Here is a 114,629-nt window from a genome sequence, read left to right as displayed (position 1 = left end):
CCGCGCCCCCGTCGGCTACTCCCGCAACGAAACCCTGTTCCACATGGTCCGCCGCTTCGCCTACCGCGAAATGCGGCACCACTGGGGCGACGCCGAGGGCTACCGCGCCGCTGTCGCCAAACACGTCGCGATCCTCAACGCCGACTTCCCGATCCCCCTCGGCGGGAACGAACTCGGCCACATCGCCGGATCGATCTCGGACTGGACGATCAACTACTCCCGCATGTGGAACGACGGCCCAGCCGCCTACGACGCAGCCTTCTCCGCCATCCAAGCCGCACGCGGACGCAAAGGATCAGGACGCAACGGAGGACTCGCACGCGGGATGGCTCTAACGACTGAGCGTGAGCAGCGTCTTGCGCTCCTGAAGGAGGTGTTTTGATGCCTGCGTTGGAGCGATGCCGCAGGGCGACGCGGAAGACAGCTCAAGAGCTCGCTGAAGAAGCTGGCTTCTCGCGGCGGACCGTTGTGCGTCTGATCGCTGAGCCGCGCGCTAATTACGAGCAAAGAGCTAGAAAGCGTCGAGCGACTGTTGTAGAGCTACGCCTTCAAGGGCTTACTTACCGCGAGATCGCTGACAGCACCGGTGACAGCATCGGTGCCGTCGGGCGTCTGCTAGCAGACGCCCGACGGCACGGCGAGTGGACCGCTGCTGCGCCCCACCACGACAGTCACGCAGAGTGAGATTTCGGGGGATGTCCCGAAACGACCCCCAATCCGTCACAACCCGTCACACCCGTAACAGCAATGCTAACTGTGCAGGTCAGGCGTCGATTTTGGCTGTGACGGATTGAGGGGGTGTGACGGATCAATCCGTCACACCCCCTCAACGAGCCCGGCGCTCACACGGGCCGAAGCTCGCCCTGAGCGCCACCTGAACAGCGGTTATGCCCCGGACCGGACCTCGTCTCCTTGTTCAGCACTGTCGGTGACGAGGTCCGGCGTGTAGCGCCGCCAGGCATCGGTGAACGCTTCGCGGTGGTAGGGGTGCCGGTAAGGATCGTGTCATCAGCCGCAAACGAGCGCTGGGGGCTTGACCCTGAATCTCTGGTCGCGGCGGTGTCCGGGGGGTGGGAGTAGCGTCCGTGCGTGGCGCGTGAGCTGGGTCAGGACGAACTGATCGATCGGTGGACGCTGGTCGAGGCCGAGCTGGCGATGGTGGCCGGCAAGCGTGGCGCGACGCGGCTCGGGTTCGCGGTGTTGCTGCGCTTTTACACCGAGCACGGCCGGTTTCCCCGCAGCCGGAGCGAGATCCCCGACGCCGCTGTGGACTACGTGGCCCGGCAGGTCGGTGTGCCGGTGACCGAGCTGGCGTTCTACGACTGGTCCGGCCGCACGATCGAGTTCCATCGCAGCCAGATTCGCCGGACACTGGGGTTCCGGGAGTGCAGCGTCGCCGACGCCGACAAGCTCACCGAGTGGCTGGTCACCACCGTCACCCAGACCGAGCGCGGCGCTGAACGTGTCCGTGACCAGCTGCTGGACCGGTGCCGGGAGGAACGTATCGAGCCGCCCACCGGCGGCCGCGTCGACCGGATCGTGCGCTCGGCGCTGCACCGCGGCGAGGAGCTGCTGTTCGCACGGGTGGCGATCCGCTTATCCGAGGCGGTGCGCGTTCGGCTGTTCGCCTTGGTCGCGGCCGGTGCCGATGACGACGGCCAACCCGGCGGGGACGGTGACGGGCCGGCGGTGCTGGCCTCGATCCGGTCCGATCCGGGCAACGTCAGCCTGAACACGATGTTGACCGAGATCGCCAAGCTGGAAGCGGTACGGGCGGTCGGCCTGTCAGCCGGCGTGTTCGCCGACATCGCCCCGAAGGTGGTCGCCGCCTGGCGGGCGCGGGCGGCGGTCGAGGCGCCCAGCCACCTGCGCGGACACGCGCCTGAGGTGACGCTGGCCCTGCTGGCGGCGTTGTTGCACTGCCGGGAACGGGAGATCACCGACACGCTGGTCGAGCTGCTGATCTCCACCGTGCACCGGATCAACGCCCGCGCCGAGGTCCGGGTGACCAAGGAGCTGATCAAGGAGTTCAAGCGGGTCACCGGCAAGGAGAACTTGCTGTTCCGGGTCGCCGAGGCGACCGTGAACGCCGGCGACCAGCTCGTGCGCGACACCGTGTTCCCGGTCGCGCCGCAGGCCGTGCTGGCCGACCTGATCGCGGAGTTCAAGTCCTCCGGGCCGACCTACCAGCGCACCGTGAAGGCCACGCTGAAGGGCTCCTACACCAACCACTACCGGACTGGGCTGATCAAGCTGCTGGACGTGCTGGAGTTCCGCAGCAACAACACCACCCACCGGCCGGTGCTCGACGCGCTGGAGCTGATCACCCGCTACGCCAGCGCCGGGAACCTGCACTACTACCCGGCCGGCGAGCACATCCCGGTCCATCGCGGCCTGAGCGAGGACTGGGAGGCGCTGGTTTACAAGGACGACAAGCGCCGCCGGCAACGGGTCGTGCGCATGGTCTACGAGGTGTGCACCTTCCAGGCGCTACGCGAGCAGTTGCGGTGCAAGGAAATCTGGGTCGTCGGCGCGGACACCTGGCGCAACCCGGCCGAAGACCTTCCGACCGATTTCGAGGACCATCGCGTCGAGCACTACCAGGCGCTGCGCAAGCCGCTGGACCCCAGCCAGTTCATCGCCGACCTGCAAGCCGAGATGCGCGCCGAGCTGGAGGCCCTGCACACCGCCCTGCCGGGCTGCGATTGGTTGTCGATTAGCGACCGCGCGGCTGGCGCGGTCAAGCTGGCCCCGCTGGAGGCCTCGCCGGAGCCGCGCAACCTGCGCCGGCTCAAGCAGGCTGTGCAGGCCCGGTGGGGCACGGTGCCGCTGATCGACATGCTCAAGGAGGCGGTGCTGCGCACCGGCTGCCTGTCGGCGGTGACCTCGGTCGCCGACCGCGGCACCTTGCCCGAGCACGTGCTGGCCGAGCGGTTGCTGCTGGCTATCTACGGGTACGGCACCAACACCGGCATCCGTGCGGTCGCCGGCGGCGAGCACGGGCATTCCGAGGACGAGATTCGCTACGCCCGGCGCCGCTACCTGAGCACCGAGGCCGCGCGGCAGATCGCGATCGAGATCGCCAACGCCACCTTCGCCGCCCGCCAGCAGACACTGTGGGGCGACGGATCCACGGGGCCAGCGACTCGACTCACTTCGGCGCGTTCGACCAGAACATCTTCACCGAGTGGCACTCCCGCTACGGCGGCCGAGGGGTGCTGATCTACTGGCACGTCGAGCGCGGCTCCGTGGTGATCCACTCGCAGCGGCTGAACTGCTCGGCCTCCGAGGTGCACGCGATGGTCGACGGCGCGATCCGGCATGGCACCGACATGCAGGTCGAGGCCAATTACGTGGACACGCATGGTCAGTCCGAGATCGGGTTCGGCATCACGAAGCTGCTCGGGTTCGACCTGCTGCCGAGGATCAAGCGGATCAACAAGGTCAAGCTGTACCGCCCGGCTGCTGGCGAGCCAGACGCCTGGCCGGGTCTGGCACCGGCGATGACCCGCCCGGTCCGGTGGGACCGCATCGCTGAGCAGTACGACCAGATGCTCAAGTACGCCACCGCGATCCGCGTGGGCACCGCCTCGACCGAGGCGATCCTGCGGCGATTCATGAAGGCCAACGCAGCGCACCCGACCTACCAGGCGATGATCGAGCTGGGCCGGGCGCAAAAGACCATCTTCTTGGCCCGTTACCTGCACAGCCGGGCACTCCAGCGAGAGATCCACGAGGGCCTGAACGTGGTCGAGTCGTGGAATCGGGCCAACGCGGTCATCTTCTACGGCAAGGGCGGGGACCTGGCCACCAACCGGCGCGACGAGCAGGAGATGAGCGTGCTGTGCCTGCGGATCTTGCAGGCCGCCCTGGTGTACGTGAACACCCTGATGATCCAGGACCTGCTCGCTGGCTCCGAGTGGGACGACGCGCTCACCGCTGAGGATCGGCGCGGGCTGACGCCGCTGTTCTGGGCGCACGTGCTGCCCTACGGCGAGGTGCGGCTGAACATGGACGCCCGTCTTCGCCTGGCCGCCGCCGCCTCCAGCGGCTGACTGGCCGGTCTCGAAACCAAGGTTCCGCGACAGCGTGCAGGCGAGTTCGGACATCGACATCACCCCAGGTCACGCTGTCTCACAATCTAACGTCGAAACACCGCCTCGAAACACGGCCACATGGTAAACTTATGAGACAGTTGCGGGAGGAAACGAGACGATCATGACCGGCGAGTCCGCCATTACCGACCCGCGGATCGCCGCCGCCCTGGATGCCGACCGGGACCAGGCCAGGACGGTGACGTGATGGAACTGGGCTACGCCCGCGTCTCGACCACACACCAGGACCTCGAACGACAGCTCGACGCCCTGGGCCACCACGGCATACCCGACGAGCGGATCTACACCGACAAGAAGACCGGCGCCACCATCGACCGGCCCGGCTTCACCGAGCTGCGCCGCTACGCCCGCTCCGGCGACACGATCATCGCGACCAACCTCGACCGACTCGGCCGCAATCTGCGCGAATGCCTCAACGTCGTGCACGAGCTGCGCGAGCAGGGCATCGGGATCAAGACCCTGAAGGACCCGATCCCGATCGACACCACCGACGACTCGCCGATGGCCGAACTCGCCGTCGCGCTACTGGCGCTGTTCGCACACATGGAACGAGTGTTCATGCGCGAACGCGCCGCCCACGCCCGCGAGGCCACCGCAGCCACGGGCAAACTGCCCGGCCGACCCCGCAAACTCGACCCCAACCAGCTCGCCGCGGCCCAGGCCGCCCTCGACACCGGCCAGACCGCCGACCAGATCGCAGCCGCGTTCGGCGTCAGCCGCGCCACCCTCTACCGCAACCTCACCGAAAATAAACCCGCTGACCAGCAATGATCGACTCGTTTGCGGCTGGTGACAACTCCCTTACCGGCGCCCCTCGTTGTTCGAACTCGAAAATCTCGGCGCGATCGACTTCGAGATCGCCCGCACCCCGAGAACCAGCATCGCCTGCTACACCGTCCACGAAGCCCCGTATCCCGGCTACACCGGCCCGGTCGACGTCGACGACTTCTACGACCGCAACCCGGACCTGCACCCATGAACACGCCCACACCCACCGCCCAGGCCCGCACCCAGGCCGCAGCACTGCTCGGCGTCCCACCCGACGCCCCAGCAAAGCTGCTGCGGACGGCGTGGCGCGACGCGGTCCGCCACGCCCACCCCGACCAGGGCGGCGACACCGAACACTTCATCGCCGTCAACGCCGCCTACGAACTCCTCACCACACCACCCACACCGACACCGCCCCGGACGACACCGCCCACGCCGCCACCGAGCACACCGGGCCCGCCCGCGCCGCGCACCGACATCACGGGCGTCTCCGTCGGCGGGCTCCTGATCCTGCGGGTCGCCGGTCTGCTGGTCACCGCTGGTGTCCTCACCGCCGGTGTCGCCATGATCGCCGCACCGGTCGCGGCCGCCCTGGTCACGCTGCTGGCTGTGGCCGCAGTCGCCCACCACGCCTACCTCGCCACCCAGACTCACCGCACCGAGACTCACCGCCCGGGCTGAACCCAGCAGCTCGTCGCAGGCCGCGGTGGGGTCGTGGAGCGGGCGCCGACCAGACCGCGCTTTGCTCCGACCGCGAAACAGGAACTCCGGCGCCCGCCACCAGCGACGATAGTCCTCAACCGGTCGTCGTGTGTGCCTGACGAGGTCACCGAACACCCGACAACGGAGGTGACTACGGCCCGTCTCGACGGCTCGTTCTTCCTCGATACAAGGCCGCCCGAGTGGTGGGCAGAACCTGTCAAAGGGGCGACGGAGTCGATCGCGCAGCGACGCCGTAGGCGCCCTTGGCAGGTTCTGCCCTGCATTCGACACTCGGGCCGCTTCGAGGGAGGGCAGCAAGACCGCCGCCCGCCCCCGGGAGCGTGCTCTGAGCGTTGACGCTCAGGGGACGTCGTTCGGCCAGACCTTCGGGCAGCTGACGCCCGCGTAGGACGTCGCGTCCTGCTGGCCCTGCTGCTCAACCTGCTGCTTGGCCTGCTGGTCCTGAAGCTTGGACTCCTTGGTGTGGTTCACACACCAGTCCTTCACCCAGCTCCAGTCCTTGTTGACCCGCCACGGATCGTCAGCCATGTCGTCACTGTGCTTACCGCCGAACTCGGTCTGGCTCCAGCCCCGGTTGTTCGCAGCCTGGTAGTCCTGCACCGCGACCGGCCCCGCAGCAGGAGTGTCGGCGAGAGCGGTACCGGCGAGACCGACCAGCGGCGCAGCAGCCAGCGCGGCGACCGCGAGACCGCCACCGAGACAACGACCAACCTTCATCAGATGAACCATGCCCTTCCTTCGAGTCCCCACACACCTGACAGTGACTGTGCGTAGGCGACGTCACCCTAACCGGGGTGTGGTGGTGAACCTGCGCGCCGCGAAACGATCGGCGTGTCACACGACGCCGCGACGGCGCCGGCGGCGGCGGGCCAGTAACGCATCAACCGACCAGGGACCGGGACCGGACGCGGCGAGCAGCAACGCGCCGGCGGCGATGACCCCGACCAGTTCCCAACCGCCGTCATCGACGAACACCGTGTTCGGGGAATGGACCAGCACCACCGCCCCGACCATGTTCACCACGACCACCAGCCCAGCAACAGTGGTCGCGGTCCCGGTGAGCAACGCCGCCCCGCCGACCAGTTCGACACTCATCGCGATCGCCGCAGCAGCGGCAGGCGCCGGGATGCCCATCGTGGTGAAGGAGGCGACGATGTCGCCGAACCCGGTGGCCTTCTGCGCTCCGTGGGCGATCAGGACTGTGCCCAGCAGCAGCCGCGCGATCATCAGCGCGACCGTGGAGAACGGGGCAGGCAGCGGCGCCATCACAACCTCTGCTTCATCCGGTCTGTTCGCGGTCGGGGCAGGTCGGGTCGGTGCATTCTCGCCAGCCGAGGAACTCCCCGGGTGCCAGCCACGCCGGGGTCGCGGTGGCGGTGTAGAGGTTCTCGACCTGGGCGATGCTCATGTCCAGGTCGTAGCAGACCGTCGGATCGGCAGCGAGACGCAGAAACGCGGTCTTCGCGATCCGGGCGGCGAACCCGATCGCGGTCTGCGGGGACCGAGCGAACACGACCGTCACCAACCCGACACCGAAACCGGGGACGAGGTCAGCTTTCGTCCCGACCAGCTTCCCGTCGTGCTCGCGCTGCTGGCGGCGCATCGCGGTCCGTAACGGCGCCGCGATCACTGTCCCGATCTGCGGCGACACCTCAAGAAGTTGCAGAACGCAATGAAAAGTCTTCGCCACCAGCACGCCCCCCGCAGGTCCAGGTCCAGGTCCAGGTCCAGGTCCAGGATAGTCCGATTCATGCCGCGCTAGTCGATCTTGCGGGTGCTGGTCTGGAGGTTGTCGGCACCGACGACCCTGCTGGCAAGGTGCTCGACCTCGGCGGCGGTGAACCGGTCAGGCAACGCGATCGGGAGCAGCCGGAAACCGTCGCGGATGGTGTTGAGCGCGGTCGCGAGCCCGGCGACGTGGTTCCGGGCGACGACGTCGATCTCCACGCTGAGCAGGTCACGGTCATGGCCGTGGCGAGCCGGATTCAGGATGACCGCCGCGACCGCGCGGGACAACACACCGCGCCGCAGCAGCCCGATGAAGTGCTCACCGAGGACCTCCGCCGCACCGGGCAAGTCTTTCCCCGGTAGATCGAAATCCTGACGACAGATGACCAACACCGCGTTCACATTCACGCCCACCGGCCTCATCGTCCTCACCGCACCGCCCGCCGCGGCTCCCAGCACGGCACCTCCTCCAGGCTCCGCACCGCCCACCGCAGCTCCGGACCCAACGCCTCCGGATCCCGCGCCCGCCCACGACGCTCCCGCGTCCGCACCACGTACTCCTCGATCACATCACGGACCCGCTCCAGAATCCGCGGCGCGCACCAATACACCACACCCATACAACCCAACTCCCGAGCCCGAGCCTCCACATCCGACAACAACCCAGCCACCATATCCCCGCTCCCGTCCTGCGGACGGGGCTCCAGATAACGCGACCGGGTTTTCGCGGTCAACTCCACCTCCGTCAAAATCCGCCGCCCATCCGGACGAACCTCAACACCATCCGGAACATGCCGAACACGCTCACCCCTCCGACGCCAACCCACCTGATGCTGCAACGTCCGCTCCGACACCCACCGACCCACATCCAAACCCACCCGATGAAAACGCACCGCCGCCACCGCACGCACATGACCTGTCACCGGCGGCGTCGGCCGCCACCCCGGCGTATCCCACCCCAAACACTCCCGCGCCTGCCCCTGCCCCAACCAAAACCACGTCGCCCCCGCATCCACCTTCCCCGAACGCACCCACCCCGCCCGCTTCCACCGCAACATCACCGACTGCACCGACTGCGCCGACACCCCCAACACACTCCCCAACAAATCCTCCGGCAACCCATACTGATGCGCCATCACCTCCATCAACACCGCATCCCGCTCAGTCTGCCGAACACCACCAACATCCCGACGCTTCGCACGCACCCGACCCCCCACTTCACCCAACACAATAGCCGCCTTTCATCCATCACGTGCCGCCAACAGCGCCACTCGACGCCAAGGCGATAGCGAGGCGGAAAACACCACCCACCGCAAAAAGATCAGCACCCAACCCGACCACCCCGATAAACCGAGGGTTTGACTGCGCCGATGCGCAGCGAGGCGAACAACCCACCTACGAGCAGATACACCCAAAGCAGCTCAGCCACCCACCCCCGCCACAGTCTGTTGACCTTGACCTTGCTTTTCAAAGGCATTGAACTTCGTACTCTGCCCTCTGGGTCACTCCGTGACCCGGCTGGGTGCCGCTGGGCCCGCCGGACACCTCGACCGGCCGTCCGCGAAGCAGGCTGGTTGAGGTGTCCGGCGGGCCCAGCGGCACCCAGCCCACAAAACCGCAGGTCACACCACACAAACCGGCTTCACCGCCCCCCGGAGATGATCTATGCCAATCCGAGGGAATCCGAGCAGATAATAAGCCAATCCGAGGGTACCCCGACAGGGGCGCCGAGCACGGACCGCCGCTCGGAGGCAGGGCACACCCCACCAGCGGCCCGACCAGAAAACCCGTCCCCGACCGTTACGACAAGAAAACGTCGCACTCAGTGACACGAACAGCTTTCACCAATTCCGGTCGAGACGACAATGGCGGACACAGAGCCAGGACACTCGTCTCGAAACACACGTCGGTGGGGCCGAAAAATCCCCCCGGCCCCACCGACACAGCAGACCATCAGAACAAACGGGCTGCGCCGGACTCGAAGGAACCTCCCTTCCAACCCAGCGCAGTTCACAACACACCCCCAGAACATACGATGGAGGCGCTCAGCGCATCACCAGTGCCGCATCAAAGCCCCGACACTGAACGGCAACTCCAGACCATGTTCGGTCAGTAACCGCTTCACGTCGGCCTACGTGAGCGGGGCCCCGTCCTTCACCGCACAGAACGCCATCTTCTCGGCGTCGGCCATGAACGCCGGATGCGCCGCGCACCAGTCCTTGACTTTCCGCTTCGCGGCGTCCCGTTGCTTATTTTTCTCCGGCGGCACAGACTTGTAGGAATGCGCGCGATACGCGTTCTGCGCAGACTTGTAGCCGTAACCCTGTGCGTCATCGATAATCTCGCCAGTGGTGACATCGACAACGACATACCGAAGATCACGGCCCCGCGACAACGCCGTACTGATGACCACTTTCACCCCGGCAGCACTGCCGTTCTCAACAGTCACCGACGGGCCAAACCGGCGAAACGGCTGTAATGCAACTGGTGCGCCACCGCAACCGTACGCGTCGGACCACCGCGATTCTTCGCCAGAATCAAATCCGCCTCACCCGCCCGCGGGTCCTCATGATCGTAGGCATCCGGACGGTGCAACAAGACCACGACATCGGCGTCCTGCTCCAACGCGCCGGACTCCCGCAGGTCCGACAACATCGGCCTCTTATCGACACGCTGCTCCGGCCCACGATTCAGCTGAGACAACGCGATCACCGGAACATCGAAATCTTTCGCCAGCACCTTCAACTGCCGAGAGAAATCGCTCACCTCGACCTGCCGGTTCTCCGTCCGCGCACCCGACGACATCAGCTGCAGATAGTCCACCACGATCAAGTCCAGACCGTGCCGGGCCTGCAACCGGCGCGCCTTCGCCCGGATCTGAGCGACCGTCGTCGTCGCGGTGTCATCAATGAACAACGCACCACCGCCGATGACCCGCGCCGCCGCCGCGGTGATCCGCTCATAGGCAAGCGCATCAAGCGCGTGCGGAGTCCGCAAATCCGACACCCGCACCCGCGCCTCCGCAGCGATGATCTTGTCGCGGAGCTCGGACTCCGACATCTCCAACGAGAAGATCACGCTGGTCCTGCCGTGGCGCACCGACGCCGACCGCACCATGTCCAGAGCCAGAGTCGACTTCCCCAACCCGGGCCGCGCAGCGATCACGATCAACTGCCCGGGCTTCCAGCCGCCGGTGACCTCATCCAGATCATCCAAACCGCTGGGCAGACCGGGCTCACCGAAACCGGACTGCACGCCGTCGAGCCCCGCCAGCCACGCGGCATGACCGGTCCCGAACCCGACACACCCAGCAGACTCATCACCCGCAGCCGACACACCCTCCAGCGTAGAACGCGCACGGTCGATGACCTCGCCGATCTCACCGCACCCCACGCCGATATGACCAAGTTGCGTGATCCGGATCCCGGACTCGATCAGACGGCGCAACATCGCCTTCTCCACCACGATCTCGGCGTAATAGGCCGCGTTCGCCGCGACCGGCACCGCCGCGATCAACGTGTGCAGATACGCCGCACCACCGACCCGACCCAACTCACCCCGCCGGTCCAACTCCGCCGCGACCGCGACCGGATCAGACGGCTCACCACCACCGTCAAGATCACAGACCACCTGGAACACCGTCGCGTGCAACGGCCGATAGAAATCCCGGACCGTGACCGACCCCGCCACGTCCCCGACCACCTCGGGCGAGAGCATCATCGCCCCGAGCACCGCCTGCTCCGCCCCCAGGTCATGCGGCGGCAACGGATCAGCCCCCGGCGGCGGGACAGGCATCGCGGCGCTCACGCGCCCACCGACGACGAGCTCTGACCCGTGCGGCAGGCCGGGCACGGCACACACCGACCATCGTCCCCGGTGACCGTCCGCATCCCGACACCATCACCGTCCCGCGCCTCACACGTCCCACACGCCGCCGACGACAGCACCGAAGACGGCACCGAAGGCTCGGCCGGGACACTCCCGGACCCCTCCGCAGCACCAGCCGGCGCCGACTGATCCTGCACAGCCCGTTCCGGGCGCTGAGAACGCCGCTGAGCGCCGCCCCGCGGGGCGGGAGGGTCCAGGAGCGGGAGCGGGGTCTCCGACAGCGGCTCGGCCGCCAGAGCCCTCCGGCGGCGGGCCAAGTGACGTGTGAAGGCGTTCACGACATAGGCGACCGGGGCGCCCTTCGCCTCCGACAACGCCGCCTGCCCGATCACCGCCGCCTCGGCCCACGACAAGCCATGACCCGTCACCGCCTCGGTCACCGCAGCCTGAACCTGATCAGCGTCCGCCGGGGACAACCGCCACTCCGACCGGCCCCGAGCCTGCGCCCACGCCGCCCACGGCAACCGCCGAACCAGCTCCCGGGCCTCGACCGCAACCGGTTCCTCGACCAGCACAGCAACCGACGCGGCAGCGGCGCGGGCCGGAGCGGGCGGCGAAGCCGACCCGCGCGCAGGCGCGCTCGATCCTTCGATATCTCTCTCTTCGAGAGAGATCGAAGATCTCTCGATCTGAAGTACCCCCCTGGCGGGGGGCAGGGCCTGACCAGCACAAACACCCCCATCCCCCCCAGCGGGGGGCAGGGCCGAGCACCCACCCCCCTCCACGGGGGGAAGGGTCTGACCAGCAGAAATACCCCCATCCCCCCCAGCGGGGGGAAGGCCACCTGTCCCATCCCCCCCAGCGGGGGTGTGGGGCTGACCAGCGGGAACAGCGAACAGGGTGCGGCGCCGGATCGAGACCGAGCGCGACCTCCCGGACCGCCGCCCACCCCGGCTGGGGGCCTGTTCGGCGGCGTCGAGGTCAGCGCTGATCCAGCGGTCCAGCTCCGCCAGCGACCGCGGGCCCCGGTAGTGCTCGGGCGCCGAGGGGAACACCACGAACTCGTTCTCGATCGCCCGCCCAGCGCCGTCCCGACGGGCCTGACGACGCCCCGTCGACGCGTTCACCCCACCGTCCATCACCCGCAGGAAACCGATCCGCTGCAGATAATCGGTGATCCACTTCGCCTTCTCCGGGCGCTCATAGCCACACAGCAACGCGAGCCGGGTCGGCGACAGCTTCACCATCAGATCGCCATGCACCCGCACCGCCGCCGCCATCAACACCGCCACCGCCGTACTCACGCTGTTCGCCGCAGCCACCGGCGGCGGATCGAACAACAAGCACGCCGTCACCCAGAACGGGACCGCACCCACCGTCGGGCTCTCCCCCACCGACACCCCGAACGAAGCATCGACAGCCGAACCATCACAAGACACAGAAGACACCGGCAGGACCCCGTCCGCAGACGGTCCCTGGTCGAAGTAGCCGGACATGACCTACACTTCCCCTATCTCAGCCTTCACGGCTGTTGTTGTTGAACGACTAGCGGCCCTTAACCTGTCCAGGGGGGGGGCCGTTCGTCGTATTCGGGACTACCCGAAACCCGGGCCGATGCACCCGCTAGGGATCACCACGCTCCGCGGTGCGTGGGCGGTGCGTGAAAATGCTGCGACCGAGCGCCCGACGGACGGTCATCCGGGCCGCACCGGAACGCTCGACCAGCGACTGCTCAGACCCCGGCGTGGCGATCAACGCCCCCGTCACTCCCGCCATCCGCAACCGCTCAGCCCGCTTAGCCCGATGCCACCGCCCCGAAATCGCCTCCAGGGTCTTGACACCCAGCGCCACCTGCACCGCAGCAGTCCGAGCCTCAGCGCGCTCCTCCATCTCGTCCCGATCCGCATACCGAGACTCGATCGCATCGAACGCCGCCGCGATCCGTTCAGACTGCGCCTCGGTGACATCCCCAACGGCAGCACCGAGCCACTCAGCAACATCCGACCGCACCGCACTGCCCTCCACGACCCGCACTCCACCAAACACCCCAACCGTACTGCGATAGACTAGCTTGGCAAGTCAACTGGCTCCGACACGCCGGGCAGATCACGCGCAGGCCTGCTGCAGCGCCTCCGCGCGCGCCGCGGTGATCGTGAGTTGGTAGCGGGTGGCGACCCGGGCGAAGTCGTGGGCGTAGGCACACGCGTCGACCTGCGGCATCCAGTGCTCGGGCCCGTGGTCGGACTTTGCTCGGTTGACCGCCGCGGTGGTGGCGCGCAGGTTGTCCGGATCGTTCGCGAACGCGTCCCGCTGCTGGTCGGTCCAGGCGTGCGCACCGGAGCGGTGCGCCAGCGCGAGAGGGATGACGTGGTCGACGTCGAGGTCGCGGGCCGGGCCGGTGACAGTCTGGCCGGTGTAGGGATCGCGCAGCGTCCCGGCGGTCACGTCACAGCCGCGGGCCACGGTGGTGTCGGTCAGGTCGCGGGCCAACACGACGTCGCGGACGTCGCAGCCCGGTCCAACCGCCGGGGCCCACCCGGGCCCGAACGCCTCGCGGCGGTAGTCACGGCCGTGCCGATCCGGGGCGATCCGGAGCGAAGACAGGTCGACCGGGCCGGACGCGGTCACCATCTCCGGTGCTGTTGTGGATGTCGTCGTCGACGGCCCGGTGTCGGCAGCGGCGGTGCCGGGCTCTTCCCGGAAGGCCCAGATCTCGACCAGCACGAACACCGCCGCCGCGAGCACCGCGAACAACACCGTCCAGATCCGGGTCACCGTCGGGATCCTTCCGTACCGCCCGTCACGTTCGACACGGGATAGGCGGAATGTCCGGCTACGGGCGCGGCGGCGTGGCCCGGCGGTCACGATCGGTCCCGGGCGGCCTGGTAACGGCCCCGCGCGACCCGGGTGACTCGCCCGCACCCGATCAACACGTCCAGGGCGTCGTGCACGGCGGCCTTCGACGCAGACGCAGCGTCGACGAGTTTCCCGGTCGTAGCCGTCCCGGCCTTGATGAGGGCGAGGACTTCGGCCTGGACCGGGGACAACACGATCTTCGTCCGCGCCGGGGCGGCGGCGCCCGCGGTGTCTGTGCTGCTGGTGGCGCGGTGGCCCCACGGGGCGCGCAGCGCCGCAGCCCGGGCCACCGGCCCCGACTCGACGGCGTCGTCGTCGGGGAAGTGGTGGGTGGCGTCGAAACCGCCGACCTGCCACCGCCCGTTCACCGCCGGGCCGAGGACCGAGGAGACCGCCTCGACCTCGAACGGGTGCAGCTCCGGTTGGGTGCAGAACCGGTCGAACGCTGTTGCTGCGGTCAACGGCGGCGGGGGCCCACTCGCCGCGACCAGCTCACGGACGTCGTCATCGGACGGGAGCCAGTCCCAGCGGACCGGCGCCGCCCGATACGACATCACCGCCATTCCTGGTTCCGGCTCCGACGTGGTCTCGCCCTCGGCGTTGACCTTCAACGGCAACTGCTGCGGATCGAACAACAGACCGGGCACCAGCGCCGACGACGACTCCGAGTTCGTCCGGAACGCGATCACCTGCGACGCGAACGCCTGACGACAGTGCTCAGAACCCCACTCGGTCTGGTTCTGGGACTGGTTCAACGCCACCGGCCACACTCCGAGGGAACGGACGGTGTTGACGACCTTCGTCCACCGCTTGGACAGCTTCGTGTCGTGCGCGACGAACGAGTACTCGTCATGCAGAAACATCCATCCCGGAACCTCCGGGCACGGCTGGAGCAGCCGGGAGCGGCGCTGCGCGGCGATCTGGGCCCGAGCGGCGATCAACGCTTCCACCAGCGGCGCCATCGCCATCACGTTCGCCTCGCCGATGATCGCGACCCGCGCCCGGGTCGCCAACTCATCGGAGCTGTTGCCTTTCGGATCGGCATAGAGCAGGTTCAACACACCCGCCGGGCTCGGGGGTGGTCGCGGTCGCGCGCTCGCGCGCGGCCTCCCCCGTGACGGTTCCCTGACGGTTCCAGGCGACCGGCGGTGAGACCCCCGTGGGGTCGCACGGTGAGACGGGGGGGGTGTCACTGTGAGACGGGGGGGTGAGCTGCGGAAACACCGGTTCGGGCAGGTCAGTGGCAGACCCGTCGAGACCGGTTACAGAAGGCTCGGAGAGACCGCCCGCGACGGCCGGATCAGCCGCCCCGGCGGACACCCCGACGGCCATGTCGGTGCCCGCGGAGACGACCACGCCGGCGACTGCTGCTGCTGCGGGGGCGGTGGCGTGGGCGGCGGGGGCGATGCCGAACAGCTCTTCGAGTTCCTCCATCTCGACCTGGGCCTGGAGCCGGGCCCGGTCCCGAGCCTGGAGTACGTCGAGCTGGATCCAGTAGCCGTTCGACGACCAGGCCCCGTTCTTCCGGCGCCGCCGGCTTCGCCGGAGCACGCCCTCGCGTTCCAGATCGTTGAGCGCCCGGAACACCGTCGCCCGCGACAACCCGGTCTTACGCGCCACCGTCATCGCTGCGGGGTAGCACAATCCGGTGTCCTTGGCGTTGTCAGCGATCGCGAGCAACACCGCCCGCCGCGACGCCCCCGCCAGATCAGACCGGAACACCGCATCCATCACCTTGATGCTCACCGGACACCCCCGGCCAGGACGAGAGCGGCCAGGTCAACGGCAACAAGCGGGGCGACCACCACCGGCGGCGAGTACAGCTGGTCGAGGTCGAGGTCGAGGTCGAGGTCGAGGTCGTGGGGGTGCTCGACGGTCCTGTGGGACATGACTACAGTGCTCCCTTGCGCGGAAACGTGCTCGGAGGCTGCGGCGCCCACAACTTTGCGAGGATGGGGCGCCGCAGTCCTTTCTTCTGTGCAGACCGTAGCCGAGCCGGTGCTCATCGACACCGCCCGCACCACCTATCCCAGGATCGTGCCGCTCCACCGGGCCTACGCCGCCCGCACCGGCGCCGCGACCGCCTCGCCGCCGGTGCTCTCGTCCGCGGCGCTGTCACCCGAATCGATGGCATCCGTGGCCTGCCGTCCTGCGGCGGTGGGTCTTCGTCCTGGTCGTGGTTACGGTGCTCGGGTGGGGCCGCCGTGTGGTGAGGCCCAGCGTGGCCGCGAGTGCGATCGCGCAGGCGGTGGTGCTCATGGCGTCGCTCCTGCCGCAGTAGCCGCAGGTGCCGGTGGGCCCGCCGGCGCGGGCGTGTGAACGCGGCGGATGTGGGTGACCTGGTCGGCCCACTCCGAGAGCGGCTGCAGGACGACGCCTCGGGTGGTGTCGTAGGCGTTGACGATCAGGCCGTGGCCGACATACATGCCGTTGTGCCGAGGATTCTCACTCGTGCCGAGTGAGCCGGGGATGAACACCAGGTCCCCGGGCGCGATGTCCTGGAGGCGGACCGGTGTCCCGGCGTGTTTCTGGCTGACCGTCCCGGCGGGGAGCGCGACTCCGCCTCAGAGCGTGTTTGGAAATTCTAGTGGGTTGAGGGTGTCGTGTGTTTCTGCTGGCGGGTGGCGGGGTATCCACGGGCGATGCGGCGGGTGATGGTGTTGATCGCGGCCCAGCGGATCATGGCTTCGGATGTGGTGGGGTGGCGTTCGTAGTCTCGGGCCAGGCGTCGGTGTGCGGTGAGCCAGGCCAGGGTCCGTTCGACCACCCACCTTCGTGACACCCTCATGATCACGCCAGGCCTGTGGCCGCACCCACCCCACCCCGCACGTCACCGCAGCTCAGGGCCCACCCATCACGACTTTGCCGGGGCCCTGCAACCCTCACCGCCCGCTGATCACCTACAAGATCACGTGACGACTTTGCCGGGGCCCTGCTGGCGGAACGCCAGGGTGCAATTTTCCACATGGACACCCGTGAGAAGTTCATTCTCTCCTTGTGCGTAGTGTCGAGTTTGCGACTCGAGGAGAGAGGACGCCGACCTCAGGTACGGCTCTCTTTTTCAATGGTCCGACTGTAATCAAACAAAATTGAGGGGGAGCTGCATGGCTAACGCGATGCGCGAGAAGGATCTGCTCGATGGCTACACCGCGTATACCACTGCGGAGGAGCTGGATCTCTACGATGGTGAGGCGACGCCAGCTGCCACCTCGCCGCTGGTGCCGATCCTGATCCGCGCGACCGTGATTGCGACGCGGTCCTCGCAGCAGTGTGCTGCTGGTGTGGCGTCTGCCGGTGGTGGAGTCGTGAGGACAATCAAGAAGGTCTGCTGACTCATCTGATTTTCTTCGTTCGTGGTGGCCAAGGTTAACTCTCGCGACCACTGACCTTGGCCACCACGAACGGTGCTTCCATATGATCAGCGAAAGAAGGGTTCCCGTGGGTCAGCTAAGGTCGACCGCTGTGGACGATTCTCCGTCTTTCGAGCGGCTTCTCCTGGTTGGGACAGGAGCGCTGAGTGTCAGCTTTCTTCCCTACTGGGTAGGTTGGGTCGATGAGGCACTTCCGAACGTTTCGCTTAAACTCGCACTAACTCGGGCTGCGACTAAGTTCGTTTCGACGCATGCCCTGGCCGCCCTTTCGGGTACGGAAATCGTCGTAGACGAATGGCCAGTGAACCCGGTGGAGGTAGCTCCTCACGTGGCCCTTGCTCGGTGGGCTGATGTGGTCGCAGTGTGTCCAGCCACTCTGGACTTCGTATCTCGGTTCGCACTTGGGCTGGCTGATTCTCCAGTTCTCCTGGCATTGCAGACAACGCAGGCGACCATCGGCGTATCTCCGGCCTTGCCCCCGAACGCGTTAGCGAACCCGATGACCGTAAGCCATCTACAGATGCTGCAAACGCGCCCCAACGTTGTCGTAACACCCATGGAATCCGCAATCAGCGCGACTACGGGGGAGCCATCAGAGACAGGCCAAGCACCGCTGTCTGACTTAATCAAGTTGATTGAATGGGAACGGCAGCAGGCTAATAAATGGACGTCATGAACGGCGGGTCGACGCTTATCGAAAGCTACGGAACCGGCCTTCGCTGCACCGAAATCCACGCACTCTCCGATACCTGTTTCCAATGGTCCCATAGGGGCGGCCCAGATAGCGGCGACGTCCTCACCGTACCGTCCGCCGCGATACGGAACATCGTCGCAACAAGTAATTCTGCAGCGCGATGGCTGATGGCGTTAGACGGTGGAGACCGATTAATCTACCGAGCGACTAGTCCGCTATCTTTGGCCGCGTTACTGGACCACGATGGTGATCGAGTCCAGCAACTCGCGGCTGAGAGTCTCACCGCAGCAGGACATGCATTGCGCGATCTGCACAACTACTTGGCGCCAGAGAACTTCCACGGATCGTCCGGATTACGTCGCACCAGTCGGTGGCTGGCCAAAGAACGCATGAGCACGTCGCATTTCGACAATTTGGTCAGATCCAGGTGGGGAAGCTTTCGCTTGGCCCGCTTGCAGTCGTGGCTTGAGCAAACGGAGCTGGCCACGCATTCCGTGCTCCTACATGGCTTCGCTTCGCTGGGTGTACTGCTACCCCCGATCCTGACGACGACCACCGAGTTTCTGATCGGGGCGGATATCGCCGCCGGACGCCCGGAGGTCGACCTTGGCTGGTTGCTAGGTGAGCTAGCCGAAGTAGCACGCACGACGTGTCGAGAGATCGTCGACTTTGACGAGCTGTCCCGGCTGCTTCTACAGGGATACGGGCCCGGATACAACGAAATTGCGTTGGGGCGGATCGCGGTCCTCCGAATGGTCACCCACCTCCATGACTATGCCACCTACGTGGAATGGAACGCTGATTGCGTCCGTCACGCTGACTTTTTGGTGGATCTTATCGACGACGAAGGCCGCTCAACGTTACCGGGGAGGACGATGTGACCGGGTTGTGGGGACAGTTTGAACCCGCTAGCCTCGGCGAAAATCCTGCGGTGAACCGGGTTCTGACCCGACTTGGGCTAGGCGAACTCACATCTGAGGCAGTGACGACTTTCGGCGGCCGTAATGAAAACTGGGCGGGAAAAACAACCACCGGCGTACGGGTGTTCGTGAAGGCAATGTCGCCACAGGTCGGTGAGAACGCTGCCGCGATGGATAGATCTGTGAAGTTCGAACGAGCTGCCCGCTCCAACCGTACATCAGCGCTGTCTGTGCCAGAGATACTGGGATACGATCGGGAAGCTGGCATGCTGGTGTTTCGCTTGCTCGATGAACCCCAGTCGGGGGTTGAACTCGCACTTGAAAATCGCTTTGGAAGCGATCTTTGCCGGCGTGCCGGAGAATCGCTTAGCGTAGTGCATGAGTTATCGGTGGCAGGGCTCGATAACAGTGCATTTTGGCTCCCGCCGATGGACTGGCTAGAGGGTATGCGTTGGCCAGCTGTCCAGCAGCAGAGCGCGGCTCAGCTGGCAGCATGGCGATTACTGCAGGATGACGGTGAGGTCGTTGACGCACTCCGTGCTTTGCGCGCAGCGGAACATAGCATTCAATCTACCCCTGTGCATGGAGATGTGAGAATCGATCAGTTCGTCGTATCCAGAGGGCGGCTCTATCTTTGCGACTGGGAGAATTTCCGACTCGGAGACCCTGCACGGGATATAGGTGCCTTCCTCGGTGAGTGTCTCTACTACTCCACTTATTCTCTGTTCACTCCACTGGAGAAGCGAACAGGAACAAAACTCGCTGAAATGAACATTGCCCACGACGATATCATCGATCGCGGGCGAGAGTCTCTTCATCGCACTATTCCGAAGATCGTATCCTTTTGGGAAGGGTACGTCAAGGCAAGCAAGCCGGACTCCGATTTCGTTCCGCGAGCGCTGTCCTTCGCAGGTTGGCATTTGTTCGACCGGCTGATCGCCAGTGCAGAAGCACATATTCAGCTTAGTCCGGTTGCGAAGGCCGCGGCAGGCCTGGGGCGCACAGTCCTACTGGATCCGGTTGGGGCAGCCCGGCTGATGGGTCTGGTGACGCAGTGACGCTTCATCCGAAGATTATCGAAGCACTTTCTAGCGTCTCAGTCAAACCGAACACGCTGACTGCCCAAGTTGGAGATCGAAATCTCGCTGGGGACAGCCTTCGAGACCTCCGTGGTCAGCTCGCTTTGGCGCTATACGACCATCTTCATGCTGGTGTAGAAACCAACCGCGATGCTGGCGGTGCGTCGCGGAAGGGTGCTGCAAGAGATTTTGAGTTCGAATCACAGCTGACCCGTGCTGTCCCACACGTATACGCGCCAATACCGGGAGTTCTGCTTGGCATCGATCAGGATGAGGTTTTCGTCCGGACTGCCGAGATCACTCTTCGAGTACCACAGGAGAAACTCTCCAGAGCCGTCGCCGCTGACGACGTGGGTGACTCTGTCGAATTGCGACTCGACGCCGTACGTCCCGTCGTATCTCCCGGATTCTTCTATGTCGTCGGCGCGCATGCTAGACCTGATCTGTACAGCGAGACCCGCAGGATATTCGTGCATTTGACCGATGCCAAGAGCGCCGTCCAGGCTTGGCAATTTGCATTAAGCGCGCTGGAAGGGCGCTGCGCTGATTACCACGCCAAAATCCTCTCCATCTCCAGTGAATATCCGCGTCGCGATGCCTTGGTTATCTATCTTAACGGAGACGACGAAGGTGACGTACGCGCGCTCACAAGAGCGTTGACCGATTGTCCGGCGATCGGAACCTCTACTTCGGTCTTTGCAGATGAACTTGCACCTGGGATCGCCACTGCGTGGGAGCCGCAAGACCCACGGCCAGGACAAGCAGGGTTGAGCTTCGGTCAGCACCGCTGCCTGGCGTTGGCCCGAGCTCTACTCGCACACGCAAATGGCCCCGGCTGTGAATCTCCTGCGGCCGCGATCGCCGAGCAGTTTCGGCTGGCTAACATCGACCCCTACCGTCCCGACCGCAACCTCGACTGCCGTGAGGATGCCTAACGTGATCTCGGCACCAGAAACATCCGTGCATCGATTCGTTTTGGGCAACGGCTTGAGAGTAATTGTTGAGCCCGATAAACGAAACAGACTGGTATCGGTCGCACTTACTGTCGGTGTCGGCTCCCGTACTGACTCGGCTAGCACTCGGGGTATGGCGCACCTCGTAGAGCATTTAATGTTTCCCCGCTGCAAAGAGTCCAGCGGTCGTGGGCACCTGCGTAACGTGGAAAGTTCGGGCGGGATCTGTGACGGCGTGACACACCGAGATCACACGAGCTACTACAGCGTAATCGGATCGGATCAGCTCGAATCTCTTCTATTCTGGGAAGCAGGCCGCCTGGCCAGTTTCGCAGTCGACCAGGATATGCTAGATAGCGAACTTGCCATCGTGGGGGAAGAAATCCGGATCGCCAACGTTGCATCACACGGAGGCTACCCGTGGACCACAGCCGCTTCAGCGCTCTTCGGCAAAGAAAACCACGCTGGTGGTGACCACGGTATTATCGAACACCTCGATCGCATCACCCCTGCTGCTGCCGAAGCGTTCCACCGGCGCTGGTACACACCGAATAATCTGGTTCTCTCCATCGTCGGTGACGTTACCGCAGCTCGGGTTGAAAGTGCTGTCAATGCGGCATTTGGCGCATTAAGCGGGCCAGCCCGCGACGAGCCGCGCCGCAATAAAGTAATTATTGCCGCCTCCTCCCACGTCCGGCACCACGCGCCGCGCTTTGCCGGAACCGGTGTTGCGATCGGACTCGCGACCCCAGATGTCCGAACTGTCCCCCACGCCTACGTCGCGCACGCCGTGCTGACCGAGGTGCTCAACTCGTCTAGAATACCCCGATTAAAAATCAAAGAACCGCGCTTACGCTCAGCTTGCGTCTACTTCGGATTTCATGGAGAGTGGTTTAATACCTCTGTGTCGGATCTCCAGGTAACTCAGATAGTGCATGAGCCAGGCTGGCTCGACGCGGAAACTGCGTTCGATAATGAACTTGCTGTGCTGTCAACAGATGGACCAAGACCAGGCGAGCTCACCCGTGCGGTGAACGCCTTGCTGCTGGCTCATCATCGTCAGCTCGATTCGCTTGCAACTCGCGCTGTCGCACACGGTCGTTTCGAGCTGCTCTTCCCCTATCTCAGTGGGCATGCTGCTGTTCCCCAGTTGCTTGCCGCAGTCTCCGATTCTAATCTCAGCACTGCGGCAACATCGATGCTGGTCCAGCCCCGCGTCGTGGTAAAACTGAACGGAGAGTAGTGATGAAAACGTTATCAAGAGCGCTATGTCAGACGCTGCCGAATGGACTGCGGGTTGTTGCTGTGCCTGACCCATCCGCACTTATAGCTGAAATCCGACTCGCCCTACCTTTTGCGCGGACCCGCGCGGATCTCACGGCGCCGATGGACCTACTCGCAGCCTGCGTATTGCGTGGTACCAAGTCACGGGACCGGCATGCGGTGCTCCGGCAGGCTGGCGATCTCGGCGCAGAGCTGGCCAGCTCCCGCGACTCGGAATCGCTCCTGTTGTCTGCCAGTGTGTTGAATGCGGGATTCGCGGGGACCCTTGAGCTGCTTGCCGATGTGGTGACCCGTCCTGCCTACCAGAATTCTGAAGTCGACGCGGCAGCCGAAACTACCGCATTTACCGCCGCTGGCTGGGGATCCCACATGCAGCTGCGGCGAACGTTACTTCGTCATCGATTTGGTTGTCACCCGCTCTCCGCGGACCCAGCCACGCCGGCTGAATTATTTGCCGTAACTCCGGATGACCTACATCTTCTGCATACGAAAGCGATTGTCCCCGTTGGGGCGGTCCTGCTAGTACTCAGCTCAACCGAACCTACCGAAGTTCTGGATCGGCTAGCCGAGCTATTCAGTTCGTGGCAGGGCTCAGCGTCTAGCTTGAGGTTGCCTGAGTTGGATGCGTCAACTATCGATGATAGTCACGTCTGGCTTGCTGCCGAACCCAATGCGTCGGCATTGGTGGCGACCATCGGTCCGGGACTCCCTGTGTCACATCCTGAGCACCCGGCATTGCAGCTGACGAATTTGATACTTGGTGGTACCGGGTCTTCGCGGTTGTCGACGCGTATCCGTCAGAAACTGGGTTTGGCTTACTCTGTCGGATCCAGCCTTGAAGATCCCGGAGCAGGCGCCTGGTCCAGTGTCACCGTCGCTACCGCGCTCGGCAATGGACCCCGGGTCCTCCGTGAAGTGGCCTCTTGCATGGAGGATCTGGCGGACCAAGGTCCTACCCAGCAAGAAGTCGAGGCCGCCCGCCAGTTCGCGACGGGATTTGCCACGATCGGCTTGTCTACGAGGGCCGAAATGGCCAGCGCGGCAACCGGATTCATCCTCCGCGGACTCCCGCCGGACTGGCTCTGTAGCTACTTCGACCGCGTCGAATCGATCACGGTGGCCGAGGTCGCCGCGGCTGCACGTCACTGGGCGCCTGGTTCGCACTCTTTCGGGGTCTGCGACGTCCGCGAAAATCCTGCAGCGGTGGAGGAACAATGAACCGACCGTTGCGAGCACTGCTGCGCAACGCAAAGTCGCACAAGCGGCCCATGACGCTTGTCTTCGCGTTGACATTGGTAGGCAGCGCGATCGGACTGGCTCAGCCGCTGGTGGTGCAGAGTGTCATCAACGGTCTCACTCTCGATGAGAGCATCGGCGCTGAGATCCTGGTACTGATCAGCTTACTGGTGGCGTCTACGCTGCTCACCGCATGGCAGACCTGGCTGGGTGGTCGCACGGCCGAGCACGTGGTGCTGGACATTCGCCGGGGCCTCATCGGCAGACTGATCCGACTGCGCATCTTAGAGTTGGATCGACTGGAACCCGGTTCACTCACCACCTGTGTCACTTCTGATAGTACTGTCGTACAGCACGCGGCCACGACTGGAGTGATCGAGCTGCTAGATGGCGGGATCCACCTTGCCGTCAGCATCGCGCTGATGGCTATGTTGAGTTTACCGTTGTTCGGCGTCACTGCAGCTGTACTACTCCTCGCCGGTATTGGAATGGGGATTGTTGTCCCTCGAATTCGCCGCTCCGTTGCTGCGATGCAGGAGTCAGTAGGTAACATCGGGGCCGCGCTCGACCGATCCCTCGGAGCCGCGCGCACGGTGAAAGCAAACGGAGCAGAAGCCAAGGAGATTGATCGAGCAGACAAGGCTGCCTGCGAAGCGCACCGTGCAGGTCTTGTCGGCGCGCGGCACCAAAGCATCATCGCAGTCCTGTCCAGCTTGGCTCTCCAGATGTCATTCCTTGCAGTGATCGGTGTCGGAGGAATGCTTACCGCAGCTGGACAGCTCGATATCGCCACACTGATCGCATTCCTGCTCTATCTCTTTAATCTTGGTGCGCCGATTATATCTCTCGTTACTGGGGTCATCGCGCTACACCAAGGCTTGGGTGCGATGCAGCGCATCGATCAGATCAATCAGATGCCTGTCGAGGACGATGTCGACCATCGGTCTCGGGCGTCGTTGACCACCACAGTTCCCAGCGTCACGGTAGACGGCATCACGTTCGCCTACCCAGGCCGGGAACCGGCACTCGACGGCGCCACCTTTGTTGCCAAGGCAGGAGAAACGACCGCAATCGTCGGACTATCCGGTGCGGGCAAGAGTACCATTTTTTCCCTGCTGCAACGATTCTACGACCTCGGGCAAGGCCAAATCCTCCTCGGCGCCGAGGATATCAACGCGCTCAGTCGAGCCGAAGTGCGCCAACGGATCGCTTATGTGGAACAAGACGCCCCAATGTTGGCCGGAACGATCGGCGAAAATCTTCTGTATGCGGCGGCGGCGGTCAGCCCCGCCGCTATCGACGATGTTCTCCAGCAGGTCGGACTCGACGAGCTTGTCAACCAGTTACCAAAAGGCCTCGACACCACCGTCGGCGCTAGAGGCATTACTCTATCCGGGGGGGAACGACAACGATTAGCCGTCGCTCGTGCATTGCTGCGACGCCCCCAAGTTCTGTTGCTCGACGAGGTTTCTGCTCACCTCGACGCGCGCAGCGAATTAGCCATGCGCGGCACCATCGAGGCTGCTGCGAGGAGGTGCACCGTCCTGATCGTTGCACATAGAATTTCTACCGTCAGCTCTGCAAACCAACTCGTTGTCCTAGAACAAGGCAAAGTTAGGGCTACCGGCACACACGCCGAACTCCTCGCCACCGACGCTCTCTACCGCGAACTAGTGGAAAATCAACTGCTAACCCCTGAAGTCGATCAGACAGAGGATGCATCATGTCCATCACCCACACTCGCACCATCGACGACGAGCTCTTCGGTCACCTCAAAATTCACACGAATGGAGAATCCGGTTTAGTTGAGATTTCGGGACCTGAAGTCCCTACAGTGACTATTTGGCGACAGCCAGGAGCGGAGATTAACCGGTTCGTCCCCATCGGATCCCGCCGGGCGGAAGATCTCGATATATCCGTTGGTGGAGCATCCGCGACGATCAGACCAGGGGCAGGGAAATTAACGCGGGGCTCTTACCGAGTCTGCGTGAACACCGCAGACGGCAAATACTTGTTCAAACCCAACTCAATTGACACCAGCCAACTGTGGCGAGATGAAACTAAGCTCGCCGACTTCTCGATGGACAACAAAGGCGACTTCATCGTCTCCTGGCTCCAAACACGCGAACAAGTACTAGAGGCCGACGCTGCAATCGGCTATTCGCTATCGGTCGCGTTCCGTACCGGCGCTCAGGGGATCTGGTCGATGCTCCTATATGGCCTGGAGGCCATCCCTGACTGAGTGCTTTCATCTCGTTACTACCTACATGGGTACTATATCATGAATTGCGTCGCCGGTTTAGCGTAAAAATCCTTGGAGGGCCTCCGACTCTTGTCGGAGTTCAGGACGAATGCACTATCTCGCCGGCTACTATTCATTCATTTTCTTAATAGTTATCGTGGTGGTTTCTTTGCCTGAGTTGGATGCGATACTTCTGGCGGCCTCGCCGTTTCTGACCTATATGGCCTGTGCGCTTGTGGTCGGGATTGAAAGCATCGGAGTTCCGTTGCCGGGAGAGCTCGTGCTGATTACCGCGACTTTGCTTGCAGCTCGCCCGGGGTCGGAGCTTGACCCGGTAATGATTGCGATGTCTGCGGCGGGCGGTGCGATCGTGGGTGATTCCATCGGTTACACCATTGGTCGTCGCTACGGGTACAGGCTATTAAATCGGCTTGGTCACCGATTCCCCCGTCACCTCGGTCCTTCGCAGGTTGCTACTGCCCAGCGGCTTTTCCACCGATATGGTGCGTGGGCGGTCCTCGGAGGCCGGTTCGTCGCACTTCTACGAATCCTTGCAGGTCCGTTGGCTGGGGCTATGCACATGCGCTATCCAGTTTTCTTTGCGGCAAATGCTACTGGTGGCGCTCTATGGGCGTCAGCGACTAGCGCGGCGGTCTACACGCTGGGGGTCGTCGCGGAGACCTGGCTAACCCGATTCGCCTGGGGTGGGCTGCTGCTTGCCCTGATCGGAGGCTGGTCGATGTCACGAATCCTCCGCCGACGATTTTCTTTCGGCGCAGATGAGAACGCCGCCAGTAAAACGGCAGACACTTGAGCTGTATCCAACATTGTCACATGATTTTCGATCAAATCGCTCTCGGCTTACTCTGGCGAGGCGGTTGAAAGGACGAAAATCTGAGCTGTAGCAGAGAGCTCAACTGCGCCAAAGCCAGCCGGCCTCTCGAGCGCGCTGGATAGCTTCGATCCGATTTCGGACGTTGAGCTTGCGCAGGATTTGCGTCATATGATTGCGAGTAGTGCCGACAGCCATATGCAGCTCACGACTTATATCTTCGGCAGTTTTGCCGATAGCGACACGCTGGAGCACGGCCTGCTCACGTTCAGTCAGAGGTGTTTGTCCATTTTCCAGCGCATCAGCGAGCAGACTGGGTGAGATCACCAGATCGCCGACATCAACCCGCCGAATCGCATCGATCAGCGTATCGACTGAAACCCCCTTTTTCAGGAATGCTCGCACGCCAGCATCAAGTGCTTCTCGCACAATTCCTGGTCGGTCCATCGCACTAAGTACGAGCACTCGAACATCAGCGGTGACAGCCCCGATCTGTCGCGCCAGCATGAGGCCATCGACACCGGGTAGATCAATATCTAGCACCACGATATCCGGTGAGGACTCCTCAATCAGTCCGAGCACCCGATCACCGTGCTCCGTTGCGCCGACGATCTCGATATCGTCCTCTGCTGATAGTAGTGTCGTCAGCGCGTCGCGCAGCACCAGCATGTCCTCAGCTACAAGTATGCGGATCATGTTTACCTCCGACTGGCACTTCTACTACGAGTCGAAAACGTCCATCCTGCGTGACCTCAAAATGCAAATTTCCGCCAACTTGTTCGACTCGATTGGTGAGCCCGGCGAGGCCCCCACCTGCCTCACCGCTTCTCCGTACGCCGTCATTCTCAATAGCCATTCGAAATGTGTCATTATATGTATCGATTTCGAAAAGGCATTCCTGCGCAGAGCTGTGCTTGAGGACGTTAGTGATCCCTTCCCGTAGCACCCAGCCTCCAATTTGTCCGATTCTCTTGTTGGGGATGCCAGCTATACTTACCCGACACCGAATTCCGCAGGACTCCAACAAAGCCGTCCCCGCAGCCAGTTCCTCGTCGAATACAGGTTGCCAATTGCCTCGTGCTACATGGCGAATATCGTCGAGTGCGCGCTCGGTAATGTGCTGTATCTCGCGGATTTCAACAGCAGCTCTCTCGGGGGAATTCATCATTAGTCGAGCTGCGAGTTCTGCACGCAGGCCAACCGTGGTGAGCCCCTGCCCGAGCGTGTCATGGAGATCCTGGGCCACACGTACGCGCTCTTGGACAACGGCAAGTCCAGCCAGCAGTTTTCGACTCCGCTGCAACGCCATTGCCATCTCGCCCATCTGAATAGTCGCTCTGATCGATACGCCGACCAAGAGAGTGAGCAAGAAGGGCCCAAGTACAATCTGCCACGGCGTTGTCAAGCTGGTACTCACGCCTCCGGCGGCGGCCCCCCCCCCGAACACCGGGAGTGCCCAAGGGTCGGGCAAGACGACCAGTACCGTGCAACTGAAGATCAAAATTAGGATAGTGATGATGGCCCCGACGGGCGCCGTCCACGACCCCAATGAAGTGACAGCGCATTGCGTTGCCAATGTCGGCGCAGCCCATCGGCGCGGCAATAATCCACTCCGGAGCCGGTACAACGTCGTGCAGATCAAGATTGCCAGCGGCGCTGTTAGCCACAACAGCATATGCTCAATCTCTGGTAGGTACTCTGCGAAATCCGGCGACACATGCTGAAGCGAGAGTCTCCAGGCAAGCAAGCTCAGCGGAAAACCGACCTCGATAGTGAGAACGAACATGCTGACCTGTTTGATTAGCTTCAACGCTCCATGCCCCCTGCTGCACCTGTCTTGCGGAATCGGCTAACGAGTCCATTTCGATCAGTTTTGCGTTGATCAGAAGCTTGAGCATCAGGGGTCAGTGCCGCGCGAAGGAGTAGCTGCTGGTAACCGGCTCCTCCCCTAAAAAAATCTTTGCTGAGTTCCCTTCCCTCGAAGTGTGCGGGTTCCCTCGTGGGTTCAACCAATCGTTGCAACATCGAATCAGTTCATGACGGCATCAAAGACGACGACACCCATTGTTTTCGGCGCCGATGTCCTCCAGACTCGCCCCACTCCGCGCCAGCCATTCATCGGACCGGACCAGCATGAACGACGCTGACTAAATGATCACCACATAACTACCCTGCCCCTGGCGACAGGCTCTTAATGACACCCATCATCCGCGCCACTACCATCGACGCCTACCGCCGCCCCGACGGCCACCAACTCCAACACGACGTTACTGTCATCGCCTCCGGGCGCATCCCGATCACCCAAGACGGATGCCTCACACCCGAGGAGGCTTATTCAGGGACGCTCAACAAACTGCTGCGTTGAGACGCTGACCTGGGGAAGCACGTTGCTTCATGATCATCCTGAATAAGCCTCGAGGAACCTGGAGTCGTCGTCGGCATCGGTGTCTCCGACACCGCAGCCGGCGAAGCCCCGGCATGCTCAGGCCCGCCACCAGAGCCACACCCACCGACGGCCAGCAGCACCACCGCCGCAACCCCCGCCACCACCGCCGACGCCCAGCTAGGCCGTGCACCTACCCTCGACCACGACTTCGGACGCTGCGTCCCCGGGCACTCCCGCTGCGTTGCTCTCATCACCCGGCATCCCTATCGCATCCCGCAACGGACAGGCTCGCCCCACCGACCACGATCACCCGGCAGAACCGGAACCTGTCCCCGAACCGGGCTGTGTGAACGGGTCTGTCCCAGGAACGGTGTTTCCGGCCTGACGCGCCGGGCTGGGGTCCGGCGGGATGGGCACTGTGAGTGATGACATCGGACCTTGTGAGTCCAGGTGGATACGAGTCCGGGTCGGGGCGTGAGCTGACGGCCGAGCAGGCTGCTGCGGCGGCGATGGTGGCCGACGCGCGAGCCCGGGGGTTGGCGTTGACCGGCCCGGACGGGCTGTTGAAGCTGTTCACCAAGAACGTGTTGGAAGCAGGGGGCTTATTCACAAGGGAGTAATTCTGTTGATCTGCGGAAGCCGTCACCGGCGATTTTGTCTCGATACCGGCACGGCGGTGTGTCGCGCTTGAAGTGCAACAGCCCTTGCCGGTTTGTTCGGTGTTCCCAGGCATCGAACGAGGATCGGCGAAGAGCTGTTGCGATTCAAAGCTATGACAGGGTTGGACGATAGACAACTCACCGATCTGGTGGTGAGAGTACACGCCCGATGCGGCGGCAAGTTCGTTTCTGCAGGTAGGCCTGTTGCGTTGGGCTTGTTCCGGTCAGTGGCCATGGTGGTGACGCTGATGCGCAAGAACGTGACCCAGGACTTCGCGGGCGCGATCTTCGGGGTCAGCCAGTCCACGGTCAGTCGCCGCTGGGACCTGCTGCGCCCGGTGATCGGCGAGGTCCTCGCCGACGTCGTGCCCGACCCGCGGGAGGTCCTCGGAGGCGGAACAGTGCTGGTCGATGGCACCGTGTGCCCGACGTGGGACTGGAACGCAGTGTCCGACCTGTTCTCGGTCAAGGCCGGCTACTCGGGCATGAACCTGCAGATCGCCGCCACCCTCGACGGAGTCCTCGTCGCGGTCGGCGAAGTCCCGATTCACGGCGCCCGCCACGACGCACATGCCTACGCCGCATCCGGGCTGGCGGAGCGTCTGCGCGATCTCCCGTCCGTCGCCGACCTCGGCTACATCGGCGTCGAGGGCATCAACACGGTCCCGCACAAGCGATCCCCCGGTATCGACCTCGACCCCAGCCAAGTCGAGTTCAACACCGCCCTCGGCAGAATCCGCGCAGCCGTCGAACACGCCATCGCGCACCTCAAAACATGGCGCATGCTCAGCGAAGAAGGTGGCCGATACCGCTACCCCATCAGCAAATACGAAAGCACAGTTGCGGCAATCGTAGGCCTCTACTTCTTTGCGGCTTATGAATAAGCCTCCAGCGTTGAACGAGGAGATGACCGAACACCTCGGACACGCGAAGAACCAGGCGGGCCCGGAGCGGGAGACGACGAACGTTCGGAACGGGTCACGAACGAAGACGGTGACCTCCGATGCGGTCGGCGAGATCGAGATCGAGGTTCCCCGGGATCGGGAGTCCACGTTCACCCCGCAGATCGTGAAGAAACGACAGCGCCGCTTGACGAACGTGGACGAGATCGTGCTCTCCTTGTATGCGAAAGGGATGACCACGGGGGAGATCTCCGCACACTTCGCCGACATCTACGGGGCGTCGGTGTCCCGGGAGACCGTCTCGCGGATCACCGACACGGTCCTCACTGAGATGAACGACTGGACCGGCCGGCCGTTGGATGCGGTGTATGCGGCGGTGTTCATCGACGCCATTCACGTGAAGGTTCGAGACGGGCAGGTCGCGAACCGACCGGTCTACGCCGCGATCGGGGTCGGCCTGGACGGGGGCAAGGACGTCCTCGGTCTGTGGATGGGCGCTGGTGGTGAGGGCGCCAAGTTCTGGATGAGCGTGTTGATCGATCTGAAGAACCGCGGAGTCCGTGACGTGTTCTTCCTCGTCTGCGACGGCCTCACAGGACTCCCCGAGGTCGTGTCCAACGTGTGGCCACACACCATCGTGCAGACTTGTGTCGTCCACCTGATCCGGAACACGTTCCGGCTCGTATCCCGGACTGACTGGGACACGGTGAAACGTGACATCACAGCGATCTACACCGCCCCGAACGCGGACACCGCCGCCGCCGCGCTGGACGCCCTCGAGGAGAGATGGGGCCGTAAGAGGTCGTTTCAGAACGAGGTCGGTGTGTCTGTTGTGGACGTCGGTCGAGCTGGGGCAAGCTCTCGGCGTGGTAGTTGCTGATCTTGTTCCGGACTCGTTGTGGGTGCGGGTGGAGCCGTTGCTGCCGGTCCGGCCGCCGCGGCGGTTCCGGTTCCCGGGTCGGCGGCCGGTGGAAGACCGGGTCGCGTTGGTCGGGATCGTGTACGTGCTCAAGACCGGGATCGCGTGGCGGGATCTCCCGACTGCGGCGTTCGGGGTGTCGGGGGTGACGTGCTGGCGTAGGTTGCGGGACTGGACCGAGGCCGGGGTGTGGCCAGGGCCCCGGCAAAGTCGCTAGATGATCTTGTAGGTGGTCAGTGGTCGATGGGGGTCGCGGGCGTGGTGGCGGAGTGCTGCGGCGATGTTGCTGACGCCGTGCAGGCGTAGCGCGGTGATCGCGAGGTTCCGCAACGCCGACATGACCTGCGGGGCGTGACCGGTGTGGGCGGTGGCGCGGTCTTCGTCGAAGCAGACATCACGGACCCAGTGCAGGCGATTCTCGATCGACCAGTGCCCACGGATCCAGCGGGCGAGCAGTCCTGGATCGGCGTCGGTGCTGGTCAGGCTGGTGATCGCGTAGGCGGTCTCGGTTCTCCACTTCCCGCCAGGCCGCAGTGGGCGACGCCGGCGCACCAGCTTGATCGCCTGGGATGCGTGGGGGAAGAACTCTGCGCCCAGGTCGGGACAGGGGTGCAGGCTGACCACGCTGATCGTGCGGGTCTCGACGCGGCCGTGCCCACGCCCGCGTTGACGATCAGCGACGCCGATCTGGGTCCAGGGCAGCGCCCGTACCCGTGCCAGCAGCGTGGGCTGGTTCGCTTTGATCGTCATCAGGTAGTGCCCGCCGCGGCAGGGCCCCGGCAAAGTCGCTAGATGATCTTGTAGGTGGTCAGTGGTCGATGGGGGTCGCGGGCGTGGTGGCGGAGTGCTGCGGCGATGTTGCTGACGCCGTGCAGGCGTAGCGCGGTGATCGCGAGGTTCCGCAACGCCGACATGACCTGCGGGGCGTGACCGGTGTGGGCGGTGGCGCGGTCTTCGTCGAAGCAGACATCACGGACCCAGTGCAGGCGATTCTCGATCGACCAGTGCCCACGGATCCAGCGGGCGAGCAGTCCTGGATCGGCGTCGGTGCTGGTCAGGCTGGTGATCGCGTAGGCGGTCTCGGTTCTCCACTTCCCGCCAGGCCGCAGTGGGCGACGCCGGCGCACCAGCTTGATCGCCTGGGATGCGTGGGGGAAGAACTCTGCGCCCAGGTCGGGACAGGGGTGCAGGCTGACCACGCTGATCGTGCGGGTCTCGACGCGGCCGTGCCCACGCCCGCGTTGACGATCAGCGACGCCGATCTGGGTCCAGGGCAGCGCCCGTACCCGTGCCAGCAGCGTGGGCTGGTTCGCTTTGATCGTCATCAGGTAGTGCCCGCCGCGGCGGTGTAGGTAGTCGGCGTGGGCTCGCTGGGTGTGCAGAGCGTCCGCGGTGACCAGTACATCGTCGAGGTCGAGGGGGTCGAGCAGCGCGGTGAACGCGGTGATCTCGCTGCCCTTCTCTGCGACCTGAACCTGGCCGAGCACGCCACCGCTGGTCTGGTCGAGCACCGACACCAGATGCGGGAGCCAGACCCTGCCGTCGGCGGCACGGACGCGGGCGCCGCGCAGGGTCTTGCCGTCCAAGGCCAGCACGCGGCGCTGTTCTCGCCGGGGTGTGCCCTCCGGGGCCGGCTGGGCGCTGAGCTGGGGCAACACCCAGGACTGCAACGCCGCCTCCAGCGCCGAGGCGTCGACCCGTTGCAGGACCCGGCGGATGGTCGACTCGTGCGGAGCGACCGCGCCCACCCCGAGCACGTCCAGCACGGCGCGGCCGACGTCATGGGCGTACTCGGCGATCGCGGTGAACGACCGGGCCCCCGCCAACACCGCGCACGCCCCCAGTAGCAACACCGCGAGGACACCGTGGCGGACACCGCGTGGTTTCCGCGGGTCCGGCACTCGCGACAGGGCCTCCACCAGCGACAACCCCGCCGCCTCACCGACCGGCGCGGCTCTCCCCGCGTCAGGACCGACCTCCAGGCCTTCCAGAGCAGCAACGATCGGAGACACTGAGCCTTTCCCAACCTGTTTGTGCTGGTCAGGGGTGTGAGGTGCGTGGCTTGTCGTGAGATGGGTGGGGCTCCTGGTAGACGGATAGCTGTCGCGCCACCGCCTACCGAGGAGCCCCGCGTGTTGTCCTACCCATCCGGGATGTCGATGTCCACTCGCACGGTTCGTGTCCTGGCCGGGCTGCTGCGCGGACATCGTCGCCGGATCGGGACCCGGTGGCGGCTCCTGACCCCGGCCCGCCAGGCCCTGCTCGTGCTCGCGCACCTACGTAAGGGCGAGACCTACACCGACCTGGCCAGCGGATTCAGAGTCGGGAAGTCCACGGTGTCCCGGTATGTCGCCGAGGCGATCGGGCTGCTCGCTGCGCTCGCGCCGACCCTGGAGCAGGCCATCACGGTCGCGGCCGGGAAGGCGTTCGTGATCCTGGACGGGACGCTGCTGCGTATCGACCGGGTCGGCATGGGCTCGGGCTATGACCGGGCGTTCTATAGCGGGAAGCACAAGTGTCACGGGCTGAATGTGCAGGTCATCGCCGACCCCGCGGGTCGGCTGGTGTGGATCTCCCCGCCGCTACCGGGGGCACGGCACGACATGGGCGCTGCCCGGATCCACGGGATCATCGACGCGGTCAACACCACCGGGGTGCGGGCGGTCGCTGACACCGCCTACCAGGGCGGCGGTCCCGCGATCACCGTCCCGCACCGACGCCGACGCCGCGATCTCGACACCGGCCGGTACCGGCCCCTGTCAGCGAATCAGAAGGCCGTCAACGCCGCTCACGCCCGACGGCGGGCACCGGGTGAGCGGGTCAACGCCGAGCTGAAGAACTGGAAGATCCTCCGCAAGATCCGCTCCAGCCCCTCCCAGGCTGCTCAGCTCGTCGCAGCGATCCAGACCCTCATGATCACCACCGCCTGACCAGCACAAACAGGTTGGGAAAGGCTCACTGACACTGCGGACACAGGCTTCCTGACGTGAGCAAGGATTCGACACCCTCATGATCACGCCAAGCCTGTGTCCGCACCCACCCCCACCCCCCACATCACCGCAGCTCAGGACCCACCCATCACGACTTTGCCGGGGCCCTGTTCAGGGGTGCGGTGTGATCGCGCTGTCCGGCTTCTTTCTGTAGTGTTTATCCGTGTTCGGGTCGCTCTGATTCCGGGGTGACTGCCGCGTTGTGTGTCTGGATGTGAGGTCAGGGTTATGGCTCAGGTGACTCGGGTGGAGCTGCTGGATGACCTGGAGGGGGGTCCGGCGGATGAGACGGTGCGGTTCGGGGTGGACGGCAAGTCGTATGTGATTGATCTGAAGTCGGAGAACGTGGAGTTGTTCCGGGCGGCGGTCGCGGATTTCGTGGCGGCGGCGCGGCGGGACACCACCGGTGGCGTGCGGGTAGCGCGACGTGCGGCGTCAACGGATGAGATGAAGGCCCGGAACCAGGCCATCCGGGAGTGGGCCCGGGAGAACGGGTACGCGGTCGCGGATCGGGGCCGGATCTCAGTGGAGATCACGCACGCCTACGAGCAGAACCACTGAGATTCGAGTTGGTGTGGTGAAGGAGCGCTCGATGTCTGTGCTGGCGGGTACCGGCGGCGACGATGCGGTCCTGGACATCCTTGATGGTGTCGAGGACGGGGTTGATGGTGATGATCGGCGTGTCGGTTTCGGTGATGATGAGTACGACTTTTTCGTCGTGGGTGGATGAGGCGGGGTGACCGAGCAGATGACGGCGTTCCCGGAATTCGCAGCGGCGGCTGGGGCGTCAGCAGCAGGTCCGGGGTCGGGTGCGGTGCGGTCGATCCAGGGTGAACAAGCCGACCGGGCGCCGGGGGCCCGGCCGCGGGCCTCGGATGATGATGTCGACGCCTACGTCGACGGTGTGTCGGATGAGGTCCTGGCCTGTCGGGAACGGGGCCGGCACCTGTTCCCCACGATCCGGCAGGCCGGTATCCACTTCACCGGCGTCGATGAGACCGGGCTGTTGCTGCGCAGGTTGCGGTGTGGGTGTTGCCGGTTGGCGGTGAAGGTGGAGAAGTGGGAAGGCGCCCAGGTGGGGGGCCGGACCCGGTTCCGCCGGGTCGCCTCGACGCTGGACTATCGGGTCGGCGCTGACGGGGAGCAGTATTTGGCGCCGTCCGGGTCGGGGTTCATGACACCCCGTCAGGTCGGGGACGCGATCGCGTCGAAGGCGCTGTCCGGGGCGACGCTCGCGGCCCTGCAACGCGCCGCCGCCGAAGCCTCGGACGAGGAATGACAACCCACACGACCCACACGGCCGGGCGGGTCGGGTCGGTCGGATACCGGCGTGTGGTGGGTGTGCGGTAGTGGGTGTTCGCACGGTCCGGTTCTGCGACATCACCGGTGTCGAGTCCGATGATGTTGTTCACCACGAGCTGCAGATCGACCAGATGCGGATAGAGATCGACCTTCTCGACACCGAGTACGAACGACTCCTGGACGTGTTACGGCCCTTTATCGACGCCGGCCGGGTCGAAGCCTCTATCCCTACCGCCCCTACCGTTCCTGCTGTGTCCGCTTCTGTGTCCATTGCTTCTGCCCCTGTTCCCGCGGTTGGGGTCGGGGTTGATTCTTCTGCTCGGGGTCTTGGCGGGTCGGGGGAATCCGTGGTTGGTGACACGGCGCCGGAGGGTGAGTCTCGGGAGCTGCTGGCTGATGTGGCGGTGGTGATGGCGGGCCGCCGGCGGGTGTTGTCCCGGGAAGTGGTCTTGTCGTTACAGCAGTTAGCCCCGGGGGTGTACGGGGCGTGGTCGCAGTCTCGGCTTTCCCGGGAGTTACCGGCGAGCGCTAAACCGTATGGTGATTTCGGCGGCATGTATGTTTCACTACAGAAAGTAATCGCTGCGCGTAACGCGGCCCGCCGGACCGCTAAAAAGAAACCTACTAAGAAGGAAATAACGGGTGTGGGTGTGTCGTCTGCAGGTGGGGGATTGTTCTGATTCGTCGCTGAGGCCCGTTGAGTTTCTGCCGTTGACGACTTTTCCTGAGATAGCGGGGTGGATCGATGACGGGCGGCGGGAGCGACCCGAGCTACATGTATTCGACTGGGTGGTCCGGCAGTAGTGCGGATCATGATCCGGTTGTCGCGGCGCGCGCGGCAGGCGTGGTGGTGTCGTTCGCCCGGGACGGTGATGATGCGCGGTTGTTGTTGGAGATGCTGGATCTTGTCGAGGGCGCATCCCGTTTGATGGACTCTTTTCGGAGTGGAGAAGAGTAGCCGCTGCGCGGCTTGTTCCGAGGATTATTCAGTGTCTGTGTGAGAAGGAGGAGCGTTGTGGACATGAACGAGGTGTCTGAGGACAGTCGCACCGTGGCGATCATCGCTCATCTCTCGGCGCCGTTCGCCACGCTGGTCAGCGCCGGGTCGCTGAGCTTGTTGGGTCCGTTGCTGATCTGGCTGGTCAAAAAGGACGACCCGTTCGTGCGGAGGGCGTCCGCGGCGGCGTTCAACTTCAACCTGCTGATCTGGATATTTTTCCTCATCGGCTGGCTGCTGGTCTTCACGATCGTCGGGATTATCGTCGCGATCCCGTTGATGGTGGGCCTGTTCGCGGTGTCCCTGTGGTGCCACATCAAGGGCGCGATACGGGCGTCGAACAACCAGGCCTATGACTACCCGTTCGGGCTGCGGGTGCTGTCCTGACCGTTCCCGGGCGCGAGGTAGCCGGCGGTGGTGATCGGGATCGTGTCGGAGGCGACGACGGTGACGTCGCGGTGGAGTTGGTCGCCGTCGGGGCGCTGGTAGGCGTCGAGGGTGCTGGCGCGGATGACCGGCAGGTGCCGGTAGAGCAGCAGCACCTCACCGCGGGGCAGGGTGCGGATCGCCGCGGGTGGGTAGACGGGGCGGTGTTCGGTGGTGCGGGTCCCGCCGTGGCCGGTGGGGAGGAGCCCGCCGGTGTGGTGGGTGTGTCGGTGTTCGATGCGGTCACCGATGACGGTGGATAGCCAGGTCAGGGTGTCGTGGTCTTTGATGCCGCCCCAGACGGCGACCACGGTGGAGTTGTCGAGCAGGTCGCGGGCGTGGTTGCCGTAGACGGTCTCGAGCTGGGCGCGGGACTGGGCGGCCCAGTGGATGACCACGCCGCGGCCGGCGGAGTCGGCGAGCATCGTCGGTAGCCCCGGCACGGGTGTCGCGGCGGGCAGTTCGTCGAGGACGACGGTCGCGGGCGGATCCAGCCGCCGTGTCGGTTGGGTCAGGGCGAGGGTGCGGGCGGTGGTGATCCATTCGTCGACGATGGTGGTGAGGATCGGGACTGCGGCGACGTCGTTCTCTTCGGCGATCAGATACAGCGCCCCGCCTGCGGTGATGAAGGATTCGATGTCGTAGGAGGTGTTGGGGTCGATGCCGCACAAGGTTTGGATGCGTGGGTCGGAGAACGGTTCCAGGGCGCGGCGTACCGACATCCAGACCGCGTCGGCGGTTTCGGCGACCATCCCGAGTTCGGCGGCCAGGGCGGCGCCGAGCTGCTGGAACCGGTCGTGGCTGGTGAGGATCGTGACTGCTTCACGTGCGGTGGTGCGGTCGGTGGCCCAGCGCGCGAGCAGTCCCAGCCCGCCGACACCGTCGCTGCTGCCGCTGGTTCCGGAGCTGCTGCTGGTGGGGGCGTGGGCGGCGGCGAGGAAGTAGGCGCCGACGACGCCGCTCCGGACTCATGCTCGCGAGCTGGGCCGCAGCCGGTGTCGCCCTGCCCGCCGGAACAGTCAGCCAGAAACACGCCGGGACACCGGTCCGCATCGCCGACATCGCGCCCGGCGACCTGGAGGCTTATTCAGGCTCCGTCAGGTAAGTGCGTAGAAGATGAGTCCGATGACTGCCGAGATCGTCGTTTTAAATGTGGCGTAGGGTCGGCGGTAGTCTGTGTGGAGAACTTTCCACGACTTGATATGGGCGATGACTCGCTCGATGGTGGCGCGTGTGCGGTTGAGGCTCTTGTTGAATGTTTTCTGCCAGTCGAGAAGTTCCCGGCCGGGTTGTTTTTTGAACGGGGTGAGCATGCCGCGCCCGATGTAGCCTTTATCGCCGATCGGTGGGTATGTGGCGAGGTGGTCGAGGGCGCCGGATTGGTCGAGGCAATGTAGGTCGTGTCGGGAGCCTGGGGTCGGGTCGGAGATCCACGACAGCTGCCCTTCCAGGGTGGCTGCGACCTGGACGACGACGCCGGTGGTGCGATGCTTGCCCGACCACAGACCTGGTACGGCGGTCCATGACCAGCAGGGCAGCAGGGTTCCGTCGATGATGTACTGCCGATCGGCACGAAGCTCCTCCGCAGTCGGAACTACACTCCGCAGCGCCTGCGCCAGCAACGGTGTCACCCCCGCGATCGCTCGACTGACCGTCGACTGCGACACCCCGTAGGTTTCCGCCAACTCCCACTGCACACGATTCCCGCGCAGATACGCCAACGTGATCACCACCGACCAGAACAATCCCAGAATCGGCGGCCAAGGCCGTCGCAGGCCAGTCGCGTTCCGCTGATCCTGCTCATGCACCAGAGCGGCAAGATCCTGAATCTCATCACGCCGAAAGCCAGTGGTATAGTACATACTGCGACAGCCCATTCATCTCGGATTGATTCGACAAACCAATCTTCGCGATGGACGGGCTGTCGCCCAACCCGACACGCCGGGCTAGATCGTTATTTCACGGGCCCTGAATAAGCCTCCTGGTGTTCATCCCCGGCTCACTCGGCACGAGTGAGAATCCTCGGCACAACGGCATGTATGTCGGCCACGGCCTGATCGTCAACGCCTACGACACCACCCGAGGCGTCGTCCTACAACCACTCACCGAATGGGAAAGTGACATCACTCACATCCGCCGCGTCCACACGCCAGCACCCGCGCCGACGGGCACACCGGCGCCTGCGGCTACTGCGGCAGGCGCGACACCATGAGCACCATCGCACTCGCCGCCACGCTGGGCCTCACCACAGGTGAGGGCGCCGCCGCGACCACGCTGATGAGCACGACGGCCACGGCCGTCACGGCGACCCCACCCGACGCCGACACCGCCCAGCTCGCTTCCACGGTCTATGCCTGTCCCGACTCCGGCGGCGCCGGACTCCGCACGGGCGGTGCGGGCGTCGTCGATGCGACGACGCTCCCACCGGGCTTCACCGCGCCCACCGATCCCGTAGCGCGGGCCGCCGTGACCTACGCGCTGGCCCAGCTCGGGAAACCGTACGTGTGGGGCGGGACCGGCCCGGACGGCTTCGACTGCTCCGGACTCATGCTCGCGAGCTGGGCCGCAGCCGGTGTCGCCCTGCCCGGGGCGCCGGTAAGGGAGTTGTCACCAGCCGCAAACGAGTCGATCATTGCTGGTCAGCGGGTTTATTTTCGGTGAGGTTGCGGTAGAGGGTGGCGCGGCTGACGCCGAACGCGGCTGCGATCTGGTCGGCGGTCTGGCCGGTGTCGAGGGCGGCCTGGGCCGCGGCGAGCTGGTTGGGGTCGAGTTTGCGGGGTCGGCCGGGCAGTTTGCCCGTGGCTGCGGTGGCCTCGCGGGCGTGGGCGGCGCGTTCGCGCATGAACACTCGTTCCATGTGTGCGAACAGCGCCAGTAGCGCGACGGCGAGTTCGGCCATCGGCGAGTCGTCGGTGGTGTCGATCGGGATCGGGTCCTTCAGGGTCTTGATCCCGATGCCCTGCTCGCGCAGCTCGTGCACGACGTTGAGGCATTCGCGCAGATTGCGGCCGAGTCGGTCGAGGTTCAGGGCCCCGGCAAAGTCGCTAGATGATCTTGTGGTGGGCCGTGACACGCGGCACCGTTGCGGCGCCGCGCGGCGCTATAGCTGGTCACAGACAGGTGCAGTGCGGCAATCAGAAGGCCGCGGGGGACGGTTCCCACCGTCTATCACGACTTTGCCGGGGCCCTGGGTCGAGGTTGGTCGCGATGATCGTGTCGCCGGAGCGGGCGTAGCGGCGCAGCTCGGTGAAGCCGGGCCGGTCGATGGTGGCGCCGGTCTTCTTGTCGGTGTAGATCCGCTCGTCGGGTATGCCGTGGTGGCCCAGGGCGTCGAGCTGTCGTTCGAGGTCCTGGTGTGTGGTCGAGACGCGGGCGTAGCCCAGTTCGGCGACGACGACAGCACCGCCGGTGGAGCCGCCGTCGTCGTCGCGGCCGGTCAGGGTGCCCGGCGGGCGCCCTGGGGGAGCCGCCCCAGCGGCGCCAGCTCCACCTGCGGCGCCAGCGGCGCCGGCGGCGCCGGCGGCGAGTCTGCGGCGGCGGTGGTGTTGTCCCCGGTCCAGGCCGAAGTCCTGGCCCTGATCCAGGCGGGCACGGCTACGACTGGGAAACTCGTCGATGCGGCGACCGCATCGAAGGCCGCCGTGCACGATGCCCTGGACGCGTTGATCGGGGCCGGCCGGATCACCCGGGTCGCGCGGGGCCGCTACCAGGCCGTGGAGGACCGGTCGTGACGGCGCCGGTAGCCGGACATTCCGGCCATCCGGTGTCGAACGTGACGGGCGGTAGGGAAGGATCGCGGTGGTGACCCGGGTCTGGACGGTGTTGTTCGCGGTGCTCGCCGCGGCGGTGTTCGTGTTGGTCGAGATCTGGGCCTTCCGCGAAGAGACCGCGGTCGCCGACGCCGGAACGTCGACGACGACCTCCACGACAGTGTCGTCGGTGCCGCCGTCGGTGCCGGAGGTGGTGACCGCGTCCGGCCTGGTCGACCTGTCGGCGATCCGCATCGCTGCGGATCGGCGCGGCCGTGACTACCGCCGGGAGGCGTTCGGGCCCGGGTGGGCACCCGCGGTCGGGCCCGGATGCGATGTCCGCGACGCGGTGTTGGCCCGCGCCCTGGTCGACACGACCGTGACCCGTGGCTGCGCCGTGACCGCCGGAACGCTGCACGACCCCTACACCGGCCAGACGGTCACCGGCCCGAGCAGACAGATCGACATCGACCACGTCATCCCCCTCGCCCTGGCGCATCGCACCGGTGCGCATGCCTGGACCGTTGACGTCCTCCCCACGGCTAAAGCCGGGGGATTCCAACCAGCGCTAACGCTGGCTGAGGTTCCTGTTTCTTAGACAATGTGTCTCCACAGGCTGCGACCGCCCGCCCGGCGGCCAACACGTTGATCGCCGCGTTGACGTCTGCGTTCACTTCGTGCCCACAGGTGACGCATCGGAACCTCGCTTGGCTTTCGCGCGATCCCGGGTTCACCTCCGAGCAGCGAGAGCAGCGTTGCGACGTGTACGCGGCAGATACCTTCACCACCACCGTCCCCGTATAACGGGCAGCGTTGCGAAGGGCGAGTTCAAGCTTGTGCCATCCCTTAGCCAGGATAGCGCGATTCAGTCCAGATTTCTGTGCGACCTGCCTGCCTGGCTCCTCCACGGTTCCAGCAGCCGAGCGGGTCATATTTTGGATACGTAGTTCTTCCAGTGCGACTAGCGCGTTCCGGCCAGTAAGATCGGCTGCAACTTGCGAGCAGAAATCCTGACGCCGATTCGTCTCGCGACGCCGAAGTCGGTTCATCTTCGCCAGGGTCTTCTTCCGGTTGTTGCTGCCCCGTTTCTGGCGGGCAAGTTTCCGCTGAAGGTACTTGTATCGCGCGTCTTCACCTGCGGTTACTACATTCCGGTCGATGAGCAGTCCGTCACTGGTCGCGACCGCTGCGACAACACCGCGATCTACGCCGACTCCAGCATCGGGCATGACATGCCGCTCCGGGGTCTGCTGCCCGTCGTCAACGAGGAACGACACGAACCAGTCCGCGCCGTCACGGGACACCGTTGCTGAACGGACCGGCCCTCCGAGGCTGCGGGACATACGGAACTGCACCCACCCCAGCTTCGGGAGTTTCGCTCGACCCCACCGCTTGTTCAGCCGCTCGACAACGATGCTCTTACCAGCGGGGAACCTGAACGACGGCCGCCACCGGTGTTTACTCCGCCAGCGCACGTTAAACGTGCCGCGGCCCTTGCAGGCCCGGTCCAAATCCTTCAACGTCTGCTGCAGAATGTGTGATGGAGCAGCTTTCAACCACTCGTGCTCCTTCTTAGCGTCAACCAGTTCACCAGCCTGCGGCTCGTAATTCATCCACGCGCCCCGCCGACGGTACTGGCGCCGCTGATCCAGAGCGGTGTTCCACACCGCCCGGCAAATATCGCCGAACTCTCGACACTGATCCGCCTGAGCAACGGTGAGTTTCAGCTTGTACTTACGACCAGCAAGCATCTACCCCTCCTCACTAGACGTTCTTCTGGTTTTCGACGTACTTGCGGATAACTTCCAGCGGTGCACCGCCAACTGTGGCGACAAAGTAGGCGTTCGTCCATAATGTCGGCAGCCGCGACCGCAACCACGGAAACTCATCCCGCAGCACGCGAGACGAGCGCCCCTTGACTGCCTTCACCAGCCTGTGAACACCGTACTGCGGATCGACCTCGACAAGGAGGTGCACATGGTCTGGCATCGTCTCCAGCTCAACCAGCCACGCACCTTTCTCTGCGACGACCTCACAAATGATCTCCTTGAGGCGCTGCTCCATTCGCCCGCCGATGATCCGCCGCCGATACTTGGGACACCACACGACATGGAAGGCGCACTGAAACACGACATTCGCGTTCGACCGCCGTGTAACACCCACACCCAACACTATACAGATGGGAGTCAGCTAAGACTAGCAGGGTTACCGCTGAGCACGTGAGCATGAAACTTGATGTGCTAACCCCACGGATAAATCCGGGGGTCTGCGCGCTACGCATTTACGACCAGCAGCGGGATGCGTTCGCGAACGATCCGGACAACCTGCGCGCCACCACCGCACAGGTCAACAGGTCGAAGTCCGACCACGGCCCGGAGCACTGGATGCCGCAGGTCGACGCGTGTGCCTACGCCCACGACTTCGTCCGGGTCGCCACCCGTTACCAGCTCACGGTCACCGCGGCGCGGGCGGCGGCGCTGCAGCGGGCCTGCACGTGATCGCCGTCGACCGTGTCTGCCGATGGTGTCGGTGACCGCCTCGACTACGGTCTGTCCCCACAGACGACAAACGGCCCCCCCCTGACCAGGAAAAGGGCCGCAAGTCGTTCCACGTCTACAGCCGTGAAGGCTGAGCAAGGGAGAAGTGTAATCATGCACCGCCACCCCCGCCACCCCCGCCACCCCGGCCACCCCGGCCACGAGCCGTCTATGCCTGTTGACCTGCCGGTTCCCTCCGGTGGGCTGCCGACCGATGCTTCGTTCGGGGTGTCGGTGGGGGAGAGCCCGACGGTGGGTGCGGTCCCGTTCTGGGTGACGGCGTGCCTGTTGTTTGATCCGCCGCCGGTGGCTGCGGCGAACAGCGTGAGTACGGCGGTGGCGGTGTTGATGGCGGCGGCGGTGCGGGTGCATGGCGATCTGATGGTGAAGCTGTCGCCGACCCGGCTCGCGCTGTTGTGTGGCTATGAGCGCCCGGAGAAGGCTAAGTGGATCACTGACTATCTGCAGCGGATCGGTTTCCTTCAGGTGATGGACGGCGGGGTCAACGCGGCGACGGGTCGTCGTCAGGCCCGTCGGGACGGCGCTGGGCGGGCGATCGAGAACGAGTTCGTGGTGTTCCCGTCGGCGCCCGAGCACTACCGGGGTCCGCGGTCGCTGGCGGAGTTGGATCGCTGGATCAGCGCCGACATCGACGCCGCCGAACAGGCCCCCGGCCGGGGTGGTCGGCGGTCGGGTAGGCCGCGCTCGGTCTCGATCCGACGTCGCACCCTGTTCGCTGTTCCCGCTGGTCAGGGCCACACCCCCGCCAGGGGGGATGGGGCGGTCGGCCTTCCCCCCGCGAGGGGGGAAGGGAGCATTTCTGCTGGTCAGGCCCATCCCCCCCGTGGGGGGGATGGGTGCTCTCCCTTCCCCCCCGCTCGGGGGGGTGGGGGTGTTTGTGCTGGTCAAGCCCTTCCCCCCGCCAGGGGGGTACTTCAGATCGAGAGATCTTCGATCTCTCTCGAAGAGAGAGAGATCGAAGAGATCGAGCCCGTGCCGGGCGGGTCGGCTCCGCCGCCCGCCACGGGCCCCGCAGCTGCTGCGGGCGCCGGGGTCGGTCTGGGCGGTGTGGGGGTCGCGGTGGTCGAGCGTCCCGCCGCGCTGCTCGCGACAGCGGTCGAGGACCCGGCGGTGCGGGTCCCGGTCGAGCAGGTGCGGGGGTTGGTGCGGCGGCTGCCGTGGGCGGCGTGGGCGGCGCTGCGGCGCCCAGGGTGGCGGCCGAGTACCGCTGATGCCGATCAGGTCCAGGCAGCGATCACCGAGGCCATCACCGGCCACGGGATCACCCTGGACCAGGCCACCGAGATCGGGCAGGCCGCGCTGTCCGAGGCCAAGGGCCCCCAGCCGGTGACCTACCTGGTCAACGCCTTCACCCGCCACCTGTCCCGGCGGCTGCGGGCCCTGGACGTCGAGCCCCTCGACGACACCCCTCTGCCCCTGCTCACCCCCACCGAGGGCTCAGAGCCGTTCTCCCGGCCGCAGAAGCGTTCCCCGGGCCAGGCCAAGGCGGTCGCTGCGGCAGCGGCTCAGCAAGCCGTGCAGGGCGCGCGGGCGGCCCTTCGAGACCGCGGCGCGGGCTGCGCGGCCTGCGACGACAACGGGATCGCTCACGACCCGGTCTACATCGACGGCCACCCCCGGTCCGTACGCTGCACCCACGACACCAGCGCTGACACCGCTGCTGACACCGCTGCTGGCACCGCCGTCGAGCGGTCCGACGACCCTGACCACAGTGCCGCCCGGGCTGCGGGTGACGGGGCGGCGTCGCTCCGGCCGGGTCCCGCGACTTCGGCGGGTCGGGCGTCCGCGATGGCGATGATCCGCGCTCACCTCGGTACCGGCCGGGGCCGTGAATCCCGTGGATCCCGCCGCCCGGGTGCTGGGCCGGCGGACCGGTCGGGGACGGTGGAGCAGTGAATCCGACGGAACCGGTGTCGCATCGGCCCCTGGCTGCCGGCGCCACCTCGCCCAGCGCCGCTATCGGTGACCGTGCTGGTGGCACGCCGCCGCCTGATGAGGTGCCGTTGCCGCCTGAACCGGTCGCCGACGAGTACGCCCCCCCGGATCCGGCGGCTGCAGCGGACACGGTCCAAGCGGACACGGTCGGCGGGCCGGTTCGCCCTCTCCGGGCGGCCTCGGCGGGCGGTGCACGCTCGAGCGCTCGGACACCGAGGCCGGGCCCGGCCTCGGTGTCCGCGGTATCCGAGGCGTTCGACCGTCAGCCGCCGCAGGACCTCACCGCGGAGCAGTCGGTGCTCGGCGGGATGTTGCTGAGCAAGGACGCGATCGCCGACGTGATCGAGGTGCTGCGCCCGACCGACTTCTACCGGCCGGCCCACCAGACCGTGTATGAGACGATCCTGGACCTCTACAGCCGTGGTGAGCCCGCGGACGCGGTGACCGTCTCGGCGGAGCTGCAGCGGCGCGGTGAGCTGGTCCGCCTCGGCGGCGCCCCGTATCTGCACACCCTCATCGCCACCGTGCCCACCGCGGCGAACGCGGCGTACTACGCCGAGATCGTCGGCGAGAAGGCGGTCCTGCGACGGCTGGTCGAGGCCGGCACCCGGATCGTGCAGCTCGGCTACCACGGCGCCGACGGCGGCGACGTCGACGACGCGGTGGACCGGGCCCAGGCCGCGGTCTACGAGGTCACCGAGCGCACCACCACCGAGGACTACACGGTGCTGGAGGAGCTCCTCCAGCCCACCATGGACGAGATCGACGCGATCGCCTCCCGGGACGGCCAGTCCACGGGTGTGCCGACCGGCTTCGCCGACCTCGACCAGGTCACCAACGGTCTGCACCCGGGCCAGATGATCGTCGTCGCCGCGAGGCCGGGTCTGGGCAAGTCGACCCTGGGTCTGGACTTCGCCCGCTCCTGCTCCATCGGCAACGGTATGACCAGCGCGTTCTTCTCACTCGAGATGAGCAAGTCCGAGATCGTCATGCGTCTGCTGTCGGCGGAGGCCCGGATCCGGCTGGCCGACATGCGCGCCGGCCGGATGTCGGACGAGGACTGGACGCGGATGGCGCGGCGGATGTCGGAGATCTCCGAGGCTCCGCTCTACATCGACGACTCGCCGAACCTGACGCTCATGGAGATCCGGGCCAAGGCGCGCCGGCTCAAGCAGCGCTACGACCTGAAGCTGATCATCCTGGACTACCTGCAGCTGATGACCTCCGGCCGCAAGGTCGAGTCCCGCCAGCAGGAGGTCTCGGAGTTCTCCCGGCAGATCAAACTCCTCGCGAAAGAGCTGGACGTCCCGGTGGTGGCGATGAGCCAGCTCAACCGTGGCCCCGAGCAGCGCACCGACAAGCGGCCGATGCTGTCGGACCTGCGTGAGTCCGGCTCGATCGAGCAGGACGCGGACATGGTGGTGCTGCTGCACCGCCCCGACGCGTTCGAACAGGACGACCCGCGCGCCGGTGAGGCCGACCTGATCCTGGCCAAGCACCGTAACGGCCCGACCACGACGATCACCGTCGCCCACCAACTCCACTACAGCCGCTTCTGGTCACTGGGCGCCGAAGACCCCCTCCACCACGGCCCACCGGCAGCCTCGATCCGCCCGGCCGGCCCCCGCACCCTCCGCTCCCTCTAAACTGCTGCCAGCCCATTGCTGCAGATCACAAAACAGATCATGAAGTTGTGTTCACAGCATCGCGTTCGAACCCTCTGTCAAATTGTCTGCCAAGTTGTCTGACCAAGTTATCTACAGTGATAGTGAGTGACCACTAATGAGTAGGCGTGAGGATGCGCTGCAGATCGCGCATGAACACGGTGAGGTGCTGAGCTGGATTGCTGAGATGTCGGCGATGCCGCAATCGTTGGTGTGGAACATGTGCGGCCCGCTGACCGGTACGGAAATGGGGGCGCTGCTGATCCGGTGGCGCAACGCCGGCCTGGTGAAATACACGAAAATCGGGTCTGTGCGGTGGGTGTGGTGCACCGCGTTCGGGAACCGGATCGTCGGCCGCGCCCCCTACGGTGACGACGCACCACCCACCGAGGACACGTGGCGACATGTACGGTCGGTCTGCCTGGTCCGCGCCGCGGTCGAATCGATGGGCGGGGAATGGCTGTCCGGGCGTTATCTACGCTGGGAATCCGAGAACCGCGCCGCCGCCTACACCGCCGCCCGCACCGTCACCACTCACCCTCCTGCCGCGCCCTCTTCGCATTCGGATTCCGCAGCCTCGGCTTCTGATAGTGCAGTTTCTGGTGGTGTGGCTTCTGGTAGCGCGGATTCCGTCGTGACGAGACCGGTCTCTGCGGCCCGCCGCCGGCACTATCCCGACGGCATCGCCTGGCTGGGGTCACGGGCCGCGGGAGCGACACACCCGTGGCTGGTCCGCGTCGACGGGGGGACGAGTTCGGAATCCGATGCCGGGTTGACCTCGCTGGTCACCACCGGTGGCACTCTCGGTGCCGGCACCACATTCTCGGTGCTGTATGCCGCCAGCCCCGCCGCGTTCACGGCCGCCGAGGAAACGATCGCCGCCCGGCCGGATAAAAACCTGTTCCGGCTCCAACGACTGGAAGAACTGGAACACGAAGGGCTGAAGTGGTTCCGCAGCCACTCGACGACTCCTGGACGTTCCCCTGCCTAGCATCGCCGCCTGACAGGGTCACCAGCGGGAGGCGAGGCCGGTCACGACGCGGGCCCAGCGCCGCGCCGCGGCGGGCACGTCGGGGTCGGTGCTGTGGCGGGTGGCGGTGCAGGCGCGGTGGCTGGCGAGGATCTCCCCGATGCGTTGCGGGTCACGATCGTTCTGCAACTCCTGGACGGAGCCACGGTCTCGGTGGTCTCGGCCGTGGGTCTGGTGCCGGTGCACGGCGCCGCTGACGCCCCCGTCGCTGGTGTCCCTGTCGGCGGGTTCGGTGCGGGTGCGGGGGTGGCCGGGTGGGTGGTGGATCCAGTCGAGGCTGCCGGGGTCGAGGTGGTGCTGGGCGCGGGTGACGGCGACGTAGGCGAGGCGGGCGTAGTCGGGGTCGATCTCGACGATCTTCTCCCCGGCAGCGGTCGGGTCGGGTTGGGGTGGGGGTGCGGGGAAGTCGTCGGCGATCCGCACGACCGGCCATTCACGGCCCTTGGCTTTGTGCGCGGTGGAGACCACGACCTCGGCATTCTGCTCGGAGGAGAGTTCGTCGAGGGTGGCGAGGACGGCGGGGACCCCGCGGCGGTCGATGATGTCGACCAGGGGTTTCAAATCCTGTCCGGCGGGGTCGTGGTCGGCGTAGTCCCGGACACGATCCCAGCTGGTGAACAGCTGCAGCTCGTGGTGCTGGGTCGGGCGTCCGGCTTGCAGGTCGCGTGCGGCCAGGGCGAGGGCGCGTAGCGGTCCGCCGCCGCCGCAGAGCGCGACCCGCCGCCCGGCGGCGAGCAGGGTCATGATCTCGCCCATCGCGCCGCCGTTGGTGCGACACAGCACCGCATCCGACACACCGCCGGGCTCGTCGAGGGGGCCGACGGTGCTGGCGAGGTCGGGGTTCCCGGTCAGGCGCAGGGTCTGTCCGGTGTAGGGGAGCCAGTGGTTGGCTTCGTCGGCGATCGCGTCACCGAAGCGGAATGAGCGGGACAGGGTCAGCCCGACACCGTCGAAGGCGGTCATGACGTCCCGGGCGCCGCGCCAGCCGTAGATGGCCTGGGCGGAGTCGCCGACCATCACCAGCTGCGCGTGGTCACGCTGGTCGCAGAAGATCTTCTCCAGGGCGGGGTTGGTGTCCTGGGCCTCGTCGAGGAGCAGGAACTCGCAGTCCAGACTCGGTTCGGTCAGCGCCCACATCTTGAAGTAGTGGTCGTGACCGAACGGGAACCCGCCGGTGCTGCCGGGGTCGCCGGGGTGTTGGAGGTCGTTCCAGATCCGGCGGGCGTAGTCCACGACGATCCCGGCGAAGATCCGGTGGGACTTCCGGTCGGGCATCCCGGGCAGGTGGGGGACGTGTCGGCGGGTGATGGTGTCGTCGGCGGAGTGGCAGAAGTTCAGGACGGTCTTCTGCGCGGCGGCGCACTGCCCGGTCGGGGTCACCCGCCGCTCACCGAACAGCAACGGGGTGTCGATCCCGAGGCGGGGAGCGAGTTCGGTGCTGGGGATCCGGGGCGCGGCCAGACGGGCCTGATAGCGGTGGCCGATCGCGGCGTAGGCGAGAGAATGGGAGGTCACCGCCTGCACCGACGGCGGGAACGCGCGGGCGGCCTCGGTGGCGATGGACTTGTTGAACGCCAGATACAGCCCCCGCGCGCGGGTGGTCGCGGCGAGGGCGCGCAGGGTGGAGGTCTTCCCCGCCCCGGCACCGGCCTGAATGGTCAGGTCGTAGCCGGCGGTGAACGCCTCGACCGCGGCCTGCTGCTCACCGGTCAACCTCTTCTTCCCCGCCGACCGGGCCAGTCGCGGTGCCGCGCCGCGTTGCTGAGGCACCGATGGTGAGCTGGCCGTGGCCGGTGCGGTGGTGTCGTGTCTGAGGGTCTTGTCGGCGATCTGTGCCCGCTGTTGCGGTGGCGGGGGTTGCCTGACGGTGATCCCGGCGTCGGTGAGGATCCCCAGGTCCAGCTCCCAGGTCCGGGTCGAACGCTGCTCCCAGACCCGGGCAGCGTCGGCGATGTGGGCGAGGGCCTGCTCACGAGTCCAGGTGTTCACCGTGCACAGATGAGCCAGGGCCTCTTCGTTGCGGCCCTGGACGGTCGCGTAGCCGAAGTGGGTCACCAGGTGACAGTCCGAACACAGACACACCAACCGCCGCAACGTCTGCACCCCGGACACCTCGTCGTAGGTCCAGCGTTCGTGGACCTCGAGATAACGGCCGATGTCGGGTCGGCGGTCCTCGCCGCGACCGCAGACCTCGCAGCGATACCCGGTCCGGCGCAGCACCGGACGGCGCAGCCGTTCCCAGTCGCCCGGCGCGACACACGAACGGACGTTGGTGAACCAGCACGTTTGGGGGACCAGATCCACGAACAGGCCGTCCCCGACCGTGCGGTCCTCCCCCGGCAACACCTCAGGAACCTCGGGTCGCGCAGCCCAGCGCTGAAGAGCAGCTGTCGGCGGGGCCGGGTCGAACCACCGCCGCGCCTGGGCATCCCAGCGCGCCCCGGCGGCTTTCGCCTCGTCCTTCTCAACGAACGGCACATCCAACCAGCACCGCCGCGCACCGGGCCGCTGTTCGTTGTGCCGCGGCTCATCCTGTCGGGTCACGACCACCTCTCCGCCGATCCCGGGCACTGCTGAACGTGTCGACGATCCGTCACCAGGATCGCATAAATCGGGCACTCCCGGATCCTGTTCCGGCGCCGCTCAGGGGAACAGGCCGTCACGGATCCGGACCTCGGTGCGGTTCGCCCAGGACACGCTCATCGCATCCCCACCGACCGTGGCGAGTAGCTGGGCGGCCTGTTCGGGCCCGAACTGGTCGGGCAGTGCGGCGACCGCGGCGCGGAGCCCGGAGCGTAGTGCCGCGATCCCGGCCTGCAGGCCCGGGTTGACATCGGCGGCGATGACCTCGACCCGCACGACGAGGACATCCCCACCCGGATCGGTCGGGGCGAGCGCCCGGCCGGTGCCGCGGTCGTGGGCGGGTCCGGCGTAGCTGTCGGCGATCTGCCCACGCCGATGGAGCCGCCCGAGATGGGCGTCGACGACCCGGGAGACCGCCGCGAGGTTCTTGCCGGGCAACGGGAACTTCTGGGAGACCGCGACGAGTAGATCCCGGGGCCCCATCCGCTGGGAGACCGCGCGCATGTCACTCACGCCGTTGATCCCGCCGTCGGCGGCGTGCCGGGCTCGCCGTCGGCGGCGACCTCGGTGCCGTCCTCGGTGCCGCCGTTGTTGTCGCCGCCGCTGTTGTCGATGGGGCGGGTGTCACGGTCCCGGTCGCGGCGTAGCAGCGGCCGCACGTGTGGGATCGGGAGCGCGAACAAAACGGCGACCTCGCGGGTGCTGCGATGCCCGCCGGAACGTTTGTGAACCGCGGCCAGAGCGCGGGCCTGCTCGTCACGGACGCCGTCGAGCTTCTCCTCGGCGGCGGTGAGGATGAGCTGTCGGCGACGGTCGAGCGCAGCCAGCGCCGCGTCGCGCTTTTCCTCGATGCGGTCGCCGCGGCGGCGGGCCTGAGCGTAGTGGGTGAACGCCTCGTCCTCACGTCGTCGTTCGTCGGCGTCCTCGTCAAGCCGTGCCCGGTTCACCGCGAACGCGTCGAACTCGGCGCGTAATCGTGGCGGTCGCCGACCTTGTTTCGCGGCGCGTTTCCCCGGCCCGCCCGGGTACGGATTGTGTGTACTCACCAGGTCCAGGGTAGTCACGCCGCCGGGCCTGCGTCCCGAGATCAGGCGAGCATCACGACGTGATCAATCGGACCGCTCGACCAGGCCGGGATGGTCGTCATCGGTGACGGTGTCGAGGTCGAACAAGGTGGCCTGGAACGGCGCCGCTCGCCGCGCTGTCACACGCCCGAGGGTCAGGGCGCATTTACGGCAGTTCGCGGGATCGTCGGTGGCCATCAAATCGTCGGTCGCGGCGAGCCCGGCCCATCCTTGGTTACACGCCGCAACGGGGAGGGTGAGGTCACCGAGCCACGCCTTCCACGCCACGTCGTGAACGACCGAGGAGCGGCCGACGCGCAGACGGCGGCCGGTGAATCGACGGGCTTGGGTGTCGGCGAAGGCGACCGGGTCGATCTCCACCCGTGCCTCCGTCCTCGGATCTGTCGGTCGGGCCACCCGAGGATGCCACGCCCGGCCGCGGCCGGGCCCGTGTTGCGTCCGGCTCGTCCTCGCCTGCGGCTCGGTCTTGCCGCCGGTGCTGTGGCCGTTGATCCGGGTCGTCGTGTCGGTCTCTGGCCGCTGCGCGCCCGTCGCCCGCCTCTCCGCCGCCAGATCAAGAGCCGACCAGACCCATGCATCATCTGATGATCTTTGGCCCGGCAGGGTAGGGTGTGGGTTGTGTTGCGGGTGACGGCGATCGGCGCGGGTGCGGTGGAGTACCTCGTGCGCGGGTCGGGTTGCGCCGCGCATCAGTCTGTTCGGTCGGGCCGGGAGGGCGTGGACGCTCCCGGTTACTACGAGAAGGCGGTAGCTGCGGGGGAGCCGGCCGGGTACTGGTTCGGGTCTGGCATGGCGGGGCTTGGGTTGTCGTTTGTCTCGGGTGAGGTCGCCGTTGCGGATGATGTTCGGGCGGTGTTCGGGCAGCTTCGTCGGCCGGAGTCGTCGGTGAAGGCGCCGATGTTCATCGGGTCTCGGCCGCGGAATTATCTGTCGGCGGCCGAGCGTGTTGAGCGTGCGCTGGCGCGGGAGAAGGGCTCGCCGACCGCGGAGCGGGTGGAGGAGATTCGGCGTGCGGCGGAGTCGGATGGGCGCCGGGCGGTGGCGTATTACGACTGGACGTTTTCGGCGCCGAAGTCGGTGAGTGTGTATTACGCGGCGTTGTTGGCGGCGGGTGCTGTTGAGGATGCGGAGAGGGTCCGTGGCGCGCACGCGACGGCGGTGGAAGAGGCGGTGTCGTTTGCGGATGCGCGGGTGGCGGTGACGCGGACGGGGCGTCATTCGGGTCCGCGGTCGGCGGCGGGTATGGGGACTTTTGAGCAGGGGGCGGGGACGACGTGGTCGGTGTGGCATCACTCGACGAGTCGTGCTGATGAGCCGCAGTTGCACACGCATGCGGCGTTGTTGAACCGCACGATGATTCCCGGGGGGAAGGTCGGCGCTTTGGATGGGGCGTCGTTTCTGGGGATTAAGCAGGCCGTGGATGCGGTGTATCAGCAGAGTCTGGAGCAGCTGGTCACCGCCGCGACCGGGGTCGGGTGGCGGGACCGGCCGGATGGTCTGGTGCGGGAGATCGCGGGTGTCGATCAGGTGTTGATGGATGCGGCGTCGACGCGGACGAAGCAGGTGGATGAGCGGATCGCGGCGTTGAAGGCAGCGCTGGTGGCGCGTACCGGTGGGGAGGTGTTGTCGCCGACGGTGTTGCATCGGATCGCGCGGACGGCGGTGCTGGATACGCGTGCTCCGAAGTCGGTGGATGCCGGTCCGGCGGCGTTGAATCGGTGGGTTCAGGGGCATGTCGGCGACCTGGCCGGGGCGTTGTCGGATGTCGCTGAGGCCGCTGTCGTGGGCATCGGGTCTGGTGAGCGGTTGACCCGGGATGTGCTGTTGGCGGGTGCGGTGGAGCGGGTGTCGGCGCGGTATGCGGTGTGGACGTTCGGGACGTTGGTGTGGGCGGTGAAGGCCGGGGTCGGGGATCGGTGGGCTGATCTCGGGCTCGAGGATGCGGGCGCGGCTGAGCGTGGTGCGGCGCTGGAGGCGTTGGCTCGGGAGGCGGTGGGTCGGGCGGATGTGGTGCAGGTGTCGATGACCGAGCCCGCGCCGGTCCCGGATGAGTTGCGGCGCGGGCAGGGCGCTCGGGTGAACGCTGACGGGTCGACCGTGGTCGGGGACGGCGGCTATGTGCTGCGGGGTGCGCACCGGGAGCGTTACACCTCCGCAGCGCACCTCGGGCGGGAAGAGGCCGTGGTCGCGCGGGTGTCCTCCGCGCTGGACGTCGGCCTGGCCGTCGAGAGGACTGCGGCGGTGCGGGCAGAACTCGACGGTCACGGCCTGTCTCCGGACCAGGTCCAGGCCGCCTTGAGGGTGCTGACCTCGCGGGTCGCGGGAGACGTGGTCGTCGGCCCGGCCGGTGCGGGGAAGTCCCGGACGATGTCGGCGCTGGCCGAGGTGTGGACCCGGGAGGTCGGGGGCCGGGTGATCGGGTTGACGACGTCGCAGATCGCGGCGAACAACCTCGCCGATACCCATATCGACGCGATCAACACCGCGGTGTTCGCGGGCCGGTTCACCCCGGGGGAGGACGGGCAGGTCCGTGACCGGTTGCAGGTCGGGGATCTGGTGATCGTGGACGAGGCGGGGATGACCTCCACGCATGATCTGCATCTGATCACCGAACTTGCCGCGGGGGCGGGGGCGAAGGTCGTGCTGACCGGGGACCCGGAGCAGCTCGGCGCGATCGGCGCGGGTGGCCTGTTCTCCCACCTGGTGGGGACGGCGTCGTCGGTGACCGAGCTACAGGTTGTGCACCGGTTCGCCCAGGAGTGGGAGAAGGCGGCGTCTCTGCAGGTCCGTGCCGGTGACACGGGGGCGGTCGTGGAGTATCTGTCCCGGGGGCGGTTGCATGCCGGGTCGGTGGAGGAGATGGAGGCGGGGTCGACGCGGGCGTGGCTGGCTGACACCGTCGCCGGACGGCAATCTCTGCTGGTCGTGGGGGGCAATGAGCAGGCGGCGCAGCTCTCCGGACGCTTACGGGAGCAGCTGATCCGGTTCGGCCGCGTCGATGCGACCCCGGTTGGGCGGGTGCACGGCCTCGAACCGGCAGGTCAGCCGGTGTCGGTGGGGGATCGGGTGCAGGCCCGGCTCAACGATCGGTCGTTGCGGGTGGATCTCCCGGCCGGTTCCCGCGGGAGGAAGTGTGGTGCGGTCACCAACCGGGAGACCTATGTGATCATCGGTGCCCGCCGTGATGAAAACAATGATCACTTTCTGTTGGGGGAGGATCAGCACGGAGTGGTCGCGCATTTCCCGGTCGACTACGCCGCCCAGCATGTGCGTCTGGCGTATGCGGGGACGGTGCATGCGGCGCAGTCGTTGACCGTCGACACGAGCCATTCGATCATCGGGGAGGGCATGGGTCGGGAGTCGGTGTATCCGGCGATCACCCGGGGCCGGATCGAGAATCATGTGTGGCTGGTTGCGGCTCGGGATGCGGATGAGCACTGTCCGCAGGCTCTGGCTGAGACGGCCCGGTCCAGGTTCTCGAACGCGATCGAGTTCAGCGGGGGGCAGGTCTCGGCGCTCGCCGCTCAGGCCGAGGGCCGCCAGCTCGGACGGTCGTTGGTGACCCTGGCTGGGGACTGGTTCGACCTGGCCCGCATCCAGCAGCGGTCGCGGGCCGATCAGCTCCTGGCTGGGGCGTTGGGGCCGGTCAACAGCGCGCGAGTCGAAGCCGAGGGCGGCCGCGGGTCACTGCTCACGGTCCTCGCCGAGGCGGAGTTGGGCGGGCATGACCCGGCGCGGCTCCTCCGTCAGATCGCGGGTGTTCGGGAGCTCGACAGTGCGGAGAACGTGTCGGATGTGCTGCGGTGGCGCATCGCCGGCGCGGTCGCGACCAGGGTGCCGGAGGACCCGGTCAGTGGGGCGGGGCGGTTCGAGACGTGGACTGTTGCTGGTGACGGTGTTCATGATCGGCAGCGCACCCCAGCTCGCTCCGTTGATCGTCGAGCGTGTCCGCGAGCTTGGGGAGCAGGCGGCTGAGGAGCAGGCCGGGTGGGCCGTCGGGCACCTCGGGGAGGTGCCTGCCCCGGGCACCGTCGAGCGTGTGGAGTGGGTGCGCCGCGCCGGGGTCGCGGCCGGGTACCGGGAGTACGCGGGAATCGCCGCCGGCGCGTCGAGTCTTGGGGCGGCCCCGGCGGCCGATGACGTCTACGCCCGGGCGTGGTGGAGCCGGGCGGTCGCCTGACTTTGGTCACCCGAGCCTGGTTTCGCAGCTTGTACTGCGCTGAGCTGCGGTGATGTGTTTGCGCGGGAGCGGTGTGAGGCACTAATTCGGTGCTCTACGCTCGGTCAGGTGGCGTGGGTGAGGCGGGTACGGACGGCCTCCGGGGCGACCGCGGTCCAGATCGCCGAGTCCGTGCAGGGCCATCGACGGATCGTGGCCCATGTCGGGTCAGCGCACACCGAGGCCGAGCTGGGCCTGCTGGTCGAGCAGGCCCGTGGGCTGATCGACGACGCTGCACAGCAGGCCCTGGATCTGGGCGTCGCGCCGTCACCCCGGCGGGCCGAGCTGATCGCGCCCACCGCGGCCGGCGGTGCCACGCAGGAGGGGCTGTTCGGCCAGATGCCGCGGCGCGCCCCGAGCACCACAACCCGGCGGGTGGGTGCGCCGCAGGTGATCACGACCGGGTCGCGGGTGCTGTTCGACATCCTCGCCGAGGTCTACGCGGGCCTCGGGTTCGCAGAGGTCGCTGATGACACGTTCCGCGACCTGGTGATCGCCCGGATCGTCGAGCCCACGTCCATCCTGGACACCGGTCGGGTGCTGGCCGGTCTGGGCGTCACCGCGGCGAGCGAAAAGACGATGCGCCGCACCCTGCTGCGCTGCACCGGGCGCAGCTACCGCGACGAGATCGCGAGGGCCTGCTTCACCCACGCCCGTGGCAGTGGGGATGTGTCGTTGTGTCTCTACGACGTCACCACCCTCTACTTCGAGGCGGAGAAGGAGGACGACCTGCGCAAGGTCGGGTTCTCCAAGGAACGCCGGGTCGACCCGCAGGTCGTCGTCGGGCTGCTGGTCGATCGCGCAGGGTTCCCCCTCGAGATCGGCTGTTTCGAGGGCAACAAGACCGAGACCGCGACGATCCTGCCGATCATCGAGGCCTTCCGGGCCCGACACCAGCTGCCGGTCGAGCCGGGCGGGATGGTCGTGGTCGCCGACGCAGGGATGCTCTCGGCCGCGAACCTGCGCGACCTCGACGAGGCCGGCCTGCGGTTCATCGTCGGCTCCCGACTCACCAAGGCCCCGGTTGACCTGGAGTCGCACTTCCACTGGCACGGCGACGCCTTCGTCGACGGGCAGATCATCGACACCCTCACACCACGCGACCGCCGCACCGGGCGCAGCGAGAACAGCCCGAAGGTCAAGGCCGAGCCCGTCTGGAACCCCAACCAGCATCCGGGATCCTGGCGGGCGGTCTGGGCCTACTCCACGAAGCGGGCCGTCCGGGACCGGCGCACGTTGACCCTGCAGGAGAACCGGGCCCGCGAGGTCATCGCCGGCGAGAAGCCCGCGCGCACACCGCGGTTCGTCAAGGTCACCAACGGCTCCCGCGCCCTGGACGAGGCCTCCTTGGCTCGGGCATACCGGTTGGTCGGGTTGAAGGGCTACGTGACCAACATCCCGGCCGGCGGCGCAGCGGCCGGGGAGATCATCGGCGACTACCACGACCTCTGGCACGTCGAGCAGTCCTTCCGGATGAGCAAAACCGACCTACGCGCCCGCCCGATGTTCCACCACCAACGCCAGTCCATCGAAGCGCACCTGACCATCGTGTTCACCGCCCTCGCAGTCGCCCGCGAGATCCAGAACCGCACCGGGCTCACCATCCGCAACGTCGTCCGCCAGCTCCGACCACTGCGCTCGGCCACCATCGCCATCAACGGCACCCAGCAGACCTTCCCGCCCGCCGTCCCCGCCGACAAACAGGCCCTCCTCGACGCGCTCCGTCAGCCCGCGGCGAAGCACTAAGAGCGTGTTTGGAAATTCTAGTGGGTTGAGGGTGTCGTGTGTTTCTGCTGGCGGGTGGCGGGGTATCCACGGGCGATGCGGCGGGTGATGGTGTTGATCGCGGCCCAGCGGATCATGGCTTCGGATGTGGTGGGGTGGCGTTCGTAGTCTCGGGCCAGGCGTCGGTGTGCGGTGAGCCAGGCCAGGGTCCGTTCGACCACCCACCTTCGTGGGAGGACGGTGAATCCGCGCTGCTCGGGTGGCTTGCGGATGATCTCGATCGTTGTCTGCAGGATCGTGGCGGCCCAGTCGAGCAGTCGCCCGGCGAAGCCGGCGTCGGCGTAGACGAACCGCACCCTGGTGCGCAGGTAGAGGTTGAGCAGGATCGGCTTGGCGCCGTCGCGGTCCTGTACCGAGGCCGAGCACACCATCGTGGTCAGCAGCAGACCGAGGGTGTCGGTCACGATGAACCGTTTCCGTCCGCCTGTCTTCTTCCCGGCGTCGTAGCCGCGGGAGTCCTGGCCGACGGTGTCGGCGCCCTTGACCGACTGGGAATCGATGATCCCCGCACTCGGCTCCGGATCACGGCCCTCGGCGATACGTAACTGCCCCCGCACGACCGGGAGGATCTTCTCGGTGACCTTCTGCTGTTCCCACTGGTTGAAGTACCAGTAGACGGTCTGCCAGGGCGGGAAGTCCACCGGCAACGCCCGCCAGGCACACCCGGTCCGCACGACATACAAGATCGCGTCCAGCACGTCCCGACGAGCATGAGCAACAGGCCGCCCCCGCCGCGCGAGCGGCGGTAACAACGGCTCGATCACCACCCACTGGGCATCACTGGTGTCCGAGGGGTACCGGCGCGGTCGTTCCTGCATGCCGACCACGATGGAGCACCCCAGCCGTGTCGACCATCCCGACACACCCACCATTTCCAAACACGCTCTTAAAAGGGTCATCGGTGTCGGTTCGACTCCGCCCGGGGGCACCGTCGGGGTGCTGCGCGGATGTCATTCCGGTCGGCTATCTGGCCGGGCCATCGCGGGCGTGCGAACGGTGTCGAGAATGTTGAGGTTGTCGCGTTGCCCGGCTTCTTTCTGTAGTGTTCACTCTCGTTCGGGTTGCTCCGATTCGGGGTGACTGCCGCGTTGTGTGTCTGGATGTGAGGTCAGGGTTATGGCTCAGGTGACTCGGGTGGAGCTGCTGGATGACCTGGAGGGGGGCCCGGCGGATGAGACGGTGCGGTTCGGGGTGGACGGCAAGTCGTATGTGATTGATTTGAAGTCGGAGAACGTGGAGTTGTTCCGGGCGGCGGTCGCGGATTTCGTGGCGGCGGCGCGGCGGGACACCGCCGGTGGCGTGCGGGTAGCGCGACGTGCGGCGTCGACGGATGAGATGAAGGCCCGGAATCAGGCCATCCGGGAGTGGGCCCGGGAGAACGGGTACGCGGTCGCGGATCGGGGCCGGATCTCAGTGGAGATCACGCACGCCTACGAGCAGAACCACTGAACCACTGGCCCGGTGAGTTGTTGAGCGGTCGGCGGGGGATGTCGTTGTCCGGGTGTGTGGGTACCGACGATGCCGAGGCCGTGTCCGACCTCGGCGTCCTTGATGTTCTCGATGGTGTCGATGGTGTCGAGGACGGGGTTGATGGTGATGATCGGCGTGTCGGTTTCGGTGATGATGAGTACGACTTTTTCGTCGTGGGTGGGTGAGGTGGGGGCGCGCTCAGGCGGTCGTAGCACTTGATCTTGTTGTTCGGCGAGGAACAGGATCATGGAGGCTTATTCAGGCTCCGTCAGGTAAGTGCGTAGAAGATGAGTCCGATGACTGCCGAGATCGTCGTTTTAAATGTGGCGTAGGGTCGGCGGTAGTCTGTGTGGAGAACTTTCCACGACTTGATATGGGCGATGACTCGCTCGATGGTGGCGCGTGTGCGGTTGAGGCTCTTGTTGAATGTTTTCTGCCAGTCGAGAAGTTCCCGGCCGGGTTGTTTTTTGAACGGGGTGAGCATGCCGCGCCCGATGTAGCCTTTATCGCCGATCGGTGGGTATGTGGCGAGGTGGTCGAGGGCGCCGGATTGGTCGAGGCAATGAGGCTTATTCAGGGTGATCATGGAGCGAGGCGCTTCCCCAGGTCAGCGTCTCAACGCAGCAGTCTGTTGAGCGTCCCTGAATAAGCCTCAATGTAGGTCGTGTCGGGAGCCTGGGGTCGGGTCGGAGATCCACGACAGCTGCCCTTCCAGGGTGGCTGCGACCTGGACGACGACGCCGGTGGTGCGATGCTTGCCCGACCACAGACCTGGTACGGCGGTCCATGACCAGCAGGGCAGCAGGGTTCCGTCGATGATGTACTGCCGATCGGCACGAAGCTCCTCCGCAGTCGGAACTACACTCCGCAGCGCCTGCGCCAGCAACGGTGTCACCCCCGCGATCGCTCGACTGACCGTCGACTGCGACACCCCGTAGGTTTCCGCCAACTCCCACTGCACACGATTCCCGCGCAGATACGCCAACGTGATCACCACCGACCAGAACAATCCCAGAATCGGCGGCCAAGGCCGTCGCAGGCCAGTCGCGTTCCGCTGATCCTGCTCATGCACCAGAGCGGCAAGATCCTGAATCTCATCACGCCGAAAGCCAGTGGTATAGTACATACTGCGACAGCCCATTCATCTCGGATTGATTCGACAAACCAATCTTCGCGATGGACGGGCTGTCGCCCAACCCGACACGCCGGGCTAGATCGTTATTTCACGGGCCCTGAATAAGCCTCATGACGTGCGGAAACTGTTGACTTTGGCTGATCGGGAGGAGATCTCCCGGGGGTTGGCCGCTGGCCGGCGGTTGTGCGACATCGCTGCGGTGGTGGGGCGGGATCGGTCGGTGATCTCTCCGTTGACCCGGACCGGTCGGGACGGGGAGTCCTCGGTGGTGCTGGGTCCGCGCACGGAGACGGTGTTTCCGCATGCGGAATTGCTGTCGGAGGTGCTGGCGAAGCGGTCGGAGCCGTGGTTGGAGCTGCCGTTGTCGCAGGTCGCGCTGCACATGGCGGTGGTGGCGCAGACCGGTGCGGGGAAGACGACGTTGTTGGAACGTGTGACCTGACTTCGGTCACTTGTCTTAGTGCTTCGCCGCGGGCTGACGGAGCGCGTCGAGGAGGGCCTGTTTGTCGGCGGGGACGGCGGGCGGGAAGGTCTGCTGGGTGCCGTTGATGGCGATGGTGGCCGAGCGCAGTGGTCGGAGCTGGCGGACGACGTTGCGGATGGTGAGCCCGGTGCGGTTCTGGATCTCGCGGGCGACTGCGAGGGCGGTGAACACGATGGTCAGGTGCGCTTCGATGGACTGGCGTTGGTGGTGGAACATCGGGCGGGCGCGTAGGTCGGTTTTGCTCATCCGGAAGGACTGCTCGACGTGCCAGAGGTCGTGGTAGTCGCCGATGATCTCCCCGGCCGCTGCGCCGCCGGCCGGGATGTTGGTCACGTAGCCCTTCAACCCGACCAACCGGTATGCCCGAGCCAAGGAGGCCTCGTCCAGGGCGCGGGAGCCGTTGGTGACCTTGACGAACCGCGGTGTGCGCGCGGGCTTCTCGCCGGCGATGACCTCGCGGGCCCGGTTCTCCTGCAGGGTCAACGTGCGCCGGTCCCGGACGGCCCGCTTCGTGGAGTAGGCCCAGACCGCCCGCCAGGATCCCGGATGCTGGTTGGGGTTCCAGACGGGCTCGGCCTTGACCTTCGGGCTGTTCTCGCTGCGCCCGGTGCGGCGGTCGCGTGGTGTGAGGGTGTCGATGATCTGCCCGTCGACGAAGGCGTCGCCGTGCCAGTGGAAGTGCGACTCCAGGTCAACCGGGGCCTTGGTGAGTCGGGAGCCGACGATGAACCGCAGGCCGGCCTCGTCGAGGTCGCGCAGGTTCGCGGCCGAGAGCATCCCTGCGTCGGCGACCACGACCATCCCGCCCGGCTCGACCGGCAGCTGGTGTCGGGCCCGGAAGGCCTCGATGATCGGCAGGATCGTCGCGGTCTCGGTCTTGTTGCCCTCGAAACAGCCGATCTCGAGGGGGAACCCTGCGCGATCGACCAGCAGCCCGACGACGACCTGCGGGTCGACCCGGCGTTCCTTGGAGAACCCGACCTTGCGCAGGTCGTCCTCCTTCTCCGCCTCGAAGTAGAGGGTGGTGACGTCGTAGAGACACAACGACACATCCCCACTGCCACGGGCGTGGGTGAAGCAGGCCCTCGCGATCTCGTCGCGGTAGCTGCGCCCGGTGCAGCGCAGCAGGGTGCGGCGCATCGTCTTTTCGCTCGCCGCGGTGACGCCCAGACCGGCCAGCACCCGACCGGTGTCCAGGATGGACGTGGGCTCGACGATCCGGGCGATCACCAGGTCGCGGAACGTGTCATCAGCGACCTCTGCGAACCCGAGGCCCGCGTAGACCTCGGCGAGGATGTCGAACAGCACCCGCGACCCGGTCGTGATCACCTGCGGCGCACCCACCCGCCGGGTTGTGGTGCTCGGGGCGCGCCGCGGCATCTGGCCGAACAGCCCCTCCTGCGTGGCACCGCCGGCCGCGGTGGGCGCGATCAGCTCGGCCCGCCGGGGTGACGGCGCGACGCCCAGATCCAGGGCCTGCTGTGCAGCGTCGTCGATCAGCCCACGGGCCTGCTCGACCAGCAGGCCCAGCTCGGCCTCGGTGTGCGCTGACCCGACATGGGCCACGATCCGTCGATGGCCCTGCACGGACTCGGCGATCTGGACCGCGGTCGCCCCGGAGGCCGTCCGTACCCGCCTCACCCACGCCACCTGACCGAGCGTAGAGCACCGAATTAGTGCCTCACACCGCTCCCGCGCAAACACATCACCGCAGCTCAGCGCAGTACAAGCTGCGAAACCAGGCTCGGGTGACCAAAGTCAGGTGTGAGCTGCGGGTGGGCGGAGGCGATGTGGGCGCGGTACGCCCAGACGCCGGGGCCGACGTTTGGGTCGGGTCGGCCGTTGGTGGTGTTCCTGGGTGCGAAGGGAGGCCCGGACGCGGCCGAGGACGCGCGGTCGTGGGCGGAGGCGATGACCGACCTGGGGCTCTCGCCTGCGCGGGTGGGGGTGTTCCCGTTCGAGGCCCGGTTGAACATGTGGCGGATGCCGCCGGGGCAGTTGCGGGCGTCGCTGCACAAGCTCGCGAAAACCGATCACCGCTTCTATGACGTGCTGCAACGTGGCCTGTTGCATCTGGTGGTGGATGCCCCGAAGGGGCCGCCGGGATCGTCGGTGGAGTTCCTGGAGCGTCTGGACGGGCGGTGGCTGAGTGAGGCGTGGGCGGGGCACGCGGTGGAGTCGCGGCAGGTCCGGGCGTTGAGTAAGCCGTCGGGTGGCGGGTCGGGGTCGTCGTCGCTGGATGCGGACCTGATGCTGTTCTGCGACCTGTTCCGGTCGTTGGGCGCGGACTTCGATGCGGGGGCGCCGTTGTCGGACTTCGACGCGTTGTATGTGTCGGTGCCGGGCACGACTGATGAGGTCGTGGCGGCGGCGAAGACGGCGGTGCTGATCGAGCTGCTCACCTACGAACTCGGCGGTGCTCGTTCCGGGGCTGCCGGGCGGCGTCAGGCGTTGTTCGTGCTGGACGAGTTCTCAGCGGTCTCGGGTGAAGTTGCGGGCAGTGTCATCAACCTTGTTGAGCGGCTGCGCTCATTGGGTGGTGCGGTGATCGTGTCGGCGCAGTCGGTCGAGGGCCTGGCCGAGTCGCCTCAGGAGCGGAACCGGCTGCTCGGCGCGATGGGTGGCGGGGTGCTGGTGGGGCGGACGACGAATGCGGAGGAGTTGGCGGCCCGGTTCGGGACCAGGATGGTCGGGGAGGTCGGGTTGCAGCTGGTCGGCGCCGGGTCGGACGAGGGTTGGGGCGCTTCGGTGTTCTCTGGTGGGTACAGCGGGGCGGGGACGGTGCGCCGCCAGCACGCGTTCCTGTTGGATCCGAACCGGGTGCGGCAGATGCCGCCGCACCATGTCGCGTGGGCGAGCCCGGACAAGGTCGTCTACGGGCTGGTGACGCCGCTGTCGGGGCGGTCGCGGGTGCTGGACGAGGCGGTCGGGGTGGAGGAGCCGGTGTCGGGGCCGGTGTTGACGCGCCGCCAGCTCATGGCCGGTCACGCCCACGCCCGGCGAGACCGGGGCGGTAGCGGCTCCGGGGACGGCGGAGGAAGCGGTAGCGGTGGTGGTGCTGGTCAGGGTGGTGCTGGTCGGGTCGGGGCGGACGCCGACATCTGGCTCGGCGGCAGCGACATCGGCGGCGACATCGGCGGCGACATCGGCGGCGACATCGGCGGCGACATCGACGGTGGGGGAGGTCAGCGGTGAGGACCGGTCTGGTGACGGGGCCCGAGGTGGCGCGGGCGGCGGCGATCCTGGGTGTCGCCCCGTCCGCGTCACCGGAGGTGGTGCGTTCGGCGTGGCGGGCGGCGGTGCGCCGCGAGCACCCCGACGCCGGTGGTGATCCGGACCGGTTCGCGGTGGTCACCGCAGCGTATGAGCTGCTGCAGGAGGCTCAGGCGCAGGATCGGGCGCAGGACTGGGTGTGGGCGGTCCCGGCGTCGTCGGCGGTCCCGGCCCCGGCGCAGGCTCCGGTGGTGACCCGGCCCGGGCCGGGCCCGGCGGCGGTGCTGATCGCGACCGGGGTGGCCGAGGCCGGGGTGCTGGTCGGCGGTGCGGTGGTGGTCGGTGTGGCGCCGGTGGCGACGGTGATGGTCGCGATCACCGGCGCGGTGCTGGTCGGCCGGTATGTCTACCTCGCCCTCGGCCGCCCGTCCCGCCGCTAGCCCTGGCCGCTAGCGGTTGCCGCGCGGTCCGGCGACGGCGTTTCAGTCGCGGGGCGTCCGGCGCTGCTGCTTCTTCTTACCCATCAGACCCAGTCTGGGTGGTGGTGTTGGTCAAGACCGGCACCCTGACGTCTATGCCGGGACGAGGTAGAGGTCGGCGGTGCCGTCGGGGTGTTCGTCGCAGGCAGCGACGTCGGGGAAGGTCCCGGCCTTCTCGTAGTGGATGTCCTCGGCGGCGGTCGCGGCTCCGGCCGCGCCGAGCGTGAGCGCGGCGGCGCCGGTGGCGGCGAGGACACGGAGCCCGGTGGCGGTGGTCATGCGGTCGCGGTCCCTTCCTCAGATGCCGTCCCAGGTGCTGTGTCAGATGCGGTTCCGAGGGGGACGGTTTCGAATTCCAGCAGGTCAGCGCCGGTCCCGACCTGCGGGCGGTCGCTGTCGCTGTCGCAGTGCGCGGCCGCGGCGCCGACGGTGCGCCATGCCTGGAAGGCGGCGTCGTGCTCCCAGCGGGTGTAGACGAAGTACCGGGTGTCGCCCGCGACGGGGCGGAGCAGCTCGTAGCCGAGGAACCCGGGCACCTCGTTCATGCAGCCCTGAGCGAAGCGGGCGGCGAACCGGGCCTCCAGCTCCGGTCCGGCTCCGTCGGGGACGGTGATGGCGTTGATCTTCACGACAGACACGTGAGTCTCCTGGGTGGGTGTTTGTGCTGGTGGGCAGGGGGTCATCCGATTTTTCGGATGACCCGGTCGGGGCTCGGCGCCTGCTTCTTCTGTTGGCGGGCGATGGCGCGGGACAGGGCGATGAGGTGTTCGACTTCGCTGTCGAAGCCGACGTTGTGGGCGTCGGCTGGGACGGCGAAGCGGCAGGGCTGGTCGGGGTTCCCGGGGTCGTCGCCGCGTGCGGCGCGGTCGAGACCGAGCAGGACGAGCCGGGCTTGTTCGTCGATGTCGAGGGCCGTGTCGGTGTGGGTGTCGGTGGGGGCGACGTGCGCCCCGACGGGGAGGAGGCCGTCTTGGCAGGCGATCGCGCGGTGCGGCCACCGGTCACGCATCTCGGCGTTGCTGAGCAGCAGTTCCCGGGTGAACGACTCCGGTGGTCGGAGCGCGAGCTTCGGATAGACAGCGCAGAGCGCTCGGTAGAGCGGTCGCAGCGCGAGGAACGCCCGCCGGGGCTCGACCGAGTCGTGGGCGGCGACGATGCCGAGGCCGATCAGTAGTAGCGCGATCCCGGCGAGGTTGAGGATGCGTGGTAGGAGGTTCGCGGCGTCGGTGATCGGGGTGTGGGTGGCCCAAGCGGCGGCGACGAGCGGGACACGGAGGATGACGCCGCCGAATCCGGTGACGGCCATGCCGATCCCGGCGAGGGTGTAGCCGCCGCGTGCGCAGCGCACGGTGTAGCGGGACTCTCCCCAGGCCAGAGCGGCGCAGAGAGCGCTGGCGGCGAGTAGGTAGCTGCCGAGGACGAAGACCCCGAGGTAGGGCAGTGGCGTGTCCTGGCGGCCGAGGTCGAGCAGCCGGGTCGCGCGCTCGGCGGCGGGGGTGGCCAGCCACAGGCCCGCGACGACAGCGGACACGGCGAGGGCGATGGAGAGCTGGGTGGGGAACGACCGCACCCAGCGGGGCCGGGCCTTCTCGCCGGATGCGAACAGGTAGACGAAGCCGCTGTACATGATGGCCAGCAGGACGTAGCCGCACAGGTAGCTCAGGCCGGGTGTCACGGTATCGAGCGCTGCTTTGACCGGTGGCAGACTGAAGGTGTTCGACGCGGCCGCGATCGCGAACAGCAGCGCGACGGCCTTGTGCCAGTCGGCGGGCTCGTCGGCGCGGGCGAGGACGGCCAACCGCCAGCCGGTCAAGATCAGTAGTGCTACCCAGAGGATGATCCCGCCGAGCGATCCCAATGAACCGTCCTGCCTGTCGATCGTCGCTGTGTGAAGGCGTCTAGTGCTGTCTAGATGCTGCGGACAGGGCCGGACAGCCCGGTTTCGAAGAAGCCTCGCCCGCGTTGCCGGGCGCGGGTGTAGGCGGCTTCGGTGAGGATGTGGGCGAAGGTCTCGGCTTCCCATTCGGCGCCGACGTAGTGCCCGGTCCGGGCCAGGTAGGTGACCACGGCGTCCGGGTCGAGGGTGGGCATCAGGATGCGCAGCATCTCGCTGTGCTCGGGGGTGGTCTGCCCGGTGTGGTCGGCGACGATGTGTCCGGTCTCGTGCCGGATGCTGTGGTCGCGCTGGGTCGCGGACAGGTCGTGCGAGTGGATGATCAGGTCGACGGTCTTGGTCTTGACCCAGAACCCGAACAGGGTCGAGCAGGGGAACCGACGCGACACGATCTCGATCGGCCGGTTCCGGTGGATGCCCAACCGGCGGCACAGCTCGGTGGCGCTGATGTCGGGGTGCCGGTAAGGATCGTGTCATCAGCCGCAAACGAGCGCTGGGGGCTTGACCCTGAATCTCTGGTCGCGGCGGTGTCCGGGGGGTGGGAGTAGCGTCCGTGCGTGGCGCGTGAGCTGGGTCAGGACGAACTGATCGATCGGTGGACGCTGGTCGAGGCCGAGCTGGCGATGGTGGCCGGCAAGCGTGGCGCGACGCGGCTCGGGTTCGCGGTGTTGCTGCGCTTTTACACCGAGCACGGCCGGTTTCCCCGCAGCCGGAGCGAGATCCCCGACGCCGCTGTGGACTACGTGGCCCGGCAGGTCGGTGTGCCGGTGACCGAGCTGGCGTTCTACGACTGGTCCGGCCGCACGATCGAGTTCCATCGCAGCCAGATTCGCCGGACACTGGGGTTCCGGGAGTGCAGCGTCGCCGACGCCGACAAGCTCACCGAGTGGCTGGTCACCACCGTCACCCAGACCGAGCGCGGCGCTGAACGTGTCCGTGACCAGCTGCTGGACCGGTGCCGGGAGGAACGTATCGAGCCGCCCACCGGCGGCCGCGTCGACCGGATCGTGCGCTCGGCGCTGCACCGCGGCGAGGAGCTGCTGTTCGCACGGGTGGCGATCCGCTTATCCGAGGCGGTGCGCGTTCGGCTGTTCGCCTTGGTCGCGGCCGGTGCCGATGACGACGGCCAACCCGGCGGGGACGGTGACGGGCCGGCGGTGCTGGCCTCGATCCGGTCCGATCCGGGCAACGTCAGCCTGAACACGATGTTGACCGAGATCGCCAAGCTGGAAGCGGTACGGGCGGTCGGCCTGTCAGCCGGCGTGTTCGCCGACATCGCCCCGAAGGTGGTCGCCGCCTGGCGGGCGCGGGCGGCGGTCGAGGCGCCCAGCCACCTGCGCGGACACGCGCCTGAGGTGACGCTGGCCCTGCTGGCGGCGTTGTTGCACTGCCGGGAACGGGAGATCACCGACACGCTGGTCGAGCTGCTGATCTCCACCGTGCACCGGATCAACGCCCGCGCCGAGGTCCGGGTGACCAAGGAGCTGATCAAGGAGTTCAAGCGGGTCACCGGCAAGGAGAACTTGCTGTTCCGGGTCGCCGAGGCGACCGTGAACGCCGGCGACCAGCTCGTGCGCGACACCGTGTTCCCGGTCGCGCCGCAGGCCGTGCTGGCCGACCTGATCGCGGAGTTCAAGTCCTCCGGGCCGACCTACCAGCGCACCGTGAAGGCCACGCTGAAGGGCTCCTACACCAACCACTACCGGACTGGGCTGATCAAGCTGCTGGACGTGCTGGAGTTCCGCAGCAACAACACCACCCACCGGCCGGTGCTCGACGCGCTGGAGCTGATCACCCGCTACGCCAGCGCCGGGAACCTGCACTACTACCCGGCCGGCGAGCACATCCCGGTCCATCGCGGCCTGAGCGAGGACTGGGAGGCGCTGGTTTACAAGGACGACAAGCGCCGCCGGCAACGGGTCGTGCGCATGGTCTACGAGGTGTGCACCTTCCAGGCGCTACGCGAGCAGTTGCGGTGCAAGGAAATCTGGGTCGTCGGCGCGGACACCTGGCGCAACCCGGCCGAAGACCTTCCGACCGATTTCGAGGACCATCGCGTCGAGCACTACCAGGCGCTGCGCAAGCCGCTGGACCCCAGCCAGTTCATCGCCGACCTGCAAGCCGAGATGCGCGCCGAGCTGGAGGCCCTGCACACCGCCCTGCCGGGCTGCGATTGGTTGTCGATTAGCGACCGCGCGGCTGGCGCGGTCAAGCTGGCCCCGCTGGAGGCCTCGCCGGAGCCGCGCAACCTGCGCCGGCTCAAGCAGGCTGTGCAGGCCCGGTGGGGCACGGTGCCGCTGATCGACATGCTCAAGGAGGCGGTGCTGCGCACCGGCTGCCTGTCGGCGGTGACCTCGGTCGCCGACCGCGGCACCTTGCCCGAGCACGTGCTGGCCGAGCGGTTGCTGCTGGCTATCTACGGGTACGGCACCAACACCGGCATCCGTGCGGTCGCCGGCGGCGAGCACGGGCATTCCGAGGACGAGATTCGCTACGCCCGGCGCCGCTACCTGAGCACCGAGGCCGCGCGGCAGATCGCGATCGAGATCGCCAACGCCACCTTCGCCGCCCGCCAGCAGACACTGTGGGGCGACGGATCCACCGCCGTGGCCAGCGACTCGACTCACTTCGGCGCGTTCGACCAGAACATCTTCACCGAGTGGCACTCCCGCTACGGCGGCCGAGGGGTGCTGATCTACTGGCACGTCGAGCGCGGCTCCGTGGTGATCCACTCGCAGCGGCTGAACTGCTCGGCCTCCGAGGTGCACGCGATGGTCGACGGCGCGATCCGGCATGGCACCGACATGCAGGTCGAGGCCAATTACGTGGACACGCATGGTCAGTCCGAGATCGGGTTCGGCATCACGAAGCTGCTCGGGTTCGACCTGCTGCCGAGGATCAAGCGGATCAACAAGGTCAAGCTGTACCGCCCGGCTGCTGGCGAGCCAGACGCCTGGCCGGGTCTGGCACCGGCGATGACCCGCCCGGTCCGGTGGGACCGCGGGGCTTGACCCCAGATCTTGGACACGCTGATTCCAGCACTGCTGGGGAAGCGAGATGATCCAGCGATCATGGCCAGGAAGAGTTTCACCGACGAGTTCCGTCGGCAGGCTGTTGATCTGTATGAGTCCACCCCGGGTGCCACCGTCCGTGGTATCGCCGACGACCTGGGCATCGCGCGGGGCACGTTGCGGGACTGGCTCACGATCCACGGCACGGGGAACAAGACCGCAGCTGATGGCAGTAGCTGCCCCAGCCCGGTACAGCCCATGCGTACCACGCCGGGGTCGGGCCTGGGTGGGGAGGAACCACCGAGGCAGAAGATCGCCCGTCTCGAGGCCCGGGTCCGTGAACTCGAGATCAGCGAGAAGAAGCTGACCGCCGAGCGGGAGATCCTGCAGCGGGCGGCCAAGTATTTCGCGGGGGAGACGCGCTGGTGACCCGCTTCCAGTTCGTCGCTGACCACCGGCACACCTTCGAGGTGAAGCGGTTGTGCGAGCTCGTGCACGTCTCGAGGTCGTCGTTCTACGCCTGGTTGGCTGCGGCCCCGGTCCGGGCGCGGCGGGCCGCTGGTGATGCGGTGTTGGTGGCGCGGATCCAGACGATCCATGACGGCGACAACACCATCGGTGCGCCGCGGGCCACCACAGAGCTCAACGACGGTGTCGCCGCCGCCGATCGGGTCAACCACAAACGCGTCGCGCGGGTCATGCGCGCGGCCGGGATCGCCGGCTACCGCCGCCGACGCCGCGTGCACACCACGATCGTCGAGCAGCCCCGGCAGACGGTGCCCGACCTGCTCAGGCGGGATTTCACCGCCCCAGCACCGAACCAGGTCTACGTCGGTGACATCACCTACCTGCCCCTCGCAGGCGGGACGAACCTGTATCTGGCCACGGTGATCGACTGCTGCTCCCGCAAACTCGCCGGCTGGGCCCTGGCTGATCACATGCGCACCGACCTGGTCAACGACGCGCTCCACGCCGCGGAACGGGCTCGTGGGTCGCTGCGCGGGGCGGTCTTCCACAGCGACCACGGAGCGGTCTACACCTCGAGTGCCTACGCCGAGCTCTGCGACCGGCTCGGGGTGACCCGTTCCATGGGCGCGGTCGGGTCGTCGGCGGACAACGCCTTGGCCGAGTCGTTCAACGCCACCGTCAAACGCGAGGTCCTCCAGGACAGCACCTGCTGGCCCGACGCGGCCACCTGCCGACGGCAGGTCTTCAGATGGCTGACCCGCTACAACACCCGCCGACGGCACTCCTACTGCCAGCACCTGTCCCCGAACACCTACGAACAGGCCCTCCGGGCTACCGTCACAGCCACAGCCGCGTAATCAACCACCGTGTCCAAGATCCGGGGTCAAGGCCCCGCATCGCTGAGCAGTACGACCAGATGCTCAAGTACGCCACCGCGATCCGCGTGGGCACCGCCTCGACCGAGGCGATCCTGCGGCGATTCATGAAGGCCAACGCAGCGCACCCGACCTACCAGGCGATGATCGAGCTGGGCCGGGCGCAAAAGACCATCTTCTTGGCCCGTTACCTGCACAGCCGGGCACTCCAGCGAGAGATCCACGAGGGCCTGAACGTGGTCGAGTCGTGGAATCGGGCCAACGCGGTCATCTTCTACGGCAAGGGCGGGGACCTGGCCACCAACCGGCGCGACGAGCAGGAGATGAGCGTGCTGTGCCTGCGGATCTTGCAGGCCGCCCTGGTGTACGTGAACACCCTGATGATCCAGGACCTGCTCGCTGGCTCCGAGTGGGACGACGCGCTCACCGCTGAGGATCGGCGCGGGCTGACGCCGCTGTTCTGGGCGCACGTGCTGCCCTACGGCGAGGTGCGGCTGAACATGGACGCCCGTCTGCGCCTGGCCGCCGCCGCCTCCAGCGGCTGACTGGCCGGTCTCGAAACCAAGGTTCCGCGACAGCGTGCAGGCGAGTTCGGACATCGACATCACCCCAGGTCACGCTGTCTCACAATCTAACGTCGAAACACCGCCTCGAAACACGGCCACATGGTAAACTTATGAGACAGTTGCGGGAGGAAACGAGACGATCATGACCGGCGAGTCCGCCATTACCGACCCGCGGATCGCCGCCGCCCTGGATGCCGACCGGGACCAGGCCAGGACGGTGACGTGATGGAACTGGGCTACGCCCGCGGCTCGACCACACACCAGGACCTCGAACGACAGCTCGACGCCCTGGGCCACCACGGCATACCCGACGAGCGGATCTACACCGACAAGAAGACCGGCGCCACCATCGACCGGCCCGGCTTCACCGAGCTGCGCCGCTACGCCCGCTCCGGCGACACGATCATCGCGACCAACCTCGACCGACTCGGCCGCAATCTGCGCGAATGCCTCAACGTCGTGCACGAGCTGCGCGAGCAGGGCATCGGGATCAAGACCCTGAAGGACCCGATCCCGATCGACACCACCGACGACTCGCCGATGGCCGAACTCGCCGTCGCGCTACTGGCGCTGTTCGCACACATGGAACGAGTGTTCATGCGCGAACGCGCCGCCCACGCCCGCGAGGCCACCGCAGCCACGGGCAAACTGCCCGGCCGACCCCGCAAACTCGACCCCAACCAGCTCGCCGCGGCCCAGGCCGCCCTCGACACCGGCCAGACCGCCGACCAGATCGCAGCCGCGTTCGGCGTCAGCCGCGCCACCCTCTACCGCAACCTCACCGAAAATAAACCCGCTGACCAGCAATGATCGACTCGTTTGCGGCTGGTGACAACTCCCTTACCGGCGCCCCAGGTTGCGGTGTTCCGTAGATGTTGCTGAGCGTCCCCCCGGCCTCTCTTTTGCTGCTTGTGGTGCCGGAGGGCTGCGGTTGTGAGCGTTACGGATGCAGACCCTTTTGCGCTAGGACCAGTCCGGGGCTGAGCACGGTGTTGGCGCGACTGGCTCCGCGATTTCAGGCGAGTGTTGGGGGGGTGGGATTGTTGATTCGTGCGGCGAGCTGTTTCGGCGGGTGGAGCGGCTGACTGTTGCGTTTGCTGGACGTTAGGTGTGAGTGGTTGAGGTTAGGTTCGGTGCCGCGCTGTCGTGAGAGGTCGGGCATCGTCTGGGTCGGTGCCCGACCCTGTCGCTGGAGATCGTCTTGGGTCTCGGATTTGCTTATTAGCGGCCCGGATTTCCCCGGATTTGCATAGATCATCTCCGGGGGTTCGGGCCTGGGGGCTCTCGGGTCGTCGTGCCGGGCTGATGGTGGCCCTGTGACGGACGCCGGGGGCGGGTGAGGAGACGTGCTGATCGGCTTTGATGGGGCTTTGACCTGGCTGGAAGCGCCTGAGAGGCGGTATTGACGCGCTTCGGGGGTGGGTCCGGTCGGTCATGGCGGGTGGACCTGTGGTGGTGGTGCCCGGTGGGTCGGGCTGGCGCCCGACACTTCAACCACCCTGCTTCGCTGACGGTCGGTCGAGGTGTCGGGCGCCAGCCCGACCCAGCGGCAGGTGGTCGCGGAGCGGCCATGATCGTCAGTACGTAGTTCCATGGTTTGGAAAAGGTAAAGGTCAAGGTCAACTGACTGCGACGGGAGTGGGTGGTTTGAGCTGGTTTGGGTGTATCTGTCCGTAGTGGCTGAGCGTGTTCACATGATTACGCCGAAGGATGCTTCTTGACCAACGGGGGGGGGTGTGTTCCCATGCGGTCATGGGAACGAAGAAGTTCGCGTGTGCGTCTCGTGTTATCGGGACTGTGTTGACTGTCGCTGTTGCGATGGGGTCGGCCACTGGGATCGCTTCGGCTGAATCTGCGCATTTCGCCGAGGGGGCGGCCGAGGTTGGCAATAGCTTTGCATCACTGTCGCCCAGTCCGGATCATTTTACTTACACGGCGCAGGCTGATGGCGAAACGTTGCTGCTGAAAGTGTCGCCTGAAGTTCATTTCGTAAAGCAGGGAAGTGTTACGACCCTGAAGCTCGGGAACGACACTCTCGAAACTCTCCCCTCGACGGCTTCGAGCGATCAGCGTGGGACTGTTCGTTTGCAGTATGAACTGGTGTCTCCTTCGGTTGTTCGAGTGATTCCGTCATCTCATGATCAGAGTCCAGGAGACAAAGCCGTTCCCTATGGGTGGTGGAAGGACTGGGGGAAGTGCGCTGCCGGTATTGCTGGTGGCGCTGTCTCTGGGGCAACGACGGTTGGGCTTGGCGGGGCTGCTGTGGGGGCAGTGACGATTCCTATTGCCGGTTCCGTCCCCGGAGGAGCTATTGGTGCTGTTGGTGGCGGGATCGGCGGCGGGCTTACGGGCGCTGTAGCGGCGTGCTGATCTGGGAGTACAGGCATGCAGAATGGTATTTCTGAACATGAAGTGGTGAAGCGGCTTTCCTTTGCTCTTCGTGGGGCATGGCTTGGCCTGGCGATCTGGGTATGCACTCAGTTCGTGGTCGGAAATATTCACGTCCTGTGGAAGCAGGGAATGTTCCATATGCAAGTTGGAGTAGTTCTGACGCTTACAATCGTGCGTGCGATAAAGAAGCGGCGGGCCAGGCGTGAGATGTCGAAGGAAAGCGAATAGCGGTGTTCGCGGTCTCCGCGTGTAGCCCTCGAAGTCTGTATCTGGTCGTCAGGGCCCCGGCAAAGTCGCTAGATGATCTTGTAGGTGGTCAGTGGTCGATGGGGGTCGCGGGCGTGGTGGCGGAGTGCTGCGGCGATGTTGCTGACGCCGTGCAGGCGTAGCGCGGTGATCGCGAGGTTCCGCAACGCCGACATGACCTGCGGGGCGTGACCGGTGTGGGCGGTGGCGCGGTCTTCGTCGAAGCAGACATCACGGACCCAGTGCAGGCGATTCTCGATCGACCAGTGCCCACGGATCCAGCGGGCGAGCAGTCCTGGATCGGCGTCGGTGCTGGTCAGGCTGGTGATCGCGTAGGCGGTCTCGGTTCTCCACTTCCCGCCAGGCCGCAGTGGGCGACGCCGGCGCACCAGCTTGATCGCCTGGGATGCGTGGGGGAAGAACTCTGCGCCCAGGTCGGGACAGGGGTGCAGGCTGACCACGCTGATCGTGCGGGTCTCGACGCGGCCGTGCCCACGCCCGCGTTGACGATCAGCGACGCCGATCTGGGTCCAGGGCAGCGCCCGTACCCGCGCGAGCAGCGTGGGCTGGTTCGCTTTGATCGTCATCAGGTAGTGCCCGCCGCGGCGGTGTAGGTAGTCGGCGTGGGCTCGCTGGGTGTGCAGAGCGTCCGCGGTGACCAGTACATCGTCGAGGTCGAGGGGGTCGAGCAGCGCGGTGAACGCGGTGATCTCGCTGCCCTTCTCTGCGACCTGAACCTGGCCGAGCACGCCACCGCTGGTCTGGTCGAGCACCGACACCAGATGCGGGAGCCAGACCCTGCCGTCGGCGGCACGGACGCGGGCGCCGCGCAGGGTCTTGCCGTCCAAGGCCAGCACGCGACGCTGTTCTCGCCGGGGTGTGCCCTCCGGGGCCGGCTGGGCGCTGAGCTGGGGCAACACCCAGGACTGCAACGCCGCCTCCAGCGCCGAGGCGTCGACCCGTTGCAGGACCCGGCGGATGGTCGACTCGTGCGGAGCGACCGCGCCCACCCCGAGCACGTCCAGCACGGCGCGGCCGACGTCATGGGCGTACTCGGCGATCGCGGTGAACGACCGGGCCCCCGCCAACACCGCGCACGCCCCCAGTAGCAACACCGCGAGGACACCGTGGCGGACACCGCGTGGTTTCCGCGGGTCCGGCACTCGCGACAGGGCCTCCACCAGCGACAACCCCGCCGCCTCACCGACCGGCGCGGCTCTCCCCGCGTCAGGACCGACCTCCAGGCCTTCCAGAGCAGCAACGATCGGAGACACTGACACTGCGGACACAGGCTTCCTGACGTGAGCAAGGATTCGACACCCTCATGATCACGCCAAGCCTGTGTCCGCACCCACCCCCACCCCGCACGTCACCGCAGCTCAGCCCCCACCCATCACGACTTTGCCGGGGCCCTGAGGTAGCTACGTCATCGAGAACGGGTACGTCGAGCCTGCTGCCGAGCGCTCCTCCGACCACCCCACTCGCATCGCCCGGGCCGCCCCTCCCCCGCCGTGCGTCACAGCCGCGCTCGACCCGCCCGGCATCGTGACTCAAACCGTGCACGTCACGAACAGCTGCGCAGTCCAGCAACGCGTCCAGGTCCTCATCCGTTGGGCTAACGACTCGCAGTGCTATGTCCTCGCGCCGAACGGTCGCGTCAGTCACGCGATGCCACTGATCAAGGACACCCCCTTCGACGGCCTTGCCGCCTGTTAAGCGGCTACACAGAGTGAAATTCCGGGGGATGTCCCGAAACGAACCCCAAGCCGTCACAAGCCGCCTCAGCCGCCTCACTTGCGCCATTCATACAGTTCAGAGCGCGATTTTGAGTGAGGCGGCTTGTGGGGGTGAGGCGGCTTAAGCCGCCTCACCCCCACAACGGATCGCCCGATCATGCGAGCCGAAGGTCGCCCTGAAGGTGGCCTGACCAGCAGTTACGTCCCGACAGTGTCCGCGTCTCCTGGTCAAATACTCTCGGTGACGATGTCGGGACGAGTTCGACGACGGGGTGTGGCGGCAGACCCGGGCGGTGGCGATGACCCGGATGCATGTCGAGCTGAACCCCAAGCCGCTGTGGGGGATGATCGGCATCGACGGCGACCAGGCCGACACCGTCCTGCGGGCCCTGTCCTACATCGACAACCACCCCGTCCCGAACGTGATCATCGAGAACCCCGTGAACGGGCACGCCCACTGCATCTGGTGCGTGAAAGTCCCGATCAAGATCACCAACTACGGGTCCCGGCGATCGTTGCGCTACGGCCTGTCGATCGAACACGGCCTACAAACGGCGATCGGCGGGGACCGGAACTACACCGGCCGCCTAGTCAAAAACCCGTTCCACCCCCGCTGGCTCACCCACTGGATGCACGACACACCCGCCACCCTCACCACCCTCGGCGGAATCCTCGGCGACGCCGGACACATGCCCGGCCGAGGCTGGCACGCCCAGCGGCGGCGTGAACCCGTCGGCTATTCCCGTAACGAAACCCTGTTCCACATGGTCCGCCACTTCGCCTACCGGGAAATGCGCCACCACTGGGGCGACCCTGAGGGCTACCGCGCCGCTGTCGCCAAACACGTCGCGATCCTCAACGCCGACTTCCCCATCCCCCTGGGTGGTAACGAACTCGGCCACATCTCCCGGTCGATCTCCGACTGGACCATCAACTACTCCCGCATGTGGAACGACGGCCCCGCCGCCTACGACGCCGCATTCTCCGCCATCCAAGCCGCACGCGGCCGCAAAGGAGGACGAGCAAGCTCCGGCCGCAACGGAGGCCTCGTCGGGGACAGCCGACCCGGAGGACTTACGAGCGACGGGCGGCCCGGGGGACTCGTGCGCGGAATGGCTCTGACACTTGAGCAGCGGAGGACGCTTTCCCTGATTCAGGGAGAGGTCTTCAAGTGACCGCCCTTGATCCCCGGCGGCGTCCCGGTCCGCGGACTGCTCGCGAGATCGCAGAAAAGGTCGGCGTCAGTGAGCGCACAGTCGTGCGTCTAGTAGCGGAACCGCGCGCCGCCTATGAGCATCGCGCCCGACTGCGCCGGACCACGGTCATCGACCTCAAGCTCCAGGGGCTCACCTGCGGTGAGATCGCAAGCCGGACCGGCTACTCCCGAGGTGCGGTCTGCCGGCTGCTCTACGACGCTCGCCGCAACGGCGAATGGGCCGCTGCCGCAGAGCACCGCATCCCCGGTCACGTAGAGTGAGATTCTGTGGGATGTCCCGAAACGACCCCCAAGCCGAGACAAGCCGAGACAGCCGTGCCACCCCTACTGTTTACCCAGGTCAATACCCATTTTCCCCTGGCACGGCTTGAGGGGGTGGCACGGCTCAAGCCGTGCCACCCCCTCAACGGCCAGCGCGCTCACACGCGCCGAAGATCACCCTGAACGTGGGCTGACCAGCTATGACGCTGGCTCGATCGCTTCTGTGGAAGCGACAGCACGGTCGGTAACCAGGTCGGGTGTGTAGCGCCGCCAGGCGTCAGCGAAAGCGGCGCGGTGGAAGCCTCTGGTTCGACCCAGCCCAGGGAGCCGCATCTGTGTGGGCTGGATGCCGTACTCGCCCAGCAGCTTGCCGAGGCGCATGGCGGTGAGTCCTTCGCCGCGTGGTCCGTAATCGGCCCAGGGTGCCTCTGGGTCGGCGCGGAGTTGCTGGAGGAGCCGCATGGTCGGCAGTGCGTGTTCGTCGGCGAAGGCGGTGTGGCAGTCGGCGAGGAGGCGGATGCGTTCGGATCGGTCGTCGCCGGTGTCTTCGTCCTGGAGGTCGAGGATCGCGGCGCGTGCGCGGTCGGGCCAGTGCCCGCCTGCGTGGTCGGCGATGGCGATGAGTGGTTCCCAGGTGTCGGCGGCCCGGTCCTCGACCGGCATCACCGGCTCAGCCGCCTCCAGGGCAGACAAGTCGTCGCGGAGCCAGCCGTTCAGGCGCTCAGCAAGCTTCTGAAGCTTCGGGCGGTCTCGTCGGTGTCGATACGGTGCGACGGTTTCTCCGGGTGCTCTGCGGCGCATCTGGACGACCACAGCGCGGTCTTCGATGGTGTCGGGCATGCGTCCGATCCCGGCCAGGGCGGCCATCGCGAACGTCGAGATGGACTCGACCCGGTTTTTGGTGAGGTCGTAGCGCTTGGCGGGCCGGTTGCGTTGGTGTCCGGCGTTGAGGAGTCCGCGGAGGTCTTCGTGGCCTGTGGCTGCGGGTCCGAAGATGGTGTCGGCTTCGTCGACGAGCATGGTGGGTGGGTCGGCGGTGATGGAGCGGTAGACCGCTGCGGGGGTGGCGTTGACGGTGATGAACGGCTGGTGGCAGGTGCCTTCGACGACGTCGAGGAGGCGGGATTTGCCGCAGCGCTTCTCCGGCGCCCGCACCACCAGCCGTGGGGCGTGCGCCCAGGCCGGTTGGGCGTGGGTCGCGGCGATCCACAGCACCACGCCGACGACGGCGGCGTCCGAGGGCAGGGCGACGTAGCGGCGGAGCGCGGTCTCGAGGTCGTCGAGAATCGCAGCACCGTCGGTGCCGGGAACCGTGCTGCCGGTCGGCTCGTCGGTCGGGGTGAAGGTGCCGGATCGGGAACCTTCGGTCTGACCTGCGGGAACCTGGTCGTCGGGGGTGCTCACGTGGTCCTCCTGGTGCTCGATGCGGCGGTTGCGGTGGTTGGGTGCGGGTGGTGGCGCCAGATGCGTCCGGTGATGTCGTCCTCGACCGGGTGCGGCACGAACTCGTTGCTCGGCCGGTAGGTGCGGAGTTCGGCGGCGGGATGGCCGTCCGGGTAGCGGGCGGCGGCGGTCTGCATGGCGGCCAGGTCGGCCCGCCAGTACCAGCGGCCCCGCCACGGCCCATCGACCAGGACGGCCAGCTCTCGGCCGTCGGCGACCTGGACCGCCATCCGGTACAGCCGGTGTGTGGCTGGAAGGTGCTGCCGCGTCGCTTCCGGTCCTCGCCCGCTGGGGCGGGCTGTGGTCCGGGTCGACTTGCCCACGGCCCATAGGGCGTTGTCTGCGGTGGTGGTCATGCCGCTGGCCTGGCCGTGCGGGTGGCCCAGTCGGTCGGGTCGCCGTGGGGCGGGTAGCGGCGGCGCATGAGTTCGGCCCAGGACGGCTGCCGGGCGAGCCCGGCAGCGGTGTAGGCGACCGAGACCTGCGTGCTGGCGTCGCGGAGCGCGGTCAAGTGGGCGTGGCGCAGGTCGGCGACCTCGACCCCGACCCGTGCGGCGACCAGCAGCGGCGCGGTCGGCTGCGCCCTCCCGAGCACTGCGGCGAGGACGGCCGGGTCGAGGTGCCCGATCACCTCCAGGGCCTCGGCACGATCCGCCTCGCCCAGGCGCGGGACCGGGACGGTCAGGGCTCGGGGGACGGCTGGTTCAGGTGTTGCCGGTAGTTCAGGAACAGGCATGACCTCTCCTGCAAATCGGTGACTGTGTGTGACCATGTGTGGGTGTGTGGAAGCGTGGGGTGAGGCATCCGTGTGGGGTGCCTGTCCCGTGTTTTCGCTGGTTTTCGTGGGGGTGCGGGGGTTGCCTCACCCCGCCTCACCCCTCACCCCGCAGCCGATCACTGCTGGTGATGAGGGGTGGGGTGTGGGGTGAGGGTGGGGTGAGGGTCGGGGTGGACGTTCACCCCGTCTGCGGGTGCCTCACCCCGTGCCTCACCCCACCCTCACCCCACCCTCACCCCACCGCCGTTAGTCCGGTTCGTGACTGTCGGTGACAGATTCGGTGCCGTCCTCGCCGTCCTCGCTGTCGTCGCCGTGGTCGGTGTCGAGGAGTCGGTCGGCCTGGATGGTGAGCAGGTCGGCGAGGCGGACGACCGGATAGCCCTTGATCGACGCGGCCGGGACACCGGTCTCGGTCAACCAGGCGGCGAGGGTCTTGGCCTCCCAGGCCCCGTAGGTGGGCAGGTCGTGGTCGTGGAGGCGGGCGAGCAGGTCGGAGCGTTTGAGGTGGCGCGCACCTGCCATGACCTCGATCACGACGGGCAGGTGATCGACCTTCGGGACGTCCTGGGCGTCCTGGGGGGTGCTGGTGGCGCTCCGGGTGGCGCGGAGGTTTTTCGCCTGCTGGGCGAGGTCGCCTGCTTGGTCGCCGCTGAGGTAGTGGGTGCGCAGGATGGTGGAGGATTCCCCGGCGGGCAGGTTCATGCCGGCGCCGTTGCAGACCAGGACGCCTTTGTCGATGCCTTGGCGGAGCCGGTGCGGTGCTGCGCCTGCGTCGACGGCGGTGTCGCCGAGGGCCATGCGGGCTTGGGCTTCGGTGCCCACGACCAGGGAGGCGCGGATGTGGGCGCCTTCGCGGACGAGTTTGGGCAGGTTCTGATCGGTCGGGTCCTGGGTGCCTTGCCACAGGGTGACGTTGACTGCGCGGCCCTGGTTGTGCAGGCGGCGGGCGGCGGTGAAGTACCGGGATCGGGCTTTCGTTCCGCCGTAGGGATTCCCGTCGCCGTCGAGGGCTGGGCACATGAATGCCTGTTGGGCTTCGTCGACGATGACGAACAGCGGGTGGAATCCGGAGCCGGGTGCGCGGGCGAGGTCGCGGGTGACGCCGTCGGGGAACCGGTCGCGGTCGAGGGTGGTCAGGCGGCGTTGCATCTCGGCGACGGCGGTTTCGAGGAGGACGGTGGCGGCGATGACGTGCTCATCGGCCGGGCCTTCGACCAGTTCGGTGGCGAGGCCGGTGAACATGTGCCAGTCCCCGATGCCTTTGAGATCGGCGATCCAGAACTCCGTGGTCGGGTCGAAGGCGGCCCAGAGCGCGAGGGCGCGCAGGGCTGCGGTTTTGCCCTGGTTGGACAGGCCGGTGATGAGCAGGTGGTGCTGCTTGAGCGAGATCGAGCACCGGTCGCCGCGAAGGTTTTGCCCCCAGGGTGCGTGGCCGGTGTAGATGTCGGCGTGGATGCCGTCGGGGTCGGTGACCAGGGGGGACGGGCCGATGGGTTGGTCGAGTGCGCCGGGCTCGGCGATCCAGAGCCGCACGGTGCGGCGGGCGGGGATGGTGATGAACAGTTCGTGTTCGTGGCGGTCGAGGTTCTCGGCGAGCTTGCGCCGTCGGGCCTGAATCTCGCTGGTGGTGACCCCCGACGGGAGGCGGATGTCGACCTCGACGCCGTGCCCGGCGATCCGGATCGGGGACAGCATCGCCCCACCCGCATCCTCGCAGCGTTTGATCGCCCTGGTCAGGGTGGGGATACCCAGGTCGCGCAGGGCGATGACCGTCTTCGACGGAGTCACCGCCTCATCGACCGGTCGCTGCCCGGGCGGGGCGACCCACGCCGGAACCTCCGTCCGCGCCCGGCCGAGCGCCCACAGGCCCACGACGGCTCCGCCCAGCGCCAGGGTGGCGAGCAGGGCGCCGTAGACGGTCACGAAGGTGACCACCCAGGCGATCGTGTGGATCACGGTGGTGATGGGGGCGATGACCAGGGAAACATCCCGAGAGGCGATGGCGAGGACGACACCGAGGCCGACCAGCATGCCGAGGGCGATCAGGGCGCTGACTCCGGCGGCGCGTAGCCAGGACAGCGGTGCGTTGACCCAGTCCATCACCCGGCCATGGCGCCGCTGCTTTTCGGCGACGTCGCGGGCCTCCCACTCCAGGAGCCGGTCCTGGTCCCCGGCTGCTTCAGCGGCGCGCATCTGACGCTCATAGCGCGACGTTCCGTGGGTGTCGCGCCACCGCTGGATCAGTACTCCGGCGCCGGAGAACACGAACCACGTGTTCCTGACCAGGGCCTTCGTTCCGCCAACGGTGACCGGATGTGTCGCGACCGCGAGCGCGCCTCGGCCTGCGGCGTGCAGGTCGGAGCGGTAGATGTCGCGCCGCGACACCAGCCCGGTCCCCGGCGGCGAGGTGAGGTCTGTCTGCGGGCCGCAGGTCTGGTCCACGATCTCGCCCTCGACCACCACCGGGGCCTCGGTGTCGGTGTCGTGGTTGTCGGGCCGGTGGTGCAGGGTGATGACCGGCGCCAGCCTGTTATCCCCTGATGACGCGTGGTGGGTCGGGCTGGCGCCGCCCACCTTCTCGTTCTTCTCGCGGTCATCGTTGTTCATCGCGGGCCTCCGGTCTGGTCACGGGCCTCGTTGCGGAGTTGGCGGGCGCGGGCGGCGGAGCAGCGCAGGGCGCGGCGGATGGACTCGGCCGAACTCGGGTCGACCCGGCCCTCGACGGCAGCGGCCCGGAGTAGCTGTCGAAGATCATCGAGGGTGCGGCTGGTCTGGACTGGTTCAAGATCATGGTCGGGGTCGACTCCCGAGGTCGACGATGATCTTGGGTGGGTCGACTGTCGCAGGTCAGGCCTCGACTCCTTATCCGACTCGTCCGGTCGGTGGTCGAGGAGTGCGATGCCACTTCCATGATCATCGTCGGGGTGCGAGTCGAGGTCGGAGTCGAGGTAGTCGAGGTTGTTGGTGAGTCGGGAGCCGACGCATCCCGCGCCCTCGACGAGGGCGGCGAGCGCCCAGTCCCAGTCGTCGTTCCGGGTGCTCGGTGCGTCCGGTGCGACCGGGCAGCCCGGCACGGTCGTCGTGGCCAGGGCTCGTCGTCGGACCTGGTAGGTCCCGGGTCGGTAGGTCAGAGCGGCGGTCCCGTCCGCGCCGATGACCGCGACGGCGTCGCCGATGGCGAGGCGGCGCGCGCGGTCGGTCTTCGTCGCCACGAGCGCGGCGAGCCGCGCCTCTCGGCGTTCGGCCCGTGAGCGCGGTGCCCCGGCGAGGGTGAGCTGGTGGGCGGCGACACCGGCGATCGAGACGACGGCCATCACCACACCGGCAGTGAGGCCCTGGTGGAGGCCGTGGAGCAGGTTCATCGAGGCCGCGACCAGGGAGAACAGCACGACTCCGGCCTGCAACCCGAGCACCGGGCGCTCCGGGGCTCGGTGTCGAGAAGCGACCACGGCGAGCGCGAAGGCCCACATGCCCAGCTCGGTGATCCCGGCCAGCAGCACACCGCCCGGTCCGTAGATGGTCTGCCCGTAGGCGGCCATCGCAGGTGCTGCCAGGGCGAAGGACAGCAGTGCGATCGGGTAGATGAGCAGCTCGACGACGTGGGCGGAGCCCCAGGTCAGAGCCCTGTTCCGGGCGGCTGCTCGTGCAGCTGCGCGGGCCTGGCGTTGTTCGTCCCGTCGCCGCTCGGTCGCCTCGCGGTCGGCGCGTGCCCGTTCCTGGCGGGCGGTCTCGGCGTCGAGCTTGCGTCGTGCTGCGGCGTCGGCGGCCTCTTGGGCGAGGCGGGCGTCCAGGGCGCGGGTCTCCCGGCGCTCTGCTGCCCGCGCCCCGGCCCACGAGTGGTGCGAGGAAGAAGAGGTCGTGGTCATGCCTGCGCCCTCCCCTCGACCCGCTGGCCAGCCGAAACTGGCTCAGGCGGCGTTACAGCGCTGCCGGAGACGGCGTCTGCGGTGGGCAGTTGGACCGGCGCGGTCGCAGCCGTCACGGCACGGCGGGCGCGCCGCAGGCGCATCTCAGCGGCGGCCCACCACACGCCGACGAGCGCGGTCGGGATGGCGAACCACCAGGTCAGACACGTGGTCGCGGCGGTCAGGGCGGTGAGGGCGGCGAGTTCACGGGTGCGGTCGGCGATGGCGGACACGATGTGTCGAGGCGTGGTGCTCATCGACGGAACCTGCGCGTTCCCGGGGCGGGCAGGGTGTGGGCGACGCGGATTACGCCCCAGCGGGGCCCGAACACCGTGGGTCCGACGAACGCGCGGGCGGTCTTTTTGCCGCGTCGTTCGATGCGTCGTCGCGCGGTCCAGGGCACGCACTGCAGGGTGCGGTTGGCGTAGGCGATGTCGGAGGCGCAGGCCGGGTGGTCGAAGCCGATGCCTTCGGCGATGGCGCCTGCGTAGTCGCAGGCCAGGTCGTAGTAGAGGTGCAGGTCCACCCACGGCGGGAACACCGACTCGGTGCTCCCAGTGCCGTCGTCGTTGACGGTCACTCGTGTGACCCAGCCGCCGGAGGCGCGGGTCATGACGACGTGCCCGGCCTCGTGCATCCGGCTCGCCCACAGCGTGGCGGCGCCTTCGGAACGGAAGATCACGGTACGGGCCTGGTTGCGGCGCCTCATGCCACCTCACCACCCGACACAACCCACTGACCAGCGGAAACGGCCACAGGCTGCCGGGTCGGGAACGTCAGTAGCCGGGCAGAGCCCGACGTGTCGTCCGGCTCGCCTGACGGCTCGGCCTGCTCTTCGAGGTCGTGGAGGAGGTTGCCGTAGAGGCGGTCGATGACCTGCTCGGTCAATCCGTCCGGGCACCAGGAAAAGCCCTGGTCAACGCCGGGATCAGGGTCGCTGTCGGGGGAGTCTGGAAGGAAAGTTCCACCCACCGGTGGATGCGTGCAGACGCCAAGGGCAGCATGGCCCATAGCCGATCACCTTCTCGTAAAGGTTGTTCGGTTAGGTCGCCGCCCCGGAGTGGAATCCTGGGCGGTGACCGCAACCCCGCCGGGCTGGCGGGCTCGCTCCTCAAGCTAGACACGACCCCGCACCGGCTGTCAAGCACTAATCTCGACCGGCCTGCCCGCCGTCACCTGCGCCCCACATTGATCACGGAACGTGACGATGGGCTCGAATGGCTGCCTGGGCGCCGTTTTTGCTGGTCAGCCCACGTTCAGGGTGATCTTCGGCGCGTGTGAGCGCGCTGGCCGTTGAGGGGGTGGCACGGCTTGAGCCGTGCCACCCCCTCAAGCCGTGCCAGGGGAAAATGGGTATTGACCTGGGTAAACAGTAGGGGTGGCACGGCTGTCTCGGCTTGACTCGGCTTGGGGGTCGTTTCGGGACACCCCCTGGAGTCTCACTCTGCGTGACGGGCCGGGGCCGAGTGGGGCGCGCCAGCGGTCTCGATTATCGGTGGTGCGTGGTTGCGTTTCCGGTGCTGCAGGGTGCGGCGCTCTGCAGGTGTTGCTGAGTACTCCCCTGCCGCCTCTTCTGCCGCTTGTAGTACCGGAGGGCTGGGCGTTGTCAGAGCCACGGATGAGGGCTCTTTTGCGCTAGGGCGGGGGTGGCGCCGGGCACGGTATTGATGTGACTGGTTGTGCGGTTTCAAAGGTGCCGCAGGATGGATTTAGCATCTGCTTGCACGGTGTTTTGGTGCGTGCAGGAGCCCCCGCATCCGCCCGATGCGCGATCCGGCGGATGTGGGGGTTGTCGCGCTATCGTTGAGGTCGCGTGTCCTCGGTGCTGTCGGCCTGACAGGTGGCCCAGTAACTCCCGAGAGAGGCTTTGTTACTCCCGAGAGAGCACAAGATCGTTTTCGGGGCCGTCTTCTGGACTTGCCCCTGGGTGTTCTCGAGTCGGTCATCGCTGTGACCTGCTGTTGTGTGATGGTTGAGTGAGTTCCGGTGGGTCGGGCTGGCGCCCGACACCTCAACCACCCTGCTTCGCTGACGGCCGGTCGAGGTGTCGGGCGCCAGCCCGACCCACCGGGAGAGTGGTCGCGGAGCGGCCATGATCATCAGTACGTAGTTCCATGCTTTGGAAAAGGTCAAGGTCAAGGTCAACTGACTGCGGCGAGGGTGGGCGGTTTGGGTTGGTTTGGGCGTATCTGTCCGTAGTGCGTAGTGTGCTGAGCGTGTTCGTGTGATTGCTGCTGGTAGTGGTTCTTGACCAACGGGGGGGGGGCGTGTTCGCATGCGGTCATGTGCACGAAGAGGTTCGCATCCGTGTCCCGCGTTATCGGGACTGTGTTGGTTATGGCTGTCGCAATGGGTTCAGCTAGCGGAATCGCTGCTGCGGATACTCCGCGCCTGACTAGTACTCCAGCGGAGGTCGCTCAGTCCATTGCGCCCGCGTTCAGTTTCAATAAGATCGCGATTGGGCAAACCGCGCAAGCCGCTTATGCGAATGACGATGAGCGCAATTACCAGATTATCTTGCGTTATGTGAACACTGCTACCGCGATCCCGACGTTCGATCGCAATGGTGCGATTAATGCTGGAGCAGACCCCGCATGGGTCGACGAATTCGATGCCGCCTTTAAAGACATTGCGCCCCGTGTCGCAGAAATGAAGAAGGCGGACCCGGCTAAGTATGCGGGTGGGGTGGGCGGCTATTCGTGGAGCTGCATCGTGGCTATCGCCGACATGGCGGGTGCGACGGTTGCGGCGGTGGCTGCAATCTTCGCTTCAGGGGGAGGTCTTGCGGTCGCATTAGCGTTCTATGGGCTCTCGGGGGCTGGACTTAGCCTTAGCTGCTACTAGGCGCAGCTTGGAGATTCCGATTAGGGACGACTGGTCGATTGTCGAGAGAAGGCGAAACCTTATGAAATCTCGTCAACCTCTGTGGTGGCTGCGCTGGTTTGGACTGCCAGCTGTCACGCTGGGGGTGCTGGGAGGTGGGATCGCTTACTTTTCTATCGGCGGCTTTTCTCTACTGCTGCTTCTTTTGCTGAAAACCCTACTTCTGGGGTTTATACTTGGACTGCTAATTCGCTACAAGTAGTTTCTCGGCTGCTGTGACTGACTCGATAATGTCGGAGTCGGGTGGTAGTTGTAGGCGCCGGTTCGGCGGTCGTGGGCAAGTCGATCCGGACCGGAGCCCGCTCTGGCGGGTGAGGACCGGAAGCGGCGCGGCAGCCCGGGGTTGTTCGGTTCAGCGCAGCGCCCTGCTCTGCGGGACCTCGTCTTTTGCGTTACCCACTTGGCTGGGCTAAGTGTCTAGCGTGCTGCGCCGCAGGCGGGGCCGTGGCCAGGGCCCCGGCAAAGTCGCTAGATGATCTTGTAGGTGGTCAGTGGTCGATGGGGGTCGCGGGCGTGGTGGCGGAGTGCTGCGGCGATGTTGCTGACGCCGTGCAGGCGTAGCGCGGTGATCGCGAGGTTCCGCAACGCCGACATGACCTGCGGGGCGTGACCGGTGTGGGCGGTGGCGCGGTCTTCGTCGAAGCAGACATCACGGACCCAGTGCAGGCGATTCTCGATCGACCAGTGCCCACGGATCCAGCGGGCGAGCAGTCCTGGATCGGCGTCGGTGCTGGTCAGGCTGGTGATCGCGTAGGCGGTCTCGGTTCTCCACTTCCCGCCAGGCCGCAGTGGGCGACGCCGGCGCACCAGCTTGATCGCCTGGGATGCGTGGGGGAAGAACTCTGCGCCCAGGTCGGGACAGGGGTGCAGGCTGACCACGCTGATCGTGCGGGTCTCGACGCGGCCGTGCCCACGCCCGCGTTGACGATCAGCGACGCCGATCTGGGTCCAGGGCAGCGCCCGTACCCGTGCCAGCAGCGTGGGCTGGTTCGCTTTGATCGTCATCAGGTAGTGCCCGCCGCGGCGGTGTAGGTAGTCGGCGTGGGCTCGCTGGGTGTGCAGAGCGTCCGCGGTGACCAGTACATCGTCGAGGTCGAGGGGGTCGAGCAGCGCGGTGAACGCGGTGATCTCGCTGCCCTTCTCTGCGACCTGAACCTGGCCGAGCACGCCACCGCTGGTCTGGTCGAGCACCGACACCAGATGCGGGAGCCAGACCCTGCCGTCGGCGGCACGGACGCGGGCGCCGCGCAGGGTCTTGCCGTCCAAGGCCAGCACGCGACGCTGTTCTCGCCGGGGTGTGCCCTCCGCCGCCGGCTGGGCGCTGAGCTGGGGCAACACCCAGGACTGCAACGCCGCCTCCAGCGCCGAGGCGTCGACCCGTTGCAGGACCCGGCGGATGGTCGACTCGTGCGGAGCGACCGCGCCCACCCCGAGCACGTCCAGCACGGCGCGGCCGACGTCATGGGCGTACTCGGCGATCGCGGTGAACGACCGGGCCCCCGCCAACACCGCGCACGCCCCCAGTAGCAACACCGCGAGGACACCGTGGCGGACACCGCGTGGTTTCCGCGGGTCCGGCACTCGCGACAGGGCCTCCACCAGCGACAACCCCGCCGCCTCACCGACCGGCGCGGCTCTCCCCGCGTCAGGACCGACCTCCAGGCCTTCCAGAGCAGCAACGATCGGAGACACTGACACTGCGGACACAGGCTTCCTGACGTGAGCAAGGATTCGACACCCTCATGATCACGCCAAGCCTGTGTCCGCACCCACCCCCACCCCCCACATCACCGCAGCTCAGGACCCACCCATCACGACTTTGCCGGGGCCCTGGGGCCGTGGCCGTTCTCCCGGGCGGCGCGGCTGGGAGTGGCGCGTCTGCGCGGGACCGGCGCCCGGTCCCGGGATCACAGCACTGTGCATAGGTGTGGTGGCTGTTGATCTTGGGGTGTCGGTGTCGAGCGCGAAGCGCGCGTGCGTTGTCGGCCCGGTGGGCCGAGTCGGTGGCGTTCCGCCACTGACGATCAACAGCCACCGCACCCATGCATCATCTGATGATCGTCGGCGGTGGGCTTCGGTTCGGTGCTGGTCGTGGTCCCGGGGCTGCCGGTTCACGGCGCAGCAAGATATGCACTTTTGTTCCAAAAATGCTGCTGCTGCTGCTGTCACCGGGACGTCGTCGTCTGGTCGGAGGCGGGTCGGGTGGGGTGACACGCCCGGCTGACCTGGGGATACGCGACAGACGGGCCTGTGACCTGGAATGATTCGAGTCAGCCAGCAGCAACAACAAGCCAAGTCAGAGTTTCGGGTGAGCGCCAGCGAGCCCGCACCCCTCCGGCCGCGTCAGCGGCCGGAGACAACACAGGGCGAAGCTCAATGCCCTAGACCGGCACCGCGCCCCTGGCGGCGGTGGTCAGGAGTTCCCCCGGATGACCAGCTCTGACCTGTGGGTTCCCCCCGGCGCTGTTCCCGATGCTGTCCCCGGTGCCGGTTCCCGGGGCTCTGAGAGCCTCTGTGCGGCCCCGTTCGAGGGGCCGGGCTACCCTAGTCGGGGGCCTGCCGTTTGAGGCGTCTACGGCGATCTGGGGGCGTTTGTGGAGGTCGCGGTACCCGCTCGCCGCGGACGAGTTGGGGTGCCGGTAAGGATCGTGTCATCAGCCGCAAACGAGCGCTGGGGGCTTGACCCTGAATCTCTGGTCGCGGCGGTGTCCGGGGGGTGGGAGTAGCGTCCGTGCGTGGCGCGTGAGCTGGGTCAGGACGAACTGATCGATCGGTGGACGCTGGTCGAGGCCGAGCTGGCGATGGTGGCCGGCAAGCGTGGCGCGACGCGGCTCGGGTTCGCGGTGTTGCTGCGCTTTTACACCGAGCACGGCCGGTTTCCCCGCAGCCGGAGCGAGATCCCCGACGCCGCTGTGGACTACGTGGCCCGGCAGGTCGGTGTGCCGGTGACCGAGCTGGCGTTCTACGACTGGTCCGGCCGCACGATCGAGTTCCATCGCAGCCAGATTCGCCGGACACTGGGGTTCCGGGAGTGCAGCGTCGCCGACGCCGACAAGCTCACCGAGTGGCTGGTCACCACCGTCACCCAGACCGAGCGCGGCGCTGAACGTGTCCGTGACCAGCTGCTGGACCGGTGCCGGGAGGAACGTATCGAGCCGCCCACCGGCGGCCGCGTCGACCGGATCGTGCGCTCGGCGCTGCACCGCGGCGAGGAGCTGCTGTTCGCACGGGTGGCGATCCGCTTATCCGAGGCGGTGCGCGTTCGGCTGTTCGCCTTGGTCGCGGCCGGTGCCGATGACGACGGCCAACCCGGCGGGGACGGTGACGGGCCGGCGGTGCTGGCCTCGATCCGGTCCGATCCGGGCAACGTCAGCCTGAACACGATGTTGACCGAGATCGCCAAGCTGGAAGCGGTACGGGCGGTCGGCCTGTCAGCCGGCGTGTTCGCCGACATCGCCCCGAAGGTGGTCGCCGCCTGGCGGGCGCGGGCGGCGGTCGAGGCGCCCAGCCACCTGCGCGGACACGCGCCTGAGGTGACGCTGGCCCTGCTGGCGGCGTTGTTGCACTGCCGGGAACGGGAGATCACCGACACGCTGGTCGAGCTGCTGATCTCCACCGTGCACCGGATCAACGCCCGCGCCGAGGTCCGGGTGACCAAGGAGCTGATCAAGGAGTTCAAGCGGGTCACCGGCAAGGAGAACTTGCTGTTCCGGGTCGCCGAGGCGACCGTGAACGCCGGCGACCAGCTCGTGCGCGACACCGTGTTCCCGGTCGCGCCGCAGGCCGTGCTGGCCGACCTGATCGCGGAGTTCAAGTCCTCCGGGCCGACCTACCAGCGCACCGTGAAGGCCACGCTGAAGGGCTCCTACACCAACCACTACCGGACTGGGCTGATCAAGCTGCTGGACGTGCTGGAGTTCCGCAGCAACAACACCACCCACCGGCCGGTGCTCGACGCGCTGGAGCTGATCACCCGCTACGCCAGCGCCGGGAACCTGCACTACTACCCGGCCGGCGAGCACATCCCGGTCCATCGCGGCCTGAGCGAGGACTGGGAGGCGCTGGTTTACAAGGACGACAAGCGCCGCCGGCAACGGGTCGTGCGCATGGTCTACGAGGTGTGCACCTTCCAGGCGCTACGCGAGCAGTTGCGGTGCAAGGAAATCTGGGTCGTCGGCGCGGACACCTGGCGCAACCCGGCCGAAGACCTTCCGACCGATTTCGAGGACGGGCCTTGACCCCGGATCTTGGACACGGTGGTTGATTACGCGGCTGTGGCTGTGACGGTAGCCGGGAGGGCCTGTTCGTAGGTGTTCGGGGACAGGTGCTGGCAGTAGGAGTGCCGTCGGCGGGTGTTGTAGCGGGTCAGCCATCTGAAGACCTGCCGTCGGCAGGTGGCCGCGTCGGGCCAGCAGGTGTTGTCCTGGAGGACCTCGCGTTTGACGGTGGCGTTGAACGACTCGGCCAGGGCGTTGTCCGCCGACGACCCGACCGCGCCCATGGAACGGGTCACCCCGAGCCGGTCGCAGAGCTCGGCGTAGGCACTCGAGGTGTAGACCGCTCCGTGGTCGCTGTGGAAGACCGCCCCGCGCAGCGACCCACGAGCCCGTTCCGCGGCGTGGAGCGCGTCGTTGACCAGGTCGGTGCGCATGTGATCAGCCAGGGCCCAGCCGGCGAGTTTGCGGGAGCAGCAGTCGATCACCGTGGCCAGATACAGGTTCGTCCCGCCTGCGAGGGGCAGGTAGGTGATGTCACCGACGTAGACCTGGTTCGGTGCTGGGGCGGTGAAATCCCGCCTGAGCAGGTCGGGCACCGTCTGCCGGGGCTGCTCGACGATCGTGGTGTGCACGCGGCGTCGGCGGCGGTAGCCGGCGATCCCGGCCGCGCGCATGACCCGCGCGACGCGTTTGTGGTTGACCCGATCGGCGGCGGCGACACCGTCGTTGAGCTCTGTGGTGGCCCGCGGCGCACCGATGGTGTTGTCGCCGTCATGGATCGTCTGGATCCGCGCCACCAACACCGCATCACCAGCGGCCCGCCGCGCCCGGACCGGGGCCGCAGCCAACCAGGCGTAGAACGACGACCTCGAGACGTGCACGAGCTCGCACAACCGCTTCACCTCGAAGGTGTGCCGGTGGTCAGCGACGAACTGGAAGCGGGTCACCAGCGCGTCTCCCCCGCGAAATACTTGGCCGCCCGCTGCAGGATCTCCCGCTCGGCGGTCAGCTTCTTCTCGCTGATCTCGAGTTCACGGACCCGGGCCTCGAGACGGGCGATCTTCTGCCTCGGTGGTTCCTCCCCACCCAGGCCCGACCCCGGCGTGGTACGCATGGGCTGTACCGGGCTGGGGCAGCTACTGCCATCAGCTGCGGTCTTGTTCCCCGTGCCGTGGATCGTGAGCCAGTCCCGCAACGTGCCCCGCGCGATGCCCAGGTCGTCGGCGATACCACGGACGGTGGCACCCGGGGTGGACTCATACAGATCAACAGCCTGCCGACGGAACTCGTCGGTGAAACTCTTCCATCGCGTCGAGCACTACCAGGCGCTGCGCAAGCCGCTGGACCCCAGCCAGTTCATCGCCGACCTGCAAGCCGAGATGCGCGCCGAGCTGGAGGCCCTGCACACCGCCCTGCCGGGCTGCGATTGGTTGTCGATTAGCGACCGCGCGGCTGGCGCGGTCAAGCTGGCCCCGCTGGAGGCCTCGCCGGAGCCGCGCAACCTGCGCCGGCTCAAGCAGGCTGTGCAGGCCCGGTGGGGCACGGTGCCGCTGATCGACATGCTCAAGGAGGCGGTGCTGCGCACCGGCTGCCTGTCGGCGGTGACCTCGGTCGCCGACCGCGGCACCTTGCCCGAGCACGTGCTGGCCGAGCGGTTGCTGCTGGCTATCTACGGGTACGGCACCAACACCGGCATCCGTGCGGTCGCCGGCGGCGAGCACGGGCATTCCGAGGACGAGATTCGCTACGCCCGGCGCCGCTACCTGAGCACCGAGGCCGCGCGGCAGATCGCGATCGAGATCGCCAACGCCACACGCGGCCGAGAACTCCAGTCGCGGAAGTCTTCGTCCCCGCGACGCCTGCTCTGGTAAGGGCCAGCAGGTAGGGGATGGGTAGCCCTGTCTCGATCATGCGGATGATCGGGGTGAGGTCCATCAGCTCAGGAGGGCTCGGGATCACCAGGGCATCGGCGATGCAGGCGTCTGGCTCACCGAGCATCGCGTGAAGAGCCGGCGGGCTGGTCCACGTGTCGTCGTATCGACGACCACCCCGAACGTCAACCACACGTTGACACCACAACTTTAGGGTGAAATAGACATAAAAATACAAAGCTCACGAAAAAGAAGGAACGCCTCAAAAAGGACACCATCGAAAACCACTCACCGCGACAGTGCAACTACGCTACGCATACGCCCTTGACAGAGAGTAGTCACCATGCTCGGATGTCACCATGCAACCAAAGACGATTGCGCGCTCCCTCGCCATCGCGGCATTCATCACCGCCATCGCAATGGGCTCAACCAGCGGAATCGCCGCAGCAGACACCCCACACCCTGCCGACACCCCCACAGCTGCGGTCCTTCAAAATGGTGAAAACCCCGCCGTTGCGGAGCACTTTCGGACAGCAAAGCCTTTTTCTGATCAGCCTGGAACTCAGTTGATGGCCCATATTGTGGTGACCGAGGTGCAGCCGGGAAAGAGGAGTCCAAATAAGGTCGCGGAGTGTTATCAAGCCCAAGGCGGGGACTGTAATATTTCCCAATCTATTGCATTGCAAGCATCGGTAAATTCGACGGTTGGAGTCGTTTGAGGTGCTGAATGCCCAGCTGGGTGGTGGGTACTCGAAGACATTGACTACGCAGATCTCTTGCTCGAAAAAGCTAGCTCCTCGACAGTACCTGCGTGCTTACCCTAGTGGTGATTTCGTTTTCTTTACAGTGAATGGGCAGAAGGGGACGGCTTTCCTGCCGACGGGTATCCAGTGCCTTACTGAGGTCTAGGATGTCGGGCTGGACTCGGCGAATCAAGGCGATAGCTGCGCTGACAGTGCTCGTGGCGGTGATAACAGCGTGCGCGCCGGAATCCCTGATAGGTGGGGAAAACCTGTCTGATCCTGTTTTCCTACAGCTGCAGGATGAAGCACGACGTATCGCAGCCGGAGCATTAAAGAGTGTACCGGACCAGACTTTTGCGTCTGGCTCAGGAAGGGCTGACCTGCGGGCTGATCTAACCTTGACCGGCTTTCGGGGGACATGGCCGCTGATGCTCAGTGCATCGTGCGTCGGAACTGGATTCGTAACATTACTTATCGGTCAGCGCAGAGTGCTACTATCTTGCTCTGGTTCGGAAGTTGTAACGTTTCAACCAGAGCGCTCTGCCGCGACGCAAAATGAAATTATAATCCGAGTTGAACATCCGGCTTGGGAAAAGTCGGCGTGGGCTGTGGCCGTTACCAGTTGATCTTGGCCTAAGAATGTGTTTAAAAAGATCTTTTTCAGTGTCTCTCGCGTGTTCGTAACGCAACATCGCTCGGGAACTTCCGCATGTCACACAAGTGAAGTGATGGAGGCTTATTCAGGGCCCGTGAAATAACGATCTAGCCCGGCGTGTCGGGTTGGGCGACAGCCCGTCCATCGCGAAGATTGGTTTGTCGAATCAATCCGAGATGAATGGGCTGTCGCAGTATGTACTATACCACTGGCTTTCGGCGTGATGAGATTCAGGATCTTGCCGCTCTGGTGCATGAGCAGGATCAGCGGAACGCGACTGGCCTGCGACGGCCTTGGCCGCCGATTCTGGGATTGTTCTGGTCGGTGGTGATCACGTTGGCGTATCTGCGCGGGAATCGTGTGCAGTGGGAGTTGGCGGAAACCTACGGGGTGTCGCAGTCGACGGTCAGTCGAGCGATCGCGGGGGTGACACCGTTGCTGGCGCAGGCGCTGCGGAGTGTAGTTCCGACTGCGGAGGAGCTTCGTGCCGATCGGCAGTACATCATCGACGGAACCCTGCTGCCCTGCTGGTCATGGACCGCCGTACCAGGTCTGTGGTCGGGCAAGCATCGCACCACCGGCGTCGTCGTCCAGGTCGCAGCCACCCTGGAAGGGCAGCTGTCGTGGATCTCCGACCCGACCCCAGGCTCCCGACACGACCTACATTGCCTCGACCAATCCGGCGCCCTCGACCACCTCGCCACATACCCACCGATCGGCGATAAAGGCTACATCGGGCGCGGCATGCTCACCCCGTTCAAAAAACAACCCGGCCGGGAACTTCTCGACTGGCAGAAAACATTCAACAAGAGCCTCAACCGCACACGCGCCACCATCGAGCGAGTCATCGCCCATATCAAGTCGTGGAAAGTTCTCCACACAGACTACCGTCGACCCTACGCCACATTTAAAACGACGATCTCGGCAGTCATCGGACTCATCTTCTACGCACTTACCTGACGGAGCCTGAATAAGCCTCAATCGATTCTCCTTTTTAGGGGGGCCGTCGTGGTAGTCGAAGAGGCTATTTGATCGCCCCGTCGGGAGGTGCCCTGGTGCTCCGCTCGGAGGCGGCGGCGAGGCCGGCGGGCGACCTTGACGATGGCCGCGTCCGTTCGTCACCGGAGCGCGCTGATGAGGCTGTGTGCTCTGACCTCTGGCGCGGGCAGCACTTGACCCCGTCGCGCCGACCGTGAGATTGTTAGCTGGCACTAAAACTGCAAGGCACTTACATGTGATCAACGAGCCCTGCCGGGGAGACGACCCCGCCAGGGCTCTGCAAGCAGCCACCTACACAGAGGAGGCGACCTGCAATGAGCCTTTCCCAACCTGTTTGTGCTGGTCAGGCGGTGGTGATCATGAGGGTCTGGATCGCTGCGACGAGCTGAGCAGCCTGGGAGGGGCTGGAGCGGATCTTGCGGAGGATCTTCCAGTTCTTCAGCTCGGCGTTGACCCGCTCACCCGGTGCCCGCCGTCGGGCGTGAGCGGCGTTGACGGCCTTCTGATTCGCTGACAGGGGCCGGTACCGGCCGGTGTCGAGATCGCGGCGTCGGCGTCGGTGCGGGACGGTGATCGCGGGACCGCCGCCCTGGTAGGCGGTGTCAGCGACCGCCCGCACCCCGGTGGTGTTGACCGCGTCGATGATCCCGTGGATCCGGGCAGCGCCCATGTCGTGCCGTGCCCCCGGTAGCGGCGGGGAGATCCACACCAGCCGACCCGCGGGGTCGGCGATGACCTGCACATTCAGCCCGTGACACTTGTGCTTCCCGCTATAGAACGCCCGGTCATAGCCCGAGCCCATGCCGACCCGGTCGATACGCAGCAGCGTCCCGTCCAGGATCACGAACGCCTTCCCGGCCGCGACCGTGATGGCCTGCTCCAGGGTCGGCGCGAGCGCAGCGAGCAGCCCGATCGCCTCGGCGACATACCGGGACACCGTGGACTTCCCGACTCTGAATCCGCTGGCCAGGTCGGTGTAGGTCTCGCCCTTACGTAGGTGCGCGAGCACGAGCAGGGCTTGGCGGGCCGGGGTCAGGAGCCGCCACCGGGTCCCGATCCGGCGACGATGTCCGCGCAGCAGCCCGGCCAGGACACGAACCGTGCGAGTGGACATCGACATCCCGGATGGGTAGGACAACACGCGGGGCTCCTCGGTAGGCGGTGGCGCGACAGCTATCCGTCTACCAGGAGCCCCACCCATCTCACGACAAGCCACGCACCTCACACCCCTGACCAGCACAAACAGGTTGGGAAAGGCTCCGTGCTCGCGGTCGCTGACGGCGCGCTCGGGTTCTGGGGCGCGCTGCGCGAGGTGTTCCCGCAGACCCGCGAGCAGCGCTGCTGGGTCCACAAGACCGCCAATGTCCTTGCCGCGCTGCCGAAGTCAGCGCATCCGGGGGCGAAGAAGGCGCTGACCGAGATCTGGAACGCCGAGGACAAGCGCAGAGCCCTCGACGCCGTGGCCCGCTTCGAGGCCGCCTACCGGGCGAAGTTCGGCAAGGCCGTCACGAAGATCGGTGACGACCTCGACGAACTGCTCGCCTTCTACGACTTCCCCGCCGAACACTGGCAACACCTACGCACCACGAACCCGATCGAGTCCACGTTCGCGACGGTCCGCCACCGCACCCGGGTCACCCGCGGGCCCGGGTCACGCGCGGCCGGACTGGCGATGGCGTTCAAGCTCATCGAGGCCGCCCAGAACCGATGGCGCGCCGTGAACGGACCGCACCTGGTCGCCCTCGTCCGAGCCGGAGCCCGATTCGACGCCGGCCGCCTCGTCGAACGACCCGATGCCCGCACCCACACCGAAGCCGCCTAAAAGATCTTCATCCACAGGTCTTGACGATTGCTCGTTCTGCGGCAGGATGCGGCGATAGCATCTGATCTCTGTTTCCGAATATCAGGTGCTCCTACTTACATGCGGGCAGGGGGCGTGGGTGGAGAACTGGGTCTCACCGTTGAGTACCGGTGTCTTGTTGGGGATCGCTGCGGGTGCGATCGCAGCTCTGCTGGTTGCGATCATCCGGTTCAAGGTGCATCCGCTGCTTGCGTTGATCATCGTGTCCGCGGGGACGGCGTTCGCCACTCAGATCCCGGCGGGTGAGGTCCTCGACGTCCTGGTCGACGGGTTTGGGTCGACACTCGGTGAGGTCGCCTTGTTGGTCGGGCTCGGCGCGATGTTCGGGCGGCTCGCGGAGACCAGCGGTGCGGCTCGGGCGTTGTCGGATGCTCTGGTGGCTCGGTTCACCGACCGGCGGGCTCCGTTGGCGTTGGGTGTGGTGTCGCTGCTGTTCGGGTTCCCGATCTTCTTCGATGCCGCGTTCATGGTGATGCTGCCGATCATCTTCACGATCGCTCGCCGGGTTGGGGGCGGTGTCCTGATCCACGCTCTGCCCGCTGCTGCGGCGCTGTCCACGGTGCATGTGTTCCTGCCGCCGCATCCGGGTGCGGTCGCGGCGACTGTGTTGCTCGGTGCGGATGTCGGGCTGGTGATCCTGATCGGGGTCGTGGTCGCTGTTCCGACCTGGTACCTCGGCGCGTACCTCTACAGCGTGTGGATCGGCCGGCGGATCGTGTTGCCGGTCCCGGACCTGCTGACCGGTGGCCCGATGATCGACGATGACACCGTCGCGCCGCCGCCCCGGCCGGGGACCGTTGTCGCGCTGCTGTTGCTCCCACTTGTGTTGATCTTCGCGAACACCACGGTCTCGACCCTGGGCAAGACCGGCGCCATCGATCACGCCGCGGCGTGGGCGGAGATCGTGATGTTCATCGGGTCGACCCCGATCGCTCTGCTGATCACTGTGCTCGTTGCTAGTTGTGTGCTCGGCACCGGCCGCGGCCAGTCTGCGGCGGTGGTCGAGGATCTGCTCGACAACGCCCTGAAGCCGATCGCGTCGGTCGTGTTCATCACCGGTGCGGGGGGCATGTTCGGGGCGGTTCTGATCGCCAGCGGTATCGGTGACGCGCTCGCCGGGACCCTGGGCGCGACGGGTCTGCCAGTGATCGTGTCGGTGTTCGTGGTCTCGGCGATCCTGCGGATCGCGCTCGGCACTGCGACCGTCACGATCACCACCGCTGCCGGGCTACTCGGTGCCTCTGTCGTTGCGGCCGGGCTCGGGCCGGTGCAGACTGTCGCGGTCGTGCTGGCACTTGCCGCCGGGTCGTCGATCTTCCCGCATGTCAACGACGCCAGTTTCTGGATGATCGGGCGCCTGCTCGGCATGGACGTCCCGACCACGTTCCGTACCTGGAGCGTGATCAAAACCCTGATCTCGCTGGTCGGGTTCGCCCTGTCCTGCGTGGTGTTCGCTCTCGGCGCACTCACCTGACCGACGATCGAGTCCGCCTCACCGTGTGTCACGACACCGAGGACTCCCCGGCCAGAAACACCGTTCCTGGGACAGGCCCCTGTTTCTAGACTAGGATCGCGGGTCGTGGCGTGGGGGCGGCCCCCGTAGCCCAATGGTAGAGGCAGGCCTCTTAAAAGGGTCACCGGTGTCGGTTCGACTCCGACCGGGGGCACCGTCGGGGTGCTGCGCGGATGTCATTCTGGCCGGTTGTCTTGTCGGGCCGTCGCGGTGGCGCGACCGGTTTCAGGGGTGCAGGGCCCCGGCAAAGTCGCTAGATGATCTTGTAGGTGGTCAGTGGTCGATGGGGGTCGCGGGCGTGGTGGCGGAGTGCTGCGGCGATGTTGCTGACGCCGTGCAGGCGTAGCGCGGTGATCGCGAGGTTCCGCAACGCCGACATGACCTGCGGGGCGTGACCGGTGTGGGCGGTGGCGCGGTCTTCGTCGAAGCAGACATCACGGACCCAGTGCAGGCGATTCTCGATCGACCAGTGCCCACGGATCCAGCGGGCGAGCAGTCCTGGATCGGCGTCGGTGCTGGTCAGGCTGGTGATCGCGTAGGCGGTCTCGGTTCTCCACTTCCCGCCAGGCCGCAGTGGGCGACGCCGGCGCACCAGCTTGATCGCCTGGGATGCGTGGGGGAAGAACTCTGCGCCCAGGTCGGGACAGGGGTGCAGGCTGACCACGCTGATCGTGCGGGTCTCGACGCGGCCGTGCCCACGCCCGCGTTGACGATCAGCGACGCCGATCTGGGTCCAGGGCAGCGCCCGTACCCGTGCCAGCAGCGTGGGCTGGTTCGCTTTGATCGTCATCAGGTAGTGCCCGCCGCGGCGGTGTAGGTAGTCGGCGTGGGCTCGCTGGGTGTGCAGAGCGTCCGCGGTGACCAGTACATCGTCGAGGTCGAGGGGGTCGAGCAGCGCGGTGAACGCGGTGATCTCGCTGCCCTTCTCTGCGACCTGAACCTGGCCGAGCACGCCACCGCTGGTCTGGTCGAGCACCGACACCAGATGCGGAAGCCAGACCCTGCCGTCGGCGGCACGGACGCGGGCGCCGCGCAGGGTCTTGCCGTCCAAGGCCAGCACGCGACGCTGTTCCCGCCGGGGTGTGCCCTCCGCCGCCGGCTGGGCGCTGAGCTGGGGCAACACCCAGGACTGCAACGCCGCCTCCAGCGCCGAGGCGTCGACCCGTTGCAGGACCCGGCGGATGGTCGACTCGTGCGGAGCGACCGCGCCCACCCCGAGCACGTCCAGCACGGCGCGGCCGACGTCATGGGCGTACTCGGCGATCGCGGTGAACGACCGGGCCCCCGCCAACACCGCGCACGCCCCCAGTAGCAACACCGCGAGGACACCGTGGCGGACACCGCGTGGTTTCCGCGGGTCCGGCACTCGCGACAGGGCCTCCACCAGCGACAACCCCGCCGCCTCACCGACCGGCGCGGCTCTCCCCGCGTCAGGACCGACCTCCAGGCCTTCCAGAGCAGCAACGATCGGAGACACTGACACTGCGGACACAGGCTTCCTGACGTGAGCAAGGATTCGACACCCTCATGATCACGCCAAGCCTGTGTCCGCACCCACCCCGCACGTCACCGCAGCTCAGGACCCACCCATCACGACTTTGCCGGGGCCCTGTGCCACTACCGGCGCCGCGGCCAGCACCCACCAGCATAGTGAAACGCCGTTGCAGTACTACTCCATGGCCAGAATAGAACAAATGTTCGATACACGACGCGCGGAGTACGCGCCCTTCGCAGCGAGTCGGCACAGGTCTGAGAGCATGTGGCTATCCGAAGTACCACCAGACCTTGGTGGGAAGCAGACGGAGGGAATCCGAATGACCGTGTCAAGCCGCGATAGCGGGTTGTGGTGCGGTGATGGTGAACATCCTTCGGTCACGCAGCAGGGCCCACAGGACGTCGACCAGGCGTCTGGCCAGGGCGAGCAGAGCTTGGGTGTGCAGTATTCTTTCGCTGCGTTTGCGCTGGTAGAAGGCCCGGGATGGGCCGCCGACCTTGAGGCTGGACAGTGCGGCCATGTAGAATGCTCGCCGCAGACGGCGGTTGTAGCGTCGTGGGCGGCGCAGGTTCCCGCTGATCCGGCCGGAGTCCTGGGGCACCGGGACGAGTCCGGCGTAGAAGGCCAGCCGTCCTGGGGTGGCGAATCCGCCCAGTTCAGGGCCGACACCGCCGTGGGTGGCGGTGAGGAATTCCGCGCCCAGGATAGGGCCGAGGCCGGGAAGCGACTCGATGATCGCCGCGTCCGGGTGGGAGCGGAACACAGTGGTGATCAGCTTGTCGGTGTCCTTGATCTCCCGGTCGAGTTCCAGCAGTCGTCGGGCCAGGCCGGCAACAAGGATCGCGGTCCGTGTCTCGCTGGGCAGGGCCACGGTCTGGGCGTGGGCGACCTCGATCGCGGTGGCGGCCATCGCAGCGATACCTGGTGCCCAGGCCCGATGGTCACGCAGGTACTCGATCACCGTGGCCTCGCCGGCGTCGCGGAGCGCCTGCGGTGTCTGGAACCCGGTGACCAGCACCAGAGCGCTGCGGGTGGAGTAGTCGAACGCCGCCTCGAGACCGGGAAAGATCGACCCGAGCAGGTCACGCAGCCGGTTGACCCCGCGTACCCAGTCGGCCATCAGGTCCTCGCGATGGGCCACGAGCCGGGCCAGCTCGGCGGTGGTCTCATCAGTGGCGGTGACCGTGGTGAGGTCCTCGCCGCGCATGCGGGCGGTCTCGGCGATGACCTTCGCGGCGCGGACGTCGGTCTTGGCCTCGCCCCGGAACACGCCGCTCATCCGATCGACGACCCGACCGGGGACATAGACCACCTGCTGGTCGGCCGAGGTGAGGACCACCTGCAGCAGCGCCGCATAGCTGCAGGTCAGGTCAATGGCCCAGCGCACGTCCCGGGCTGCTTCCGCGGCGCGGACCAGCAACGCCTCGATCGCGGCCTGGTCGTTGCTGACTTTGCGGGAGAACACCACCTTGCCGTCGGTGTCGATCGCGCATGCATGGTGTCTCCTCTTCCCGACATCGATCCCGATCCCGATCCAGATCACTGGCTGTCGCGCCACGCACAGGCTCCTGTTGTTGCAGGTCACGCCCGTGGACAACCCGCCATCAGGTCCCTAATCAGCGACGGTCCGCACAGATCCGAATCAGTGGTCAGGCCTGTCCAGCACGACAGGGCGGCTATTCCTTCCGAGCCACCACACGACAGCCAGCGATCAGCCACACCCCACCGCTCTGGGCATCCGGGGCACCAACCCCGAACAACATCAACCTTAGGGAACACCTCATGGCCGGCGTGCACGTAGTTGCGAATCAGAAGGGTGGCGTCGGCAAGACGACGGTCACCGTCAATCTGGCGGCCGTAGTAGCCGACACCTTGGGCGGCACAGCGGACTCATCGCCGGTCCTGGGAGTGTCGACCGACCCTCAGGCGTCAATGCTTGAGTGGGCAGAGCGAGCAGGCAACGAACTGCCTTTCGATTTCGAGCAGTGCCACGACAACCCGAAACTGCTCGGCAAGCTCCGCGAGATCAAGCAGTACTCACACATCTTCGTGGACACGCCTGGAAGCCTGGAGAATGAGTCCATTCTGCAGGCCGTCCTCACGCAGGCAGATGACGTCATCGTCCCGCTCGAGCCTGAGCCTTTGTCATTCAATCCTGCGACGCGTTCGATCGAGCGGGTAATCCAGCCGGCAGGAGTCCCGTGGAGGGTTCTGCTCAACAACTGGGATCCGCGTGACGGGACCGCCGACCTGGAGCAGACCCGCGAGTACATCGCCGCGAAAAGGTGGCCGGCCTTCAACACTGTCATCCGGCACTACAAGCTGCACACGCGCGCGCCCGCCGACGGCGTCACCGTGGTTCAGTACGCCAAGAACCGGGTGGCGCTCGAGGCTCGGCAGGACTTCTTCCGGCTTGCGCTCGAGGTTCTCGGAACAGGAGGAGACGGGCCACGGCACGCCAGCGCTGTAAACGGCGTTTCCTCTACGAACGGGGGCTGATCGATGGGGAAGCGCATCAACCTGGCAGAGCTCGCGAAGGAGGAGGTTGGCGACAGCTACACGGCCGCGGCCCCGGAGGCAGCGGTCAGGGAACAGGCAGCTCCCCAGGCGAAGGAGACGGCTGAGACACCTCCGGCTGCTCAGGACGCGCCCAGTGGGCCTACCAGCTTGCTGCTTCCTGTCGAGGACATCGTCTTCAACCCGCTGAACCAGCGCTCGGCTAACGACGACGAGGGCAGCGAGTTCTACGAGCTGGTCTCGACGATCGGGGCGCACGGCATCCTGCAGCCCATCGTCGTCTGCTCAACCGCTGCGTTCGCGAGCCGCTACCCAGACCAGCACGCGTCGGCCGAGAAGGCGCGTTGGGTTGCGCTGATTGGGAACCGCCGTCTGCGCGCAGCGATGGTGGCCGGCCTCCAAAACATCCCGGCTGTCGTCAACGATGAGCGCGTCGCGTCGATGTACGAGGTCATGCTCGTAGAGAACAGCCACCGGAAAGCGCTCGGGCCGCTGCACGAGGCCGAGGCCATGCGCCGGCTCGTCGAGGAGACCGGCACCACGCAGCGAGCCCTGGCATCCCGTATCGGTCGAACTCCGATGTACGTGAGCCAGCGGATGGCTCTGCTCGGCCTCGTCCCGGCGTTGCGCGAGGCACTAGAGGATGGGTCCCTCAAGGTCGAGCAAGCGCGACAGTTCGGCACGCTGTCTCAGCAAGAGCAGGAGGCAATCGTTGCCGCCGGACCTCCGTACCGGCGACAGCCAGTTGGTGGTCTGACCAACCCAGGTCCTGCCCCGCGCCGAACACGACGGAGCATCGCCGTCTCGAGCCCGGCCCGCGCAGCGGCATCGATCCGCGAAGTCTTCACCGAGACAGAGCGTGCGGAGCTCGTACGCCTGCTGCTCGAGCAGCCTCCTCCTGAGGGTCGATCGATGGTCATGGATGCAGGGGACGAAGAGGCAACGTCTTAGAGGTCGTTTCAGAATGACTTCGTGAGCTCTCGGTGGCAGATCAGGGCGCAGGCGAGGTGGAGTAGGCCGAGGTGGATGTCGGCTCGGCGCTCGTAACGGGTTCGGAGTCGCTTGAAGGCGTGGAGCCAGGCGAAGCCGCGTTCGATGACCCAGCGGTGTTTCCCGAGGCCGGAGCCGTGGCCGCGGCGGCGGCGGGCCAGGTGCGGGCGGATACCGAGTGCACGGAGGCGTCGGCGGTGTGGCTGGGAGTCATAGCCCCGGTCCCCGTAGAGCGTCCCGGGTCGTCGGCGGGGCCGGCCACGACGACCCCGGATCGGTGGGATCGCCTCCACCAGCGGTAACAGCTGAGTGATGTCGTGCCGGTTTCCCCCGGTCAGCTTCACCGCGAGAGGCAGGCCGTGGGCCTCGACGATCAGGTGATGCTTGGAGCCGGGATGGCCACGGTTGACCGGCGACGGCCCGACAAGAGCCCCCCTTTGAGCGCGTGGACATGTGAGGAGTCCACCGCGCACCGATTCAGATCAAGCTCGCCGGCCGCGCGGAGCTCGGCGAGGAGCAACTCGTGCAGCCCCGGCCACACCCCGGCCTCGGTCCAGTCCCGCAACCTGCGCCAGCACGTCACCCCCGACACCCCGAACGCCGCGGTCGGGAGATCCCGCCACGCGATCCCGGTCTTGAGCACGTACACGATCCCGACCAACGCGACCCGGTCTTCCACCGGCCGCCGACCCGGGAACCGGAACCGCCGCGGCGGCCGGACCGGCAGCAACGGCTCCACCCGCACCCACAACGAGTCCGGAACAAGATCAGCAACTACCACGCCGAGAGCCTGCCCCAGCTCGACCGACGTCCACAACAGACACACCGACCTCGTTCTGAAACGACCTCTAAGCCTCCTAAATGGAGGCGGATCGACAGGTCAGAACCTAAGTTGATCTTAGGAGGCTTGAAACGCTTAGGAGGCTTAAGCCTCCTAAGCAATGACAACGAAGCGCTGATGGGTCATGCTCCGGCTGATCGGAGCATGACCCATCAGCGCGCTGACCAGCTACAACGATGAATCGAGAGGCAGTTCTACCCGGTCGTTGCTGTCCGTGACCAAATCGGGCGTGTATCGCCGCCAAGCGTCGGTGAACGCCGCGCGGCGGTAGCCCTTGGTCTGGCCGAAGCCGGGGAAAGTGATTCTTTCGGAAGAGATGTCGTACTCAGCCAGAAGTTTCCCGAGGCGCATGGCGGTGAGTCCTTCGCCGCGTGGTCCGTAGTCGGCCCACGGGGCCTCGGGATCGGCGCGGAGCTGCTGGAGGAGCCGCATCGTCGGCAACGCCTGCTCGTCACCGAACGCCGCGTGGCAGTCGGCGAGCAGTCGGATGCGTTCGGAGCGGTCGTCCCCGTCGTCCTCGTCCTGTAACGCGAGGATCGCGGCGCGGGCGCGGTCGGGCCAGTGGCCTCCGGCGTGGTCGGCGACCGCGATGAGTGGTTCCCAGGTGTCGGCTGCGCGGTCCTCGACGGGCATGGCTGGTTCGGCGGCTTCGAGTGCGGTGAGGTCGTCGCGGAGCCAGCCGTGCAGCTGCTCAGCGAGCTTCTGAAGCTTCGGCCGGTCTCTCCGGTGCCTGTAGGGCTCGACGTGTTCTCCGGGGGCTCTGCGGCGCATCTGGACCTGACTTTGGTCACCCGAGCCTGGTTTCGCAGCTTGTACTGCGCTGAGCTGCGGTGATGTGTTTGCGCGGGAGCGGTGTGAGGCACTAATTCGGTGCTCTACGCTCGGTCAGGTGGCGTGGGTGAGGCGGGTACGGACGGCCTCCGGGGCGACCGCGGTCCAGATCGCCGAGTCCGTGCAGGGCCATCGACGGATCGTGGCCCATGTCGGGTCAGCGCACACCGAGGCCGAGCTGGGCCTGCTGGTCGAGCAGGCCCGTGGGCTGATCGACGACGCTGCACAGCAGGCCCTGGATCTGGGCGTCGCGCCGTCACCCCGGCGGGCCGAGCTGATCGCGCCCACCGCGGCCGGCGGTGCCACGCAGGAGGGGCTGTTCGGCCAGATGCCGCGGCGCGCCCCGAGCACCACAACCCGGCGGGTGGGTGCGCCGCAGGTGATCACGACCGGGTCGCGGGTGCTGTTCGACATCCTCGCCGAGGTCTACGCGGGCCTCGGGTTCGCAGAGGTCGCTGATGACACGTTCCGCGACCTGGTGATCGCCCGGATCGTCGAGCCCACGTCCATCCTGGACACCGGTCGGGTGCTGGCCGGTCTGGGCGTCACCGCGGCGAGCGAAAAGACGATGCGCCGCACCCTGCTGCGCTGCACCGGGCGCAGCTACCGCGACGAGATCGCGAGGGCCTGCTTCACCCACGCCCGTGGCAGTGGGGATGTGTCGTTGTGTCTCTACGACGTCACCACCCTCTACTTCGAGGCGGAGAAGGAGGACGACCTGCGCAAGGTCGGGTTCTCCAAGGAACGCCGGGTCGACCCGCAGGTCGTCGTCGGGCTGCTGGTCGATCGCGCAGGGTTCCCCCTCGAGATCGGCTGTTTCGAGGGCAACAAGACCGAGACCGCGACGATCCTGCCGATCATCGAGGCCTTCCGGGCCCGACACCAGCTGCCGGTCGAGCCGGGCGGGATGGTCGTGGTCGCCGACGCAGGGATGCTCTCGGCCGCGAACCTGCGCGACCTCGACGAGGCCGGCCTGCGGTTCATCGTCGGCTCCCGACTCACCAAGGCCCCGGTTGACCTGGAGTCGCACTTCCACTGGCACGGCGACGCCTTCGTCGACGGGCAGATCATCGACACCCTCACACCACGCGACCGCCGCACCGGGCGCAGCGAGAACAGCCCGAAGGTCAAGGCCGAGCCCGTCTGGAACCCCAACCAGCATCCGGGATCCTGGCGGGCGGTCTGGGCCTACTCCACGAAGCGGGCCGTCCGGGACCGGCGCACGTTGACCCTGCAGGAGAACCGGGCCCGCGAGGTCATCGCCGGCGAGAAGCCCGCGCGCACACCGCGGTTCGTCAAGGTCACCAACGGCTCCCGCGCCCTGGACGAGGCCTCCTTGGCTCGGGCATACCGGTTGGTCGGGTTGAAGGGCTACGTGACCAACATCCCGGCCGGCGGCGCAGCGGCCGGGGAGATCATCGGCGACTACCACGACCTCTGGCACGTCGAGCAGTCCTTCCGGATGAGCAAAACCGACCTACGCGCCCGCCCGATGTTCCACCACCAACGCCAGTCCATCGAAGCGCACCTGACCATCGTGTTCACCGCCCTCGCAGTCGCCCGCGAGATCCAGAACCGCACCGGGCTCACCATCCGCAACGTCGTCCGCCAGCTCCGACCACTGCGCTCGGCCACCATCGCCATCAACGGCACCCAGCAGACCTTCCCGCCCGCCGTCCCCGCCGACAAACAGGCCCTCCTCGACGCGCTCCGTCAGCCCGCGGCGAAGCACTAAGACAAGTGACCGAAGTCAGGCCAGACGACGACGTCGGAGGCGCCCGCCCGCGTTTTCCTTAAGAAAACGCACATATTGCTGCGCGGTGAACCGGCACCAGGCGGTCGTCGGCAAGCCGACCCGGACCGCACCCCGCCCCCGGCGGGGGAGGACCGGAAGCGGCGCGGCAGCACCACACCAACCGGCTCCGTCCACACACAACCAGCGGCCCGAACCGAAGATCATCAGAGGATGCATAGGTCCTGTCGCCGTTGACCTTCAGTGGCGGAACGCCACCGACTCGGCCCGCCGGGCCGACAGCGCTCGCGCGCTTCGCGCTCGACACCGTCACCCCAAGATCAACAGCGACCACACCTATGCACAGTGCTGTGATCCCGGGACCGGGTGCCGGTCCCGCGCAGACGCGTCACTCCCGCACGCACCCGGCCCGGAGGACCGCCACGGCCCCGCCTGCGGCGGAGCACGCTAGACACTTAGAGCGTGTTTGGAAATGGTGGGTGTGTCGGGATGGTCGACACGGCTGGGGTGCTCCATCGTGGTCGGCATGCAGGAACGACCGCGCCGGTACCCCTCGGACACCAGTGATGCCCAGTGGGTGGTGATCGAGCCGTTGTTACCGCCGCTCGCGCGGCGGGGGCGGCCTGTTGCTCATGCTCGTCGGGACGTGCTGGACGCGATCTTGTATGTCGTGCGGACCGGGTGTGCCTGGCGGGCGTTGCCGGTGGACTTCCCGCCCTGGCAGACCGTCTACTGGTACTTCAACCAGTGGGAACAGCAGAAGGTCACCGAGAAGATCCTCCCGGTCGTGCGGGGGCAGTTACGTATCGCCGAGGGCCGTGATCCGGAGCCGAGTGCGGGGATCATCGATTCCCAGTCGGTCAAGGGCGCCGACACCGTCGGCCAGGACTCCCGCGGCTACGACGCCGGGAAGAAGACAGGCGGACGGAAACGGTTCATCGTGACCGACACCCTCGGTCTGCTGCTGACCACGATGGTGTGCTCGGCCTCGGTACAGGACCGCGACGGCGCCAAGCCGATCCTGCTCAACCTCTACCTGCGCACCAGGGTGCGGTTCGTCTACGCCGACGCCGGCTTCGCCGGGCGACTGCTCGACTGGGCCGCCACGATCCTGCAGACAACGATCGAGATCATCCGCAAGCCACCCGAGCAGCGCGGATTCACCGTCATCCCACGAAGGTGGGTGGTCGAACGGACCCTGGCCTGGCTCACCGCACACCGACGCCTGGCCCGAGACTACGAACGCCACCCCACCACATCCGAAGCCATGATCCGCTGGGCCGCGATCAACACCATCACCCGCCGCATCGCCCGTGGATACCCCGCCACCCGCCAGCAGAAACACACGACACCCTCAACCCACTAGAATTTCCAAACACGCTCTTAGCCCGGCTAACTGGGTAACGCAAAAGACGAGGTCCCGCAGAGCAGGGCGCTGCGCTGAACCGAACAACCCCGGGCTGCCGCGCCGCTTCCGGTCCTCACCCGCCAGGGCGGGCTCCGGGCCGGATCGACTTGCCCACGATGATCGGCGATATAGACTCATGGCGGGCAGGGAACGATCGCCTATTCATCGGCGCTTATCGTCTTCGACGATCCGTCGGGCAATCTCGGCTGCAATTACGCTATCTTTAATGCCCGCACCCGTGATGCTCCGATACTCTTTTGCCGCCTCACTCCATGCGCCATGTCGAGCCAGCTCAATGACAGGATTGAATCTCTCTTCCGAAAAGTAGTCGACTGCGCCTCTTTCGCGAAGGTGTCCGAGAACGAAGTCAGCAGCATCTCGCGCAGCACTGGGCGTCCTAAAGATCCGATACAGCTTCATTTCGCCCACGGAGTCGCGCACCACGCTCCAGCTCCCGCCAAAGAAACTGCCGCCCCGGCAAGACCACCCTTTAACGCGTTCACTCCGACCAAACGCGCCAGCACGTACGCGACGTCTTTCCACTTCTTAGCAGCCATGAGATACGCGAGCTGAGAGCCCCCTTTAGCTGCACCCGCAGTAAGAGCCCCTAGCCCTACAGCATTGAGCACGCATTCGCGATACTGCGGGGAGTCGATCGCATGGTAAGCAATGGGCGCATTGAGCGCTTCCGCCACCTGGGTCAGCTCTCGAAAATCTTTATCGCGAGAAAACGCCGGATTTACCCGCCACCGCCCACCGTCGTTCACAAGCACAACAGAGAATAAATACTCTGCCTCTTCGGCGGCCCGGCGCGCCTCATCCGGACTCAGCGATTCATCCCCAACCGGGGAGACTCCACTAGCTTCAAGGTCTCCGCGTTGACTGGGGGCAGCGACCGAGACGCCTGCCATCACTACCGGAGCTTCGGCCGAAGCGATCCCAGTGGCCGACCCCATCGCAACAGCCACAACCAACACAGTCCCGATAACACGGGACGCGGATGCGAACTTCTTCGTACTCACGACCGCATGCGAACACGCCCCCCCCCACTGGTCAAGAACCACTACCAGAAGCAATCGCGTGAGCACACTCAGCCACTACGGACAGATACGCCCAAACCAGCTCAAACCGCCCACCCTGTCGCAGTCGGTTGACCTTGACCTTTGCCTTTTTTTCAAAGCATGGAACTACGTACTGATGATCATGGCCGCTCCGCGACCCACCGGGCACCACCACCACAGGTCCACCCGCCACGACCGATCGGACCCACCCCAGAAGCGCGTCAATGCCGCTTCTCAGCCGCTTCCAGCCAGTTCAAAGCCCCATCAAAGCCGATCAGCACGTCTCCTCACCCGCCCCCGGCGGCCGTCACAGGGCCACCACCAGCCCCGCACGACAACCCGAGAGCCCCCAAGCCCGAACCCCCGAAGATGATCTATACAAATCCGGGGAAATCCGGGCCAATAATAAGCAAATCCGAGACACAAGACGATCTCCAGCGACAGGGTCGGGCACCGACCCAGACGATGCCCGACCTCTCACGACAGCGCGGCACCGAACCTAACCTCAACCACTCACACCTAACGTCCAGCAAACGCAACAGTCAGCCGCTCCACCCGCCGAAACAGCTCGCCGCACGAATCAACAATCCCACCCCCCAACACTCGCCTGAAATCGCGGAACCAGTCGCGCCAACACCGTGCTCAGCCCCGGACTGGTCCTAGCGCAAAAGGGTCTGCATCCGTAACGCTCACAACCGCAGCCCTCCGGCACCACAAGCAGCAAAAGAGGCGACAAGTAGGTGTCCGGTAACACCTACAGAACACCACAATATATAGCACCAGAAACGCAACCGTGCGCCACCGATAATCGCGGCCGCCGACGCGGCGGCGCCCCAGCCCCCCGATTCGTCACGCAGAGTGAAGTTTCGGGGGATGTCCCGAAACGACCCCCAATCCGTCACAACCCGTCACACCCGTAACAGCAATGCTAACTGTGCAGGTCAGGCGTCGATTTTGGCTGTGACGGATTGAGGGGGTGTGACGGATCAATCCGTCACACCCCCTCAACGAGCCCGGCGCTCACACGGGCCGAAGCTCGCCCTGAACGCAGACTGACCTGCGGAAACAACGACCAGCCGCCTCTCCGAGATCTGCCGTCACGTTCCGTTACCGATCTGGGGTGGCGGGGGAGCGCCGAGCAGAGCCCGCGAGATTCGTCGAGGTTGGTGCTTGACAGCCGAGGACGGGGCGTGTCTTGCTTGGAGGAGCGGTCCCGCCAGCCCGGCGGGGTTGCGGTCACCACCCCGGTTCTTCACGCCGGGGCGGCGACCTAACCGAACAACCTTGACAAGAAGGTGATCGGCTATGGGCCATGCTGCCCTTGGCATTCGTGTGTCTCCACCCCGGTCCGGGGATTTCCTTCTCGATCCACCCGACAGCGACCCTGATCCCGGCGCTGACCAGGGCTTCTCGTGGTGCCCGGACGGTCTGACCGAGCAGGTCATCGACCGCCTCTACGGCGACCTCCTCCACGACTCCGACGCCCCGACCGGGCCGTCTGACGGGGCGCCCGCGGGCCGTCTGCTGACGCTTCCGCCTCGACGGCCTGTGCTTGTTTCGGCTGGTCAGGGTGGTGAAGCGGCATGAACGCGCTGCTTCGTCATGTCGCTACGGCGGTCCGGGACCGGCTGGTCGAGATCGCCGTCGTCGCCGTACTGGCCGGGGCGACGCTGGGCCTGACCTGGTGGTTCACCGCACCGCTCGGCTTCATGACCGGCTGGTGGATCGCCGCTGAGCTGCGCCTCTGGCAGGTCCGCCGAGCCGTCCCGACCTCAACTCCCCGGGGCGAACTGCCCGCCGCAGACGACGCCTCCGACGGCCCTGAGTCGCCCGCTGAGCGGGTTTCAGCTGGTCAGCAGGACAAGGGGAGGGCCGGAGCATGACCACCACGAACCACTCGTGGGCTGCGACCCGGGCGGCCGAGCGGCGTGAAGGCCGCGCTCTGGACGCCCGCCTCGCACGCGAAGCCGCCGACGCCGCCGCACAGCGGCGGATCACCGAGCAGAACGCCCGACGCGACCGCGCCCAGGCCGACCGCGATGCGGCTGAACGGCGCCGGGCCGAGCGGCGTCAGGCCCGCGCCACAGCCCGGGCAGCCGCACGGAATAGAGCCCTGACCTGGGCATCCACCCACGTCGTCGAGTTGCTCATCTACCCGATCGCGCTGCTCTCGTTCGCTCTGGCCGCACCCGCGATGGCCGCCTACGGCACCACCATCTACGGACCCGGCGGCGTGCTGCTGGCCGGGATCACCGAACTCGGCATGTGGGCCTTCGCCCTCGCCATCGTCGCCTCCCGACACCGCACACCGGACCGGCCGGTGGCCGGGTTGCAGGCCGGGGTGGTGCTGTTCTCCCTGGTCGCGGCCTCGATGAACCTCCTCCACGGCCTCGACCAAGGCTGGACCGCCGGTGTCGTCATGGCGGTCGTGTCCATCGCCGGGGTCGCCGCGCACCAACTGACTTTGGCCGGGGCACCGCGTTCCCGGGCTGAGCGCCGGGCGGCACGCCTGTCCGCGCTGGTAGAGGCGAAGACCGACCGAGCACGACGCCTCGCCGTCCGCGACGCGGCAACAGTGATCGACACCGAAGGCACCGCCCAGCTGACCTACCGGCCCGGGACCTACCAGGTCCACCGACGGGCGCTCGCCGCGACCACCGGCCCGGGACGCCACGGCGCCCCGCCCGTGCCGGGCGGCGAGGGCCGCGCCGACGACTGGGACTGGGCACTCGCCGCCCTCGTCGAAGGCGCCGGATGCGTCGGCTCCCGCCTCACCAACGACTACGACTACGACCTCGACTGCCTCGACTCCGGGATCGACTCGCACCTCGACGATGATCATGGAGGCGGTGTCGCCGTCCTCGACCGCCGTGACGAGGAGTCGGGTGGGGAGTCGAGGGCTGACCTGCGACAGTCGACCCACCCAAGATCATCGTCGAGGGGCGGAGTCGACCCCGACCATGATCTTGAAACCGCCTCGACCGGCCGCACCCTCGACGATCTTCGCGGTCTGCTCCGGGCCGCCGTCAACGACGGCCGGGTCGACCCCGGCTCGGCCGAATCCATCCGCCGCACCCTGCGCTGCTCCGCCGCCCGCGCCCGCCAACTCCGCGACGAGACCGCCGGAGGCACGCGATGAACCACCACGACGACCACAACCGCCACGACGGCCAGGAGAAGGGGGCTGGCGGCGCCAGCCCAGCCCACCACGCGTCATCAGGGGACGGGCTGGCGCCGGTCATCACCCTGCACCACCACACCGACACCGGTGCCGAGGCCCCAGTGGTGATCGAGGGCGAGATCGTCGACCACACCTGCGGCCCGCAGACAGACACCGCCTCGACGCCGGGAACCGACGTGGTGGTGTCGCGGCGGGACTTCTACCGCTCCGACCTGCACACCGCAGGCCGGAGCGCCCTCGCCGCCGCCACCCACCCCGTCACCATCGGCGGGACGAAAGCCCTGGTCAGGAACACGTGGTTCGTGTTCTCCGGCGCCGGAGTCCTCATCCAGCGGTGGCGCGACACTCACGGCACCTCCCGGTATGAGCGGCAGATGCGCGCCGCCGAAATCGCCGGCGACCAGGACCGCCTCCTGGAATGGGAGGCCCGCGACACCGCCGAAAAACAGCGGCGTCATGGCCGAGTCATGGACTGGATCAACGCCCCACTCGCCTGGGCCCGCGCCGCTGGGGTCGGCGCGCTGATCGCCCTCGGGATGCTCCTCGGCCTCGGGACCGTCCTCGCGATCGCGGCGAAGGATGTTTCCCTGGTCATCGCCCCGATTGCCGGGGTGATCGACGCCGTGGCCTGGACCGTCACCTTCGTGACCGTCTACGCCACCGTGATCGCCACCCTCGCCGGTGCCGGGGCGGTGCTCGGGTTGTGGGCACTCGGCCGAGCCCGCACCGAAGCACCCACCTGGACCGCACCACCCACCGACAACGAGGACGGCAGCGGGCGGGGCGTGATCGTCGACGAAAGCGCCGTGGTCAACGCCCTACGCAACCTCGGCCTGAGCGCACTGAACACCAAGTTCAAACACGGCTGGACACCCCGCTGGAACCTCCCACCCGTCCACGACGGCAAAGGCTGGCACTGCCAATTCCTGCTACCCGAGGGCGTCACCGTCGAGATGCTCAACAAGCGCAAAGACGTCCTGGCCCACAACCTCCTGAGGTTGCCGGTGGAGGTGTGGCCCACCGAAGCCCGCGACCACCCCGGCATGCTGGACCTGTGGGTCGCCGACCAAGGCTCACTCACCAAACCGGTCGCGCCCTGGCCGCTGCTGCACGAGGGGACCACCGACTACTTCCGTGGTGTCCCCGTCGGCGTCACCCCCCGCGCCGACCTGGTCAACGGACGGCTGTTCGGCACGAACTGGGGCATCGCCGGGATGATGGGCTCCGGCAAATCCACCCTGATCATCAACGTCCTCGCCGGAGCCATCCTCGACCCACTCGTCGAGATCGACATCTACTGCATGGCCCACAACGCCGACTACGACCCCTTCGCCCCCGTCGCCCGGACGCTGTTCGTCTCCGACGACCCCGACGAGGTCCCCACCGTCCTCAACGGCCTCAAACAGCTCATGTCCGAGCTGTCCGAACGCGGACGGAAACTGTCCGCAGCCGGCGAACCCAAGCTCACCCGGGCACTCGCCGCCGCCGACCCGTCCATGCGGCCCCGCGTCGTGGTCATCGACGAGTGCCAGGAACTGTTCGTCTCCGACGTCGGCGACGAAGCCGCCGAGCTGGTCGCCAAGATCGTCGCGAAAGCCCGCAAATACGGGGTGACGTTCCTGTTCGCGACACCAGTCCCCTCGAAAGAGTCCCTGCCTAGAGCGGTGGCGAAGGTCCTGTCCAACCGGGCGTGTTTCGCCATCGCCGATCACCAGGGCAACGACGCCATCCTCGGCACCGGCAAACACACCGCAGGCATCACCGCCACCACCCTGCAACCCATGAGCATCGCCCCCGACGGCACCGTCGACCTCGGAGACCTCGGCACCGCCATGACATCCGGGTTCACCAGCCGGGACGGGCTGATGCGCTGCTTCTACATCCAACGCGGCAACGGCATCGACGAACTCACCCCGATCGTCGAGCGGGCCGTCAAACTCCGCCAGGACGCCGGCCTCGCCACCGGAGCGGCCACCACCCCGGCACCAGCACCCCGCCGGGACCTCCTGGAGGACCTGCTCCACGTCCTCACCGAAGCGGGCGCGAAGCGGATGCGCACCCAGGAAGCACTCGCCCTGCTCGCCGAACTCGACCGCGCCCACTACGGGACCTGGACCTTCGAACGCCTCGCCGACGCACTCCCCGACGGAGCGAAGCCCTACAAGACCGGCGGCACCAAACAAGTCTCCACCGACCGCATCGCAGAAGCCCTCACCGACCGCAACACACCCACCGATCCTGTCACCGACAGTGACGAATCAGGCGAGTGGCCCGACGACCTGAACTGAGGGACCCCCTCAGGGACCCGGGAGGGACCCAGGGAGTTCTCCCTCCCGGGTCCCCACGGGTCCCTCCCCAACCTGACCTGCACTGACAGTCACCCAGGGACCCCAGGGACCCACCCCCTCCAGCACCTCTGAA

The 114,629-nt window shown here is 66.6% G+C and carries 107 protein-coding genes, 1 tRNA gene and 10 pseudogenes (1 of these 118 running past the window's edge); 62 read left to right on the top strand and 56 right to left on the bottom strand.

The window, feature by feature from the left end:
* The 6 genes and pseudogenes from KPL57_RS14075 to KPL57_RS14050 form a co-directional block, all read left to right on the top strand.
* Positions 1 to 382 carry the 3' end of a replication initiation protein gene (locus KPL57_RS14075; RefSeq protein ID WP_226351954.1) on the top strand. It extends 449 nt beyond the left edge of the window, so the window shows 382 of its 831 coding nt (coding positions 450–831); its start codon lies beyond the left edge, outside the window; its stop codon occupies positions 380 to 382.
* On the top strand, positions 382 to 684 hold the full coding sequence (locus tag KPL57_RS72105) for a sigma factor-like helix-turn-helix DNA-binding protein (protein WP_226351953.1): 303 nt from the start codon (positions 382 to 384) through the stop codon (positions 682 to 684). The genes KPL57_RS14075 and KPL57_RS72105 overlap by 1 nt, the downstream gene beginning before the upstream one ends.
* Before the next feature lie 471 nt (positions 685 to 1,155).
* Positions 1,156 to 4,055: pseudogene (locus KPL57_RS14065) on the top strand (Tn3 family transposase).
* Between the two features lie 246 nt (positions 4,056 to 4,301).
* On the top strand, positions 4,302 to 4,886 hold the full coding sequence (locus KPL57_RS14060; RefSeq protein ID WP_226351775.1) for a recombinase family protein: 585 nt from the start codon (positions 4,302 to 4,304) through the stop codon (positions 4,884 to 4,886).
* A 46-nt stretch (positions 4,887 to 4,932) separates the two neighbouring features.
* Positions 4,933 to 5,094, top strand: a complete 162-nt coding sequence (locus KPL57_RS14055; RefSeq protein ID WP_226351952.1) for a hypothetical protein — start codon at positions 4,933 to 4,935, stop codon at positions 5,092 to 5,094.
* Positions 5,091 to 5,564 carry a J domain-containing protein gene (locus KPL57_RS14050; RefSeq protein ID WP_226351951.1) on the top strand — a complete coding sequence of 158 codons (474 nt, stop codon included), beginning with the start codon at positions 5,091 to 5,093 and terminating at the stop codon, positions 5,562 to 5,564. The genes KPL57_RS14055 and KPL57_RS14050 overlap by 4 nt, the downstream gene beginning before the upstream one ends.
* A gap of 381 nt (positions 5,565 to 5,945) precedes the next feature.
* Here the strand turns inward: KPL57_RS14050 and KPL57_RS14045 are convergent, their stop codons facing one another.
* From KPL57_RS14045 to KPL57_RS13980, 14 genes and pseudogenes are all read right to left on the bottom strand, one after another.
* On the bottom strand, positions 5,946 to 6,323 hold the full coding sequence (locus KPL57_RS14045) for a hypothetical protein (protein ID WP_226351950.1): 378 nt from the start codon (positions 6,321 to 6,323) through the stop codon (positions 5,946 to 5,948).
* 117 nt (positions 6,324 to 6,440) lie between these two features.
* Positions 6,441 to 6,872: a DoxX family protein gene (locus KPL57_RS14040; protein ID WP_226351949.1), complete on the bottom strand. Its 432-nt coding sequence runs from the start codon at positions 6,870 to 6,872 to the stop codon at positions 6,441 to 6,443.
* 13 nt (positions 6,873 to 6,885) lie between these two features.
* Positions 6,886 to 7,302 carry a hypothetical protein gene (locus KPL57_RS14035; RefSeq protein WP_226351948.1) on the bottom strand — a complete coding sequence of 139 codons (417 nt, stop codon included), beginning with the start codon at positions 7,300 to 7,302 and terminating at the stop codon, positions 6,886 to 6,888.
* Positions 7,303 to 7,364: 62 nt separating this feature from the next.
* Positions 7,365 to 7,793: a hypothetical protein gene (locus KPL57_RS14030; protein ID WP_226351947.1), complete on the bottom strand. Its 429-nt coding sequence runs from the start codon at positions 7,791 to 7,793 to the stop codon at positions 7,365 to 7,367.
* The gene (locus KPL57_RS14025; RefSeq protein ID WP_226351946.1) at positions 7,763 to 7,954 is read right to left on the bottom strand and encodes a hypothetical protein; all 192 of its coding nucleotides are present in this window, start codon (positions 7,952 to 7,954) and stop codon (positions 7,763 to 7,765) included. The genes KPL57_RS14030 and KPL57_RS14025 overlap by 31 nt, the downstream gene beginning before the upstream one ends.
* A 1,511-nt stretch (positions 7,955 to 9,465) precedes the next feature.
* Entirely contained in the window at positions 9,466 to 9,783 is a 318-nt protein-coding gene (locus tag KPL57_RS14020) for a hypothetical protein (RefSeq protein WP_226351945.1), read from the bottom strand.
* Complete coding sequence (gene dnaB, locus KPL57_RS14015; protein WP_226351944.1) at positions 9,780 to 11,141, bottom strand: replicative DNA helicase; 1,362 nt, start codon at positions 11,139 to 11,141, stop codon at positions 9,780 to 9,782. The genes KPL57_RS14020 and dnaB (KPL57_RS14015) overlap by 4 nt, the downstream gene beginning before the upstream one ends.
* A 1,644-nt stretch (positions 11,142 to 12,785) precedes the next feature.
* The gene (locus KPL57_RS14010) at positions 12,786 to 13,187 is read right to left on the bottom strand and encodes a hypothetical protein (RefSeq protein ID WP_226351943.1); all 402 of its coding nucleotides are present in this window, start codon (positions 13,185 to 13,187) and stop codon (positions 12,786 to 12,788) included.
* 81 nt (positions 13,188 to 13,268) lie between these two features.
* Positions 13,269 to 13,937, bottom strand: coding sequence for an HNH endonuclease family protein (locus tag KPL57_RS14005; protein WP_226351942.1), 669 nt, complete (start codon positions 13,935 to 13,937; stop codon positions 13,269 to 13,271).
* Positions 13,938 to 14,023: 86 nt separating this feature from the next.
* Entirely contained in the window at positions 14,024 to 15,031 is a 1,008-nt protein-coding gene (locus KPL57_RS14000; protein WP_226351941.1) for a hypothetical protein, read from the bottom strand.
* A gap of 1 nt (position 15,032) precedes the next feature.
* A complete protein-coding gene (locus tag KPL57_RS13995; RefSeq protein ID WP_226351940.1) occupies positions 15,033 to 15,764 on the bottom strand; it encodes a helix-turn-helix domain-containing protein in 732 nt (243 codons plus the stop codon).
* Positions 15,761 to 15,907 carry a hypothetical protein gene (locus tag KPL57_RS13990; protein WP_226351939.1) on the bottom strand — a complete coding sequence of 49 codons (147 nt, stop codon included), beginning with the start codon at positions 15,905 to 15,907 and terminating at the stop codon, positions 15,761 to 15,763. Before KPL57_RS13990 ends, KPL57_RS13995 begins: the two co-directional genes overlap by 4 nt.
* Before the next feature lie 366 nt (positions 15,908 to 16,273).
* Positions 16,274 to 16,567, bottom strand: a pseudogene (locus tag KPL57_RS13985) (C40 family peptidase); the annotation flags it as partial.
* A gap of 35 nt (positions 16,568 to 16,602) precedes the next feature.
* Positions 16,603 to 16,794, bottom strand: a pseudogene (locus KPL57_RS13980) (IS5/IS1182 family transposase); the annotation flags it as partial.
* A gap of 328 nt (positions 16,795 to 17,122) precedes the next feature.
* Between KPL57_RS13980 and KPL57_RS13975 the strand changes: the two are divergent.
* From KPL57_RS13975 to KPL57_RS13930, 10 genes are all read left to right on the top strand, one after another.
* A complete protein-coding gene (locus KPL57_RS13975) occupies positions 17,123 to 17,350 on the top strand; it encodes an LxmA leader domain family RiPP (RefSeq protein WP_226351938.1) in 228 nt (75 codons plus the stop codon).
* Between the two features lie 82 nt (positions 17,351 to 17,432).
* Positions 17,433 to 18,065, top strand: a complete 633-nt coding sequence (locus tag KPL57_RS13970; RefSeq protein ID WP_226351937.1) for a flavoprotein — start codon at positions 17,433 to 17,435, stop codon at positions 18,063 to 18,065.
* A gap of 317 nt (positions 18,066 to 18,382) precedes the next feature.
* A complete protein-coding gene (locus KPL57_RS13965) occupies positions 18,383 to 18,964 on the top strand; it encodes a hypothetical protein (RefSeq protein WP_226351936.1) in 582 nt (193 codons plus the stop codon).
* Entirely contained in the window at positions 18,961 to 20,061 is a 1,101-nt protein-coding gene (lxmK, locus tag KPL57_RS13960; protein WP_226351935.1) for a class V lanthionine synthetase subunit LxmK, read from the top strand. Before KPL57_RS13965 ends, lxmK begins: the two co-directional genes overlap by 4 nt.
* The gene (locus KPL57_RS69700) at positions 20,058 to 21,017 is read left to right on the top strand and encodes a T3SS effector HopA1 family protein (protein ID WP_226351934.1); all 960 of its coding nucleotides are present in this window, start codon (positions 20,058 to 20,060) and stop codon (positions 21,015 to 21,017) included. Before lxmK ends, KPL57_RS69700 begins: the two co-directional genes overlap by 4 nt.
* Positions 20,908 to 22,278, top strand: a complete 1,371-nt coding sequence (locus KPL57_RS13950) for a pitrilysin family protein (RefSeq protein WP_308252872.1) — start codon at positions 20,908 to 20,910, stop codon at positions 22,276 to 22,278. Before KPL57_RS69700 ends, KPL57_RS13950 begins: the two co-directional genes overlap by 110 nt.
* Before the next feature lie 2 nt (positions 22,279 to 22,280).
* Positions 22,281 to 23,537 (top strand): pitrilysin family protein, encoded by a 1,257-nt coding sequence (locus KPL57_RS13945; protein WP_308252871.1) that lies wholly within the window; start codon positions 22,281 to 22,283, stop codon positions 23,535 to 23,537.
* Entirely contained in the window at positions 23,534 to 25,360 is a 1,827-nt protein-coding gene (locus KPL57_RS13940) for an ABC transporter ATP-binding protein (RefSeq protein ID WP_226351931.1), read from the top strand. Before KPL57_RS13945 ends, KPL57_RS13940 begins: the two co-directional genes overlap by 4 nt.
* Positions 25,361 to 25,542: 182 nt before the next feature.
* Positions 25,543 to 25,797: a hypothetical protein gene (locus tag KPL57_RS13935; protein ID WP_226351930.1), complete on the top strand. Its 255-nt coding sequence runs from the start codon at positions 25,543 to 25,545 to the stop codon at positions 25,795 to 25,797.
* A gap of 109 nt (positions 25,798 to 25,906) precedes the next feature.
* Complete coding sequence (locus KPL57_RS13930; protein ID WP_226351929.1) at positions 25,907 to 26,611, top strand: DedA family protein; 705 nt, start codon at positions 25,907 to 25,909, stop codon at positions 26,609 to 26,611.
* Between the two features lie 99 nt (positions 26,612 to 26,710).
* Here the strand turns inward: KPL57_RS13930 and KPL57_RS13925 are convergent, their stop codons facing one another.
* On the bottom strand, positions 26,711 to 27,298 hold the full coding sequence (locus KPL57_RS13925) for a response regulator transcription factor (protein ID WP_264198084.1): 588 nt from the start codon (positions 27,296 to 27,298) through the stop codon (positions 26,711 to 26,713).
* Between the two features lie 4 nt (positions 27,299 to 27,302).
* A complete protein-coding gene (locus KPL57_RS13920) occupies positions 27,303 to 28,415 on the bottom strand; it encodes a sensor histidine kinase (RefSeq protein WP_226351927.1) in 1,113 nt (370 codons plus the stop codon).
* Positions 28,416 to 29,907: 1,492 nt separating this feature from the next.
* Between KPL57_RS13920 and KPL57_RS13910 the strand changes: the two genes are divergently transcribed.
* The 3 genes and pseudogenes from KPL57_RS13910 to KPL57_RS13900 all read left to right on the top strand — a co-directional run.
* Positions 29,908 to 30,558: a transposase gene (locus tag KPL57_RS13910; RefSeq protein ID WP_226351147.1), complete on the top strand. Its 651-nt coding sequence runs from the start codon at positions 29,908 to 29,910 to the stop codon at positions 30,556 to 30,558.
* 7 nt (positions 30,559 to 30,565) lie between these two features.
* Positions 30,566 to 31,375 (top strand): annotated as a pseudogene (locus tag KPL57_RS13905) (IS256 family transposase); the annotation flags it as partial.
* Between the two features lie 67 nt (positions 31,376 to 31,442).
* Positions 31,443 to 31,688: pseudogene (locus tag KPL57_RS13900) on the top strand (transposase); the annotation flags it as partial.
* A 20-nt stretch (positions 31,689 to 31,708) separates the two neighbouring features.
* On the opposite strand, the gene KPL57_RS13895 reads toward KPL57_RS13900, so the two are convergent.
* Entirely contained in the window at positions 31,709 to 32,278 is a 570-nt protein-coding gene (locus KPL57_RS13895) for an ISAs1 family transposase (RefSeq protein WP_226351926.1), read from the bottom strand.
* A 5-nt stretch (positions 32,279 to 32,283) separates the two neighbouring features.
* Positions 32,284 to 33,507: an ISAs1 family transposase gene (locus KPL57_RS13890; protein ID WP_226350739.1), complete on the bottom strand. Its 1,224-nt coding sequence runs from the start codon at positions 33,505 to 33,507 to the stop codon at positions 32,284 to 32,286.
* Between the two features lie 120 nt (positions 33,508 to 33,627).
* Here KPL57_RS13890 and KPL57_RS13885 point away from each other — a divergent pair, with 120 nt between their 5' ends.
* The 6 genes from KPL57_RS13885 to KPL57_RS13860 all read left to right on the top strand — a co-directional run bounded on the left by KPL57_RS13885 (position 33,628) and on the right by KPL57_RS13860 (position 37,171).
* On the top strand, positions 33,628 to 34,425 hold the full coding sequence (locus KPL57_RS13885; protein WP_226351139.1) for a transposase family protein: 798 nt from the start codon (positions 33,628 to 33,630) through the stop codon (positions 34,423 to 34,425).
* 288 nt (positions 34,426 to 34,713) lie between these two features.
* Positions 34,714 to 35,046, top strand: coding sequence for an Lsr2 family protein (locus tag KPL57_RS13880; protein ID WP_226351925.1), 333 nt, complete (start codon positions 34,714 to 34,716; stop codon positions 35,044 to 35,046).
* Positions 35,047 to 35,077: 31 nt separating this feature from the next.
* Positions 35,078 to 35,215 (top strand): hypothetical protein, encoded by a 138-nt coding sequence (locus tag KPL57_RS13875; RefSeq protein ID WP_226351924.1) that lies wholly within the window; start codon positions 35,078 to 35,080, stop codon positions 35,213 to 35,215.
* 6 nt (positions 35,216 to 35,221) lie between these two features.
* Positions 35,222 to 35,764 (top strand): hypothetical protein, encoded by a 543-nt coding sequence (locus KPL57_RS13870; protein WP_226351923.1) that lies wholly within the window; start codon positions 35,222 to 35,224, stop codon positions 35,762 to 35,764.
* A gap of 70 nt (positions 35,765 to 35,834) precedes the next feature.
* Positions 35,835 to 36,467: a hypothetical protein gene (locus KPL57_RS13865; RefSeq protein WP_226351922.1), complete on the top strand. Its 633-nt coding sequence runs from the start codon at positions 35,835 to 35,837 to the stop codon at positions 36,465 to 36,467.
* A gap of 341 nt (positions 36,468 to 36,808) precedes the next feature.
* The gene (locus KPL57_RS13860) at positions 36,809 to 37,171 is read left to right on the top strand and encodes a DUF4870 domain-containing protein (protein ID WP_226351975.1); all 363 of its coding nucleotides are present in this window, start codon (positions 36,809 to 36,811) and stop codon (positions 37,169 to 37,171) included.
* Here KPL57_RS13860 and KPL57_RS13855 read toward each other — a convergent pair.
* On the bottom strand, positions 37,141 to 38,022 hold the full coding sequence (locus KPL57_RS13855; RefSeq protein ID WP_308252874.1) for a TraM recognition domain-containing protein: 882 nt from the start codon (positions 38,020 to 38,022) through the stop codon (positions 37,141 to 37,143). The two genes, KPL57_RS13860 and KPL57_RS13855, sit on opposite strands and share 31 nt — an antisense overlap.
* A gap of 1 nt (position 38,023) precedes the next feature.
* Here KPL57_RS13855 and KPL57_RS66445 point away from each other — a divergent pair, with 1 nt between their 5' ends.
* Positions 38,024 to 38,155 (top strand): hypothetical protein, encoded by a 132-nt coding sequence (locus tag KPL57_RS66445; RefSeq protein ID WP_264198083.1) that lies wholly within the window; start codon positions 38,024 to 38,026, stop codon positions 38,153 to 38,155.
* A gap of 25 nt (positions 38,156 to 38,180) precedes the next feature.
* Positions 38,181 to 38,315, top strand: coding sequence for a hypothetical protein (locus KPL57_RS66440; RefSeq protein WP_264198082.1), 135 nt, complete (start codon positions 38,181 to 38,183; stop codon positions 38,313 to 38,315).
* Here KPL57_RS66440 and KPL57_RS13850 read toward each other — a convergent pair.
* Positions 38,308 to 39,072 (bottom strand): transposase family protein, encoded by a 765-nt coding sequence (locus KPL57_RS13850; protein WP_226350834.1) that lies wholly within the window; start codon positions 39,070 to 39,072, stop codon positions 38,308 to 38,310. The two genes, KPL57_RS66440 and KPL57_RS13850, sit on opposite strands and share 8 nt — an antisense overlap.
* 346 nt (positions 39,073 to 39,418) lie before the next feature.
* Here KPL57_RS13850 and KPL57_RS72100 point away from each other — a divergent pair, with 346 nt between their 5' ends.
* Positions 39,419 to 39,871: a C40 family peptidase gene (locus KPL57_RS72100; protein ID WP_374203710.1), complete on the top strand. Its 453-nt coding sequence runs from the start codon at positions 39,419 to 39,421 to the stop codon at positions 39,869 to 39,871.
* Here KPL57_RS72100 and KPL57_RS13840 read toward each other — a convergent pair.
* The gene (locus KPL57_RS13840; RefSeq protein ID WP_226351921.1) at positions 39,840 to 40,283 is read right to left on the bottom strand and encodes a recombinase family protein; all 444 of its coding nucleotides are present in this window, start codon (positions 40,281 to 40,283) and stop codon (positions 39,840 to 39,842) included. The genes KPL57_RS72100 and KPL57_RS13840 overlap by 32 nt on opposite strands.
* A 61-nt stretch (positions 40,284 to 40,344) precedes the next feature.
* Entirely contained in the window at positions 40,345 to 40,857 is a 513-nt protein-coding gene (locus KPL57_RS69695; protein ID WP_226351920.1) for a recombinase family protein, read from the bottom strand.
* Between the two features lie 154 nt (positions 40,858 to 41,011).
* Between KPL57_RS69695 and KPL57_RS69690 the strand changes: the two genes are divergently transcribed.
* Entirely contained in the window at positions 41,012 to 41,557 is a 546-nt protein-coding gene (locus KPL57_RS69690; protein WP_226351919.1) for a hypothetical protein, read from the top strand.
* Here the strand turns inward: KPL57_RS69690 and KPL57_RS13825 are convergent.
* Complete coding sequence (locus KPL57_RS13825; RefSeq protein ID WP_226351918.1) at positions 41,502 to 42,710, bottom strand: transposase; 1,209 nt, start codon at positions 42,708 to 42,710, stop codon at positions 41,502 to 41,504. The genes KPL57_RS69690 and KPL57_RS13825 overlap by 56 nt on opposite strands.
* A gap of 13 nt (positions 42,711 to 42,723) precedes the next feature.
* Positions 42,724 to 43,122 (bottom strand): IS200/IS605 family transposase, encoded by a 399-nt coding sequence (gene tnpA, locus KPL57_RS13820; RefSeq protein WP_226351917.1) that lies wholly within the window; start codon positions 43,120 to 43,122, stop codon positions 42,724 to 42,726.
* Positions 43,123 to 43,196: 74 nt separating this feature from the next.
* On the opposite strand from tnpA, the gene KPL57_RS13815 reads away from it, so the two are divergent.
* From KPL57_RS13815 to KPL57_RS13800, 4 genes and pseudogenes are all read left to right on the top strand, one after another.
* The gene (locus KPL57_RS13815; protein ID WP_226351916.1) at positions 43,197 to 43,457 is read left to right on the top strand and encodes an HNH endonuclease family protein; all 261 of its coding nucleotides are present in this window, start codon (positions 43,197 to 43,199) and stop codon (positions 43,455 to 43,457) included.
* Positions 43,458 to 43,667: 210 nt separating this feature from the next.
* The gene (locus tag KPL57_RS13810; protein ID WP_226351915.1) at positions 43,668 to 45,413 is read left to right on the top strand and encodes a hypothetical protein; all 1,746 of its coding nucleotides are present in this window, start codon (positions 43,668 to 43,670) and stop codon (positions 45,411 to 45,413) included.
* A 272-nt stretch (positions 45,414 to 45,685) separates the two neighbouring features.
* A pseudogene (gene dnaB, locus KPL57_RS13805) lies at positions 45,686 to 47,026 on the top strand (replicative DNA helicase); the annotation flags it as partial.
* A 208-nt stretch (positions 47,027 to 47,234) separates the two neighbouring features.
* Complete coding sequence (locus KPL57_RS13800) at positions 47,235 to 48,107, top strand: hypothetical protein (RefSeq protein WP_226351914.1); 873 nt, start codon at positions 47,235 to 47,237, stop codon at positions 48,105 to 48,107.
* Positions 48,108 to 48,125: 18 nt separating this feature from the next.
* Here the strand turns inward: KPL57_RS13800 and KPL57_RS13795 are convergent, their stop codons facing one another.
* From KPL57_RS13795 to KPL57_RS13775, 5 genes and pseudogenes are all read right to left on the bottom strand, one after another.
* Complete coding sequence (locus KPL57_RS13795) at positions 48,126 to 50,492, bottom strand: UvrD-helicase domain-containing protein (protein WP_226351973.1); 2,367 nt, start codon at positions 50,490 to 50,492, stop codon at positions 48,126 to 48,128.
* Between the two features lie 36 nt (positions 50,493 to 50,528).
* Positions 50,529 to 50,690 (bottom strand): annotated as a pseudogene (locus tag KPL57_RS72095) (DUF5710 domain-containing protein); the annotation flags it as partial.
* 99 nt (positions 50,691 to 50,789) lie between these two features.
* On the bottom strand, positions 50,790 to 51,242 hold the full coding sequence (locus KPL57_RS13785; protein ID WP_226351913.1) for a hypothetical protein: 453 nt from the start codon (positions 51,240 to 51,242) through the stop codon (positions 50,790 to 50,792).
* Positions 51,239 to 51,775, bottom strand: a complete 537-nt coding sequence (locus KPL57_RS13780) for a hypothetical protein (RefSeq protein WP_226351912.1) — start codon at positions 51,773 to 51,775, stop codon at positions 51,239 to 51,241. The genes KPL57_RS13785 and KPL57_RS13780 overlap by 4 nt, the downstream gene beginning before the upstream one ends.
* 63 nt (positions 51,776 to 51,838) lie before the next feature.
* The gene (locus KPL57_RS13775; protein WP_226351911.1) at positions 51,839 to 52,174 is read right to left on the bottom strand and encodes a hypothetical protein; all 336 of its coding nucleotides are present in this window, start codon (positions 52,172 to 52,174) and stop codon (positions 51,839 to 51,841) included.
* Positions 52,175 to 52,432: 258 nt separating this feature from the next.
* Between KPL57_RS13775 and mobF the strand changes: the two genes are divergently transcribed.
* From mobF to KPL57_RS13760, 3 genes are all read left to right on the top strand, one after another.
* On the top strand, positions 52,433 to 55,789 hold the full coding sequence (gene mobF, locus KPL57_RS13770; protein ID WP_226351910.1) for a MobF family relaxase: 3,357 nt from the start codon (positions 52,433 to 52,435) through the stop codon (positions 55,787 to 55,789).
* A gap of 64 nt (positions 55,790 to 55,853) precedes the next feature.
* On the top strand, positions 55,854 to 55,994 hold the full coding sequence (locus KPL57_RS13765) for a hypothetical protein (protein ID WP_226351909.1): 141 nt from the start codon (positions 55,854 to 55,856) through the stop codon (positions 55,992 to 55,994).
* A 108-nt stretch (positions 55,995 to 56,102) separates the two neighbouring features.
* Complete coding sequence (locus tag KPL57_RS13760) at positions 56,103 to 57,779, top strand: IS1634 family transposase (RefSeq protein WP_226350710.1); 1,677 nt, start codon at positions 56,103 to 56,105, stop codon at positions 57,777 to 57,779.
* Position 57,780: 1 nt separating this feature from the next.
* Here the strand turns inward: KPL57_RS13760 and KPL57_RS13755 are convergent.
* A pseudogene (locus KPL57_RS13755) lies at positions 57,781 to 58,690 on the bottom strand (IS5 family transposase); the annotation flags it as partial.
* A 262-nt stretch (positions 58,691 to 58,952) separates the two neighbouring features.
* On the opposite strand from KPL57_RS13755, the gene KPL57_RS13750 reads away from it, so the two are divergent.
* A complete protein-coding gene (locus tag KPL57_RS13750; protein WP_374203709.1) occupies positions 58,953 to 59,267 on the top strand; it encodes an Lsr2 family protein in 315 nt (104 codons plus the stop codon).
* Here the strand turns inward: KPL57_RS13750 and KPL57_RS13745 are convergent.
* From KPL57_RS13745 to KPL57_RS13735, 3 genes are all read right to left on the bottom strand, one after another.
* A complete protein-coding gene (locus KPL57_RS13745) occupies positions 59,249 to 59,536 on the bottom strand; it encodes a hypothetical protein (protein WP_226351907.1) in 288 nt (95 codons plus the stop codon). The two genes, KPL57_RS13750 and KPL57_RS13745, sit on opposite strands and share 19 nt — an antisense overlap.
* A 20-nt stretch (positions 59,537 to 59,556) precedes the next feature.
* Positions 59,557 to 59,874, bottom strand: a complete 318-nt coding sequence (locus KPL57_RS13740; RefSeq protein WP_226351906.1) for a transposase family protein — start codon at positions 59,872 to 59,874, stop codon at positions 59,557 to 59,559.
* A 66-nt stretch (positions 59,875 to 59,940) separates the two neighbouring features.
* Complete coding sequence (locus tag KPL57_RS13735; protein ID WP_226351511.1) at positions 59,941 to 60,414, bottom strand: transposase family protein; 474 nt, start codon at positions 60,412 to 60,414, stop codon at positions 59,941 to 59,943.
* Positions 60,415 to 60,538: 124 nt separating this feature from the next.
* Between KPL57_RS13735 and KPL57_RS13730 the strand changes: the two genes are divergently transcribed.
* Positions 60,539 to 60,865, top strand: coding sequence for a helix-turn-helix domain-containing protein (locus KPL57_RS13730; RefSeq protein ID WP_226351905.1), 327 nt, complete (start codon positions 60,539 to 60,541; stop codon positions 60,863 to 60,865).
* 15 nt (positions 60,866 to 60,880) lie between these two features.
* On the opposite strand, the gene KPL57_RS13725 is transcribed toward KPL57_RS13730, so the two are convergent.
* The gene (locus KPL57_RS13725) at positions 60,881 to 62,557 is read right to left on the bottom strand and encodes an IS1634 family transposase (protein ID WP_226350710.1); all 1,677 of its coding nucleotides are present in this window, start codon (positions 62,555 to 62,557) and stop codon (positions 60,881 to 60,883) included.
* 261 nt (positions 62,558 to 62,818) lie between these two features.
* Here KPL57_RS13725 and KPL57_RS13720 point away from each other — a divergent pair, with 261 nt between their 5' ends.
* Both KPL57_RS13720 and KPL57_RS13715 read left to right on the top strand, forming a co-directional pair.
* Entirely contained in the window at positions 62,819 to 64,102 is a 1,284-nt protein-coding gene (locus KPL57_RS13720) for a TraG/TraD/VirD4 family protein (RefSeq protein ID WP_226351904.1), read from the top strand.
* A gap of 11 nt (positions 64,103 to 64,113) precedes the next feature.
* Positions 64,114 to 64,560: a DnaJ domain-containing protein gene (locus tag KPL57_RS13715; protein WP_226351903.1), complete on the top strand. Its 447-nt coding sequence runs from the start codon at positions 64,114 to 64,116 to the stop codon at positions 64,558 to 64,560.
* A gap of 132 nt (positions 64,561 to 64,692) precedes the next feature.
* On the opposite strand, the gene KPL57_RS13710 is transcribed toward KPL57_RS13715, so the two are convergent.
* The 4 genes from KPL57_RS13710 to KPL57_RS13695 are packed head-to-tail and all read right to left on the bottom strand — an operon-like array spanning position 64,693 to position 66,882.
* The gene (locus KPL57_RS13710; protein WP_226351902.1) at positions 64,693 to 64,878 is read right to left on the bottom strand and encodes a hypothetical protein; all 186 of its coding nucleotides are present in this window, start codon (positions 64,876 to 64,878) and stop codon (positions 64,693 to 64,695) included.
* Positions 64,875 to 65,237, bottom strand: a complete 363-nt coding sequence (locus tag KPL57_RS13705) for an antibiotic biosynthesis monooxygenase (RefSeq protein ID WP_226351901.1) — start codon at positions 65,235 to 65,237, stop codon at positions 64,875 to 64,877. The genes KPL57_RS13710 and KPL57_RS13705 overlap by 4 nt, the downstream gene beginning before the upstream one ends.
* Positions 65,238 to 65,278: 41 nt before the next feature.
* Complete coding sequence (locus tag KPL57_RS13700) at positions 65,279 to 66,622, bottom strand: MAB_1171c family putative transporter (protein WP_308252870.1); 1,344 nt, start codon at positions 66,620 to 66,622, stop codon at positions 65,279 to 65,281.
* Positions 66,508 to 66,882: a hypothetical protein gene (locus KPL57_RS13695; RefSeq protein WP_226351899.1), complete on the bottom strand. Its 375-nt coding sequence runs from the start codon at positions 66,880 to 66,882 to the stop codon at positions 66,508 to 66,510. Before KPL57_RS13695 ends, KPL57_RS13700 begins: the two co-directional genes overlap by 115 nt.
* 168 nt (positions 66,883 to 67,050) lie before the next feature.
* On the opposite strand from KPL57_RS13695, the gene KPL57_RS13690 reads away from it, so the two are divergent.
* The 5 genes from KPL57_RS13690 (at position 67,051) to KPL57_RS13670 (ending at position 73,783) form a co-directional block, all read left to right on the top strand.
* On the top strand, positions 67,051 to 69,504 hold the full coding sequence (locus KPL57_RS13690; RefSeq protein ID WP_226351898.1) for a Tn3 family transposase: 2,454 nt from the start codon (positions 67,051 to 67,053) through the stop codon (positions 69,502 to 69,504).
* A 60-nt stretch (positions 69,505 to 69,564) separates the two neighbouring features.
* Positions 69,565 to 70,829, top strand: a protein-coding gene (locus KPL57_RS13685) for an IS3 family transposase (RefSeq protein WP_226351113.1) whose coding sequence is annotated in 2 segments (ribosomal slippage) — positions 69,565 to 69,916 and positions 69,916 to 70,829 — 1,266 coding nt in all. Because the reading frame shifts where the segments join, the coding sequence is not laid out codon by codon here.
* Complete coding sequence (locus KPL57_RS13680; protein WP_226351897.1) at positions 70,721 to 71,392, top strand: transposase; 672 nt, start codon at positions 70,721 to 70,723, stop codon at positions 71,390 to 71,392. The genes KPL57_RS13685 and KPL57_RS13680 overlap by 109 nt, the downstream gene beginning before the upstream one ends.
* Before the next feature lie 246 nt (positions 71,393 to 71,638).
* On the top strand, positions 71,639 to 72,223 hold the full coding sequence (locus KPL57_RS13675; RefSeq protein ID WP_226351896.1) for a recombinase family protein: 585 nt from the start codon (positions 71,639 to 71,641) through the stop codon (positions 72,221 to 72,223).
* A gap of 942 nt (positions 72,224 to 73,165) precedes the next feature.
* Positions 73,166 to 73,783, top strand: a complete 618-nt coding sequence (locus tag KPL57_RS13670) for a hypothetical protein (RefSeq protein WP_226351895.1) — start codon at positions 73,166 to 73,168, stop codon at positions 73,781 to 73,783.
* Positions 73,784 to 74,100: 317 nt separating this feature from the next.
* On the opposite strand, the gene KPL57_RS13665 is transcribed toward KPL57_RS13670, so the two are convergent.
* Positions 74,101 to 75,324, bottom strand: a complete 1,224-nt coding sequence (locus KPL57_RS13665; RefSeq protein WP_226350739.1) for an ISAs1 family transposase — start codon at positions 75,322 to 75,324, stop codon at positions 74,101 to 74,103.
* Positions 75,325 to 76,085: 761 nt separating this feature from the next.
* Between KPL57_RS13665 and KPL57_RS13660 the strand changes: the two genes are divergently transcribed.
* The gene (locus KPL57_RS13660) at positions 76,086 to 76,961 is read left to right on the top strand and encodes a replication initiation protein (RefSeq protein ID WP_226351972.1); all 876 of its coding nucleotides are present in this window, start codon (positions 76,086 to 76,088) and stop codon (positions 76,959 to 76,961) included.
* On the top strand, positions 76,958 to 77,263 hold the full coding sequence (locus KPL57_RS13655; protein ID WP_226351894.1) for a hypothetical protein: 306 nt from the start codon (positions 76,958 to 76,960) through the stop codon (positions 77,261 to 77,263). The genes KPL57_RS13660 and KPL57_RS13655 overlap by 4 nt, the downstream gene beginning before the upstream one ends.
* Positions 77,264 to 77,461: 198 nt before the next feature.
* Here the strand turns inward: KPL57_RS13655 and KPL57_RS13650 are convergent, their stop codons facing one another.
* The 8 genes from KPL57_RS13650 to KPL57_RS13615 all read right to left on the bottom strand — a co-directional run bounded on the left by KPL57_RS13650 (position 77,462) and on the right by KPL57_RS13615 (position 84,400).
* On the bottom strand, positions 77,462 to 78,667 hold the full coding sequence (locus KPL57_RS13650) for a DUF3631 domain-containing protein (RefSeq protein ID WP_226351893.1): 1,206 nt from the start codon (positions 78,665 to 78,667) through the stop codon (positions 77,462 to 77,464).
* On the bottom strand, positions 78,664 to 78,936 hold the full coding sequence (locus KPL57_RS13645) for a hypothetical protein (RefSeq protein ID WP_226351892.1): 273 nt from the start codon (positions 78,934 to 78,936) through the stop codon (positions 78,664 to 78,666). Before KPL57_RS13645 ends, KPL57_RS13650 begins: the two co-directional genes overlap by 4 nt.
* 122 nt (positions 78,937 to 79,058) lie before the next feature.
* Positions 79,059 to 79,442, bottom strand: a complete 384-nt coding sequence (locus KPL57_RS13640) for a hypothetical protein (protein WP_226351891.1) — start codon at positions 79,440 to 79,442, stop codon at positions 79,059 to 79,061.
* Between the two features lie 288 nt (positions 79,443 to 79,730).
* Positions 79,731 to 82,091 carry an ATP-binding protein gene (locus tag KPL57_RS13635; protein WP_226351890.1) on the bottom strand — a complete coding sequence of 787 codons (2,361 nt, stop codon included), beginning with the start codon at positions 82,089 to 82,091 and terminating at the stop codon, positions 79,731 to 79,733.
* Positions 82,088 to 83,350, bottom strand: a complete 1,263-nt coding sequence (locus KPL57_RS13630; protein ID WP_226351889.1) for a hypothetical protein — start codon at positions 83,348 to 83,350, stop codon at positions 82,088 to 82,090. The genes KPL57_RS13635 and KPL57_RS13630 overlap by 4 nt, the downstream gene beginning before the upstream one ends.
* Positions 83,347 to 83,646 (bottom strand): hypothetical protein, encoded by a 300-nt coding sequence (locus KPL57_RS13625; RefSeq protein ID WP_226351888.1) that lies wholly within the window; start codon positions 83,644 to 83,646, stop codon positions 83,347 to 83,349. The genes KPL57_RS13630 and KPL57_RS13625 overlap by 4 nt, the downstream gene beginning before the upstream one ends.
* Complete coding sequence (locus KPL57_RS13620; protein WP_226351887.1) at positions 83,643 to 84,098, bottom strand: hypothetical protein; 456 nt, start codon at positions 84,096 to 84,098, stop codon at positions 83,643 to 83,645. The genes KPL57_RS13625 and KPL57_RS13620 overlap by 4 nt, the downstream gene beginning before the upstream one ends.
* Positions 84,095 to 84,400, bottom strand: coding sequence for a hypothetical protein (locus KPL57_RS13615; RefSeq protein WP_226351886.1), 306 nt, complete (start codon positions 84,398 to 84,400; stop codon positions 84,095 to 84,097). The genes KPL57_RS13620 and KPL57_RS13615 overlap by 4 nt, the downstream gene beginning before the upstream one ends.
* A 1,326-nt stretch (positions 84,401 to 85,726) precedes the next feature.
* Between KPL57_RS13615 and KPL57_RS13610 the strand changes: the two genes are divergently transcribed.
* Complete coding sequence (locus KPL57_RS13610; protein ID WP_226351885.1) at positions 85,727 to 86,233, top strand: hypothetical protein; 507 nt, start codon at positions 85,727 to 85,729, stop codon at positions 86,231 to 86,233.
* Positions 86,234 to 86,740: 507 nt separating this feature from the next.
* Here KPL57_RS13610 and KPL57_RS13605 read toward each other — a convergent pair.
* Positions 86,741 to 87,964, bottom strand: coding sequence for an ISAs1 family transposase (locus KPL57_RS13605; protein ID WP_226351754.1), 1,224 nt, complete (start codon positions 87,962 to 87,964; stop codon positions 86,741 to 86,743).
* Positions 87,965 to 89,007: 1,043 nt separating this feature from the next.
* On the opposite strand from KPL57_RS13605, the gene KPL57_RS13600 reads away from it, so the two are divergent.
* The gene (locus tag KPL57_RS13600) at positions 89,008 to 90,510 is read left to right on the top strand and encodes a DUF4158 domain-containing protein (RefSeq protein ID WP_226351884.1); all 1,503 of its coding nucleotides are present in this window, start codon (positions 89,008 to 89,010) and stop codon (positions 90,508 to 90,510) included.
* Positions 90,511 to 90,536: 26 nt separating this feature from the next.
* On the opposite strand, the gene KPL57_RS13595 is transcribed toward KPL57_RS13600, so the two are convergent.
* A protein-coding gene (locus KPL57_RS13595) for an IS3 family transposase (protein WP_226351971.1) occupies positions 90,537 to 91,753 on the bottom strand; the annotation gives its coding sequence in 2 pieces (ribosomal slippage) (positions 90,537 to 91,450 and positions 91,450 to 91,753; 1,218 coding nt in all).
* A 28-nt stretch (positions 91,754 to 91,781) separates the two neighbouring features.
* Here KPL57_RS13595 and KPL57_RS69685 point away from each other — a divergent pair.
* The 3 genes from KPL57_RS69685 (at position 91,782) to KPL57_RS13580 (ending at position 94,718) form a co-directional block, all read left to right on the top strand.
* The gene (locus tag KPL57_RS69685) at positions 91,782 to 92,360 is read left to right on the top strand and encodes a Tn3 family transposase (RefSeq protein ID WP_226351883.1); all 579 of its coding nucleotides are present in this window, start codon (positions 91,782 to 91,784) and stop codon (positions 92,358 to 92,360) included.
* Between the two features lie 359 nt (positions 92,361 to 92,719).
* On the top strand, positions 92,720 to 93,079 hold the full coding sequence (locus KPL57_RS13585) for a hypothetical protein (RefSeq protein WP_226351882.1): 360 nt from the start codon (positions 92,720 to 92,722) through the stop codon (positions 93,077 to 93,079).
* A gap of 874 nt (positions 93,080 to 93,953) precedes the next feature.
* Positions 93,954 to 94,718, top strand: coding sequence for a transposase family protein (locus tag KPL57_RS13580; RefSeq protein ID WP_226350834.1), 765 nt, complete (start codon positions 93,954 to 93,956; stop codon positions 94,716 to 94,718).
* 382 nt (positions 94,719 to 95,100) lie between these two features.
* On the opposite strand, the gene KPL57_RS13575 is transcribed toward KPL57_RS13580, so the two are convergent.
* The gene (locus KPL57_RS13575; RefSeq protein ID WP_226351139.1) at positions 95,101 to 95,898 is read right to left on the bottom strand and encodes a transposase family protein; all 798 of its coding nucleotides are present in this window, start codon (positions 95,896 to 95,898) and stop codon (positions 95,101 to 95,103) included.
* Between the two features lie 120 nt (positions 95,899 to 96,018).
* Here KPL57_RS13575 and KPL57_RS13570 point away from each other — a divergent pair.
* The 3 genes and pseudogenes from KPL57_RS13570 to KPL57_RS13560 all read left to right on the top strand — a co-directional run.
* A pseudogene (locus KPL57_RS13570) lies at positions 96,019 to 96,579 on the top strand (transposase); the annotation flags it as partial.
* 118 nt (positions 96,580 to 96,697) lie between these two features.
* Positions 96,698 to 98,092 (top strand): GntP family permease, encoded by a 1,395-nt coding sequence (locus KPL57_RS13565; RefSeq protein WP_226351881.1) that lies wholly within the window; start codon positions 96,698 to 96,700, stop codon positions 98,090 to 98,092.
* A 119-nt stretch (positions 98,093 to 98,211) separates the two neighbouring features.
* Positions 98,212 to 98,285 (top strand) — tRNA-Leu (locus KPL57_RS13560).
* A 99-nt stretch (positions 98,286 to 98,384) separates the two neighbouring features.
* On the opposite strand, the gene KPL57_RS13555 is transcribed toward KPL57_RS13560, so the two are convergent.
* Together KPL57_RS13555 and KPL57_RS13550 are read right to left on the bottom strand one after the other, a co-directional pair.
* Positions 98,385 to 99,608 carry an ISAs1 family transposase gene (locus KPL57_RS13555; protein ID WP_226351754.1) on the bottom strand — a complete coding sequence of 408 codons (1,224 nt, stop codon included), beginning with the start codon at positions 99,606 to 99,608 and terminating at the stop codon, positions 98,385 to 98,387.
* Between the two features lie 346 nt (positions 99,609 to 99,954).
* Positions 99,955 to 101,184: an IS110 family transposase gene (locus tag KPL57_RS13550; RefSeq protein WP_226351880.1), complete on the bottom strand. Its 1,230-nt coding sequence runs from the start codon at positions 101,182 to 101,184 to the stop codon at positions 99,955 to 99,957.
* 224 nt (positions 101,185 to 101,408) lie between these two features.
* Here KPL57_RS13550 and KPL57_RS13545 point away from each other — a divergent pair, with 224 nt between their 5' ends.
* On the top strand, positions 101,409 to 102,125 hold the full coding sequence (locus KPL57_RS13545) for a ParA family protein (RefSeq protein WP_226351879.1): 717 nt from the start codon (positions 101,409 to 101,411) through the stop codon (positions 102,123 to 102,125).
* Positions 102,126 to 102,128: 3 nt separating this feature from the next.
* Positions 102,129 to 103,094, top strand: coding sequence for a ParB/RepB/Spo0J family partition protein (locus KPL57_RS13540; RefSeq protein WP_226351878.1), 966 nt, complete (start codon positions 102,129 to 102,131; stop codon positions 103,092 to 103,094).
* An 8-nt stretch (positions 103,095 to 103,102) separates the two neighbouring features.
* Here the strand turns inward: KPL57_RS13540 and KPL57_RS13535 are convergent.
* Positions 103,103 to 103,914, bottom strand: a protein-coding gene (locus KPL57_RS13535; RefSeq protein WP_226351970.1) for an IS5 family transposase whose coding sequence is annotated in 2 segments (ribosomal slippage) — positions 103,103 to 103,572 and positions 103,572 to 103,914 — 813 coding nt in all. Because the reading frame shifts where the segments join, the coding sequence is not laid out codon by codon here.
* A 228-nt stretch (positions 103,915 to 104,142) separates the two neighbouring features.
* A complete protein-coding gene (locus KPL57_RS13530) occupies positions 104,143 to 104,745 on the bottom strand; it encodes a DUF3631 domain-containing protein (RefSeq protein ID WP_226351877.1) in 603 nt (200 codons plus the stop codon).
* 118 nt (positions 104,746 to 104,863) lie between these two features.
* On the opposite strand from KPL57_RS13530, the gene KPL57_RS13525 reads away from it, so the two are divergent.
* Positions 104,864 to 106,540, top strand: coding sequence for an IS1634 family transposase (locus KPL57_RS13525; protein ID WP_226350710.1), 1,677 nt, complete (start codon positions 104,864 to 104,866; stop codon positions 106,538 to 106,540).
* A 490-nt stretch (positions 106,541 to 107,030) separates the two neighbouring features.
* A pseudogene (locus KPL57_RS13520) lies at positions 107,031 to 107,940 on the top strand (IS5 family transposase); the annotation flags it as partial.
* 188 nt (positions 107,941 to 108,128) lie between these two features.
* Here KPL57_RS13520 and KPL57_RS13515 read toward each other — a convergent pair.
* Both KPL57_RS13515 and KPL57_RS13510 read right to left on the bottom strand, forming a co-directional pair.
* Positions 108,129 to 108,386, bottom strand: coding sequence for a hypothetical protein (locus KPL57_RS13515; RefSeq protein ID WP_226351875.1), 258 nt, complete (start codon positions 108,384 to 108,386; stop codon positions 108,129 to 108,131).
* Complete coding sequence (locus KPL57_RS13510) at positions 108,383 to 108,988, bottom strand: hypothetical protein (RefSeq protein ID WP_226351874.1); 606 nt, start codon at positions 108,986 to 108,988, stop codon at positions 108,383 to 108,385. The genes KPL57_RS13515 and KPL57_RS13510 overlap by 4 nt, the downstream gene beginning before the upstream one ends.
* 1,622 nt (positions 108,989 to 110,610) lie before the next feature.
* Between KPL57_RS13510 and KPL57_RS13505 the strand changes: the two genes are divergently transcribed.
* The 3 genes from KPL57_RS13505 to KPL57_RS13495 are packed head-to-tail and all read left to right on the top strand — an operon-like array spanning position 110,611 to position 114,496.
* Positions 110,611 to 110,910: a hypothetical protein gene (locus KPL57_RS13505; RefSeq protein ID WP_226351873.1), complete on the top strand. Its 300-nt coding sequence runs from the start codon at positions 110,611 to 110,613 to the stop codon at positions 110,908 to 110,910.
* On the top strand, positions 110,907 to 112,166 hold the full coding sequence (locus tag KPL57_RS13500; RefSeq protein WP_226351872.1) for a hypothetical protein: 1,260 nt from the start codon (positions 110,907 to 110,909) through the stop codon (positions 112,164 to 112,166). Before KPL57_RS13505 ends, KPL57_RS13500 begins: the two co-directional genes overlap by 4 nt.
* On the top strand, positions 112,163 to 114,496 hold the full coding sequence (locus KPL57_RS13495) for an FtsK/SpoIIIE domain-containing protein (RefSeq protein ID WP_226351871.1): 2,334 nt from the start codon (positions 112,163 to 112,165) through the stop codon (positions 114,494 to 114,496). Before KPL57_RS13500 ends, KPL57_RS13495 begins: the two co-directional genes overlap by 4 nt.
* Positions 114,497 to 114,629: the final 133 nt, after the last annotated feature.

This window comes from Pseudonocardia sp. ICBG601, from assembly GCF_020496245.1.
This window is presented reverse-complemented; position numbering and strand designations above follow the sequence as displayed.

Excerpts from the sequence above, each read along its gene's own strand:
- KPL57_RS72105 (WP_226351953.1), top strand. The coding sequence starts at position 382 with ATGCCTGCGTTGGAGCGATGCCGCAGGGCGACGCGGAAGACAGCTCAA.
- KPL57_RS14060 (WP_226351775.1), top strand. The coding sequence starts at position 4,302 with ATGGAACTGGGCTACGCCCGCGTCTCGACCACACACCAGGACCTCGAA.
- KPL57_RS14050 (WP_226351951.1), top strand. The coding sequence starts at position 5,091 with ATGAACACGCCCACACCCACCGCCCAGGCCCGCACCCAGGCCGCAGCA.
- KPL57_RS14045 (WP_226351950.1), bottom strand. The coding sequence starts at position 6,323 with ATGAAGGTTGGTCGTTGTCTCGGTGGCGGTCTCGCGGTCGCCGCGCTG.
- KPL57_RS14040 (WP_226351949.1), bottom strand. The coding sequence starts at position 6,872 with ATGGCGCCGCTGCCTGCCCCGTTCTCCACGGTCGCGCTGATGATCGCG.
- KPL57_RS14025 (WP_226351946.1), bottom strand. The coding sequence starts at position 7,954 with ATGGGTGTGGTGTATTGGTGCGCGCCGCGGATTCTGGAGCGGGTCCGT.
- KPL57_RS13990 (WP_226351939.1), bottom strand. The coding sequence starts at position 15,907 with ATGTCCCACAGGACCGTCGAGCACCCCCACGACCTCGACCTCGACCTC.
- KPL57_RS13975 (WP_226351938.1), top strand. The coding sequence starts at position 17,123 with ATGGCTAACGCGATGCGCGAGAAGGATCTGCTCGATGGCTACACCGCG.
- KPL57_RS13970 (WP_226351937.1), top strand. The coding sequence starts at position 17,433 with ATGATCAGCGAAAGAAGGGTTCCCGTGGGTCAGCTAAGGTCGACCGCT.
- KPL57_RS13950 (WP_308252872.1), top strand. The coding sequence starts at position 20,908 with ATGGCCCCGGCTGTGAATCTCCTGCGGCCGCGATCGCCGAGCAGTTTC.
- KPL57_RS13945 (WP_308252871.1), top strand. The coding sequence starts at position 22,281 with ATGAAAACGTTATCAAGAGCGCTATGTCAGACGCTGCCGAATGGACTG.
- KPL57_RS13940 (WP_226351931.1), top strand. The coding sequence starts at position 23,534 with ATGAACCGACCGTTGCGAGCACTGCTGCGCAACGCAAAGTCGCACAAG.
- KPL57_RS13930 (WP_226351929.1), top strand. The coding sequence starts at position 25,907 with ATGCACTATCTCGCCGGCTACTATTCATTCATTTTCTTAATAGTTATC.
- KPL57_RS13925 (WP_264198084.1), bottom strand. The coding sequence starts at position 27,298 with ATGCTGGTGCTGCGCGACGCGCTGACGACACTACTATCAGCAGAGGAC.
- KPL57_RS13920 (WP_226351927.1), bottom strand. The coding sequence starts at position 28,415 with ATGTTCGTTCTCACTATCGAGGTCGGTTTTCCGCTGAGCTTGCTTGCC.
- KPL57_RS13910 (WP_226351147.1), top strand. The coding sequence starts at position 29,908 with ATGGTGGTGACGCTGATGCGCAAGAACGTGACCCAGGACTTCGCGGGC.
- KPL57_RS13880 (WP_226351925.1), top strand. The coding sequence starts at position 34,714 with ATGGCTCAGGTGACTCGGGTGGAGCTGCTGGATGACCTGGAGGGGGGT.
- KPL57_RS13875 (WP_226351924.1), top strand. The coding sequence starts at position 35,078 with ATGTCTGTGCTGGCGGGTACCGGCGGCGACGATGCGGTCCTGGACATC.
- KPL57_RS13860 (WP_226351975.1), top strand. The coding sequence starts at position 36,809 with ATGAACGAGGTGTCTGAGGACAGTCGCACCGTGGCGATCATCGCTCAT.
- KPL57_RS66440 (WP_264198082.1), top strand. The coding sequence starts at position 38,181 with ATGCTCGCGAGCTGGGCCGCAGCCGGTGTCGCCCTGCCCGCCGGAACA.
- KPL57_RS13850 (WP_226350834.1), bottom strand. The coding sequence starts at position 39,072 with ATGTACTATACCACTGGCTTTCGGCGTGATGAGATTCAGGATCTTGCC.
- KPL57_RS72100 (WP_374203710.1), top strand. The coding sequence starts at position 39,419 with ATGAGCACCATCGCACTCGCCGCCACGCTGGGCCTCACCACAGGTGAG.
- KPL57_RS13825 (WP_226351918.1), bottom strand. The coding sequence starts at position 42,710 with ATGCTTGCTGGTCGTAAGTACAAGCTGAAACTCACCGTTGCTCAGGCG.
- KPL57_RS13810 (WP_226351915.1), top strand. The coding sequence starts at position 43,668 with ATGCCTGTTGACCTGCCGGTTCCCTCCGGTGGGCTGCCGACCGATGCT.
- KPL57_RS13800 (WP_226351914.1), top strand. The coding sequence starts at position 47,235 with ATGAGTAGGCGTGAGGATGCGCTGCAGATCGCGCATGAACACGGTGAG.
- KPL57_RS13745 (WP_226351907.1), bottom strand. The coding sequence starts at position 59,536 with ATGATCCTGTTCCTCGCCGAACAACAAGATCAAGTGCTACGACCGCCT.
- KPL57_RS13740 (WP_226351906.1), bottom strand. The coding sequence starts at position 59,874 with ATGATCACCCTGAATAAGCCTCATTGCCTCGACCAATCCGGCGCCCTC.
- KPL57_RS13735 (WP_226351511.1), bottom strand. The coding sequence starts at position 60,414 with ATGTACTATACCACTGGCTTTCGGCGTGATGAGATTCAGGATCTTGCC.
- KPL57_RS13720 (WP_226351904.1), top strand. The coding sequence starts at position 62,819 with ATGACCGACCTGGGGCTCTCGCCTGCGCGGGTGGGGGTGTTCCCGTTC.
- KPL57_RS13710 (WP_226351902.1), bottom strand. The coding sequence starts at position 64,878 with ATGACCACCGCCACCGGGCTCCGTGTCCTCGCCGCCACCGGCGCCGCC.
- KPL57_RS13700 (WP_308252870.1), bottom strand. The coding sequence starts at position 66,622 with ATGGGAAGCCGAGACCTTCGCCCACATCCTCACCGAAGCCGCCTACAC.
- KPL57_RS13680 (WP_226351897.1), top strand. The coding sequence starts at position 70,721 with ATGGCTGACCCGCTACAACACCCGCCGACGGCACTCCTACTGCCAGCA.
- KPL57_RS13675 (WP_226351896.1), top strand. The coding sequence starts at position 71,639 with ATGGAACTGGGCTACGCCCGCGGCTCGACCACACACCAGGACCTCGAA.
- KPL57_RS13670 (WP_226351895.1), top strand. The coding sequence starts at position 73,166 with ATGGGAACGAAGAAGTTCGCGTGTGCGTCTCGTGTTATCGGGACTGTG.
- KPL57_RS13660 (WP_226351972.1), top strand. The coding sequence starts at position 76,086 with ATGACCCGGATGCATGTCGAGCTGAACCCCAAGCCGCTGTGGGGGATG.
- KPL57_RS13645 (WP_226351892.1), bottom strand. The coding sequence starts at position 78,936 with ATGGCGGTCCAGGTCGCCGACGGCCGAGAGCTGGCCGTCCTGGTCGAT.
- KPL57_RS13640 (WP_226351891.1), bottom strand. The coding sequence starts at position 79,442 with ATGCCTGTTCCTGAACTACCGGCAACACCTGAACCAGCCGTCCCCCGA.
- KPL57_RS13635 (WP_226351890.1), bottom strand. The coding sequence starts at position 82,091 with ATGAACAACGATGACCGCGAGAAGAACGAGAAGGTGGGCGGCGCCAGC.
- KPL57_RS13630 (WP_226351889.1), bottom strand. The coding sequence starts at position 83,350 with ATGACCACGACCTCTTCTTCCTCGCACCACTCGTGGGCCGGGGCGCGG.
- KPL57_RS13625 (WP_226351888.1), bottom strand. The coding sequence starts at position 83,646 with ATGAGCACCACGCCTCGACACATCGTGTCCGCCATCGCCGACCGCACC.
- KPL57_RS13620 (WP_226351887.1), bottom strand. The coding sequence starts at position 84,098 with ATGAGGCGCCGCAACCAGGCCCGTACCGTGATCTTCCGTTCCGAAGGC.
- KPL57_RS13615 (WP_226351886.1), bottom strand. The coding sequence starts at position 84,400 with ATGGGCCATGCTGCCCTTGGCGTCTGCACGCATCCACCGGTGGGTGGA.
- KPL57_RS13610 (WP_226351885.1), top strand. The coding sequence starts at position 85,727 with ATGGCTGTCGCAATGGGTTCAGCTAGCGGAATCGCTGCTGCGGATACT.
- KPL57_RS13585 (WP_226351882.1), top strand. The coding sequence starts at position 92,720 with ATGCAACCAAAGACGATTGCGCGCTCCCTCGCCATCGCGGCATTCATC.
- KPL57_RS13580 (WP_226350834.1), top strand. The coding sequence starts at position 93,954 with ATGTACTATACCACTGGCTTTCGGCGTGATGAGATTCAGGATCTTGCC.
- KPL57_RS13545 (WP_226351879.1), top strand. The coding sequence starts at position 101,409 with ATGGCCGGCGTGCACGTAGTTGCGAATCAGAAGGGTGGCGTCGGCAAG.
- KPL57_RS13540 (WP_226351878.1), top strand. The coding sequence starts at position 102,129 with ATGGGGAAGCGCATCAACCTGGCAGAGCTCGCGAAGGAGGAGGTTGGC.
- KPL57_RS13530 (WP_226351877.1), bottom strand. The coding sequence starts at position 104,745 with ATGCGCCGCAGAGCCCCCGGAGAACACGTCGAGCCCTACAGGCACCGG.
- KPL57_RS13515 (WP_226351875.1), bottom strand. The coding sequence starts at position 108,386 with ATGAAGCTGTATCGGATCTTTAGGACGCCCAGTGCTGCGCGAGATGCT.
- KPL57_RS13505 (WP_226351873.1), top strand. The coding sequence starts at position 110,611 with ATGAACGCGCTGCTTCGTCATGTCGCTACGGCGGTCCGGGACCGGCTG.
- KPL57_RS13500 (WP_226351872.1), top strand. The coding sequence starts at position 110,907 with ATGACCACCACGAACCACTCGTGGGCTGCGACCCGGGCGGCCGAGCGG.
- KPL57_RS13495 (WP_226351871.1), top strand. The coding sequence starts at position 112,163 with ATGAACCACCACGACGACCACAACCGCCACGACGGCCAGGAGAAGGGG.